Annotated in this window: 96 protein-coding genes (1 of these 96 only partly in view); 62 read left to right on the top strand and 34 right to left on the bottom strand. The window is 41.2% G+C overall.

Annotated features, from left to right (window positions below):
* Positions 1–149: 149 nt before the first annotated feature.
* The gene (locus tag OO007_RS10855) at positions 150–680 is read right to left on the bottom strand and encodes a phospholipase D-like domain-containing protein (protein ID WP_325808809.1); all 531 of its coding nucleotides are present in this window, start codon (positions 678–680) and stop codon (positions 150–152) included.
* Positions 681–1,231: 551 nt separating this feature from the next.
* Between OO007_RS10855 and OO007_RS10850 the strand changes: the two genes are divergently transcribed.
* Complete coding sequence (locus tag OO007_RS10850) at positions 1,232–8,587, top strand: SdrD B-like domain-containing protein (RefSeq protein ID WP_325808808.1); 7,356 nt, start codon at positions 1,232–1,234, stop codon at positions 8,585–8,587.
* Positions 8,588–8,784: 197 nt separating this feature from the next.
* Here OO007_RS10850 and OO007_RS10845 read toward each other — a convergent pair whose 3' ends face one another.
* The 3 genes from OO007_RS10845 to OO007_RS10835 form a co-directional block, all read right to left on the bottom strand.
* Entirely contained in the window at positions 8,785–10,062 is a 1,278-nt protein-coding gene (locus tag OO007_RS10845; protein WP_325808807.1) for a glycerophosphodiester phosphodiesterase family protein, read from the bottom strand.
* Positions 10,063–10,304: 242 nt separating this feature from the next.
* Positions 10,305–10,946 (bottom strand): bifunctional 4-hydroxy-2-oxoglutarate aldolase/2-dehydro-3-deoxy-phosphogluconate aldolase, encoded by a 642-nt coding sequence (locus OO007_RS10840; protein ID WP_325808806.1) that lies wholly within the window; start codon positions 10,944–10,946, stop codon positions 10,305–10,307.
* 179 nt (positions 10,947–11,125) lie between these two features.
* Entirely contained in the window at positions 11,126–11,872 is a 747-nt protein-coding gene (locus tag OO007_RS10835; protein ID WP_131907632.1) for an SDR family NAD(P)-dependent oxidoreductase, read from the bottom strand.
* A gap of 349 nt (positions 11,873–12,221) precedes the next feature.
* On the opposite strand from OO007_RS10835, the gene OO007_RS10830 reads away from it, so the two are divergent.
* Positions 12,222–13,124, top strand: coding sequence for an SMP-30/gluconolactonase/LRE family protein (locus tag OO007_RS10830; RefSeq protein ID WP_325808805.1), 903 nt, complete (start codon positions 12,222–12,224; stop codon positions 13,122–13,124).
* Between the two features lie 42 nt (positions 13,125–13,166).
* Here the strand turns inward: OO007_RS10830 and uxuA are convergent, their stop codons facing one another.
* The 3 genes from uxuA to OO007_RS10815 are packed head-to-tail and all read right to left on the bottom strand — an operon-like array spanning position 13,167 to position 16,087.
* On the bottom strand, positions 13,167–14,336 hold the full coding sequence (gene uxuA, locus OO007_RS10825) for a mannonate dehydratase (RefSeq protein WP_325808804.1): 1,170 nt from the start codon (positions 14,334–14,336) through the stop codon (positions 13,167–13,169).
* Between the two features lie 59 nt (positions 14,337–14,395).
* Positions 14,396–15,310 carry a sugar kinase gene (locus tag OO007_RS10820; RefSeq protein WP_325808803.1) on the bottom strand — a complete coding sequence of 305 codons (915 nt, stop codon included), beginning with the start codon at positions 15,308–15,310 and terminating at the stop codon, positions 14,396–14,398.
* Positions 15,311–15,358: 48 nt separating this feature from the next.
* Positions 15,359–16,087, bottom strand: coding sequence for a FadR/GntR family transcriptional regulator (locus OO007_RS10815; RefSeq protein WP_325808802.1), 729 nt, complete (start codon positions 16,085–16,087; stop codon positions 15,359–15,361).
* A 382-nt stretch (positions 16,088–16,469) separates the two neighbouring features.
* On the opposite strand from OO007_RS10815, the gene OO007_RS10810 reads away from it, so the two are divergent.
* From OO007_RS10810 to OO007_RS10790, 5 genes are all read left to right on the top strand, one after another.
* A complete protein-coding gene (locus tag OO007_RS10810; protein ID WP_325808801.1) occupies positions 16,470–17,468 on the top strand; it encodes a TRAP transporter substrate-binding protein in 999 nt (332 codons plus the stop codon).
* Between the two features lie 124 nt (positions 17,469–17,592).
* Entirely contained in the window at positions 17,593–18,087 is a 495-nt protein-coding gene (locus OO007_RS10805; RefSeq protein ID WP_131907627.1) for a TRAP transporter small permease, read from the top strand.
* Complete coding sequence (locus tag OO007_RS10800) at positions 18,084–19,394, top strand: TRAP transporter large permease (protein WP_131907626.1); 1,311 nt, start codon at positions 18,084–18,086, stop codon at positions 19,392–19,394. Before OO007_RS10805 ends, OO007_RS10800 begins: the two co-directional genes overlap by 4 nt.
* A gap of 495 nt (positions 19,395–19,889) precedes the next feature.
* Positions 19,890–20,852 (top strand): NAD(P)-dependent oxidoreductase, encoded by a 963-nt coding sequence (locus OO007_RS10795; RefSeq protein ID WP_325808931.1) that lies wholly within the window; start codon positions 19,890–19,892, stop codon positions 20,850–20,852.
* Positions 20,852–21,763 (top strand): DMT family transporter, encoded by a 912-nt coding sequence (locus OO007_RS10790; protein WP_325808800.1) that lies wholly within the window; start codon positions 20,852–20,854, stop codon positions 21,761–21,763. Before OO007_RS10795 ends, OO007_RS10790 begins: the two co-directional genes overlap by 1 nt.
* Before the next feature lie 44 nt (positions 21,764–21,807).
* Here the strand turns inward: OO007_RS10790 and OO007_RS10785 are convergent, their stop codons facing one another.
* Positions 21,808–22,572, bottom strand: coding sequence for an SDR family oxidoreductase (locus tag OO007_RS10785; protein WP_325808799.1), 765 nt, complete (start codon positions 22,570–22,572; stop codon positions 21,808–21,810).
* Between the two features lie 204 nt (positions 22,573–22,776).
* Between OO007_RS10785 and OO007_RS10780 the strand changes: the two genes are divergently transcribed.
* The 3 genes from OO007_RS10780 to OO007_RS10770 all read left to right on the top strand — a co-directional run bounded on the left by OO007_RS10780 (position 22,777) and on the right by OO007_RS10770 (position 25,863).
* Positions 22,777–23,763, top strand: a complete 987-nt coding sequence (locus OO007_RS10780) for a Bug family tripartite tricarboxylate transporter substrate binding protein (RefSeq protein WP_131907622.1) — start codon at positions 22,777–22,779, stop codon at positions 23,761–23,763.
* 92 nt (positions 23,764–23,855) lie between these two features.
* Positions 23,856–24,353, top strand: coding sequence for a tripartite tricarboxylate transporter TctB family protein (locus OO007_RS10775; protein WP_325808798.1), 498 nt, complete (start codon positions 23,856–23,858; stop codon positions 24,351–24,353).
* Positions 24,354–24,363: 10 nt separating this feature from the next.
* On the top strand, positions 24,364–25,863 hold the full coding sequence (locus OO007_RS10770; protein ID WP_325808797.1) for a tripartite tricarboxylate transporter permease: 1,500 nt from the start codon (positions 24,364–24,366) through the stop codon (positions 25,861–25,863).
* A 130-nt stretch (positions 25,864–25,993) separates the two neighbouring features.
* On the opposite strand, the gene pyk is transcribed toward OO007_RS10770, so the two are convergent.
* From pyk to xylB, 8 genes are all read right to left on the bottom strand, one after another.
* Positions 25,994–27,445: a pyruvate kinase gene (gene pyk / locus OO007_RS10765; protein WP_325808796.1), complete on the bottom strand. Its 1,452-nt coding sequence runs from the start codon at positions 27,443–27,445 to the stop codon at positions 25,994–25,996.
* Positions 27,446–27,899: 454 nt separating this feature from the next.
* Complete coding sequence (locus tag OO007_RS10760) at positions 27,900–28,835, bottom strand: substrate-binding domain-containing protein (RefSeq protein WP_325808795.1); 936 nt, start codon at positions 28,833–28,835, stop codon at positions 27,900–27,902.
* Positions 28,836–28,989: 154 nt separating this feature from the next.
* The gene (locus OO007_RS10755; protein WP_207907161.1) at positions 28,990–29,928 is read right to left on the bottom strand and encodes an ABC transporter permease; all 939 of its coding nucleotides are present in this window, start codon (positions 29,926–29,928) and stop codon (positions 28,990–28,992) included.
* Between the two features lie 89 nt (positions 29,929–30,017).
* The gene (locus OO007_RS10750) at positions 30,018–31,514 is read right to left on the bottom strand and encodes a sugar ABC transporter ATP-binding protein (RefSeq protein ID WP_131907617.1); all 1,497 of its coding nucleotides are present in this window, start codon (positions 31,512–31,514) and stop codon (positions 30,018–30,020) included.
* A gap of 24 nt (positions 31,515–31,538) precedes the next feature.
* A complete protein-coding gene (locus tag OO007_RS10745) occupies positions 31,539–32,690 on the bottom strand; it encodes a Gfo/Idh/MocA family protein (protein ID WP_207907160.1) in 1,152 nt (383 codons plus the stop codon).
* Positions 32,691–32,703: 13 nt separating this feature from the next.
* The gene (locus OO007_RS10740) at positions 32,704–33,759 is read right to left on the bottom strand and encodes a sugar phosphate isomerase/epimerase family protein (protein ID WP_325808794.1); all 1,056 of its coding nucleotides are present in this window, start codon (positions 33,757–33,759) and stop codon (positions 32,704–32,706) included.
* 48 nt (positions 33,760–33,807) lie between these two features.
* Entirely contained in the window at positions 33,808–35,121 is a 1,314-nt protein-coding gene (gene xylA / locus OO007_RS10735; RefSeq protein WP_131907615.1) for a xylose isomerase, read from the bottom strand.
* Positions 35,122–35,126: 5 nt separating this feature from the next.
* Positions 35,127–36,593: a xylulokinase gene (gene xylB / locus OO007_RS10730; protein WP_325808793.1), complete on the bottom strand. Its 1,467-nt coding sequence runs from the start codon at positions 36,591–36,593 to the stop codon at positions 35,127–35,129.
* Between the two features lie 215 nt (positions 36,594–36,808).
* On the opposite strand from xylB, the gene OO007_RS10725 reads away from it, so the two are divergent.
* Positions 36,809–37,825: a LacI family DNA-binding transcriptional regulator gene (locus OO007_RS10725; RefSeq protein WP_165874761.1), complete on the top strand. Its 1,017-nt coding sequence runs from the start codon at positions 36,809–36,811 to the stop codon at positions 37,823–37,825.
* A gap of 430 nt (positions 37,826–38,255) precedes the next feature.
* Here the strand turns inward: OO007_RS10725 and comE are convergent, their stop codons facing one another.
* Together comE and comD are read right to left on the bottom strand one after the other, a co-directional pair.
* Entirely contained in the window at positions 38,256–38,819 is a 564-nt protein-coding gene (comE, locus tag OO007_RS10720; RefSeq protein WP_325808792.1) for a sulfopyruvate decarboxylase subunit beta, read from the bottom strand.
* A 2-nt stretch (positions 38,820–38,821) separates the two neighbouring features.
* On the bottom strand, positions 38,822–39,325 hold the full coding sequence (gene comD / locus OO007_RS10715) for a sulfopyruvate decarboxylase subunit alpha (RefSeq protein ID WP_131907611.1): 504 nt from the start codon (positions 39,323–39,325) through the stop codon (positions 38,822–38,824).
* Between the two features lie 166 nt (positions 39,326–39,491).
* On the opposite strand from comD, the gene OO007_RS10710 reads away from it, so the two are divergent.
* The 14 genes from OO007_RS10710 (at position 39,492) to OO007_RS10645 (ending at position 52,800) form a co-directional block, all read left to right on the top strand.
* Positions 39,492–40,370 (top strand): LysR family transcriptional regulator, encoded by an 879-nt coding sequence (locus OO007_RS10710; RefSeq protein WP_325808791.1) that lies wholly within the window; start codon positions 39,492–39,494, stop codon positions 40,368–40,370.
* Positions 40,371–40,721: 351 nt separating this feature from the next.
* Positions 40,722–41,732 carry a Bug family tripartite tricarboxylate transporter substrate binding protein gene (locus OO007_RS10705; protein ID WP_207907158.1) on the top strand — a complete coding sequence of 337 codons (1,011 nt, stop codon included), beginning with the start codon at positions 40,722–40,724 and terminating at the stop codon, positions 41,730–41,732.
* Between the two features lie 76 nt (positions 41,733–41,808).
* Entirely contained in the window at positions 41,809–42,288 is a 480-nt protein-coding gene (locus OO007_RS10700) for a tripartite tricarboxylate transporter TctB family protein (protein WP_325808790.1), read from the top strand.
* Entirely contained in the window at positions 42,285–43,796 is a 1,512-nt protein-coding gene (locus OO007_RS10695; protein ID WP_325808789.1) for a tripartite tricarboxylate transporter permease, read from the top strand. The genes OO007_RS10700 and OO007_RS10695 overlap by 4 nt, the downstream gene beginning before the upstream one ends.
* 55 nt (positions 43,797–43,851) lie before the next feature.
* A complete protein-coding gene (locus OO007_RS10690; RefSeq protein WP_325808788.1) occupies positions 43,852–45,477 on the top strand; it encodes a thiamine pyrophosphate-binding protein in 1,626 nt (541 codons plus the stop codon).
* Positions 45,478–45,599: 122 nt separating this feature from the next.
* The gene (locus OO007_RS10685) at positions 45,600–46,520 is read left to right on the top strand and encodes a LysR family transcriptional regulator (protein WP_131907606.1); all 921 of its coding nucleotides are present in this window, start codon (positions 45,600–45,602) and stop codon (positions 46,518–46,520) included.
* 260 nt (positions 46,521–46,780) lie between these two features.
* Positions 46,781–47,509 (top strand): succinate dehydrogenase/fumarate reductase iron-sulfur subunit, encoded by a 729-nt coding sequence (locus OO007_RS10680; protein ID WP_325808787.1) that lies wholly within the window; start codon positions 46,781–46,783, stop codon positions 47,507–47,509.
* A 2-nt stretch (positions 47,510–47,511) separates the two neighbouring features.
* Positions 47,512–47,844, top strand: coding sequence for a hypothetical protein (locus OO007_RS10675; protein ID WP_325808786.1), 333 nt, complete (start codon positions 47,512–47,514; stop codon positions 47,842–47,844).
* Complete coding sequence (gene sdhC / locus OO007_RS10670) at positions 47,841–48,182, top strand: succinate dehydrogenase, cytochrome b556 subunit (protein ID WP_325808785.1); 342 nt, start codon at positions 47,841–47,843, stop codon at positions 48,180–48,182. Before OO007_RS10675 ends, sdhC begins: the two co-directional genes overlap by 4 nt.
* A gap of 2 nt (positions 48,183–48,184) precedes the next feature.
* Positions 48,185–49,936 carry an L-aspartate oxidase gene (locus OO007_RS10665; protein WP_325808784.1) on the top strand — a complete coding sequence of 584 codons (1,752 nt, stop codon included), beginning with the start codon at positions 48,185–48,187 and terminating at the stop codon, positions 49,934–49,936.
* Positions 49,937–49,976: 40 nt separating this feature from the next.
* A complete protein-coding gene (locus OO007_RS10660; RefSeq protein WP_325808783.1) occupies positions 49,977–50,912 on the top strand; it encodes a fumarate hydratase in 936 nt (311 codons plus the stop codon).
* 2 nt (positions 50,913–50,914) lie between these two features.
* Positions 50,915–51,595, top strand: a complete 681-nt coding sequence (locus OO007_RS10655; RefSeq protein WP_131907600.1) for a fumarate hydratase C-terminal domain-containing protein — start codon at positions 50,915–50,917, stop codon at positions 51,593–51,595.
* Between the two features lie 52 nt (positions 51,596–51,647).
* Positions 51,648–51,983: an NIPSNAP family protein gene (locus OO007_RS10650; RefSeq protein WP_131907599.1), complete on the top strand. Its 336-nt coding sequence runs from the start codon at positions 51,648–51,650 to the stop codon at positions 51,981–51,983.
* Between the two features lie 43 nt (positions 51,984–52,026).
* Positions 52,027–52,800 (top strand): sulfite exporter TauE/SafE family protein, encoded by a 774-nt coding sequence (locus OO007_RS10645; protein WP_131907598.1) that lies wholly within the window; start codon positions 52,027–52,029, stop codon positions 52,798–52,800.
* A 91-nt stretch (positions 52,801–52,891) separates the two neighbouring features.
* On the opposite strand, the gene lhgO is transcribed toward OO007_RS10645, so the two are convergent.
* Positions 52,892–54,106, bottom strand: coding sequence for an L-2-hydroxyglutarate oxidase (lhgO, locus tag OO007_RS10640; RefSeq protein ID WP_325808782.1), 1,215 nt, complete (start codon positions 54,104–54,106; stop codon positions 52,892–52,894).
* A gap of 80 nt (positions 54,107–54,186) precedes the next feature.
* Entirely contained in the window at positions 54,187–55,167 is a 981-nt protein-coding gene (glaH, locus tag OO007_RS10635) for a glutarate dioxygenase GlaH (RefSeq protein WP_325808781.1), read from the bottom strand.
* 144 nt (positions 55,168–55,311) lie between these two features.
* On the opposite strand from glaH, the gene csiR reads away from it, so the two are divergent.
* The gene (gene csiR / locus OO007_RS10630) at positions 55,312–56,058 is read left to right on the top strand and encodes a DNA-binding transcriptional regulator CsiR (RefSeq protein ID WP_299878702.1); all 747 of its coding nucleotides are present in this window, start codon (positions 55,312–55,314) and stop codon (positions 56,056–56,058) included.
* A gap of 120 nt (positions 56,059–56,178) precedes the next feature.
* Here the strand turns inward: csiR and OO007_RS10625 are convergent, their stop codons facing one another.
* Complete coding sequence (locus OO007_RS10625; RefSeq protein ID WP_325808780.1) at positions 56,179–57,126, bottom strand: 2-hydroxyacid dehydrogenase; 948 nt, start codon at positions 57,124–57,126, stop codon at positions 56,179–56,181.
* An 80-nt stretch (positions 57,127–57,206) separates the two neighbouring features.
* Positions 57,207–58,358: a mandelate racemase/muconate lactonizing enzyme family protein gene (locus OO007_RS10620; RefSeq protein WP_325808779.1), complete on the bottom strand. Its 1,152-nt coding sequence runs from the start codon at positions 58,356–58,358 to the stop codon at positions 57,207–57,209.
* A gap of 414 nt (positions 58,359–58,772) precedes the next feature.
* On the opposite strand from OO007_RS10620, the gene OO007_RS10615 reads away from it, so the two are divergent.
* The 11 genes from OO007_RS10615 to OO007_RS10565 all read left to right on the top strand — a co-directional run bounded on the left by OO007_RS10615 (position 58,773) and on the right by OO007_RS10565 (position 72,292).
* Positions 58,773–60,047 (top strand): hypothetical protein, encoded by a 1,275-nt coding sequence (locus OO007_RS10615; protein ID WP_325808778.1) that lies wholly within the window; start codon positions 58,773–58,775, stop codon positions 60,045–60,047.
* Between the two features lie 238 nt (positions 60,048–60,285).
* Complete coding sequence (locus tag OO007_RS10610; protein WP_325808777.1) at positions 60,286–61,917, top strand: ATP-binding protein; 1,632 nt, start codon at positions 60,286–60,288, stop codon at positions 61,915–61,917.
* The gene (locus tag OO007_RS10605; RefSeq protein WP_325808776.1) at positions 61,910–63,238 is read left to right on the top strand and encodes a sigma-54-dependent transcriptional regulator; all 1,329 of its coding nucleotides are present in this window, start codon (positions 61,910–61,912) and stop codon (positions 63,236–63,238) included. Before OO007_RS10610 ends, OO007_RS10605 begins: the two co-directional genes overlap by 8 nt.
* Before the next feature lies 1 nt (position 63,239).
* Positions 63,240–64,469, top strand: coding sequence for an ABC transporter substrate-binding protein (locus OO007_RS10600; protein WP_325808775.1), 1,230 nt, complete (start codon positions 63,240–63,242; stop codon positions 64,467–64,469).
* A 430-nt stretch (positions 64,470–64,899) separates the two neighbouring features.
* Positions 64,900–66,201: an ABC transporter substrate-binding protein gene (locus OO007_RS10595; protein ID WP_325808774.1), complete on the top strand. Its 1,302-nt coding sequence runs from the start codon at positions 64,900–64,902 to the stop codon at positions 66,199–66,201.
* Positions 66,202–66,309: 108 nt separating this feature from the next.
* On the top strand, positions 66,310–67,206 hold the full coding sequence (locus OO007_RS10590) for a branched-chain amino acid ABC transporter permease (RefSeq protein ID WP_131907587.1): 897 nt from the start codon (positions 66,310–66,312) through the stop codon (positions 67,204–67,206).
* Positions 67,206–68,165, top strand: a complete 960-nt coding sequence (locus tag OO007_RS10585) for a branched-chain amino acid ABC transporter permease (protein ID WP_207907157.1) — start codon at positions 67,206–67,208, stop codon at positions 68,163–68,165. The genes OO007_RS10590 and OO007_RS10585 overlap by 1 nt, the downstream gene beginning before the upstream one ends.
* On the top strand, positions 68,162–68,950 hold the full coding sequence (locus OO007_RS10580) for an ABC transporter ATP-binding protein (protein WP_325808773.1): 789 nt from the start codon (positions 68,162–68,164) through the stop codon (positions 68,948–68,950). The genes OO007_RS10585 and OO007_RS10580 overlap by 4 nt, the downstream gene beginning before the upstream one ends.
* Positions 68,950–69,609: an ABC transporter ATP-binding protein gene (locus OO007_RS10575; RefSeq protein WP_131907585.1), complete on the top strand. Its 660-nt coding sequence runs from the start codon at positions 68,950–68,952 to the stop codon at positions 69,607–69,609. Before OO007_RS10580 ends, OO007_RS10575 begins: the two co-directional genes overlap by 1 nt.
* A complete protein-coding gene (locus tag OO007_RS10570) occupies positions 69,602–70,774 on the top strand; it encodes an iron-containing alcohol dehydrogenase (protein ID WP_325808772.1) in 1,173 nt (390 codons plus the stop codon). The genes OO007_RS10575 and OO007_RS10570 overlap by 8 nt, the downstream gene beginning before the upstream one ends.
* Positions 70,775–70,819: 45 nt before the next feature.
* Positions 70,820–72,292 carry an NAD-dependent succinate-semialdehyde dehydrogenase gene (locus OO007_RS10565; RefSeq protein WP_442784340.1) on the top strand — a complete coding sequence of 491 codons (1,473 nt, stop codon included), beginning with the start codon at positions 70,820–70,822 and terminating at the stop codon, positions 72,290–72,292.
* Positions 72,293–72,449: 157 nt separating this feature from the next.
* Here the strand turns inward: OO007_RS10565 and OO007_RS10560 are convergent, their stop codons facing one another.
* Together OO007_RS10560 and OO007_RS10555 are read right to left on the bottom strand one after the other, a co-directional pair.
* On the bottom strand, positions 72,450–74,066 hold the full coding sequence (locus OO007_RS10560; RefSeq protein ID WP_325808771.1) for a GMC family oxidoreductase: 1,617 nt from the start codon (positions 74,064–74,066) through the stop codon (positions 72,450–72,452).
* Positions 74,067–74,085: 19 nt separating this feature from the next.
* Entirely contained in the window at positions 74,086–74,958 is an 873-nt protein-coding gene (locus tag OO007_RS10555; protein ID WP_131907581.1) for a MurR/RpiR family transcriptional regulator, read from the bottom strand.
* 97 nt (positions 74,959–75,055) lie between these two features.
* Here OO007_RS10555 and OO007_RS10550 point away from each other — a divergent pair, with 97 nt between their 5' ends.
* The 8 genes from OO007_RS10550 to OO007_RS10515 all read left to right on the top strand — a co-directional run bounded on the left by OO007_RS10550 (position 75,056) and on the right by OO007_RS10515 (position 84,892).
* Positions 75,056–75,850, top strand: a complete 795-nt coding sequence (locus tag OO007_RS10550) for an N-formylglutamate amidohydrolase (protein ID WP_325808770.1) — start codon at positions 75,056–75,058, stop codon at positions 75,848–75,850.
* Between the two features lie 51 nt (positions 75,851–75,901).
* Positions 75,902–77,272 (top strand): glutamine synthetase family protein, encoded by a 1,371-nt coding sequence (locus tag OO007_RS10545; RefSeq protein ID WP_325808769.1) that lies wholly within the window; start codon positions 75,902–75,904, stop codon positions 77,270–77,272.
* A gap of 5 nt (positions 77,273–77,277) precedes the next feature.
* Positions 77,278–78,660: an aldehyde dehydrogenase family protein gene (locus OO007_RS10540; protein ID WP_325808768.1), complete on the top strand. Its 1,383-nt coding sequence runs from the start codon at positions 77,278–77,280 to the stop codon at positions 78,658–78,660.
* A 42-nt stretch (positions 78,661–78,702) separates the two neighbouring features.
* A complete protein-coding gene (locus tag OO007_RS10535) occupies positions 78,703–79,221 on the top strand; it encodes a TRAP transporter small permease subunit (protein WP_131907577.1) in 519 nt (172 codons plus the stop codon).
* Positions 79,211–80,536, top strand: coding sequence for a TRAP transporter large permease (locus tag OO007_RS10530; protein ID WP_131907576.1), 1,326 nt, complete (start codon positions 79,211–79,213; stop codon positions 80,534–80,536). The genes OO007_RS10535 and OO007_RS10530 overlap by 11 nt, the downstream gene beginning before the upstream one ends.
* Before the next feature lie 117 nt (positions 80,537–80,653).
* The gene (gene dctP, locus OO007_RS10525) at positions 80,654–81,694 is read left to right on the top strand and encodes a TRAP transporter substrate-binding protein DctP (RefSeq protein WP_131907575.1); all 1,041 of its coding nucleotides are present in this window, start codon (positions 80,654–80,656) and stop codon (positions 81,692–81,694) included.
* Between the two features lie 431 nt (positions 81,695–82,125).
* On the top strand, positions 82,126–83,325 hold the full coding sequence (locus tag OO007_RS10520; RefSeq protein ID WP_325808767.1) for a DegT/DnrJ/EryC1/StrS family aminotransferase: 1,200 nt from the start codon (positions 82,126–82,128) through the stop codon (positions 83,323–83,325).
* 292 nt (positions 83,326–83,617) lie between these two features.
* Positions 83,618–84,892 (top strand): NRAMP family divalent metal transporter, encoded by a 1,275-nt coding sequence (locus OO007_RS10515; RefSeq protein WP_325808766.1) that lies wholly within the window; start codon positions 83,618–83,620, stop codon positions 84,890–84,892.
* Positions 84,893–85,078: 186 nt separating this feature from the next.
* Here the strand turns inward: OO007_RS10515 and OO007_RS10510 are convergent, their stop codons facing one another.
* Complete coding sequence (locus OO007_RS10510; protein ID WP_325808765.1) at positions 85,079–85,585, bottom strand: hypothetical protein; 507 nt, start codon at positions 85,583–85,585, stop codon at positions 85,079–85,081.
* A 247-nt stretch (positions 85,586–85,832) separates the two neighbouring features.
* On the opposite strand from OO007_RS10510, the gene OO007_RS10505 reads away from it, so the two are divergent.
* The 4 genes from OO007_RS10505 to OO007_RS10490 all read left to right on the top strand — a co-directional run bounded on the left by OO007_RS10505 (position 85,833) and on the right by OO007_RS10490 (position 88,576).
* Complete coding sequence (locus tag OO007_RS10505) at positions 85,833–86,702, top strand: MYG1 family protein (protein WP_325808764.1); 870 nt, start codon at positions 85,833–85,835, stop codon at positions 86,700–86,702.
* A 55-nt stretch (positions 86,703–86,757) separates the two neighbouring features.
* Positions 86,758–87,024, top strand: a complete 267-nt coding sequence (locus OO007_RS10500) for a hypothetical protein (RefSeq protein WP_325808763.1) — start codon at positions 86,758–86,760, stop codon at positions 87,022–87,024.
* Positions 87,025–87,108: 84 nt separating this feature from the next.
* The gene (locus OO007_RS10495; RefSeq protein WP_131907554.1) at positions 87,109–87,573 is read left to right on the top strand and encodes a DUF1499 domain-containing protein; all 465 of its coding nucleotides are present in this window, start codon (positions 87,109–87,111) and stop codon (positions 87,571–87,573) included.
* A gap of 193 nt (positions 87,574–87,766) precedes the next feature.
* The gene (locus OO007_RS10490) at positions 87,767–88,576 is read left to right on the top strand and encodes an FG-GAP repeat domain-containing protein (RefSeq protein ID WP_325808762.1); all 810 of its coding nucleotides are present in this window, start codon (positions 87,767–87,769) and stop codon (positions 88,574–88,576) included.
* Positions 88,577–88,720: 144 nt separating this feature from the next.
* Here OO007_RS10490 and msrA read toward each other — a convergent pair whose 3' ends face one another.
* The 8 genes from msrA to OO007_RS10450 form a co-directional block, all read right to left on the bottom strand.
* A complete protein-coding gene (gene msrA, locus OO007_RS10485; protein WP_325808761.1) occupies positions 88,721–89,347 on the bottom strand; it encodes a peptide-methionine (S)-S-oxide reductase MsrA in 627 nt (208 codons plus the stop codon).
* Between the two features lie 283 nt (positions 89,348–89,630).
* On the bottom strand, positions 89,631–91,034 hold the full coding sequence (locus OO007_RS10480) for an NAD(P)/FAD-dependent oxidoreductase (RefSeq protein ID WP_325808760.1): 1,404 nt from the start codon (positions 91,032–91,034) through the stop codon (positions 89,631–89,633).
* A gap of 84 nt (positions 91,035–91,118) precedes the next feature.
* Positions 91,119–92,588 (bottom strand): aldehyde dehydrogenase family protein, encoded by a 1,470-nt coding sequence (locus OO007_RS10475; protein ID WP_325808759.1) that lies wholly within the window; start codon positions 92,586–92,588, stop codon positions 91,119–91,121.
* Between the two features lie 45 nt (positions 92,589–92,633).
* The gene (gene speB, locus OO007_RS10470) at positions 92,634–93,581 is read right to left on the bottom strand and encodes an agmatinase (protein WP_131907549.1); all 948 of its coding nucleotides are present in this window, start codon (positions 93,579–93,581) and stop codon (positions 92,634–92,636) included.
* A 41-nt stretch (positions 93,582–93,622) separates the two neighbouring features.
* Positions 93,623–94,420 (bottom strand): ABC transporter permease subunit, encoded by a 798-nt coding sequence (locus tag OO007_RS10465; RefSeq protein WP_131907548.1) that lies wholly within the window; start codon positions 94,418–94,420, stop codon positions 93,623–93,625.
* A 2-nt stretch (positions 94,421–94,422) separates the two neighbouring features.
* Entirely contained in the window at positions 94,423–95,334 is a 912-nt protein-coding gene (locus OO007_RS10460) for an ABC transporter permease subunit (RefSeq protein ID WP_131907547.1), read from the bottom strand.
* A 9-nt stretch (positions 95,335–95,343) separates the two neighbouring features.
* Positions 95,344–96,462: an ABC transporter ATP-binding protein gene (locus OO007_RS10455; protein WP_207907154.1), complete on the bottom strand. Its 1,119-nt coding sequence runs from the start codon at positions 96,460–96,462 to the stop codon at positions 95,344–95,346.
* A 78-nt stretch (positions 96,463–96,540) separates the two neighbouring features.
* On the bottom strand, positions 96,541–97,629 hold the full coding sequence (locus OO007_RS10450) for a polyamine ABC transporter substrate-binding protein (RefSeq protein ID WP_131907545.1): 1,089 nt from the start codon (positions 97,627–97,629) through the stop codon (positions 96,541–96,543).
* A 365-nt stretch (positions 97,630–97,994) separates the two neighbouring features.
* On the opposite strand from OO007_RS10450, the gene OO007_RS10445 reads away from it, so the two are divergent.
* Positions 97,995–98,918 (top strand): LysR family transcriptional regulator, encoded by a 924-nt coding sequence (locus OO007_RS10445; protein ID WP_325808758.1) that lies wholly within the window; start codon positions 97,995–97,997, stop codon positions 98,916–98,918.
* Positions 98,919–98,952: 34 nt separating this feature from the next.
* Here OO007_RS10445 and OO007_RS10440 read toward each other — a convergent pair whose 3' ends face one another.
* Positions 98,953–99,834 (bottom strand): LysR substrate-binding domain-containing protein, encoded by an 882-nt coding sequence (locus tag OO007_RS10440; RefSeq protein WP_325808757.1) that lies wholly within the window; start codon positions 99,832–99,834, stop codon positions 98,953–98,955.
* 183 nt (positions 99,835–100,017) lie between these two features.
* On the opposite strand from OO007_RS10440, the gene OO007_RS10435 reads away from it, so the two are divergent.
* The 12 genes from OO007_RS10435 to OO007_RS10380 all read left to right on the top strand — a co-directional run.
* Positions 100,018–101,481: an NAD-dependent succinate-semialdehyde dehydrogenase gene (locus tag OO007_RS10435; RefSeq protein ID WP_325808756.1), complete on the top strand. Its 1,464-nt coding sequence runs from the start codon at positions 100,018–100,020 to the stop codon at positions 101,479–101,481.
* Between the two features lie 51 nt (positions 101,482–101,532).
* A complete protein-coding gene (gabT, locus tag OO007_RS10430) occupies positions 101,533–102,831 on the top strand; it encodes a 4-aminobutyrate--2-oxoglutarate transaminase (RefSeq protein ID WP_325808755.1) in 1,299 nt (432 codons plus the stop codon).
* Positions 102,832–103,098: 267 nt separating this feature from the next.
* Entirely contained in the window at positions 103,099–105,522 is a 2,424-nt protein-coding gene (locus OO007_RS10425; RefSeq protein ID WP_325808754.1) for a Tex family protein, read from the top strand.
* 333 nt (positions 105,523–105,855) lie between these two features.
* The gene (locus tag OO007_RS10420; protein WP_325808753.1) at positions 105,856–106,551 is read left to right on the top strand and encodes a putative 2OG-Fe(II) oxygenase; all 696 of its coding nucleotides are present in this window, start codon (positions 105,856–105,858) and stop codon (positions 106,549–106,551) included.
* A gap of 361 nt (positions 106,552–106,912) precedes the next feature.
* The gene (locus OO007_RS10415; protein ID WP_325808752.1) at positions 106,913–107,635 is read left to right on the top strand and encodes a PAS domain-containing transcriptional regulator; all 723 of its coding nucleotides are present in this window, start codon (positions 106,913–106,915) and stop codon (positions 107,633–107,635) included.
* 376 nt (positions 107,636–108,011) lie between these two features.
* The gene (locus OO007_RS10410; RefSeq protein WP_325808751.1) at positions 108,012–108,881 is read left to right on the top strand and encodes an FAD binding domain-containing protein; all 870 of its coding nucleotides are present in this window, start codon (positions 108,012–108,014) and stop codon (positions 108,879–108,881) included.
* Positions 108,878–109,363, top strand: a complete 486-nt coding sequence (locus tag OO007_RS10405; RefSeq protein WP_131907537.1) for a (2Fe-2S)-binding protein — start codon at positions 108,878–108,880, stop codon at positions 109,361–109,363. Before OO007_RS10410 ends, OO007_RS10405 begins: the two co-directional genes overlap by 4 nt.
* A 2-nt stretch (positions 109,364–109,365) precedes the next feature.
* Positions 109,366–111,771, top strand: a complete 2,406-nt coding sequence (locus OO007_RS10400; RefSeq protein ID WP_131907536.1) for an aerobic carbon-monoxide dehydrogenase large subunit — start codon at positions 109,366–109,368, stop codon at positions 111,769–111,771.
* 61 nt (positions 111,772–111,832) lie between these two features.
* Positions 111,833–112,411 (top strand): SRPBCC family protein, encoded by a 579-nt coding sequence (locus OO007_RS10395; protein ID WP_131907535.1) that lies wholly within the window; start codon positions 111,833–111,835, stop codon positions 112,409–112,411.
* 48 nt (positions 112,412–112,459) lie between these two features.
* Entirely contained in the window at positions 112,460–113,347 is an 888-nt protein-coding gene (locus OO007_RS10390) for an AAA family ATPase (protein ID WP_325808750.1), read from the top strand.
* Positions 113,344–114,531, top strand: a complete 1,188-nt coding sequence (locus OO007_RS10385) for a vWA domain-containing protein (protein WP_325808749.1) — start codon at positions 113,344–113,346, stop codon at positions 114,529–114,531. Before OO007_RS10390 ends, OO007_RS10385 begins: the two co-directional genes overlap by 4 nt.
* A gap of 15 nt (positions 114,532–114,546) precedes the next feature.
* Positions 114,547–115,343: the 5' portion of an XdhC family protein gene (locus OO007_RS10380; RefSeq protein WP_325808748.1), read on the top strand. It continues 103 nt past the right edge of the window; 797 of the gene's 900 nt are visible here — the first part of the coding sequence; the start codon lies at positions 114,547–114,549; the stop codon falls past the right edge of the window.

The raw sequence follows: 115,343 nt of genomic DNA, 5'->3' as shown, positions 1-115,343 counted from the left end.
TCTATTGTGTTTATTTCCGATTTAATGTTGAAAATCTTTGAAAGTCTGGCAAATATTGGTATTTAATTATATTGAAAGGCACCTCCCCACTTATAGGCGTTTTTTTCTTTCATTTTTAAAAACAAAGTTAAAACCATTTGTTGAGGGGCTTAATTCATCTCATCAATAGGATCTGGGCAGTAATCTCGCCTGCGGCAATTGCCACATTGTTCGCCAAGGTAGAGTGAATCCACCCATGCCATCAACTCAGTCAGTTGTTCGCGATCTTCAAACCAGAACCCTGCTTCAAAATTACGACTGTCTTTATGTTTAGCGCCAAGTCCAGCCCCTGTTAAATTAGCACTCCCGACAAAAGCCCCTATACCGTCAATAATAATGGCTTTGGTATGAACACGCGGGCAGAGAATACGATCAAATAACTCGCTTTCAAATAATTCGGGGTAATCATCGAAGTGTTTTCTAAAGCGTGGTCCGGGTTCTTTTGCGTGAATTAAACGAACACCAACACCGCTTTCAACCAGACGAGATAAAAGCGCCAATAATGGTTCGAAGCCATGTCCTGTATCTAAATGTAAATCCTTAATATCCGCAGTTACAATCCAGACAAAGCGCCGTGCCTCTGGCAGACGCTTTTCCATGACTTCGTCATAGATATCGCGGTTGAGTAGTAATTGATGCATCGGGTGATCATAACAGTTCTTGATTTTAAAAAAGTGCCCCAAAGGTGGGGGGTGTAAAATTCTCTCTGTTGTCTATCTTATTTAGATTGACTGCTTAGATTATGTGAGTAGATACATAAATCATTCATTCATCCTTTTTCGGTTATTGATTGCAAGAGTTAACAGGTCCTTCATTCCAATTTACGTGATCAAAAATCCTAAATACTCGTTATTTTGAGATATAAACATAAGAAATGATCAAATATTATTTTTTATTAATTATTTTTAAATAAATTTAAAGAAATTATGAACCCTATTTTAATGTGCCTTGTATTTAGCATGCAAAACACTTGTGTTGCCACAAAGCCTTGTGTAGCAGGGTTTGTAACTGGAAATTATTTTCCATAAATATTAAACCTTACAAAAATAATAATTACTATTGTTCAGAACTTGTAAGTATTTCAGTATCTTAAATATTACTTGCTTTCTTTTATTCATTATTTGTTCAGTTAGTGTCATTCATACTATTTTGATAATTGGGCTTATAAAAATTAAAATCAGGTAAGGTTTGAATGAACAAAATCATCTACAAGTTGGCATTTTTCTGTACATTAATATCAACTTCTTTCAGTGCTTTCGCGGCTGATCCAGTTGTCAATACCACCATCAAAATTGAAAAAACGGGTTCAGAGCCTTTTGATGCAACATCTTGGGATCCATCAGACGTAACAACAGCTGGTACTGATACGGATGTTGATAATGATATTGTTCGAATGCAAGATTCAATTACCTATAGAGTAGAGGTATCCGTCAATGATGCTGCGGTTGATGATCTTGTATCTACTGTTTCATTGCCAGATGGTAAGCAGAAATGGATAGAAATCCCCACGGGTTGTTTGACTGACCCAGCAGAAGCCTCGCCTGTTTCAGAAATTTCTGCTGATGGCTATACATTAACCTGTAATGTTGGTCCTGCAATAGAAGGAACTACACGTGTATTCTTCCCCGCTGCAAAAGTTGTTTCTTATAACGCTATCACAGACAAGGCTGTGGTAAATGCAGAAGAAACCATTGCAAGAACTTCAGCTACAGCTACTGGAGCAAATACAGCCACTGCAGGTGATACAGTTGCGGTTATTACTGCAAATTTTCAGGTTGATACCACTAAAGAGTTGAAAGTTACATCTCTAGATGATGATGGAAATCCGCTATATAAAGCTCCAGCAAAAGATGGTCCTGGGGGGGCTAGTGATGTCGGCACGTTGATGGAGTATGTAATAAAGGTCCGTTATCAAAATGGTTCTATGTTAATAGATTCGAATGAGACAGATTTCTTAATTGATATTGGTCTGATCGATGCATTTACTGATGACCACGATTCTAATAACGATAACGGGTTCTCCTCTGGGGGCTTGCTTTATACATGGGGACCACAGGGTGCTGATGGTGCTTGTAGCTTAATTGGAGAACATGGTACACCTAGTCAGTCAATAGCGCCTGCGGTTACTTGTACTCAAAACGATTTACCTTTTGATTTTTTAGGTTCAAATTCAGACCCAATAACTGGTGATTTTACAGGTACTGCAGACACTTTAAATGACAGGAATATCAATATAGATTTAACTAATATTGATGTTCGAGATCCTGATGCAGATGGCAATGTTGTGGAGGTTGCAATTAATGTTTGGTTCAGACGTTCCACAGAGATTTGGGGCCATCAATCTTGTGAAACAAATAACACGAATTGTGTAAGTAATGTAATTAACTCTGTGGGTGTGTTAGCGCCTACAGGTGACGCGATTATTGGTTATAACCCTGTATCTACTGAAGATGCCGGTGGGCAACAGTTGCTAAACTACAATGGCTTAGGTGAGCCCTTCGCCAATGAGATTGATTATCCAATGGAATATACAAGGCCAGGAAGCCTCTCTGTGCATAAAACATTTACGTGGCAGCAGATTGCTGATAAACGTTCATTCCAAAAAAATGTAGCTCCTGGGGAAACAGTTCCTTTATTTGTGAATCATTTTGATTACAGAAAACTTGATGACGGATTAATACAAAGTTGTGAAAAAATTGATACTAAGATTTTTGAATATCAAGGTTTAATGGCACCAGGGACTTTATTAGGTTCAGAATATTATTCTCATAATAGACTTGTTGCTACAAATCCAGGTTTGCTTATATGGGGGGGAGCTGAAGGATCTAAATATATTGGCCTGGATGGCACTCCTCTTATGACTTTATATTATACAGACTCTGCTACAGGTGATGGTTCATTAGAGGCTTTGCGTTCTGCAGTTTGTGAAGATGATGTAAATGAAGATGGTAAGAAAGTTATCGATGGAGTGAATATTGATACTGGGCTTGCAGATTCTCCAAATGATTGGGTTACTGATGCCACTATGTTGACTGGTGGTATGAGCAGTGTAACCAGAATTAGACAGGACTCCGTTATAGATACAGATTATATAGAGTCCCTTTATCCAACATATAATAATCTTTCAATCCCAGTTACTCATTTGGTGAAAGTTAAACCGGATGCTGCTGCGAATTCTTATGGAAGTGAAGATTATTTAGCAAATTACATGAGTTATCGCCATCGTAATGCATCAGGCACAATTAGTTCGTGGCTTGGTACATCAGAAGCGAATGCGCCTACCGACCCTAGCGCAGTAGGTTTTTCGCAAACCCTACAGTACTCCGATAGATTAAAATTAATCGCCTCTTCAATATCTATTGCGAAACGCACAGAACCCAAAGGTATAAAAGTTGTAAAAGCAGGAGATGTTGTAGAGTTTATTATTGAACCAAGTATCAATGGTGCTTGGGATCCAACCATAACGACTGCAACTGTTAGGGATACATTACCTCCACAAACCATTTATGTCGCTGGTTCTGAGATGTTTTCGTATGATGGTGGTACCACATGGTATTCACAAGCTGACTTCAACAGTAATAATGGAAAAATTATAATAAGCAGTCCAGCAAATGCAGTCGACAGTAGGTTAGATTGGGAGTTTACCGATCTAACTCCAGATGCAACTTCTGGTAGTGATCAATTACCTTTGATTAAATACTCCGTTTTAGTTGATGCTACTGTTACTTCAGGTGATTTTAGGAATACAGCAACTTTAACGTCAGCAATTGATAATAATGGCGGAAATTCCCCTAAATCGGCGATATATACAATTAGTGTTTTCCCTGATTACGGATTGGATCTTGTTAAGCGTAATGTTCAAGATATCTATCAAACCAATGAAGCCTTTGAGTTTGAATTAATTTATAAAAACTTAGGCGGGGAATCATATGGAGAAAGTGATTTCATCGACATTCTTCCTCATACTGACGAAAACAGTGCAGTTAGTAGCGGACTATTGAGTACAAGAACTCCTCCTTCAGTTTTTGATGGTACTTATGAGCTCAGTGCATTAACGGGGTCGAATGGTGAAATATTTATGGCTACTTCTGCCGATCCGGTGAGTATTCCTCAGGATCCTTGTCATGAAGACAATCAACCTCTGAATTACGTGCCAGAGGATGGTGATCTGTGTTACGGCTACTATATTAGTGAAAATACTGACGGCGTTCCTGCTAAGAGTGCGAATACTTTTGCGGGTGGTGGCACTACAGGGACGGGAACTATAACGTGGGAAACTTGTACGGCAGGTACAGTTAGTTGCGGCGGTATACCCGCAGAAGAGATTACGGGAATTCGTTTTAAAGTACCTAGTCTTGCAAGTGGGGCTGGTGGTCAAGTTGTTACAGTTGAACTTACACCAACAGGTAATAAAGGTGGAACTCCTGATATTGACAGTGACGGGAATGTAACAGCTGCATCTACAGGTAATGTATATACGAATAACTTTAGTGGCCGTGTTCCTGAAATATCATTACTCGTCATTTCTAATGATGCGAGTGTCACTGTAGTTTCAGGCTCAATCGGCAGTGTGTTGTGGATAGATCAGGATGGAAGTCAGACGCAAGAAGGCATTGAAGACATTATCCCGAATGTAACGGTTAACTTATTAGATGGTAATGGCGATCCAATCTTGATTGATCCAGTAACGGGCTTAGTTGTTCCAGCAGGAACACCTGATGCAATTCCTTATAGCGTTGTCACAGGTACTGATGGTTCTTACTCGTTTGATAATCTACCCGCTGGCGATTATCAGGTGCAGGTGGACACTAGTGATCCTGATTTTCCTCCCAATGCTTCTCAGACCTACGACACCAATGGCACAGGTACGGACAGTATTTCAGACGTTACTCTAGGTGCTGAAGTAGATCCAATTACAGGTGAATTAACCAATGTGTCCAGTGATATGGATCAGAGTTTTGGTTATAGACAACTATCCGCGTTGGGCGATTATGTTTGGGATGATGTGAATCACGACGGTATTCAGGATAGTGGAGAAACCGGTATTGTTGATGTGACAGTCACCTTATTAGATGCCAGCGGTGATCCGGTATTGAGTGACCCAGCAGACCCGAATTCTGCACCAATAACGACAATGACAGCCTCTGATGGTAGTTATTCATTTACAGATTTAGAACCAGGAACATACTCTGTCAGCTTTAGTACCTTTCCAACAGGTTTTATACCGACACTGGCCAATGTCGGTGATGATACAACAGATAGTGATGCCAGTGCTGCCGATCAAGCGACACAGCCTGTAACTTTGGCAGTCGGTGAAACCAATAACACTTTAGACCTGGGTTTATATCTACCTGCAACATTGAGTGGCAGACTGTGGAACGATGAAAATAACGACGGTATTCAAGATTCGGGTGAAGCCGATGTTGAAGGCGTCACAGTGACCTTATTAGATGGTTCTGGTAATCCGATACTGGATGCTTCTAATAATCCAATCACAACCACCACCGATGAATTTGGTAACTATGAGTTTACTGGCTTGGTTGCCGGTGACTATTCCGTTGCGTTCTCTAATCTCCCAGCAGGTTTTGAAACCACAAAGTCTGGGGTTGGTTCAGATGATGCTGTCGACAGTAATGTGGGTACAGATGGTAAAACAACCTCAGTCACCTTAGCGGCAGGAGAAACAAACGATACGCTAGATGCTGGTATCTTCTTACCCGCTACCTTAGGTAACTATGTCTGGAACGATCTCAATAACGATGGAATTCAAGACCCAACAGAGGAGGGTATAGAGAACGTTACAGTGACATTGCTTGATGGTTCGGGTGATCCAATTCTCGATGAGAATAATGACCTGATCACGACAACAACCGATGAAAACGGGGCATATAGCTTTACCGGTTTAGCACCAGGTGACTATGCCGTTCAATTTAGTGACTACCCCACCGATTTTGAGCAGACCACAGTTAATGCGGGTGCCGATATTGGTTTGGATAGTGATGCCGGAACAGACGGCAAAACAGCTGCTGTAACACTCGAACCCGGAGATAATAACGACACACTTGATGCGGGTCTCTATCTACCTGCATCGCTTGGCAACAGAGTCTGGAATGATCTCGACAGAGACGGCGTACAAGATGCCGGCGAAGCGGGTGTAGCGAATGTGTTAGTAACCTTACTCGACGGTGCTGGTGATCCCATACTGGATGATGCAAACAATCCAATCACCACCACTACCGCACTAGACGGCAGCTATTTATTTACAGGTTTAGCGCCTGGAACCTACTCAGTAGGGTTCAGCAACTTCCCGGTAGGATTTGGCTTAACACTCAATGATATCGGTGACGATGCTCTGGACAGTGATGTTGGTGCTAACGGTAAAACAGCGCCCGTAACACTCGCACCCGGAGATAATAACGACACACTCGATGCGGGTATCTACCAGCCAGCCTCTTTAGGGAATAAAGTCTGGAATGATCTCAATAACGACGGTATTCAAGATGCTGGTGAACCGGGTATTGCTGGCGTAACAGTAACCTTATTAGATGGCTCAGGTAACCCGATACTGGATACTTCAGGTGAGGAAATCACCGTCGTGACAGGTTCAGATGGTAGCTACTTATTCGGTGGTTTAATACCGGGAAGCTATTCAGTCGCATTTAGTGACCTGCCAGAAGATTACGGCTTCACCAAGGCCAACATCGAAACAGATGATGGCGTTGATAGTGATGCGGGCACAGACGGCAAGACAGCGGCAGTAACACTCACCGCAGGTGAAAACAACGACACCCTTGATGCCGGTATTTTCAAACCCGCTTCAATCGGTGATACCGTATTCTATGATAAAAACAACGATGGCATCATAGATGCTGGAGAAGGCTTATCAGGCGTAACCGTTGAACTAACCAAACCAGACGGCACCAAAGTCACTCTGGAAACTGACAGTAATGGTAACTATCTATTCGAAGACCTTATCGGTGGAGCATACACGGTAGAAGTCATCGAATTGACACTACCAGCTGCTTTACAAGGTAATAACACCGTAGAGCCAGGTTCTGAAAACGACTCGACATCAACACTGGTACTGGGTGAAGGTGAAAATAATCTGGATCAAGACTTTGGTTATTATGCGCCTGGTTCAATCGGAGATACCATCTGGCATGACATCAATGATGACGGCATAGTTGATCCCGGTGAAGCCTTGGCAGATGTAACCGTGGAACTGACTCAGCCAGACGGTAGCAAGATCACAGCGGTAACAGATGCTGATGGTAAATACCTGTTCAGCGATTTACCTGAAGGGGACTATACGGTAGAAGTGGTTGATTCAACCCTGCCTGATGCACTTCAAGGTAATAACATCATTGACCCTGATGAAGACAACGACGCTAAATCGACTGTTTCTTTAGGTTCAGGTGAAGATAATACCGCTCAAGACTTTGCTTATTACATCCCAAGCTCAATCGGTGACACCATCTGGCACGATAAGAACAACAATGGTGTCGTAGACCCGGAAGAAGCGTTAGAAGGCGTAACGGTTACCTTAACACTGCCTGATGACAGCACTCTGACAACAGAGACAGATGAAAATGGTAACTACCTGTTTGAAGAACTACCCGCAGGTGACTATGTTGTTACGGTTGATGAAACCACACTACCTGCTGACCTACAAGGCAACATCACTGTAGATCCAGACGGTGGCAGTGACTCAATCTCTGCAGTCACCCTTAACGGTGAAGAAAGTAACCTCGATCAAGACTTTGCTTATGTAAACCTTGGTTCAATCGGAGACACCATTTGGCAGGATATCAATTATGACGGTATTGCTGATACTGATGAAGGTCTGTCAGGAATCACTGTTACGTTGCTTCCTCCTGCTGATATCGACTTGGGTAATGGTCCTGGCGTAGCGATAGAAACAGTCACCTTAGCTGATGGTAGTTATGTCTTTACTGAGTTGCCTGCAGGTGAGTATGAAGTGAGTGTCAATACCGATACCTTACCAACTGGTCTAACCAATACGGTTGATCCTGATGGTGACCTAAACTCAATCTCAACCATCGAGCTGGGCGAAGGTGAAGATAATATCGATCAGGACTTTGCTTATGCTGACTTAGGTGTCATCACAGGTAATGTCTCTATAGATACCGACGGTGATAATATCGGTGACGAACCAATGTCTGGCGTACTGATGAGATTATTAGACAATGAGGGTAATCCGGTAATGGACAGTGAAGGTAATCCAATTACCGCACTGACGGACGAGCTTGGTAATTACAGCTTTGCCAATATCATACCGGGTGATTATCAAGTCGCTCAATCTCAACCGGTTGGTTATCAATCAACCACAGGTGAAGGTCAGCCGGATGATCTGATTAGCGCTATCAATGTTAATGGTGGAGAGACGGCAGTGTCGAATGACTTTGTTGAGAGAGTGGTGAACCCTGCGAACATTCCGACACTCAGTGAGTGGGCAATGATCTTCTTGGTGATGATGCTTGGTTTGATCTCTCAACGCGAAGCATTAGCGAGGAGAAGGCGTTACTAAGCTTAACTAGATACGTTTAACGTAAAATGAAAAAGGCGAACTGAAGTTCGCCTTTTTTTGTTTTGAATGATCTTAGTTATGCTTTTAAGTGTGAATTATAGAAGTGTAATTTATAGGAATGCAAAATTAGTACTTAATATCGCTCGATAGATAAAAGGCTATTTGCACCCCCCTACTTATAGGCATATTTTTATTGATTACATAGCCGAGCAGTTTGCGTAAAAGGTCGTTGTTGCAGGCCAATCACTGAATACGCCAATTGCCCCCACATCTTTGGCTAAGACATCCAGTACAGTCAATACGTCACCTTCGTTCTTAATTACACCTGGTTTGTCGCTTTTTGTACCGTTAATTGATTGGTAATACCAACCACCTGCTGTTCCATCATCACTGCTTAGATTGCCAGAACGTTCTAATGACCAGGCGATAATTTTCAGACCTGCAGTTTTTGCCTCTTTTGCATATACAGATGGAATTATCTTGCCACTGTCGTCAGTGTCGAGCAAAACCCATAATGGTGGTGCGATAATTTTCACTCCATCAGCGACTAATTTATCCATGCTAGGACTCCAGGTAGCTGGTGAGTGGTGATCAAATGATTTCTCGTCATATCGATCATCTAAATACACGGCTTGTTTGGCAAAATCAGGTTCTTTCTCAATCCAGTACTTAACATCCTCAAGATTAAAGGATTGTGGAAAGACATTGTCTGGCGATACATTGGCTTCTTTGTATTCATTGATCATTTGTTGAGCGTAGTCTTGTTGAGAATACTTGCCCATGTAAGGCATTTTTACATCTGCTGATTTAAGTTCGGGTGTCATTTTTACACCAAGTTTTTTAAATAACGAGATACTCTCTTTGTGGGTCATTAATGTACCGCGTGTAGCATATAAATCGGTACGCCACTTAGGTGTGCCATTCAAATACTCCGCAACTGTAGTCGCTTTTTTATTTGACGCATCCATTTTGCCTTTCAGTGTTTTGAATTCTGCTAATGTAATATCACTGGCGCAACATTTTGCAGTAGCATTAGCGCCAGTTTCAGCATTATAAGGAGTGAAAGGCACAGAGCATTTGCTTGCTAGTGGTGTTTCCAGAATATTGGTTGTCGTATGTAAATCACATTGTGAGTGGCGACAAACCAATTCTTTGTCTTTAGTAAATGTGACGTCACACTCTACAATTCCTGCTCCCATTGTCGCAGCGGCTTTATAAGATTCGAGTGTGTGCTCAGGAAATTGCATCGGAGCACCTCGGTGCCCAATTGAAAAATCAGAACGCATAAAGTCTGATTTACTCTGACAGTTTGCTAAGCGTTTCTTAAGGTCTCCATCCTTCATATTATCGACTAAGAAAAAAGGGCGAGGTCCCAATTGTGCTTTTTTAGTATCGTCTGCATGACTTAGGCTAATTGTAGCAAGCATAAGAGTTGAAGTTAGAATCAATAACAATTTTATGTTTTTTATGTTCATGAACGTTCCCTGGTTGATGTGGTGAGTTAATCCTCGGCGATAATAGGTATGGAATGTTTCACTTATATTAACAAATTGTTAAGGAATGATGACAAGCGTGTATTTGTGGAGTCACAAGGTACATAAAATATCCACCGGTAAATTGCTGAACATTACCGATGGAAAAGTATTTGGGATATCTAAAGCTAAAGTTTCATCAGTTTGATTCTGAAAAAAAGCCCATGAAAGTAGGGGGGGACTTTCTAGTTTTTGAATTTTGCTAATGCCGATGCAGTTATTTCAGTGATTTTATTAAAGTCGCCAGATTTGACTAATTTCGTAGGCGCAACCCAGCTGCCTCCTGCACACAATACATTTTCTAATGCTAGAAAATCCAGATAATTGTTTTCATTTATTCCGCCAGTAGGGCAGAACTTTGCTTGTTGGAATGGGCCAGAAAATGATTTCAATAAAGGTATTCCACCAACGCTAGTCGCTGGGAATAGTTTGAAGTGAGTGTAACCTAAATCAAGTCCATTCATTATTTCTGAGCCTGTTGAAACGCCCGGTATAAGTGGGAAGTTAATGTCTTTTGCACTTTGTAATAATGAGTCAGTACAGCCTGGGCTAATAGCGAATGACGCGCCAGCATCCCGGACTTTTGCTAAATCATCAGGGTTTAAAACCGTCCCTGCGCCGACCACTGCTGAGGGAACTTCCTTCGCGAGCAGGCTTATTGCGTCCATTGCTGCGGGTGTTCTTAGCGTAATTTCTAACACATTTATTCCACCTGCTATCAAGGCATTTGCCAAATCAATTGATTGCGAGACATCTTCAATTTCTATCACAGGAATGATAGGAGAGAGAGTCATTATCTCTTGTGGTGATAATACGTTATTGCTCATTAGGTTCTGCCTTTTGCTGAATGAATGCTTCTATTGATTTTAATTTAACGACTCATTTAACAATCACTTGGCAAGTAATGGGTCGAAGGGTATGGATTTGTAAAAGCGAAAAAAAGTGCCTCAAAGTAGGGGGGTGTGATTGTATTAATCACGCCCCCTCAATTTGATCTTTTCTGGTATTAAGAGAAAGAAATGCCGCCATTGATATCAACGTTATTTCCAGTCATGAAAGACGCTTCATCTGAGGCTAAAAATACCGTTAGGTTGGCGACTTCTTCAGAAGTACCTTCACGTTTTAATGGTGTGATATTAGCAACGTGTTGGCGTACTTCATCTTTGGTAAAGATGTTGTGGAAGTCAGTATCGATCATGCCCGGGCATAATGAATTTACGCGAATTTTTGGTCCTAATTCTTTTGCCAGGCCACGTGTGTAAGTCATTACTGCGCCTTTAGATGCAGCATAAGCTGTAGCACCAGGGCCTCCACCATCACGGCCTGCTTGAGAAGCAAATGTAACGATTGAACTGCCTTCACCCATGTGAGGAGTACACGCTTTAACGGTCATGAATAAAGACGTTAAGTTCAAAGACATTACCGTGTTCCAATGTTCAAGTGTTGATTCTTCAGTTGTCTTACGAGCTACTAAACCACCTGTTACGTGGATTAATGAATCAATGCTGCCGAATGTTTCAACGGTTTTAGCAACCAGTGCGTCAACATCTGCCTGATTTGTCATGTCGCCCTGCATGGCAATTGCTTTTCCGCCTGCAGCTTCAATTTCTGATACGGCAGAGTCAGCGCCTTCGCTACTACTGTGGTAGTTGATTACTACATTTGCTCCGGCTTCTGCTAAACGCATCACACATGCGCGTCCGATGTCACGTCCACCGCCTGTTACGATTGCTGTTTTTCCTTTCATATTCATTTCTGACTCCTATTCGTCTTGTTCGTATGACTATTTAAATTAACTAAGCTCGGGATTTATATTTGATAAAGCTAGTTATAGTGTTTTGATTCAGGTCCTTCTTTTGAAGCAAGCAACTGCACCGATTGTATTGACTTATTATTTTCAATTTTGTTGATCATTATATTCTAGTGCGGTTTGAGTATAATGCAAATATTTACAACAACATTTACAAATTAATTACAAAATAGTGACAGCTTTATAAAAAGGCGGTATAAAAGATTTGTCGACTAAATTAACTTTGAAGAAAGGTTTGTGAGCAGTAATTTATAACGTTGACTTATTTTTCAGATATTAAGAGACGAGACCTATGAAGATGTCATTGCCGATTGATTGTGTTTTAGATGCAAAGGCTCAGATTGGCGAAGGTGCTATCTGGTGTTCGCAGCAACACGTTTTATATTGGGTTGATATCTCCGCAGGTGTTCTTCATTGTTTTGATCCCTCTGATAATACAAATAAAAGCTGGGATATGGGTGAAGCCTTAGGTTGTTTTGCACTAACAGATCGAGCCTCTCTGGTGTTAGCCCTGACTTCCGGGTTCTATGAGTTTTTCCCCGAAACTGAGCATAAAATGCTATTGAGTGGTCCAGATGTTTCGTCCATTAATCAACGATTTAATGATGGTAGTGTTGATTTAAAAGGGCGCTTTTATGCAGGAACAATGCGCACCAATGGTGATCACGTCAATGACCCATCCGGCACCATGTATTCATTAAGTAGCGAGCTTGAAGTGAATGCCGTAATGAGTGGCTTTCATATTATCAATGGCATGGCATTTTCACCAAATGGAGATACTGCTTATGTTTCAGATTCGTTTGCTGCTGTTCAGACTATCTGGGCATACGATTATGATTTGGATGATGGTGTTTGGTCTAACAAGCGAATTTTTCTTGATACCAAAGAATTAGATGGAAGACCGGATGGGGCGGCTATTGATGCAGATGGGTGCTACTGGATGGCGGGAATTAGTGGCTGGGAATTGGTGCGTATCACACCTGAGGGGGAAGTCGATATGAAGATTGAATTCCCTGTTGAAAAGCCGACTCGTATTGCTTTTGGTGGCTCAAATATGGATACATTGTTTGTCACATCGCTGGGTGAGGATATTACGGAAGGTACGCACCAGCCCAATGCTGGTGGTTTATTTGCGTTAAAAGTGCCAGGTGTTACAGGTATAGAATTACCAAGAATGAATTTCTCAGCAAGCTGAACGAAAAACCAGACACTATTTTTCAGTGATCTGAATTAGGATTTATGCGGCAGTAAAATGCTCTACGGTTTGCATAACGCCACGAAGTTCCGACATGCCTTTTAGGCGGCCTAAATAGGAATACCCAGGATTAACTTTAGAATCTTTTTCAAATTCCAGTAAATGGCCGTGATCAGGTCGCATAAATATTTCAGACGTTCTGGACTCATGCGACTCGGCAGTTAGCAAAGCTCTGATAATAGCGATCATGTCCAGATCACCTTCTAAATGTTCTGCCTCATAGAACGAACCATCCTTGTTACGAATCACATTTCTAAGATGGGTGAAATGAATGCGGTCTGCGTATTTGCCCGCCATTTTAACCAAGTCATTGTCGGGTCGAGAACCAAAGGAGCCAACACAAAACGTAAGTCCGTTCGCAGGGCTTGGCACTGTCTCGAATAGGTAATCCAGATCATTTTCTGTAGAGACAATTCGTGGTAAACCAAACAGTGGAAACGGTGGGTCATCGGGGTGAATCGCCAATGTTATTCCATATTTTTCGGCAGTTGGAATAACAGCTTCAAGAAACGAGACTAAATTATCACGCATATCGTTGTCACTTAAGCTGTCAAATTTCGCGATGCGTTTTGAGAATTCACCGCCACCATGACTTTCTGCACCACCCGGTAAACCTGCAATGATATTCTTTTCCAGTTGTGCTATTTCTTCGACAGACTTTTCGGCGAGTCTTTGTTTCGCTAGGGATACAGTTGATTCTTCATAGTCCTGATCAGCATTAGGGCGTTTTAACACAAAAACATCGTATGCGACGAAATCGATCATATCAAAGCGTAACGCAATGCCTTTGCCGGTAAGCGAATGCTCCAGGTCAGTACGAGTCCAATCAACTACTGGCATAAAGTTGTAACAGACCGTTTTCACACCTGCTTCACCGAGGTTTTTGAGCGTTTCTTTCCAGGCAGTTACTTCTTCTGTTGCTGAAGCACCTTTGAGTTTTATCTCGTCGCTCATCCAGATCGATTCACAGACATCCCAGGTTAAACCTGCTGATTCAATTTGTTGTTTGTGTTCTAGAATATCTTCTTTAAGCCACGTTTTCCCCGCGGGATAATCATGAAGCGCACTGACAATACCCTGAGTGCCCGCTTGTTTAATATTTTCAAGAGAGATAGGGTCATTTTTACCAAACCAACGCCATGTTCGTTTCATGTTTTTGCCTTGTCTTAAGTTGTGTAGAGAGTCTTATAAATAGTAATGTAGAGTGTAATTTAAACGTTAGCCTGAACAGTCTCAAAGGGAATCAAAGCACCCTTTTCACAGATGACAGTACCGGCGCATTTTTGCGCGAGTGAAATGGATTTTGCAATATCACCTGAACGCATATATTCAGCAAAATAAGCACCATTAAAAGAGTCACCGGCGGCGGTGGTATCCGTAACACCTTCGATTTCTTTTACAGGAAAGTATTCAACTTTCTCGCCTTCGACAAATAAGGTTTCACTTTCTGCATTCTTAACAACGATCTGTTTAACGCCAAGCGCTCGATAGCGTTCAGCTGTTTCCATTGGGGTTTTATCACCAAAGGTGACTTGTTCGTCTTCAAAACTCGGAAGGATAAGATCCGAAATAGCAGCCGTTCTTGTAATGATATCTTTCATCCTTTCTTCGCTTGCCCATAAACGAGGACGAATATTGGGGTCGAAGGCAATAATTGCATCAGGTTTAAGCGCAGAACGTAAACCAGCGATGAGCGTTTCAGCGTCTTCATCTGGCAAGATAGCCATAGTAATCCCTGATAAATATACGATGTCTGCATCGGCTGCTTGTGCCCAAAGTAGTTCAGCTTGCTTCATCATCTGCTTTGCCGCTGAAGTGTCGCGCCAGTAACTAAACGATCGTTCTGCACCATCCAGATGTATACGATATAAGCCCGGAACACCATTTTTAATTCTAGGGATGTTGTCGCATAAAACTCCGGAGCCTTTAATGAATGTAATCATTTCTTCCGAGCTGTGATCATCCCCAATCGCAGTAAAAAAACGAATGGAAATGTCTTCTGATGCGAGTGCTTTCGCATACCAAAGCGTATTGAATACGTCTCCGGCAAATTTTTGTTGCCAGAGGTTATCTTGGACTGATGATAGTTCCAGCATGCATTCGCCGATACCTAGTAGTGACTTCATATAAAGCAATCTCTTAAATTGTTGTGTATTAATTATTGCGCATTAATTTCAGTCTAATACACTTTTGTTAGATGGGTTTCCTTCGAATACTCGCATGCGAGCATTGTCTATATGCGCTCGCATGGCTTCGCGAGCAGCTGGTCCATCCTTGCGCTCGATAGCATCAACAATATGATAATGCTCTTGTTGCACTAGCTCTAATCGCGTTTTTGGTTTTAGTAGCGACAAATTCCGGGTTAAATTTATTCCGGTTAAAATATTGGGTTTCATTGAGTTACGTGCAGCAGTGAAGTAGTGGTTGTGGGAAGCTCTACAAATGGCTTCGTGAAAGACTACGTCCGCATCCGAACCTAATTCATTATTCTTTATGCAGTCGTCAAGCATTTGTATTGCTGTTTGAATTTGCAAAAGTTCTTCTTCCGTTCTTCGGATCGCGCAGTGATATGCAGCTTCTCCTTCTACTGCAGCTCTAAATTCAAATGTTCGTTGAATATCAGCGATAGAACCGATGGGGGCAAAATCAAGAACGGCTAATTCTGGGCGTCGTTTAACAAACGATCCCGAGCCCTGACGTGAAACGATAACATCGTCATTACGCAGTTGCTTGAGTGCTCGTCTGAGTATAGGGCGAGAAACGTTTAATCTTTCGCTAAGGACATGTTCAGTGGGAAGCTTTTTCCCAATCCCAAACTCACCTTGTACGATCAGCTGTATTAATTCTTCATATACACTATCAGACAAAGAACTGTCTTTAAAAGTTAATGATTGCTCACTCATACTTTCGCCTTTAAATGAGGTTGTAAAGCAAAGAGTATAGTTATTTGTAAAATATTTGTAAATAAAAGTGTGTAAATTAGGGATTTATTGGTTCTAAATACAGGTTTCAATTGCGTTTCATCGTGCCTCTTAGAACTTAATGCTATATGTATATTGTATTGAAAATGCGATAAAAAGTAGATTTTTATCATTAATATCATTAGCTTATGTTTTTGTCGCGTTAAAAATATTTAGTCGTGATAATTTGCAAACACAACTGTTTACAATTAATTACAAATTATTTATTTACATTTTACAAATTCTTACTATAGTTACGCTGAGACATCAATGGCGTTGAGTATTTTTAACTGTTGATTTAGTCCAAATTATCCAAGGAGAAATTATGATTTTTAAAAAACAAGTAAAAACAATTCTTAAAACAGCACTAGTCGGCGTAGTACTTTCAACCTTCGTTACATCTGTTTCTGCAGAGACTTTACGTGGCGCGAGTATGTTCGATGACAAGCATACCTTCACTAAAACTATGGTTAAGTTTGCTGATCTGGTTAATGAGTATTACGACGGAGATGTGAAGTTTGACTTACGTTTGAATGGTGAGTTGGGTGTAGAAAAGGATTATGTCACTTTCCTAAATCAAGGTGTTGCAATTGACTACACCATTCTAGCGCCTTCCAATATGGCAAGATTTGCACCATCTATTCCGTTAATGGATATGCCTTTTTTGTTTCGTGACTTAGATCACTGGAATACTGTTTTATCTAGCGACATTCTTGCTCCTCTTGAGAAAGAGTTATCTGAAAAAGCAGATATCGTTATTGTTGGTTATGCTGGCGGTGGAACACGTAACCTATTGTCAAACAAGCCAATTATGAATATGAAGGAGTTGGAAGGCCATAAGATGCGCGTGATGGGTGCTCCAATACAGGCTCAGATTTTTGATGCTATCGGTGCCGCACCTTCTGCCATCGCTTATAACGAAGTTTACAATGCAATTCAAACAGGTGTTATTAACGGTTTTGAGAACGAAGCCGCCAGTATCCAGAACTTAAAGTTTTACGAAGTTGCGCCAAACGTTACTTTAACCTCTCATACAATTACTGTACGTCCTATCGTATTTAGCGGTAAGAGCTTCCGTAAACTTCCAGAGAAACTACAAGCTGCAATCAAGAAAGCAGGTAAAGAAGCGGGTGCATATGGTCGTGAGCTAGAGTCACGTGAAGATGGTATCAAGCTCAAAGAAATGGTTGATGCTGGTCAGATCAAAGTATCTGAGTTTGAAGGTCGTGAGAAGCTTCTAGACATGGTTAAGCCCGTGCAGGATAAATTTGCAGCGGGTATCAATGCAACTGAATTACTAGGTGCAATTCGCGCAACTAAGTAATTGACCGTTATTAAAAAATTAGTAATAAGTAATTTTAGATACATCAGTTAGAACATCTCTGAGGTTTTATCGACCTTAGAGATGCTTCTATTTTTCATTCTCATCTGCCCTTTGAGGGTCAATCATGATCAAACGCAGTTTAGAAGCTTTCTGTACCGGACTAAGAATCATTTTAGCGGTATTGGTAGGGTCACTTGTGATTCCTGTGGCAATGCAGGTAATTGCTCGTTACACCGGTATTATCCCTGTTTTTCTTTGGACTGAAGAGCTGGCCACTTTTATCTTTGTCTGGGTGGTCATGATCGGTTCGGTATTGGCCGTATGGGAAGGTACACATTTCGACGTTCAGGTGTTGCCAGATAGCCCTAATCCTCTGATATTGTTAATACAAAAATCCATTGTTCTATTGCTGGTTGGCGGTTTTGGTTTTCTGTTTGCCTGGTATGGGATTGAATATGCAAAATTCGGCGGCATTCAGCATTCTGTAATGATGAATGCAAATCTCATGGTTACACACATTACAGTCCCACTCGCAGGACTATTCTGGGGCATTTTTTCTTTATTCCGTTTTGTTGAAGCCTTTCAACAATACAAAGCTAACAAAAGGGCAGTATTATGATTCTTACTACAGGAGTAGCATGTGCCTTATTAGTTGGCAGTTTTTTATTATTGGTGATTCTTCGCGTACCCGTTGCCTTTGCTTTAGGTATCGCAACCATTCCGGTGGTGCTGCTTGATATCAGGCTGACTCCATTCATTATTATCGACCGTATGTTTCAGTCGTATAATTCATTTATTCTTTTGGCTGTTCCCTTCTTTTTACTCGCCGCTAACTTAATGAATTCGGGGAAAATCACCGACAAATTAATCGATTTGGCCAGAGTGTTAACAGGGTGGATGCCCGGTGGTTTGGGGCACGTGAATGTGGCGGTTTCCATGTTGTTCGCAGGTATATCTGGCTCATCAACAGCCGATGCTGCGGGTTGCGGAAAAATCCTCATTCCTTCAATGATCAAAGAGGGTTACGACACCCGTTTTGCGATTGCGATTACTGCCTGTTCATCGGTGATGGGTGTAATCATTCCACCTAGTATTCTGATGATTGTTTGGGGTGGCGTGATGCAGGTTTCTGTTGGCGCTCTGTTTTTGGCAGGTGCTATTCCAGGATTAATGATCGGTTTTGCTTTGATGGCGACGGTTTATGGCTACGCCAAAGTTTACAATTACCCTATCGCGATGAAGCCGACTTTTGGTACAGCCTTCAAAGCGTTTAAAGGCGCTGCGTTAGCCATGTTGACGCCGGTCTTTGTTATTTATGGAATCGTTGCAGGTATCGTTACACCGACCGAAAGTGCCATTATCGCAGCCTTCTACTCTCTATTTTTAGGCATGGTGGTATACAGAACGGTTACCCCACGTGAAGTAGGCACAATCCTTTATGATACTGGACGTTTCGCATCTATTTCTTTATTTGCGATAGGTACGGCATCCGTTTTCGGTTGGTTGCTCGCTTATTATAATGTGCCACGTCTTATTATTTCTGTGATGACAAATATGGAACTTGGGACAATCGGCACATCCTTGGTTATTGCATTCCTATTTTTGTTCTTTGGTTTGTTTATCGATGCCATTCCAACTATTATCATTCTCGGTACTGTTCTTTTGCCTGTTGCTCTTCAGGCCGATATATCGCCGATTGTCTTTGCAATTATCGGTATCATCTCGCTTGCATTCGGTTTGGTGACTCCGCCTTATGGACTCTGTCTGCTGATCTCCGCCTCCATTGGTGGGATGAATGTTGTGAAGGTCCTTAAGGAAGTGGTTATTATTCTAATTCCTATGTTGCTTATCTTATTGTTGATCATCTTATTTCCAGAGATAGCACTGTGGTTGCCGAATCAACTGATGCCCGGCTCAGTTAAATAGCCGTGTAACCATTGAAGTAAGTTAAGTGAAAATGATCCAGATACATATTTAAAAAAACGCCCTATAAGTAGGGGGGTGTATTTGGATTATTTCTTAAACACAGATTCAATATTTGTGTATGCAGTTCGAGCGGTTTGATAATAAAGTTATATGAAAAGGGATTAAGCGACCCTCTCGCTTAATTCTAAATTTTTATTGTTATTCAGATAATAGTTTTACAGATTAATTCACACGTGCACTATCATTGTTAGAATCAACTCTATTGCGCCTAGGTTGTTGCACTAGTGTTATTGCATGTACCTTGTTGTAGCTGGGTTATTCAAATGAGTTAGACCCTAATAAGTTCGAGCCGAATTATTAATGAATTTGGTTGCTTGTGAGTCATGGTGTTTGTTGGCTAAGTAAAAAAAATGCTTGAAAGTAGGGGGGTGGCATTTAAACCTTATCTATAGATAAGTTATGAATTTTTCATAAAACATTCACTATTAAACGTTCATCATAAAAAACTATCATGAAACGCAAATTATTTTACAAAGGCAAATAGAGGTAAATAATATGACAAAACCAAAAATAGGATTTATCGGCTTAGGCTTGATGGGATCAGCCATGGTAGAGCGATTTCAGGAAAAAGGTTATGCGCTCGTTGTCATGGCAAATCACTCGCGTACCAATGTTGATGCTGCAGTATCTCGTGGTGCAACTGAAGTATTCAGTGCGCGTGAAGTAGCAGAAAACTCTGATGTGGTGATGCTGTGTATGGGAACCAGTGAACAAGTCGAAAGTCGGATGCAAGGGGATGATGGTGTTATCGGCGGATTAAAATCAGGCGCTATCGTCATAGATTTTGGTACCTCTTTGCCTGAGAGTACTCGAACGTTAGCCGCAGAGGTTGCAGCAGCTGGCGGGGACTATCTGGATGCGCCACTAGGGCGCACCCCTGCTCATGCTAAACAGGGTTTGCTGAATATCATGACTGCGGGCAATGAAGATGCTTTTAAACGTGTTAAACCAGTGTTGCAGGAAGTGGGAGAAAACGTCTTCTATTTAGGTGGGTCTGGCGCAGGGCACACCATCAAGCTGTTTAATAATTTTATCGCTATGACTACTGCAAATATGGTCTCAGAAGTATTTGCCTTATCTGATGTCGCTAAAATTCCGCGGCAGACAGTCTATGATGTATTGTCAGTTGGGCCTGCAAATTCTGGCATCATGGATTTCATCAAAGCCTATGCTGTGGATGGAAATCCAGATGTCTTAGAGTTTTCTATAAAAAATGCGGCAAAAGATGTCGGTTATTATAAAAAAATGGCAGAAGATGCAGGTGTCACTCCGGCAATTGCACCTTCGTCTTTGGCTGCTTTGCAAGCAGCGATAGATAATGGTCAGGGAGAAGATCTGGTGCCAAAGATGGTCGATTTTTATCGGTCCTCATTTGCTAATTCGAGTGATAAAAAGTAATGAAAGTTGTTTCAGCGCCGCAAATACCGGATAGAGTTAATTTCGGTATTTTATTAATACTGATTGCTTATTTGTTCTTTTCTTTGACGGATGGAACAACCAAGTGGTTGGTGTTATTAGGGTATCCCGCTTTTCAGTTGGCATTTATTCGCTATAGTTTTCAATTGGCGATTGGTGCCACTGAAATTTCGTTTCGAGGCTTTGATAAAAACGAGATTAAAGATCACTTTTGGCTGCTAGTTATTCGTGGCGCAATGTTGGCTAGTGTTACAGCCTGTGTTTTTTACTCGTTGAAGTATTTAACCTTGAGTATGTATTCAGCGATTCTGTTTACGGTTCCTATTTTTGTTAGTTTGATCTCAGGACCTATTTTAGGTGAGCGTGTTGGGCCTTGGCGTTGGTTCGCTATTTTTATGGGATTTGTTGGCGTTGTTATTATTGTCTCTCCTTTCAATGAGAGCTTTCATTGGGCGTCTTTTCTGGTTCTGTTTGCTGCAATAGCAATGGCTATCTATTCGATCATCACTCGAAAGCTTGCCGCTAAAGTTCGTCCTCATGTGTTGCAGTTTTTTACCGGCTTGGTCGGTGCGCTTGTCTTTCTGCCCTTTGCTGTATGGTTATGGCAACCGGTGACCTTGAAAGCGTTGATGTTGATGACATGGGTGGGTTTCGCTTCATGGGCTGGGCACGAGCTACTGACCCGGGCGCATAAGCATGCAGAAGCTTCTGTTTTGATGCCTTATTCTTATAGTTTTATTATCTATATGACCATTTTAGGCTTCATATTTTATGATGAGGTGCCTGATGAATTTACCATTCTGGGTGCGCTCGTTATCATTATTTCAGGACTTATTATCTGGTATCGTGAAAGACGTTTAAAAATCAAAGCAAAAAAAGATGGGGCAACTTAGGTTGATAGGTTTAGTTCCCGTTTGCCTCCAACTTTAATTGTGGGTTAACGCCCCATCCAGCCCCCGTCAACGGTCAATATTGTCCCATGCACATAATCTGATGCTGACGAAGCAAGGAAAACAATAGGCCCTGCGAAATCTTCAGGTTTTCCCCAGCGGCCTGCAGGAATACGTTCGAGTATAGATTGGGAACGTTCAGGATTATCTTGTAATGCCTGAGTATTGTCAGTAGCGATATAACCCGGAGCGATTGCATTTACGTTAATGCCTTTTGATGCCCATTCATTCGCCAGAGCTTTGGTTAATTGTCCGATTCCACCCTTTGATGCTGCATAACCAGGAACAGTGATGCCCCCCTGAAAAGTCAGTAAAGAAGCGGTGAAAATGATCTTGCCACTACCTCGCTTGATCATGTCTCGGCCAATCTCACGGCTTAGTACAAACTGCGCGCTTAGGTTTACTTCTAAGACCTCATCCCATAAGTCATCTTCATGCTCAGCAGCTGGCGCTCTTTTTATGGTACCCGCATTGTTGACTAAAATATCTGGTTTATGACCATCCACTTTTATTTGATGGGCGAACGATTTAAGTGCATTACGATCAGAGAAGTCGCATGCATAGGATGAAAATTTTCTACCTAATGCTGTCACTGCGCGTTCGATATCGCTCCCTTCTGCTTCGAGACTTGCACTCACACCAATAATATCTGCACCTGCTTCAGCCAAAGCTATAGCCATACTTTTGCCAATGCCGCGTTTGCACCCAGTGACTAAGGCTGTTTGTCCGCTTAAATCAAATGCGTTTTTCATGATGGGTCCTTATCGTGTTTGTAGAGTCTTAAGTCCTGTGTATCATTTTTATTTTTAATAGAAAAACGTTAAACCATTAATTATTAGTTGCTTATGAATAGGAATAATTAGTGTATAACTGCTATAAATAGTATATTGTAATTATTTGTAAATAAGTTGTAAATTGTTTGTAATTATAAGAGAAAGTTTAACGGAGGAATAACTATGAAATCATTTAAAAAAATCATTCGCACAACAGCAGGTATAGTTGCTGCAACAACACTTTTGGCGGCGGTGACTGCGCCTGCTATGGCAGAATATCCTGAGCGTCCAATTACGTTAATCGTTCCTTGGGGAGCGGGTGGTGGAACTGATGCCACAGGTCGTATTATTGGTAGTTTGTTACAAAAAGAATTAGGCAAGCCTGTTAATGTAGTTAACCGCACAGGCGGAGGCGGAGTCGTAGGTCACTCTGCAATTGCAAACGCAAAACCTGACGGATATACCATCGGCGTAGCAACAGTAGAAACAGGCATGATGCATTGGGCTGGTTTAACCGATCTAACGTATGAAAAGTACACGCCTATTGCACTTTACAATACTGACCCAGCTGGCGTTATCGTACGTGCTGATTCAGAGTGGAAAGATGCAGGCGAAGTAATTAATGCGGCTAAAGCTAGTCCAGGTAAGCATAAAGCATCAGGTACAGGTCAAGGTGGTATTTGGCATCTTGCTCTGGCAGGTATGCTAAACAAGTCTGGTTTAGAGCAGTCTGCAGTACCATGGGTTCCTTCGAAAGGTTCAGCAGGTGGTCTTCAAGAGTTGGTTGCAGAAGGTGTTGATGTTGTTACTTGTTCAATCGTAGAAGCATCTGGTTTGTTATCTGCAGGTAAAGTTAAAGCAATCGGTGTTATGTCTTCAGAGCGTCTAGCTGCTTTCCCTGATGTTCCTACTTTGCAAGAAGTGGGTGGCCCTGAGTGGGAAATGGCATCATGGCGCGGTATTGTTGCTCCAGCTGGTTTACCTAAAGCTGAAACAGATGTGTTAAGTGCAGCAATGAACAAAGTTTGGCATTCAGATGATTTCAAAAAGTTTATGGATGGTCGTGGCTTTGGAATGACATATAAAGCGGGCGATGATTTTAAAAGCTGGATGAAGAAAAGCGATGAGTCACTTGGTGTTGTGATGAAAGCTGTTGGTCTTGCTAAGTAAGTTTTTTGTTCAAAGGTACCTCTATTGCTAGATAACAATCAGTAATAGAGGTACTTTCATTATTCTCACCATATTCAGGAGCCAAGCATTCAATGAAATTTAATGATGCAGTATTTGGCATTTTCTTGATTGTTTTTGCTATCGCAGAAATCATCTACACTCGAACATTTCCTGCTTTGCACGGACAACGTTTCGGCGCCTCAGATTTTCCCGTATTAATTGGTGTTGGTTTAATTATTTGTGGCTGCCTTCTTGTTGTTAGTGGTTATAAGCAACGTACAGTTTCTAGCCCAATAGAAGAAGCTATAAGCAAAGAACCCAACTTACTAACGATTGCTGGATGGCGTGAAAAGCCTCGTTCGGTTATCAATTTTTTCGTCGTAATTTTAAGCATACTGTTTTACATCTTCTTTGTGGATACATTAGGGTTTGTAATAACAGCGTTTTCGATTTTACTTGTATTGTTTCTACGACTTCAAAATGGTGTTGTCGCCTCTTTTATTGCCGCACTGTTTATGACAGGTGTGAGTAAATTATTATTTGGTGTATGGCTTTTAGTGCCATTACCTATCGGCCCACTCGGTTTTTAGAGAATTATTTATGGATGCGTTTATTGGTGGACTCTCATTAATTTTTGACCCTTACGTATTAATGGTAATGGTCGGTGCCGCTGCTTTTGGATTAGTTGTTGGGTCAATTCCGGGTCTAACTGCCACCATGGCAACCGCACTTCTTATTCCTGTAACCTTCTTTATGGATCCAGTGCCTGCGATTGCAGCCATTGTAACGACTGTTGCCACAGCAATTTTTGCTGGCGATATTCCTGGCGCGTTGCTCCGTATTCCCGGTACACCTGCCTCCGCCGCCTATTGCGATGAAGCATTCGCCATGACCCGAAAAGGCAAGGCACAGTTAGCATTGGGAGTTGGTTTAACCACTTCTATTATAGGTGGTCTCATCGGTGCAGTAGTACTGATGATGGCGACTTCTGCATTAGCCGAATTTGCTTTCAAATTTTCTTCTTATGAGTATTTTTGGTTAGCTTGTTTGGGCCTCTCTAGCGCTGTTGTTGTCTCTAGTGGTTCAACGTTAAAAGGCTTTGTATCTTTATTGATTGGCTTGTTCATTGCTACTATTGGTATTGATCTTATCTCTGGACATCCTCGTTTCACTTTCGGTAGTACAGAGATGTTGTCCGGAGTGAGCTTTATTCCTGCCATGATTGGTATGTTTGCCATTTCAGAAGTGCTTCGTTTTGTGGCAGCTAAAAATAATTCGCGCCCTAAAGTGCCAGTACAATCGCTTACCAATTTGTTCAAAGGGGTTGGTGGTGTTTTATTTAAATACAAATTTAATGTTTTTAGAGGCAGCTCAATTGGAGCTGTGACTGGCGTTCTACCAGGTGCAGGTGCAGACATTGCAGCCTGGGTTTCTTATGGTGTTTCAAAACGCACATCGAAAGAGAAAGAAAAATACGGAACGGGTCATGTAGAAGGCTTGGTTGATGCGGGTTCGGCAAACAACGCAGGTTTAGCAGGTGCCTGGGTTCCTGCACTGGTATTTGGTATACCGGGTGATTCTGTTACTGCGATTGCGATAGGTGTGCTTTATATGAAGGGCATGAATCCTGGACCTATGATTTTTCAGGAAAATCCACAGTTACTGAATGCTGTTTTCATCGCATTTTTTGTGGCTAATCTATTGCTTTTACCTTTAGGCTATCTCGCTATTAGGCTTTCATCGCAGTTGCTTAAAATTCCTTCTCGGATGCTGATGCCCGCTATTTTGATTTTCTGTTTAGTCGGTTCTTTTGCGATAACAAATTCAGTATTTGGAGTTGTTATCATGTTAGCAATGGGTGTTTTAGCTTACATTATGGAAGAGAATGGTTTTCCGATTGCGCCAACAATATTAGGTATCGTATTAGGTGCAATGCTCGAAGAGATGTTCTTATCATCGATGATAAAAGCAGACGGCGAATTGTTAGCGTTTTTCTCTAGACCGATTTCAGCAACGCTGGGTGTACTCACTATCCTGATTTGGTTAATTCCACTAATCAAGATGCTTAGGAAAAAGTTTGCTAAGCCGCAGCTTCAATAGAAATTTGATGTGAAGTAGGGGCCGTTTTTTCCCTTACTTACTTTCCATTCTTTCCTTTTTCTCATAAAAAGAGCCGAATAATATTCGGCTCTTTTAATATAAAATTTACGTTTCAGTGACGTAATCTACATTATTCTTCTTTTTCGTAATTTTCCGAAACCTTGGTTAAACGAATCGTGTTGGTAGAGCCTGGTGTTCCGAATGGTACGCCTGCTGTAACGACTATTCTGTCTCCCGATTTTGCTATGCCTTTTCTCATAGCCATACGTACCGACTTGCCAACCATTTCAGAGAAGGAAGAAACATCTTTGGTTTGAATGGAATACACACCCCAAACCAGCGATAACTTTCGTGCGACATGATCCGAAGGTGTTAATCCTAGTATTGGAACAACACCACGATTACGAGCAGCACGTAAGGCTGTTGAGCCTGTGCTGGTAAAAGTAACTACAGCAACACATTCTCTATCTTTGGCAATTTGAGATGCTGCAATTGCAATCGCATCCGCATCAGAGATTTCACCAATAAGTGGGTATATTTGTAACATCTGACGATAATTCTTATCGCTTTCAGTTTCGCTGATAATTCGTCCCATTACTGAAACGGCTTCTTCAGGGTAGCTTCCGGCTGCGGTCTCGGCAGATAACATTACAGCATCAACACCATCATAAATCGCTGTGGCAACATCCGACGCTTCTGCTCGGGTAGGAATAGGGTGATGAATCATAGACTCGAGCATTTGAGTCGCAACAATAACTGGCTTACCTTGAGATCTAGCAACCTGGACAATTCGTTTTTGAATAGATGGAACACGTTCTGGAGGTAGCTCAACGCCCAAATCTCCTCTTGCTACCATTATGGCATCAGAGTGTTTAACGATATTTTCTAGATCATCTAGTACAGAAGGTTTTTCCAATTTCGCCAGTAAACCTGCTTTTCCACCGATCAACTCACGGGCTTCAATCAGATCTTCGACACGTTGAACAAATGATAAAGCAACCCATTCAACCCCAATCTCTAATGCATACTTAAGATCAATACGGTCCTTTTTCGTCAGCGGGCTGATCGGTAGAGAAACGCCGGGGACGTTCACTCCTTTACGTTCCGAGATTATTCCGCCAACCATGACTTCTGTAACCATTTTGTTGGAAGTGAGTTCAGTAATGCGCAAGCGAATTTTTCCATCATCAACCAATAATTCTTCGCCTACTTTTTGAGCTGCGAAGACTTCAGGGTGAGGTAGTTTGACGCCTGTACTATCTCCTCTGTGTTCATCAAGATAAAGCGTGAAGGTTTGGCCAACGTCTAGGTGGACGTTGTCTTCTGAAAACGTGCCAATTCTTAATTTTGGGCCTTGAAGATCTGCCAAAATACCTACGGGGCGACCCACTTCTTTTTCTAACTTGCGAATACAGTCTAGTCTGGCTTTTTGTTCTTCGTGGGTTCCATGACTAAAATTCAGTCTGAATACACTCACCCCTGCATCTAATAAGCTTCTAATAGAGGCTTCATCGCTTGAAGATGGTCCCAAAGTGGCGACAATCTTGGTACGACGATCGAGTTTAAATGGAGATTCAGTCATGACTTGTTTTCCCTATAAATTTCATTTAACCAGCCTAGCCCAGTAGAGATATTGCTACTGAGTTTTTTTGCGGTTCCAAGGGGCTAATAATAACTTAAATGAATTTATAGATCGAATTTCTGAATAGAAACTTATGGTCTTTTATTTACTTATTCTTGTTTGGTTTTGTCTCTTTTAGATGGTTAAGGTATTAGAGATAAAACTTAAGGTGGGAATGAAATATAACTAGTTAAAATTAATGGATGTTGCTTGAGGTGCTTAGCTTAAAAAACAGATAATAAATGAGATGAAAAAGTGCCTCAAAGGTGGGGGGTGACATGTAAAGCCACCCCCCACCTTTGAGGCACTTTTTTACTGTGAATTAATGATTATTTGAATGTTTTAAGTTGTGGATGTAAAGCTATTAAACAGGCACTTAAAGAAGTAAGTGCCTGTTATTTTTCATCAAAAAGATCTAGTAGGCCGAATCAGGGTAGTAGTAATCTTTAGCGTTTTCTTTGGTCACTAACTCTGCGCCGAGAATAAGTCGGGTTGGTTTATGGTAAAGATTGCCAAGCGTTTCGTCTTTGACGCCAGCTACTGCAAGTGCAATTCCTGATGCGATCATTGATGGGCTATAAGTCACTGTTGCGCGGACAACCGGGTCTCCATCTATAACCATTTTAATGATGTCTTTTGAACCAGCTCCACCTAATACAGTTTTTATGTCAGTGCGACCAGACTCTTTAATTGCTTGCATTACACCTTTAAGCATATCGTCGTCTTGACACCAAACAGCATCTATCTTTTTGTGTTTTTGTAAGAAGTTTTCCATGACTGAAAGGGCTTTTTGAGTTGACCAGTCAGCAGGTTGTGAATCAAGGATATTAATCCCTGAATGCTTTGAAATTACTTCGTTAAAGGCATCCACACGTTGCTTGTTGATAGGTATCTGCATTCCCTCTAATACTACTATATTGCCCTTGTCGCCCATTTCTTTCGCTAACCATTCTGCGCCAACACGTCCTAAACCCGGGTTATCTCCAGCAATAAAGACATCTTGAGCTGGGTTTGCTAATTCACGATCAACCACAACCGTATAAATACCTTCAGCATAAGCTTCTTCGATTACTTTTTGTAAAGTAGCAGGGTTGTGCGGCAAGATAACTAGTGCATTTATTCCTTTGATCATAAGATCTTCAACATCACCTACCTGCTTAGTACCTGAGCTTGCTGCTACTACAAAAAACTCAAGTTGACTGTCTTTAGCCGCCAGTTCATCAGTCGCCTTTTTTGCCCACCATAGTAAACCAGCTGTCCAGCCGTGATCAGCAGATGGAACGCTGACACCGATTTTATATTTATCTGCTGCCATACCAGTTAAAGGCACCATCATTAATATGATGCTCATTGTTATTACTTTTAAAACACCTTTCATTTCTACTCTCCTATAGTGTTAACACAAAATTGTTTATTTAAAACAATGACTACTTTTCACTTAAGTATTATTTGATGTGTTGAATGCCACACCACTTCCTACTCAAGTTTTCATGTGACAGTGTTGGCTAGCGGGTTTGTTTGTACTGTGCTAACACTGCGACTAAAATCACAAGACCTTTTACCGTGCCTTGTAGATATGCTGATACACCTAACAAATTCAGCATGTTGTTTATGATTCCTAAAATGATGACACCAATCACCGTTCCCCAGATTGTTCCCTTGCCACCTGCTAGAGATGTACCGCCAATAACGACCGCTGCAATAACGTCTAATTCGTAAAATAAACCAGCGTCGCCGGGGCTTACAGAATTAAGTCGGGATGACAGCATCACGGCAGAAATACCTACGGTAGCGCCAGTAATTACAAAGGTGATTAAATAGATTGTTTTAACTTTAATCGCAGAATAAGCAGAAACGGTCGCATTAGAACCAATTGCGCAAACATGACGTCCAAAAGCGGTGTGGTTGAGTAATATGTGGAAAATTATAGCGAGTGATAAAAACACCCAGACTGGGTTTGGTACCGAAAGAAAGTAGCCTCCACCGACATCTGGATACTTTTGATTAGTAGAAACAATCTCGCCAGCATCGCTGATATATAACGTCAATGATCGGAAAATCGACATGGTTGCAAGTGTGGCAATAAAGGCTGCGACTCGGCCTTTGGTAACTATGGCGCCATTAATTAAACCAAATAAAGCACCCAATGCAATCGCCGCACCGATGGCTAACACCACGGCAAACCAGCCTTCACCCACAGCATTGAGAATCATCACAGTTAGCACGCCGACTAACGCCAGCATTGAACCGACTGATAAATCTATACCGCCAGCGATAATCACAAAAGTCATGCCTAAAGCGATAATGCCTGTATAAGATACCTGTCTTAAGACATTGGAGATGTTTCGTGCTGCTAAAAAGTGCTCACTAGCCATAGCTGAAATTGCAACGAGCACAATTAGGGCAATCAAAGGTGCGTATTTTGACCAATCAATCTTACTCATTTTAGAGTCACTCTATTTATTTGATTCGTATGTCTTATTGATTTTTTGCTGATCATTTGTTGTTCCTGAGTAAATATTTATTCAATGTTTTAAGCAGTTTGCCTTGTCAAACCAGCGGCGTGATACATAATTTCTTCTTCGTTGATATCTTCCCCGGTGAGCTCGCCCATAATTTCACCAGAGCGCATCACAATCACGCGATTAGATAAGCCAATAATTTCCTCTAACTCGGATGAAATAAAAATAACGGATAAGCCATCATCGATTAGCTGTCTTATGAAATGGTAGATATCCTTTTTCGTGTTTACATCAATGCCGCGAGTTGGCTCATCGAGAATCAGAATTTCAGGGTATGTGTCCATCCATTTAGATAGGTATACTTTTTGCTGGTTGCCACCACTCAAATTGATGAGTTTTGTGTCTAGTGAAGCCGCTTTGATGTCAAATAGTGAAACGAATTCCTTCACTTTCTTGCGTTCTAAAGATTTGTTTATTAAGCCCTTTACATAGGCTTTCAAAGAAATCAGAGTGATGTTTTTGGGTATGTCAAAATTAAGAATTAGGCCCTTACCTTGTCGGTCTTCCGACAGGTACGCCAATCTGAGGTTTACTGCTTCAACAGGGCTGTTTACCTCGACCCTTTTGCCATTGACTTCAAGTGCTCCTGAGTCTTTATGACGTAGACCCATAATGGCTTCAGCAGTTTCCGTGCGACCTGCGCCAACTAAACCAGAAAACCCCAGAACTTCGCCTTTTTTTAACTCAAAATTGATGTTCTTTAATACGCCATCAATGGATAAGTTGCTTACCTTCAGTACAGTTTCTTCCTGCGGGGCAGATTTTTCAGGATAAATCTGGTTGAGTTCTCGGCCAACCATTTTACGTGCCATGTCTTTTTCATTTAGGCCGGTGACTTCATCCAGGCTGATTAAGTGACCATCGCGTAAAATTGCCAAACGGTCGCAGAGCTGTTTAACTTCTTTTAATTTGTGAGAGATAAATAATATTGTTACACCGCGGGCTTTGAGTCTTTCAACTAACTCAAATAAAATACGTACTTCGTGTTCGGTGAGCACTGTTGTTGGCTCATCCATAATCAGGATGTTTGCATTGCTCACTAATGCTTTGGCAATTTCAACCATTTGTTTTTGCGCAACGGTTAAATCTTCTATTAATGCATTTGGATCAAGGTCTGTTTTCAGTTCTTTTAAAAGCTCATGGGTTTGTTCCCGCATGGTTTTTTTGTTGAGGAAAAGACCTGACTTTATTTCGCTACCAAGAAATATATTCTCAAAAACGTTTAGTGAACTAATTAAGTTAAACTCTTGCGGGATCATTGCGATGCCAAGCTTTTTAGCATCAACAGGCGTTTTCAGGTTTACTACTTTTCCATTGACGGAAACAGTTCCGCTGGTTTTTGTGTAAATGCCGCTAATGATTTTTAATAACGTCGACTTACCGGCGCCATTTTCACCCAATATTCCGAGTACTTCGCCAGGAAGAACATCTAAGGTAATTTCGTGCAAAACACGGACGCCCGAAAACTCCTTAACTATATTGCTTAATTGAAGAACGGGAGAGCTCATAAAGTAGCGACCTGTGATTTACAGTTATGCATCAAGTTTTACCCATTTGCCATTTTCTTGTGACGAGCTAATTACCGAGTTGATGAATTTCATGCCTGAAATACCGGCTTCGATATCAGGAATGAGCTTCATCACTGATTCTGGTGACGCACCTGCTTGGCATTCAAGTAAGGCATCAGCAATGTCGGTATAAATATTTGCGAAACCTTCGAGATAGCCTTCTGGATGACCCGCCGGGGTTCGAATAAGACGGTTGGCTTCATCAGATAAGCCATGACCAGCTCGTGTTAATGTACGACTTGGTTCTCCAAATGGTGAAAAAATTAATTTATTGGGGTTTTCCTGATGCCATTCTAATCCGCCTTTATCTCCATAAATTCGAATTTTAAGGTTGTTCTCATTACCAGGTGCAACCTGACTAGACCACAGCATGCCTTTAGCTTGTCCTTCAAGTCTCATCATTACATGGACATTGTCGTCGACCTGTCGGCCTGGCAGAAAACTGGTCAAATCTGCTGATACTTCCTCTACTTTTAGTCCGGAAATAAAACGCGCTAAATTGAATGCATGTGTTCCAATGTCGCCTAAGCAACCACCTGGGCCTGAGCGAGTAGGATCTGTACGCCATTCTGCTTGCTTGTTGCCGCCATCTTCTTCTTTAACGGTTAGCCAGTCTTGCACGTACTCAACTTGCACTAAACGGATATTGCCTAGTTCGCCAGTTTCAACCATGTGCTTTGCCTGACGCACTAATGGGTAGCCTGTGTAGTTATGAGTTACCGCAAAAAAGCATCCACTTTCTTTGACGATTTCTTCAAGTTCTAAAGCTTCTTCCAGTGAAACCGTTAAAGGCTTATCGGAAATCACAGCGATTCCTTGTTCTAAAAACGCTTTAGCAACCGGGAAGTGCATGTGATTGGGAGTAACAATAGAAACGGCGTCTATGCCATCTTCGCGTTGTTTCTCTGCAATAGCCATTTCTGTAAAGGTCGAATATGAGCGGGAGCTATGAATGCCCAGATTTTCTGCCGAGCGTGCGGCTCTTTCTGGATCAGATGATAAAGCGCCAGCAATGAGTTCATAACGATCATCAATACGGGAAGCAATGCGATGAACAGCGCCAATAAAAGCGCCTTCGCCACCTCCTACCATACCCAAGCGAATTTTTTTCGACATGATTATTATCTCCTTACTTCAGTCCAAGAATCTGTCGGTTAGCTTCATCATCCGTTCCGGCGTCAGCAAAATCATCGAAGGCCTTGTCCGTAACCTGGATGATGTGGTCATTAACGAATTTAACGCCTTCTCGTGCACCTGCTTCGGGGTGCTTTAAGCAGCATTCCCATTCAATCACGGCCCAACCATCAAAGTCATATTGGCTGAGTTTTGAAAAGATTCCCTTAAAATCTACCTGACCATCGCCTAAAGAGCGGAAGCGGGCAGCACGATCAGTCCAGCCTTGATAGCCGCCATAAACGCCTTGTCGACCTGTAGGGTTAAATTCTGCATCTTTCACATGGAACATTTTGATTCGATCGTGATAAATGTCGATGAACTCCAGGTAATCTAATTGCTGTAATAAAAAGTGTGATGGATCAAACAGAATATTTGCGCGAGGGTGGTTGTTACACGCTTCCAGAAACATTTCAAAAGTAATGCCATCGTGTAAGTCTTCGCCCGGGTGAATTTCGTAGCAGACATTCACGCCACAACGGTCAAATTCATCAAGAATAGGTAACCAGCGTTCTGCTAATTCTTTGAACCCCATTTCTACTAAACCAGCAGGGCGTTGAGGCCAGGGGTACATATAAGGCCACAATAAAGCGCCAGAAAAAGTGACATGATCAGTAAGTCCGAAATTAGCTGAAGCCTGTGCGGCTTTCATCATTTGATCTACTGCCCAGGCCTGTCGTGCTACGGGATCATTGTGTACATGCTCAGGTGCGAAGCCATCAAACATTTTATCGTAAGCAGGGTGAACTGCTACCAACTGCCCTTGTAAGTGAGTTGATAATTCTGTGATTTCTAAACCGTGCTTAGCTAAAGTCTCCACAATTTCATCGCAATATGACTTATCAGAGGCTGCTTTATCTAAATCGATTAAACGAGCATCCCATGATGGAATTTGCACTCCTTTAAAGCCTAAGTCACCGGCCCATTTGGCGATATTTTCTAGTGTGTTGAATGGTGCTTCATCACCGGCAAATTGCGCTAAAAATAACGCGGGGCCTTTAAGTGTTCGCATAAGTATTTACCTCTATAACGTAAAATGAGCTTAGTTGTTTTTATAGGTTTAGCAGAATCTATTCACTAAATTCTCTAATAATTCCTGTTTGCCTGACACTGGCTGAGGGTCTAGATTTTGCTGGACAGCTTTGTCTGCTAACTGATCCAGACTTAAGTTTCCGGCAAGTATGTCTTTGCCTAACTCTTCGTTCCAGCCTGCATATCTAGAGTCTTTAGCTTTATCCAGTCCACCATCTTCGATCATGTTTGCGGCGTTTAATAGACCTCTTGCACAAACATCCATGGCTCCTATATGTCCGTGGAATAAATCGTTTGAATCTATTGATTGGCGACGAACTTTCGCGTCAAAATTTATCCCGCCTTTACCAAACCCGCCACCTTTGAGAATGATGTACATAGCGAGGCTAATTTCAGGAACGCTATTTGGGAATTGATCGGTATCCCAGCCATTTTGCATGTCGCCTCTATTCATATCGACAGAGCCAAAAATACCGTTTTCAGTTGCATATGCGAGTTCATGCTCAAAGCTGTGACCCGCTAGAGTCGCGTGATTCGCTTCAATATTGACCTTTATTTCATCTTGTAAACCATGTTGGAGTAATAGGGCGTGAACGGATTGGCTGTCATAATCGTATTGATGTTTAGTGGGTTCCTGTGGTTTTGGTTCGACCAGAATGTTGCCCTTAAATCCAATTTTATGTTTGTGCTCAACAACCATGTTGAGGAAGCGCCCCATTTGATTGGTCTCGTGCTGGAATTTAGTGTTTAAAAGCGTATCGTAGCCTTCGCGACCACCCCAGAGTACATAGTTTTCACCACCAAGTTGATGGGTAACATTCATTGCTTGTCTAACTTGTGCCGCTGCAAATGCCATAACTTCTGGATTTGGGTTTGTAGCAGCTCCTGACATGAATCTGCGATGAGAAAAAAGATTTGCAGTTCCCCAAAGGAGCTTCAGACCTGTCTCTTCCTGCTTTTGCTGTAATCGTTCTGCTAATTTGTCGAAGTTGCTGACCGTTTCTGCCAATGTCGAGCCTTCAGGTGATACATCTCGGTCATGAAAGCAGTAATAAGGTACGCTGAGTTTCTCAAAAAATTCAAAGGCAACATCCATTTTAAGTTCGGCTTGTTGCATTTCGTCACCCGGTTCAAACCACGGCCTCATCAGTGTTTGCCCGCCAAAAGCATCATCGCCTGACCAACAAAATGTATGCCAATAGCATGCGGCAAAGCGCAAATGTTCTTTCATGCTTTTACCAAGAACTACTTGATTGGCATCGTAATGTCTAAAAGCAAGGTCTTCTTTATGATCAGTGCCTTGGTAAGTGATCGTTTCTACATCAGGGAAAAATTTATTCATAATTTTTACAGACTGCTAAATTCAGGTTTTAAGGAGGTATACAAACGTCTAAAGCGTTCCAGCCTAGGTTTGTAATACTGTTGTTTTGTTGGATTTGGTTTGATAGTGTTTTTAACAGGTGGTGTTGTACAGATTTTAGAAACGTCTTCACCTGTGAAGGCTAGTCTTGCTAATCGAGCAGCGCCAAAAGCCGGGCCGCTTTCTGCATCTTCGTGATAAGTAAGTTCCTGCCCTAAAACATCAGAGAGTATTTGCCCCCATAATTCGCTTCGAGCTCCGCCACCAATCACTGAAATTTGATTGATTGTTGCACCTGAATCCAGAAGTGGGTCAAGTCCATCTGCGAACGCATAGGCAACCCCTTCTAGTACTGCTAATCCCAGATTTGCTCGTTTGGTGGTGGCCGTCATGCCAAAGAAAACACCTTTTGCATCAGCATCGTTATGTGGGGTTCTTTCGCCAGTCAGATAAGGGAGGAATATAATGTCTGATGGTTCGTCAGCTATCTGTTCTACTTCGTTTAATAGTGTTGAAACATCTTTAGTGTTCGTTAACTCCGCTAACCAATCTAAACAAGATGAGGCGTTAAGCATCACGCTCATTTGATGCCAAGTGTTTGGCAGTGCGTGGCAGAAAGTATGTATGGCAGCTTCAGGTTTTGGTAAATAACTTTCGTTGCAGACAAATATCACGCCTGAAGTACCTAGCGATAAAAATGCCTGACCTGGAGATACTGCTCCGATTCCTACTGCGCCGCCGGCATTATCGCCAGCTCCGCCGGCAATAATTACGTTTTGTTGAAGGCCAAATTTTTGAGAAAGTTCATCAGTTACTTTGCCGCCTTCAGCAGAGCCTTCTACTAATTTTGGCATATGGGATAAATTTAAATTCGTAGCAGCAAGTAATCTTTCTGACCATTTTCGATTCTTAACATCTAGCCATAAGGTTCCTGCAGAATCTGACATTTCCGAGATATATTCACCACTTAAGCGGAAGCGAATATAGTCCTTGGGCAGCAATACTTTTGCTACCTTGGCAAAAACCTCTGGCTCATGTTTCGCTACCCACATTAATTTGGGTGATGTAAATCCTGGGAACGCAGGGTTGCCTGAAAGTGCCTTGAAGTTAGGCTCTGACTTTTCGAGCTCTTCACATTCTGTGGCCGATCGAACATCGTTCCAAAGTATTGCAGGCCGTAAAATATTGCCTTCATCGTCAAGCAGAACCGCTCCGTGCATTTGTCCTGCTAAACCTATTGCTTTAACTTGCATCATTTCATCTGGGTTTGATGCTTTTAATTGAGTTAGTGAAGAAACTACCGCGTTCCACCAATCCTCTGGATTTTGCTCAGACCATTTTGGGTGAGGTCTGCTGACAGATAAAGATACATTATTCTGGGCAATAATCTGTTGGTCCTCGTTGCAGAGAACAGCTTTTAAACCAGAAGTGCCTAGATCTAAACCCAAATACATAATAAACCTTGATGTTTAAATGACGTTAAAATGACGTGATTAAGATGTGATACTGATGTATTATAGATGTGTTGTCAATAATTATAGAAAAAACACCTCTAAAATACTTCATTTTGACGTTGGCTGGTCATGTCTAAAGAAAGTTATTATTTTATAGATATAAAAAAGTAATAATGTCATTATGATATTAAGAGATGATTCTAATGGATGTTAATGTGTCTAAAGTATGGGCTAAACAATCAGATATCGCCGAAAAAGCAGGTGTCAGTATTGCCACGGTAGATAGAGTAATCAATGGCCGCTCAGGAGTATCTGTCACTACAGCTAAGCGTATCTGGGATGCAGTTGATGAGATTCAAGGTGGCTCGAACCCTCATAAACCCCTCAAGTTTGATGTAATTTTACCTGATGGCTCTGGAAGTTTCTTAAATCACCTTGCTGATAATGTTATGAGTCTAAGTGATGGTTATAAAAGAGACGGAATTACCATCAAGTGTCATAGAGTAAGAAGCTTTGATCCAAAATCTCTGGCTGAGTTATTGGATAAGGTGTCAAAAAAGACAGATGGCATAGCAGTGATGCCAATGGAAGATCCTTTTGTGCGAGAGTCCATTAATAATATTTGTAATCAAAAAATTCCAGTAGTTACGATGGTTTCTAGTTTTAATAGTCAACGCACTATTGGACATGTTGGGCCAAATAATCGTGCAGCAGGTCGTACCTCAGCCCATTTGATTTCCATGATGGCGAATAATAAATCAGGAAGTGTGGCTGTATTTAAAGGCAGTCAAAGTTTCATCTATTCTGATCATCAAGAGCGAGAGCTCGGATTCATTAGTGCCTTGCGGGATTATAGTCCGCAGCTGGAAGTGATACATAATCTAGAAACTCTGGATAGATACGAAGAGGCTTACAAAAAAGCCATTGAAATTATCGAGGAGTATAAAGATCTTGTGGCTATCTATAGTGTGGGTAGTGGAACGAGGGGAATAGGCCGTGCTTTACGAGACTCTAAAAAGGAAAAAGAAATAATCTGGGTCGGGCATGAATTAACCTCTTATTCTCGTGAATACCTTTTAGATGGCACTATGAATGCAGTGATTAATCAGGAAGCTGCAAAAGAAGCACAAGATGCTTTGAAAATATTAACTAACCACTATCGTGGTAACGAAAGCGCTCCATACCCAGAAGAAGTGAAAGTCGATATATTCTTACGGGATAATTTACCTTAAAAAAATATTGATCTTAAAAGCGATAAATTATTGCCACTCGTTGAATTTCTACTCTGACTATTGAACGACACTTCATTTTATTATTAACGCGGTAGAGTGGTTCTATACTAGGTACGGTAAAAAACGAAAAAAATGTCATCCAAAGTAGGGGGGTGGCATTTTTACCTATTCTTAACTGTAAATTTAATTATTTTTAGAGCGTATATTTACTGATTTAAAAATCTAACTAATTTCTTAATAGTTTAGCTTATCAGTAAAGTTGTTTGTCATTATCTATAAGACTAACCCAGATTTAAGAGAGTTTGTGATATTCGTGAAAGACCCCGTAGATTTGGATTTATTGCGAAAATTCTAGTTAAAAAGCTCGTCACAATAACTTAACTTTTAGTTATCATGACGAGCTTTTATTTTAAGTCAATTGATTATTTGATTAAGTATTACGCTTCGTTAATTCAGTCATAAAGCGATGACGAATTATGACAGGGTCCATAGTAATAACGGGCACAGGAATATTTCCTGATTCGCATTTACACACGATTATTGTCATTTTTTTACTATCGATGGCTTTCTGCATAACTTCAGCGGCTTCTTCTGCTTGGCATTCAATAACATTCTCGCAACCACAGGCTAAAGCTACTGCTGTTAATGACGTTTTTTGGCCGGCATATGTCGGCTGATCACCCGTTGAACCGTAGCTCCCATTATCAATTATCAGCAATATGAAGTTATCAGTTACGTTGTTCGCAATAGTCGGCAATGTACCTAAGTTAGTTAATACCGAGCCGTCGCCATCAATTGATATAACTGTTTGTTTTTGTGCTAATGCAACACCTAAGCCAATCGATGAAGATAATCCCATAGTTCCTAACATATAAAAGTTAGTCGATTGGTCATCCATCATATGTAGTTCTTGACTAGGTAAACCAATATTGCATACGACAAAATGATCTGAAATTACTGGAATTAAGCTTTTTATTATTTCTGAACGAATCATGATTAGTACCCCTTCCAAAAAGTCGCGTCAGTTAATATCGCAACGGGTTTATTGCACATAAATGTATACTGTAAAATCTTATCTAATTCTTCTACATCGCTCTCGTTATGAAAGTGGTATGTAGGTATATTCATTTGTTTCAACAATGCTTTTGTATGAAGAGCCATCTCAACCTGGCAAGCAACTGGTTCACCTAGTTCACCGCGGTAACTAATCAACATTGGAAGTGGTATACGATAATATTGTGTCAATGTGGCCAAGGTATTTATAGTCACGCCAATTGCAGTGTTTTGCATAATAATTGCAGAACGTTTACCGCCCATAAATGCACCAGCGCAAATGCCCATCCCTTCGTCTTCTTTGTTTGAGGGAATATGGTATATGTCTTTATTTTCGTCTATTTTTTCAATTGTTGTGGCCAATTGTTTACAAGGCACTGTTGTCACTAATTCGATTTTGTTCTTTACAAAATCACTGACAATTCTTTCGTTTACGTCTATGGACATTGCTACTCCTTACTCATTAATTGCGAAAAACTCTTGTTAATAATTTATTAAAAATTAATTTAATTCAATTCAAATATATTTAAGGACAAGTAAAATAAAATTTTACTTTGGTGAGCTATTCTATATATGCTAATACGTTGTTTAAGAGTTTGAATTGAGGTAAATAATGTCGATTAAATTACTCAAAACCCTTGTGGCTATATCTGAATATGGAAGTTTTAGTGCTGCCGCTGAAAATGTCTGTATCTCGCATGCTGCTGTCGGTCAACAGATGAAACGTCTTGAAGAAATCTATGATGTAAAATTGTTCGATCGTAACGAAAAAAGTCCAAGATTGAATCAACTTGGCTTGGCATTAATCCCTAAAGCTAAATCAGTTATTCACGACTATGAAACAATATTTGAGGGATTGGTGGGTGATGCTCAGTTTATTGGTGAATTAACGCTTGGTGCAATTCCATCAACTATTCGAGAGCTTATACCGCGTTCTGTAAAGGGTTTAATGAAGAATTATCCCGATTTATTTGTTCGAATTGTGCCTGGTACGACGTATAACTTATTTGATCAAATTAGTTATGGAACTATAGATGCGGCACTTATCAGTAAGCCCGAACGATTTGATGAAAATTTAAACTGGCAGGCTATTGTTGAAGAGGAGTTAGTGTTATTAACCTCACCAGAAGTGAAAGGTAATGATCCATCAAAGATACTAAGTGAGAATCCATTTATTCAACAAAATAGACATACCGCTGCAGGCGTAGTTATCGAACAGTGGTTATCACAGAATAAACTTCAAATGCATGGAGTTATGATGATTGATTCGATAGAAACGCTGACATACATGGTTACGCACAATCTTGGAGTAGCTATTGTCCCTAATCTTTGTGCTCCAGATCCGATTTTTGCGAAACTTAGAAAAATACCATTAGGGACTGATTACATTGCTCGCGAATTAGGTATTCTTACTCGTAAGGATTGCTCTAAAAGCAGGATAGTTGATCGTTTGCAAAAGGAAATCGAAAAAATATTACAAAGCTACGATTAAGAAAATGGGCAAATTTTTATCTCTCAATCAACTTGCGCAAAGCAATTGATATTTAAGTGTTTTTTAGTTTTTAATATTCTCAGGCTTTTAGATAAAGCAAATTTATCAGGAAAATTATTCATAGCTTATTTTAGCTTTCTAAAATTTTTCTTTATTTAATGTAAAGAAACTATTTGAGTTAAACCTTTTAAAAAAGCCTATATTAAAACGGCTCTTATATCTCTATTCAATAAATTCTAAAAAGTTATATAAGTTTGAAACCCTTTTTTAAAAGGAGGACGCTAAGTAAAAATGCTAGCAGGTTTTTTAGTATTCATTGCTTGGTATTCATAAAAAAATCAAGGAGACAGAATGTATTTACTAAAAAAAATAAAAATGAACAAATCGAAACTATTAATTTCAGCGGCGATGAGTGTCGTTTTTTTAAGCAATAGTGCTTTTGCGGCTGATTATCCTTCTCGCCCCATCAGTATGATAATTCCATACGGCCCTGGTGGAGCGACTGATATCTCAGCGCGAACTATTTCTGAACCATTGAGTAAAGAAGTTGGAAAGCCATTGGTAATGGTTAATAAGGCTGGCGCTGGTGGGGCGATTGGTTCAGTAGCGGTACAAAATGCTAAAGCAGACGGATATACCATGTTGTTTGCACGAGTAGGTACTCACACAGTAAACCCTGCGATAAAAGCCACGCTTCCTTATAAATTGGAAGATTTTCGATTTGTTGGAATTTATGAAATTAACCCTGTTGCCTGTGCTGTAAAAGCAGACAGCGATATAAATTCGATGGAAGATTTGGTAGCTAGAGCAAAGGCTAAGCCAGGCAGCGTAAGTTACAGTTCTTCTGGTGTAGGTAGTTTGTTGCAATTAGCAGCGGCGATGGTGCTCAAAGAGTTCGGTTTGGAAAATCCAGTGAAACAGGCAACACATCTTCCGATGAAAGGTGGCGGAGGTGCTGCAACGGCAGTATTAACCGGTACTGCTACATTTGTTTGTACTAATTCATCAGCCTTGGCTAGTTTTGTAAAGAATAAGCAGCTTAAGCCTCTGTTAGTAACAACAGCAGAGCCTGTAGCAGGTTTTGATGCGCCTACTTCAAAAGATCTTGGTAAGCCAAATTTAGAGCAGTTAGTTGGTTGGACGGGTGTTGCTGGCCCTGATGACTTGCCTGATGATATAGCAGCATCCTGGGGTAAATGGTTAGGAACAGCCACTTCTAATAAAGAATTTAAAGAGAAGATGGAAGCGCGCGGTTCAGTTATCCGTTTAATGAGTCCTGAAGAATCAAAGGAGTTTATTAATAAACAGTACAATCAGTTCAAAGCATTAGTCGATGAGCTAGGCATGAGGGTTGAAGGCTAATAAGCCTCCTCTCCATCTACAGCCTTGAAATTCTTCAGGGCTGTTCTTTCGTATATTTTTTACAAAGGGTTTTGTAATGTTAAACAACTCTTATTTTAGTACGGGTTTGGCCTCATTAATTCTATCTTTATTTCTGCTTTTTGTAGCAATTCCTTATGGTGTTACTGCACCCTCTAATGTGACGAATATAGTGCTGTCTCCTGTATTTTGGCCGGAGGTTTTAAGCGTTCTTCTGGGAATCACCGGTATTGCTCTGATGGTTTCAGGAAGAAGTTCCGTTAAGGATAGTGTTGCAGAACTATTGCCGACTAAAGGATGTTATAAGCGAATTGCATTCTTAGCTGTCTTGATGGCAGCTTATGTTGCTGCAATTCCTGTATTAGGGCTTGTGTGGACGTCAATGATTTCGTTTGTCGCTTTGGCGGTATTGATCAAAACATCCCATCCACGAACAGCCCTCATTTCAGCGGTAGTTATTCCGCTCGTTTTATATATGTTTTTTGCTCATGTTGCAGGAATGGCTATTCCTCAAGGTGAGTTTTTGAGGTTGCCATGACATTGTTAGAAAACCTTGCAGCGGGTTTTGAGTTAGTTGCGAATTTTGAAAGTGTGTTTGCGTTGGCAGGCGGCGTTTTAATTGGTGTTATAGCTGGTGCTATTCCAGGATTGTCGGCAACAATGGCAGTGGCATTAACGCTTCCTTTTACTTTTGCAATGCAGCCAATTACAGGTATTTTATTGTTATTGGGTGTTTATAAAGGAGGAATTTTTGGCGGTAGTATTCCGGCTATTCTTATTAAAACACCGGGTACGCCAGCCTCTAGTGCGACCATTCTTGATGGCCATCCGATGGTTAAAAATGGGCAAGCGGGCAAAGCTTTGGGGATGGCGTTATGGGCTTCTTGTACTGCAGATTTAATCTCTAATCTGGCGCTAATACTGTGTGCGGGTTGGTTAGCTGCATTTGCATTAAAGTTTGGACCACCAGAGTTTTTTACCCTGATTTTATTCTCGTTAACAATTATTGCGGGTGTTTCAGGTGATAGTTTGTTGAAAGGTATTGTCAGCGCTTTGTTTGGGTTGATACTCGCCACCATAGGGCTCGATCTAGTCTACGGCACTAATCGATTTACACTGAATGATCCAAACCTAATGGGTGGATTGAACTTCATCGCTGTGTTGATTGGTTTATTTGCAATACCTGAAATATTAGCAATGGTTTGGAATCCCAAATCGAATGAAGGTGAAACGCAAAGTCTCGGCAAAGAATGGGTGACATTTGCAGAATATAAACGTTGTTTTAAATCTATCGTAAGAGGTAGCTTTATCGGTGTTTTCCTCGGGAGTATCCCGGGTATTGGAGCAGCCCCTTCAGCGTTTCTCTCGTATAGCGAGGCTCGACGAAAATCACCGAACAAAGAAAACTTTGGTAAAGGTGAAATCGAAGGCGTTGCCGCATCTGAATCTGGAAACAATGGTGTAGCAGGGGCTACGTTGATACCGCTTCTAGCACTGGGTATTCCAGGGGATGTCATCACTGCGGTAATCATTGGTGCTTTCATGGTGCATAACTTACAGCCTGGACCCATGATGTTTTTGAATAGTCCGGATATTATCTATGGATTGTTCATGGGCTTGATCATCAGTTCGGTCTTCTTGTTTTTAATAGGTTCGGTAGCTATTCGTGCATTCAGGTATGTTGCTGATATTCCACGAGGTATTTTATTCCCCGCCGTAATGGTGCTTTGTGTATACGGTTGTTACGCGGTTAATAACAATATCTTCGATGTAGGTGTAATGTTTGCAATGGGTTGGTTGGGATATGTCATGCTCTGCAAAGGCATACCTGCAGCGCCGTTTCTTATTGCCTTTATCCTTGGGCCGCTATTGGAAGATAACTTTAGACAGTCGATGTTAATGTCTGGTGGTTCTGGGGAAATACTCATTAGGGGCCCAATTACCTGGTTCTTCTGGACACTCACGATCATAACCATAGTTGCAATTATCCGTTCCGGTTTAGGCAAGAAAAAGGCTGAAGCGGTAGAGCACGGAAATCAAGAATAAGAGTTTCAAAAACTAATACAACTATCTGTTTTAAATACATCTGAGACAAAACAAAATGAAGAAAAGTAAACGTGGAGCAAATCTTGTTGCTGAAGGTTTAGCTGAGGCCGGAGTAAAGACAATCTTTACATTATCTGGCAATCAAATCATGCCTATTTTTGATGCAATCATTGATGTAGGCATTCGTTTAATACATGTAAGGCACGAGGCTGCTGCAGTTTTTATGGCGGATGCCTGGTCACAATTGAATGATGAAATAGGGGTGGCTTTATTGCCAGCAGCCCCGGGTTTTGCCAATGGCCTGGCGCCATTGTATTCGGCGACTTGTGCTGAGAGCTCGGTGATATTGATTAGTGGTGATTCACCTATTTCCAAAGATGGTATGGGTGCCTTTCAAGAGCTTGATCAGGTAGCAATTGCTACTCCGTTAACCAAGCTATCTAAACGTTCTGTTTCTGTTGAAACGATTCCAGATGATCTTAGTGCTTTGATTAAAACAGCGCGTTCAGGTCGTCCGGGTCCTGTACATTTAGCTCTGCCTCAGGATCTTCTTGAACAGGAAGTAGATACAACGAAGTTAAGCGGTGTGAGCGATTACTCTCCTGATAGAGAAGCATCATCAGATGCAGTTGTTGAACAGATTAAAAATGAGTTACAAAACGCACAACGTCCACTGATTATTACAGGTCCTGCATTAACTGAAACAAGAATCGGCGAATTACATTCTAAACTGTCATCGGCCTTATCGGTGCCCGTTGTAAGTATGGAAAGTCCGCGCGGACTTAAGGACCCTTCCTTGGGCGATTTTAGTAATGTATTGCTTGAATCAGACGTTGTAGTGATTTTGGGTAAGTCTGTTGATTTTACCTTGAGTTTTGCTAATGCTAATTCATTCGGCGCAGATTGCAGGGTCTTGGTTGTTGATCCTGATCAACAAATGCTTGAGCGTGCGCAACAGGCTCTTGGTGAACGAATCGTTCTGACTGAAATTGCTAACGTTAAAAGCCTTGCTGAATCACTGAGTGCTTGTCAGGTAGTGCCGACATCTGACAGACAAAGATGGATGGATAGAGTAACAAATGTCATTACAGAGCGTGGGGAAGATGCCGACGATATCGTATCTGATTTAATTCATCCTGCCTCTTTGTGTACTTCTGTGCAACGAGCGATGTCGGGCATAGAAAATGCAATATTAGTGTGTGATGGTGGTGAGTTTGGCCAATGGTCACAGGCATTCTTGTCCGCTCCTAAGCGAATCATTAATGGCGTTTCCGGTGCTATTGGTGGCGGTATTTGCTATGCGATTGGCGCGAAAGCGAGTCATCCTGATTCTACTGTTTTTATATTGATGGGCGATGGTACTGCGGGTTTTCATTTCAGCGAATTTGAAACAGCCGTGCGTAATAAACTTCCACTGGTAGCGGTGATAGGACACGATGCCAAATGGAATGCTGAGGTGCAACTTCAGCTCAGAGAATATGGTGAAGATCGTCTGATTGGCTGTGAGCTTGATGAAACACGCTACGATTTAGCTGTAGAAGGTTTAGGTGGTCACGGTGAATATGTCACAGACCCATTTGACCTGGATGCAGCGTTAAAACGAGCGATTGATAGCGGACTGCCCGCCTGTGTTAATGTGCGAATTGAAGGATTACCAGCGCCTTCTGGAAGTGGTCACTAATTAAAAAAGTGCCTGTAAGTAGGGGGGTGACCTTTAGATATTGATTAATATTTAATTGATATAAAGTGGTTATTTATGTCCTATGATAAAGGTCCTCTTAACTATAATTCTGGTATACACTGATGGGTGTTCGTCGTTTTAAAACCCTTATAGCAATTGCTGAACTTGGAACTTTTGCTAAAGCAGCCGAAGCTGTTTACTTAACACCTGCCGCCGTGAGCCAACAAATGAAGGCGTTAGAGGACGAGCTTGATATGCCTCTATTTGATCGTACCAAGCGTCCTCCGGTATTGAATCCTGCCGGATATGCCTTGATCCCCAAGGCGTTGAAACTGATCAAACATTACGAAGAATTAAAACCATCCTTAGAAGGTGAGCTTGATACGTTAGAAAACCTCACAGTGGGAACGGTTCCAACCACTACCACTGGGATAATGCCAAGGGCGATTAAAACCTTACAGGATGATCACGATAATTTGCACATCCGCATCTATCCCGGCTTATCTGACGATTTATATGCACAAGTCGATAGAGGCTTTCTTGATGTTGCAGTAATGACAGAGCCACCCACTATCTATGAGCATTTGATCTGGCGTCCGTTTACCGAAGAACCCTTTGTGGTTTTAACCTCTAAAGAAGTCGAGATGACTGACCCCATGGAAATCCTTCGGACTCAATCGTTTATCCGCTATGCGAGAAAAGCCTGGGTAGGAAAGGATATTGATCATTGGTTAATCGAAAATAATATTCATGTTCATGAAACCATGGAGCTCGATACTTTAGAGGCCACTGCGGCAATGGTTATGAATAACCTTGGTGTATCTATCGTTCCGTTGAATTGCTGTTCAAAACCAGAGCATGAGCATCTGAATATCATTCCACTTGAAGATACGTCTTTTAAACGCGTGCTGGGCGTGCTTTATCGTCGAGATACCAGCAAGCATTTGCTTATAGAGCTTTTGTGGGAAAAACTTATTCAGATTGTTGAGGAGTCTGGGGTCACCAAAGCCATGTTAGACCCTTCTCAAACCACAAAAAGCTGACCGCTATTTTAAGAAATTCTTTAACTGTATTTTTTATATTATTTAGTCATGACTTTAGAATTTTAAGTCATTCTGTATGTTGGTAAATGCGTTATTTTAAATAAACCATTACTTAATAAAATCTACAATTTTATTCGTTTGATCAAGACTTTCTTTTGTTATTAAATCTTATCCAACTTCAGTAACGACAAGTATTGCTTGTCTGTTGTTGAGCAAGAACAAGCTTGAGTGATCACTCAAGGGACTAATGGAGAGATTAAGTGGCAAATAAAGGTAAAACGATAAAGGTATTGCTTAGTCGTGGTGATAACTCGAATAGCGCTCTGAAAGAATACGAAGTACCCGCCAAAGAAAGCCAAACAGTATTAGATGTGGTGACCTGGATTCAGCGTAATCTAGAGCCTGATTTATCCTACCGTTTTGCATGTCGTGTGGGTATGTGTGGCTCCTGTGCGATGACAGTTAACGGCAAGCCGCGCTGGACCTGTCGTACGCATGTTTCAAAAGTTATGGATGGCGATACCATCACTATCGAACCCTTAAGAAACATGCCGATCATTAAAGACCTTGCCTGTGACTTGAATGAGTTTTTTGAAAAATGGACCAAGGCGAAAGGCCATTTTGTTCCAACCAAAACGCGTGACGATTCAGTCCAGATTATCTCACCCAAAGAAAAATCCCGTCGCGAAGCCAATGCAGGTATTGAATGCATTAATTGTGGCGTATGTTACGCATCCTGTGATGTTGTAGAAAATGATGCTAGTTATTTAGGCCCTGCAGCGCTTAACAGAGCATGGACCTTAGTCAATGATGTTCGAGATGGTGGCAGAATAGATCGTCTGAAGGCTGTTACTGGAGACGGTGGCTGTCAGTCTTGTCATTCCCAACAAGGTTGTACTACCTATTGTCCTAATACCCTCAATCCTACTCGTTCTATTGCTGGCCTGAAAAAAGCGGCAGCAATAGCAACACTAAAAGGGGAGATGTAATAGTGCTCAGTATCAAATTATATATTGCACAACGTTTGACTGCGATGCTGATGGCGCCATTGGTGTTACTTCATCTGGGTGTCATGATTTACGCTATTCAGGGCGGTCTATCTTCCGGTGAAATACTGGGTCGCACTCAAGGTAGTTTTTTCTGGGGCTTGATCTACGGCTTATTTGTCGTGGCCTTATCAATCCATGCGGCGATAGGTTTAAGAGTGGTCATTTTTGAATGGCTGGGGGTAACAGGCGCGCGCCTTAACTGGATTACTACGGCGATTGTTATTTTGTTATTGGGTCTTGGTAGTAAAGCAGTTTACGCGGTGGTGATGTCATGATTAAACCACATAGAAATCAACCCCTCTGGTACGCCTATATTCTTCATCGCGTTTCGGGTATAGCGCTTGCGTTATTTCTTCCTGCGCATTTTTACATTCTTAGTCTGGCACTGAATGAGCCTGAATCGCTAGATAGCATGTTGCACTGGGCGGAGCAGCCAATCGTTAAGTTTGCTGAGTTCGGATTAGTGTTTTTATTGGCGGTACATTTATTTGGCGGCCTGAGATTACTTGCACTTGAATTCTTGCCGTGGAAACCCGGGCAGAAAACATTTGCCGCAGTGGCAGTTGCAATAGCATTTTTTGTGGCTTTAGCCTTCTTATTGAGAGCGATTTGATCATGATAGAAAGAAACGATACCGATATTTTAATTATTGGCTCTGGTGGAGCTGGCTTATTAGCAGCATTACACGCCTATAAAGCTAATCCAGATCTAAAAATCAGCATCGCTGTGAAAGGCTTGATGGGCAAATGCGGTTGTACTCGAATGGTACAGGGCGGCTACAACGTTGCAATGAGTGATGATGATTCTGTTGAACGACATTTCATGGACACCATTGCTGGCGGTAAATGGTTGCCTGATCAGGATTTGGCATGGAAACTTTGTGAGACTGCAGTAACCCGAGTGCAAGAGCTTGAAAATGAAATAGGCTGCTTCTTCGATAGAGAAGATGATGGGTCATTGCATCATAAAGCATTTGCAGGACAAACAGCGGATCGCACCGTGCATAAAGGCGACCTTACCGGAATAGAGATTATCAGCCGTCTGATGGAACAAGTACTCGCGCTGCCGATAGATCGTCTTGAAGAGCATAGAGCACTGGCGTTAATACCGAATAAAAAAGGTGATGCGCTGGCTGGTGTGCTGATGGTCAATATGCGCGACGGTTCAATGCGACTGGTTCGAGCTAAAGCTGTATTGCTGGCAACCGGTGGTGGCCCAACCATGTATCGCTATTACACACCATCGGGTGAGAAGAGCATGGATGGCTTAGCGATGGCTTTACGCCTTGGTTTACCGCTGCGTGACATGGAAATGGTGCAATTTCATCCGACCGGATTGTTGGCAGGTAAAGATACTCGTATGACAGGCACAGTACTGGAAGAAGGTTTGCGTGGTGCTGGCGGGCATTTGCTAAATGGCAACAAAGAACGCTTCATGTTTGACTACGATGAACGTGGAGAACGTGCCACTAGAGACATCGTAAGTCGTGGTATTTATGCCGAAATGCGAAAAGGAAACACCACGCCAAATGGCGGTGTTTATATCGCCATGAGTCATCTTGGTGTTGAGGATGTTAAGAAAAAATTCAAAGGCATGGTAAAGCGCTGTGCTGACTGCGGATTTGATCTGGCAGGAGGCTTGGTAGAGGTCGTACCAACTGCACATTATTTCATGGGTGGTTTGATCTGTGATACCGATACTAAAACAGAATTACCGGGTTTATTTGTAGCTGGTGAAGATGCTGGCGGAATTCACGGAGCAAATAGACTGGGCGGAAACGGCGTTGCCAACTCTACCGTTTACGGTGGTGTTTCTGGTGAAGCGATGGCTGAGTATGTTGCCGATATTGATGAGCTTCAGGAAGCCGATGAAGACATTATCAAAGCAGAAATCGATCGGGCACTGCTGCCATTCACATCACCACAAGGTGGCGTAAATGTGAATGATCTACGCGAAAAGCTCATGGATATTATGTGGGAAGATGTTGGCGTTATGCGAACCGCAGAAGGTATCCAGAGAGGTATTTCAAGAGTTGAGGAATTGCGTGAGGAATTGCTCGAAAATGGTATCGGTGCAGAAAATACCGTGTTTAATCCAACCTGGCATGACTGGTTGAATTTATATAATTTGATCGAAATCTCGCTAGTAATAGCGGCTGCTGCCTTATCCCGCGAGAACTCCCGCGGCGCACATTGTCGTGAAGATTTCCCCGAGCCGGGAACGATGGAAGACTCCTACTTTACCGTTGCCCGTAATCAATCTGGCAACTTCGGCGTTACTCATACACCGGTTAACTTTTCTATTATCAAACCAGGTGAATCATTAATTGATGATTACTCGGAAACCGCTCCCGAAGTTAAGCGCTAAGCATACAAATACATAACAGAATATTAAGAGAGACCACACGATGATTTCTAATAAAGTAATTAAAGATACCGCTTACCAGATTATGGGTAAAGCGGCGATCGATATCCCACAAGATTATCGAAAGGGTATCGAGTTCATGGTTCAAAAAGAGGATGGTTTATCCAAATTTGTTCTAAAGACAATGATGGAAAACTGGGATGCGGCAACGGAAGATCGTCGCCCGATGTGTGCCGATTCTGGCCTGCCTCGTTATTACGTAAAAGTTGGAAATGACGCTAAATTTGAAGGCGGTCCAATCGCAATAGAAAGAGCATTGCGTGAAGCAACTGCACAAGCAACGCACGATATCCCGTTACGTCCTAATCGCGTTCATCCACTATGGAGAACAGATCACAATAATAACGTGGGTATTAACTCACCAGAAATCGACTGGAGTTTTGAGCCAGGTGTAGATTGGATCGACATTACCACCGTGCATAAGGGTGGACTCTTCGGTACAGACTACAGAATGTTGTTTCCCGGTGATGGTATTGACGGCATCAAGCGATTTTTCCTCGATACGTTAGTTTCATTTGGTAAACGTGGTTTAGCGTGTCAGCCGGCAGTTGTTGGTATTGGTCTTGGCGGTTCAAAAGATACGACGATGGTTCTGGGTAAGCAGGCAGCTTGTTTGCGCACTGTGGGGGAGGCTAATCCTGATCCTGAGATTGCCAAACTCGAACAAGAACTCAAAGAAATGGGTAATGATATTGGTATGGGTGCGATGGGCTTTGTCGGCGCCTCGATGGTTGCGGATTGTCATATCGAAGTGGGTTACACCCACACTGGTGGTATGCCGATGAGCGTGCACATGTTCTGTCTTTCTTCAAGGCGTGCAACGGCTCGTATACATGCAGATGGCACAGTAACTTATCGTACAGATCCAAACTGGTTTACGCCTTATATGAGACGTGAGACAACAGGATGGGAGGAATAGACATGGCTGATACAAATAAAGAATTCAAAGAAGTTAGGCTTCAGGTTCCTGTGCAACAGGAAGATTTAGAAAAACTGGAAATAGGCACCATCGTTTATCTGGACGGCGTTATTTATACCGGCAGAGAAGGCGTTTACAAGCGTGTATTAGAAGATGGTTTTGATATTCCCCTAGATCTACCCGCGCTTAGTAATGTGAATTTCCATTGTTCGCCTGCTGCGGCGATTGAGCCTGATGGAACCTTTAATGTCGGTGGTGTAACTGCGACAGCCAGTTTCCGTTTTGCCAAATGGATGACTGATTGGTTTAAGAAATCCGGTGCAAAAATCATTATCGGCAAAGGCGGAATGACCAGCGAACAATATAAAGAACTCTATGTTCCGGCAGGTGCTGTTTACTTGACAACCGTAGGTTACGGAACAGGCGCTTTATTGGGTAGAGGTATTAAAAAAGTTAGACAAGTCGAGTGGTACGAAGAGCTTGGTAATGCACAGGCAATGTGGGTTTTCGATGTGGAAAACTTCGGTCCTTTTATCGTAGATAGCGATCTTAAAGGTAATAGCCTGTTTGAACAGGAAGGCAAAAAGATCAATCAAAAACTGGATAAGCTTTATGAAGGTTTAAAGAAGCCTGCACTGAGCCGTTATGGTGAAACTGACGATCGTAGCGACGAGCTTATCTAAATAATTTCTCTAATTAAATTACCTGAATACTAATACTTTGCGAGACTCTGAAATGTTTATCGATGAAAGAATATACACACTAAAAAATGGCAATGTAAAACCCTTCCTGAAACTCTACGAAGAGTTAGGTAAGGATGTGCAAATCCGTATATTGGGCAATATGGTTGGTTATTTTTATACGGATATTGGCCCTTTAAACCAGATCGTACACATGTGGGGTTACGACTCAATGGATGATCGCTATAGCCGCAGAGCAGAACTACAAGCAAGCGAAGAATGGTTAAACTATGCTGTGCAGATGAGACCCTTGGTAAGTCATATCGAGAATAAAATTTTAATCCCTGCGGACTTTAGTCCTATTGGTGGCAAAAATAGCAATGCCGAATAAATGCGTTTGATGGTTTAGCTACCTACGGGGCTTTAATAAAAATATGGATTATATTCTCTCTTCAATTAACCTCGTTATCGCTGACCCAAATGTTTTCTGGATTGCTTTAATCGTATTGCTGGCTTTGTTTACCAGAGCAGCAATAGGCTTTGGTGATGGCGTCATTGCAGTTCCACTATTATCACTGATGATTGATATCAGTGAAGCGGTTCCCTTTATACTTTTTATTTCCACGTTAATGTCATTTGTGGCCTTATGGAAGGATAGGGCGCACGTTCAATTTGGCTCCTTAAAACGAACCGCCAGCATGGCTCTTCTGGGTTTTCCATTTGGCATATTGCTACTTGGAGTTACCGATAATGAGCTGGTGAAAAGCCTTCTGGGTTGCGTGCTTATTATAATGGCAATCTGGTTTTTATCTCCGGCAAAAAAGATTCAGTTGAAAGCAAATGGCTGGAGTTATTTCTTCGGGCTTTTGGCAGGCGTGCTCGGTGGAGCATACGCGTTTCGTGGGATTGTGTTTGGCATATACGGTAGCCTACGTGGCTGGTCGCCAGCACAATTTAAAGGCACGATTCATAGCTTCTTTTTGTTAAGTGGAATTTTCATTCCTTTTGGCTATTTTGGCGCAGGACTTGTTACACCGAGAGTTATCGGGCTTTTCTTTGTTATGATGCCGGTGGCTTTATTCGCTACGCTGGTTGGCACCTGGTTCTCAGGAAAATTGAATGCAAATACTTTTCAGAAGGTCATCTGGTCGGTTCTATTACTTTTAGGCATTGTTTTTATCGTGCAATTTTTATCAAAGAATATGTAGTGATACTTACAACCGAATAAGAAAAAAGGCCCCAAAGGTGGGGGGTGCCTTTGATATATTTAAGCTATTGTACTGATTGTCTTATGCTGTATTAATCACTGACTGGCAGTCTATTAATAATATATTCCCCAATCGGAATTGCAGATGTCGCTGCGGGTGAAGGCGCATTGCATACATGTAAGCTTCTAGGGCTCTCTGCAAACAAGAAATCATGTACTAAGGTGCCATCACTCATCACAGCCTGGGCACGAATCCCTGCGGGATAAGGTGTTAAATCGTTGACGGTTAATTGGGGGCAATACTTTTGAACCAGCTTTAGATAGCCGGGTTTCCACCATGAGTTCCAGGTTTCAACAAGGCCAGTCTTATAGTTAGCCTGTAGCACTTTCCAAAAACCTTTAAACCGAATCATGTCTAATACATCGTGTAGGCTGATGTTAATTTTTCCGTAACCTTCACGCTTCCAGCCTTGTACGGCATTGGGTCCTACGGTGACTGTTCCATCGATCATGCGCGTAAGATGAACCCCTAAAAAAGGTAATTCTGGATCAGGGATAGGGTAAATCAGGTGCTTAACAATATTGTTGTATTTTGTGGGTAGTTGGTAGTATTCACCACGAAATGGGATGATCTGGAAGTCCGTTTTTATCCCTAGCATTCGGGTGGTTCTATCGGCCATTAATCCCGAACAAGTGATTAAAAAATCTGTTTTAAACTCCTCGCTCTTGCCTTCATGTTTTGCGAACACCGTCACGTGGTCTGCAGATTCATCAAGATCAGTGACTTCATGGTTTAAGCGCGCCTCACCACCCAATTTTTCAAACTGTTTGGCCATTGCCATACTGACCTGTTGGTAGTTAACAATGCCGGTGTCTTTGGCAAAAATTGCACCGAGGCCGATGATATTTGGTTCGCGTTCTTTCAGTTGTGCTTGTGTTAATAGCTCAACATCAAGACCATTCTCTAGGCAGCGTTCAAACAATGCACCCATACGTTCTAATTCGAGTTGATTGGTCGCTACTAAAAGCTTGCCGCATTGCTCGACTTTAATATTATGTTCGGCGCAAAATGCCAGAGTTGCAGCAACGCCGCGTTTGCAAAAATCTGCCTTCAGACTTCCGGGAGCATAATAGACGCCAGCATGAATAACTCCGCTGTTATGACCTGTTTGGTGTTTGGCAAATTGGTTTTCTTTTTCTAATAAGAGTATTTTTTTCTCAGGAAAAGATTGCTGTAATTGCATGGCGGTAGATAAACCGACAATGCCTCCGCCAACAATTACATAGTCATACTTTGCAGCACTCACAATCTACCTCTTTGAGAAGCACTAGGCTTCAGGCTATTTTTATCGATCATTATTTTCGTGGAATAAGCTCTAAAAGGCTATCAGTTTGTGAAATGACCACGCTGTCTAAGCAACTCACGACGCAAGCCTTCGTTTGCGACAAACTTATCGCGTCCGTGGAGCCAGATGTTGTTTTGTAACACCAGCATGGACCCGACATCAACACGAACACTAATGCAGTTCGTATCTGCTTCTAAGGATTTGCCCATTTCATACAGGTATAGACCTTGTTCACGATTTTGTGGTTCGACAAATTGATCAATAAAGGACAAACGTGGCCCACCCTTATTATCACTATCATTATCACCGTCGATATCCTCATCAAGAAAAACGGGGTGATAGACTTTAGTCGGTGTGTTTTTACTCGGAGGTGAGCCCCATTGCATATCTTGTTTTGCCAGAGGGTGATTGTAAAACTTGTCTAACTCTTCCCAGTCATCCAGATGCAAGATGAGTGAGTCACCACCTTCCATATTTTCTTCTGCCATTTTCGTCATTAATACGAAATCTGTTTTCTCATTAACATAGGTGCCATCGTTGTGTAGCTCCATACGACGATGTGCCTGGCGTAAGTAGCTATCGCTGTTGTCTTTGTTTTCCACCGTGAAGCGCGCATAATATTTATTCATCATCGCGTCATGATTGGGTAAGCCAACGATATGAGAGATTGCTGTAGATAGCTGAACATGAAAATCACCAGTTTCGTAGGCTTCTTCAGGCGTTGTTGGTTGGCCTTCATACTCAAGTAAAAAGGCACCTGTTTCGCGACTTTTTACTATGCTGTTTAAAGTCTCTCCCAAAGTAAATTTAGTCAGTTCATTGAGCGTTTCTGCAATTGCAAACCGCAGAAAGGGTTTGTATTCGAGCGCTTGAACGGGAAAGTCTTCACATTTGATTTTGAAAGCAGCAATGGTTTCTCGAGACAAAGTAACAACCTGAAGACGTGCACTGGCTGAAGAAGGCTTAACGCTGAACCCATCTGGTTTAGCAGTATTGATAAGGTGTAGGTCTGGCGAATTCATGGCGATCTCATTGGTGGTGAAAAGTGATAGCGAATAATGTCGACATTTTGTACTAATGTCAATATTTTAACTTATTTAAGTCATTTAACTTTTATGTCAATAAAGAATAGAATACGTCTATTCTAATCACTTTAACTGACTTTAATGGGTTCTGTAATCTCATCAATGACGAAAAATATCGATAAATCCACAGCCAAACCCATAGTAAATCCCTCTGAAACGACTGATAGCTTTTCCTCTCAGGTGCTTCAGCAGTTAAAGGGCGATATCCTCAGTGGTTATTTTGCGCCTGGCGAAAAACTTAAAATGGCTATTTTAAAAGAACGCTATGCCGTCGGAATAAGCCCTTTGCGTGAAGCATTATCTCAGCTTTTGGTGGAACAGCTGGTGGTTGTAGAAAATCAGCGAGGTTTTAAAGTACATCCTATTTCCTTGGCAGAGATGATAGACATCTATCAAACCAGATCACATATTGAGGCACTTTGCGTTGAGCTAGCCATTGCCAATGGGAATGATGAGTGGGAGGCTTCGATTGTTGCGGCTAATCACCTTCTGAAAAAATCAGGAGAGTTATTAGAAAAAACAGACGATGACGTACAACAGTGGGAAGCAATACATCAGAAATTTCATACTGCGATTGCCAGTGGTTGTGGTTCTGCAACGTTATTACAGGTGAGGCGATCTCTCTATGAAAAAGCCTCCCGATATCGAAATCTATGGCTTAAGAAGAATATGTCTGATCACGGCGTTTATGATGCCAATAGACAAGAGCATGATGACCTGGTTGAGGCTTTACTCGATCGCAATCAAGAAAAGGCAATCGAAATCATCAAACAACATTTGTTGATCCCGAGCCTTTTATTGCAAGAAAGTAAACCGTCATTATTTTAAGCCACCCTGACTGTTTTAGCTAAAAGCTGTGCTAACAAAAAATAGGTCTAACTAAAAAAAGTGCCCCAAAGTAGGGGGGTGACTATCTTCTTTATTATTTATCCATTATTCAATCAGTCATTAGCTCTCAACACATTCGGGAATTGGAGTAAGCACAGTTCCTTCGCGCAAATGCTGCAATAAATTCTCGACCGCAAGATTTCCCATTGCGGTGCGTGTTTCCTGAGTGGCGCTGCCGATATGTGGTGTCAGTACCGTATTTTTTAAGTCTCGTAATCTTTTGGGGATTACTGGCTCGTTTTCAAATACGTCTAATCCTGCCCAACCCAGTTTGCCATTTTCCAAACAATCGATCATTGCTGATTCATCAACTACACTGCCACGGGATACGTTGACGAGCACGCCCTCGGGACCTAATGCTTCCATGACTTCTCGGTTAACCAAATGTTTGGTTTCTGGGCCGCCGGTGGTGATACAAATCATTGCATCGGCTTCCTGTGCCATATCAATGAGCTTGGGGAAGTATTCGTAAGGAACGTCTTTCTTGCTGCGTCCGTGGTAAAGAATACGTGTATTGAATGGCGTTAGTTTGTCAGCGATAGCTTGTCCGATACGACCTAATCCTATAATACCTATTGTGCGATTATCTGCTGTGCGCGATAGGGGCGCTTTACCTTGTTCCCATCGTCCCGAGCGTGCGTGCGCTTCATTGAAGATAAAGTCGCGATAACATGCGAGTAACAGTAATAGTGCAGTAGTAGAGGTTTCGGCATTCAACACATTAGGCGTATGTGTGACTAGAATGCCTTTCTCTTTTATTAGCGGAATATTGATCGAATCGTAACCAACGCTGTAATTACTGATTAATTCAAGATTAGGAAGTGCATCCATAAATTCTGGTTTGATACCTTCGTGACCGCTAGTAAGTACGTATTTGAAGCTTTCACCGTGTGTTTGTAACCAGCTTGCCGGATCATCTAAATCATAAGCAAATTGAAGCGAAAACGCTGTGCTGAGTTGCTCTTCCATTGCGGGCGTTATTTTTCCGGTGACGAATAGATTTTGCATAGTTTTTCCTGCTACTGTTTTTGTCGTTTATGGATGTCTTATAGATGATTAATAGAAGTTTTGCTTCCTGCTTTTAGGTTTTAATCTGGGTTTTTAAAGTAATGATCGAGAACATCAGTCTCTACGCCTAAACCAGGTAAATCAACGAGCGATATTTGACCATCGACTGGAGTGATAGGGAAGACATCCTCACGCAATGGATTGTGATTGTTGTCTACTTCTAAAACGCCCGGAACCCTAGAGCCGCTGGCGGCTAAAATATGAGCTGATGCCGCAAGGGCAATACCGCCTCCTAGTGAATGCGGGCAATAGACTTTGCCTGATTGGTTGGCTTTGACAGCAACCTCATGGCCTTTGCTGATGCCACCCCATTTGCAAACATCGGGTTGAAAAATATCCATCCAGTTACCATCGATCGCCTGATCAAACTCAAGCATGTCATCAAAGTTTTCTCCGCCTGCAACGTTAGTGGTGCAGGCCTTTTTGAAAGCGATCCAGTTGTTTAGCGGTGAGTCTTTTCTTAGAGGTTCTTCAATCCAGCGAGGATTAAAGGCTTGAACATCAGGTAACTCGTTTAAAGCTGTCTCGATATCCCATGCTTGATTGACATCGACCATCAGCTCTTGACCGTCAGACATCGTGTCTCTTGCATCCTGAAGGTTGTTGAGATCAGTCTCTTTGCCAAACCCAATTTTCAGTTTGAAACGGCTGTGTCCCATCGCTTGCAGCTTAGCAACTGTTTCACCAGTATTTTTGGGATTAATGCCACTGGCATAAACATTAATATTATTCGTCGATTCATTAAGGAGATTATGTAAAGAGATGTCGTGGCGTTTTGCAACCAGGTCCCAAATTGCGATATCCAGACCGCAAATTGCTTGCGCTATCGGACCAAACTCGCCTGTTTGTAGTGCTAGTATATGCATTGAATTTGTTATCTGTTCGAATGCCGCTCGGGGTGAATCGAAATGTTTATCTTGAACGCGCGGTATGATTTCTGAGGCAAATAACTTGGCACGATGATCTGCTCCGCATGCGGGGAAATTACACCAAATCTCCCCATAGCCAAAAGCACCCTGATCATCTTGAATGCGCACAAAAACGGCAGGCCTTTCCGTCATTGTTCCAAAAGAGGTTTTAACCGGTGTTTCGATCTTGAATCGTTTGATCACAACATCTAATTGCTTAATCGTGATCGATAAATCGAGGTCTTTATGGTGTGGGTTTATCATGTTAAATACCTGCTTATGTGTAAGAAAATCTGGTGGTAGCGAGCTACTGATCTTTAGATAAAAAATCTAGTACTGTTAGATTCTAGTTCGTAATGTTTGAGCATGACGGCAGTTTTGCTTAATTCTTTATAGAATTATTGAATCCCTCTATTTATCGTGTTTTTACTGTTAGTCGTTTATAAAAAAAGTGCTCCAAAGTAGGGGGGTGCCTAAATGAAAATTGCTAAAGGTAACAGACTGATGTTTATATTATTTTGTAGGTATTTTCATCTAACTATAGTCTGTTGAGAGGCTGTCCTGTTACAAATGAATGCATTCTTAAATCCTCTGCTTCTAGTACAAATCTACTATTTTTAAAATTATGATTTTGCTATATGGTGAAAACTGGAACGTGGTCTCTTGAGGTATATAAGTATGAAAAAGTTTGATTCTATCTCAGTCAGTTCAAAAGCTGAGCTTCCGCATGCACGTTCTTATCTTTTGTTGCCGGGTATTGTTTTATTTGCAAGTGTGCTGACAATCAGTAATGCGCAAGCCAGAGATATGTACAGGGTTGCTCCTATTGAAGTTGTTGTTTATGAAGGTGCGCCTATCGATTATTCAAACCAGCGTGACGTTATCGTTATTGATGAGTCGTCTTCTCGAAGCAGTTATTCTAATGTGATTCTGGTTCAAGATTACACGGACGAATCAATAGAGCAGCCGCAGGCAGTTGCCTATCAAAAACCGACTCCGGCCAGAACTCATCCGCAAGCAGTGAACAAGCCGCAGAGTAAACCTCTGGTGAAGCCATTCAGTAAACCAAGAGCGACACAAGCTGTTGTGGCAAAAGCAAAACCTGCTGCAGTTAACAATAAGCGTTTAATTGCTAAACATGAACAAAAACCAGTCACTAAGACTGCAGCACCTAAAGCAAATGCAAATGATGCTGCGTTGATGGCCTTTTATGCAAATGTCATGAAAAGCCAAAAGAAAAAACTATCTTCACGACCTACACCATTGGCAACAATGGCATTGAAAAAAACATCAACAAAGAACGTAGTGCAGAAGAGTCCCACGCCTAGCAATGCTCAATTAACTAAGCTGGCTTCAAAGTCTAAGGTCAAGCAATACACGCCTACCCAGGTAGTGGCAATAAAGGGATTAAATAAAGCGCCAAATCCTAAGTTGAAAGGAAAAGACCCTCAATTGGTTGCGTTTTATATGGATGTTTTTGGAAAGCAGAAAAAGAGCCTATCTAAACAAACGACAAGACAGGCTGTAAAACAAATAGTCGCTAAAAAAAGAATTAAAAATAAATCTAAGATAAATTACCAGTCTAAAAAAGTTCAACTAGCGAAGGTAACGTCAACATCTAAAGACCCAGAGTTAGTTGCATTTTATAAGCAGGTGTTCGGTAATGAAGTAAATAGCTCATCGAAACACGCTCCTACTGTTGTGAACTCAAATACTAAAGATCCAGAGTTAGTAGCGTTTTATGAGCGGGAGTTTGGTAAAAGTATGAGTAAGGCAAAGGTGGTGGCCAAAACAACACACAAGAATCCTAAAATTAAAATTGTTTCGAACTCAAAACCAGAAAAGAAGCGAAGTGTTAAGAAGGTAAAAAGCAAAAGCAAAAACGCTACTAGTACCGCTGCTGTTGAACTACAAAAATTAATTGATGATTTAACAAATAAAAATATCATCTAAAAGTGTGGTTTTAATAGGCTTTTTATCAATTCAGTTTTCTCTTGGTTAGGAGCGATAATCGCTCAAAACATTGAAATTCTCTATCTAAAATAATAAATACTCTAAATAATTAAAGATTTGAGCGGTATGCGCTCTTATCTGTTAGTCTGTGCAATATTTAGAATAATAATTAGAGGGATTACATTTGGTTTCTTATTGGGGGCGACTCACGTTAGTTAAAAGATATTTATGGGGTTCCTTGATAGCTTCAATTTTACCTTTAATCGTTATCGCATATTTGTACGACAGTCACAATTCATCACTTAATAATCGATTAATCGATGAAAAAATCGAAGGTGAAATTCAGGCAACAGTCGTTAAGATCAATAGCTTTATTGCAACTCAGATCAAACATTTAAATGATCTTGATGATTTACAAGGAATAGATAAGTTATTTTCAGGGACTGAAATAGAGAAAATACCTGAACAACTTTTAGACTTTTTGTACTTTCAAACCAGTGATACTGATATCTACAGCGTTGAGTTTTATGATTTAGCAGGCAATTACAAATGGTCCTTGCCGAAATCAATGGAGAAAAAAAACCAACTTTTATTTGAAGATGCTTCAATTAATGGGGTAAATATTTCCAAGCCTATTCCACCTTCCTCAGGCAAGCCAGGATGGTTTTATATCTATAAGACAATGGTTCGTAAAGGTAGGTCTATTGGAGTTATTGCGCTAAGAATACGGTTAACGTCATTAACCGAATTAACAACATCTTTATACCGAACAGGTTTGTATGAACCCGTCATTATTACTTCAAACGGCGATAGATTAAATGTGGTCGGCGTTAAGGTAGACAAAAGTAAGCTATTTACCAAACCTTATTCATTTTTGCCCGGTTGGTCGATTGGGCTCAAACAAAACGGTCCGCAGATTTCAAACCCGGGAATCCGCTATTGGTTGCTTTTTCTGGTTATCCTATCTGGTCTTTTTGTGATGTGGCTGTTTTATAACATGTCGCAACGATTGACTCGCATCATAGCGCCACTAATCAAAGGTGCAAGAGCCATAGCCAGAGGTGATTTTGGTGTTCGTGTGGATGGTAATATCCCCGGAGAATTAGGCATCTTGGCTCGTTCTTTCAACAATATGAGCGAGCAACTAAGTGCAATGGTAACGTCAAGAGTCGATGTTGAAAGGCGCGCGGCTTTGGGAAACCTTGCTACTGGTATTGCCCATGAAATTCGCAACCCACTGGCAACCATTAGCACAACCGTTCATGGTTTGATTTGTTCTGAAAAGGACCCTGAACGCAAAAATATGCTGGAAGCGATCGATAACGAAATAAATCGTACCGATGCAATTGTTGAAGAGTTCATGAATTATGCGCGGCCTAGAGAGCCAAAGAAAGAGCATGTCGTTATTCGAGATATTTTTAAACACGTTCAGGTTCTTGTTTCTGCAACTGCTTTAGAGGCGGGTGTTGAAATTAGTCTGCTCGGTCAGCGATCTCTTGAGATTCATGTAGATCCTGGGCAAATTCGACAAATTCTAATGAATATTATTTTGAATGCTTTGAAATCAATGCCTGATGGCGGTCATTTAAGGTTGAAGGCCGTACAAAATAATCGCGTCGCTGAGATTACCGTGACTGATACGGGGCACGGCATAAAAGCGGAAGATCTGGATAAAGTGAAACAACCTTTCTTTACGACTAAGGCAGGTGGAACTGGGCTGGGGTTAGCGATATGTGTTCAGCTCGTAAAAACTAACGATGGTGTGCTTGATATTGACAGTACTGTCGGTGAAGGTACGTCAGTTAAAATCAAATTTCCCGTGACAGAAAATACAGAAAGAAATATAGAAGAGAGTGTCAATTATGATTAGATGTTTGATCATCGATGATGAAGTGCAGCTTGCCAAATCATTGTCATTCACACTGAGGCAATCAAATATAGATTGTGTCGAAGCCTATGATGGTGAATCAGGGCTATCAATGGTCCAATCCGAAAAACCAGATATCATTTTATTAGACCTTAAATTACCTGATATGTCTGGTTTAGAAGTTTTGGAGCAGATGCTAAAAATCAATCCTGATGTTTCTGTCATTATGATTTCAGCGCATGGTCAGACAAAAGATGCAGTAAGTGCAATGAAGCTGGGTGCGGTTGACTACCTATCTAAACCTTTTGATGTGGAAGAGTTGGTTTTATTAATCAACAACACGTTGACGCAAAAGAGATTAAAAAAAGAAGTTTTATATCATCGTAAAAAGTCTACTACTTCGGCTAGTTTAATCGGTGAAAGTCCTATCATGCTGGACCTACTCACGAATCTGGAAATAGTGGCCAAGAGTAAAGCGAAAACAGTGTTGCTGTTTGGAGAAACAGGTGTAGGTAAAACATTAGTCGCTAAAGAAATTCATAATAAGTCAGGTAATAAGGATGCTCCATTTGTTGAAATTAATTGCTCATCTTTACCTGAGCATCTGATTGAAGCAGAGCTATTTGGTGTTGAAAAAGGGGCGTATACAGGTGCCGATTCGAATAGAGCGGGGTTAGTTGAAGTTGCTGAAAATGGCACTTTATTCCTGGATGAAATAGGCGAAATGCCGCTATTGTTACAGGCAAAATTATTGACCTTTCTGGAGTCCTGGAAATACCGCTCAGTTGGATCCACTAGGGAAAAAAAAGCGAATATCCGAGTGATTGCTGCCACTAACCGGAATTTGCAAGAAAATGTAGATAACGGAACGTTCAGGAAAGATTTGTATTTTCGCTTAAATGTCATCCCTATTGAGATTCCTGCATTACGTCAAAAAAGGGACGATATTTGGCTATTGACGAGCTTTTTTAATCAAAGCTTATCGAGTCGCGAAGGCTGTAATCCTCTGGTTATGTCTGATGATATTAAAAAGATATTCGAAGAATATAATTGGCCGGGGAATATTAGAGAGTTAAAAAATATTATCGAACGTTTAACAATTTTATACCCCGGCGAGAAAATATTGCCCGAGTGGCTGCCGATAGACCGCCAAGATATCAAAAAAACATCACCAGACTCTATTAAAGAAGCGATGGATGATGCTGAGCGTGATTTGGTAAGACGTGCCTTGATAGAGTGTGATGGCAAGAAAGGGCTGGCTGCAGAAAAGCTTGGAGTTTCAAGACATGCTTTAAAACGACGTATACAGAGATTAGGTTTGTAGAATGAAAAGAAAAGCGGCGCATATTTTTTTACTTATCATCTCAGTAACAATACTTGGGATATTCAACCCCGTTTATTCAGCAGAGGCTTCCTCTTTGGATAAAGAGACTGTAAAGGTTGGGTGTATGTTTCCTTTGGCTGGTCCCGGTGGGTTGTATGGCCGAGATAGTCTTATTGCAATTAAAATGGCATTGGCTGACCTTAAAAGCTCTAAAGAATATGACTACCCTGATATCGATGTTTTATTTGGTGATACACGATCAAAATCACATCGAGCAGTACAGATTGCACGTAACTTTATTAATAAGGACAAGGTTGATTTCCTCTGTGGGGTAGTTAGTTCGCAAATAGCATTGGCTGTGACAGATATTTCACGAGAAAATAAGGTGTTTTTTATCGGTACTGATCATGCTTCTCCTAGTTTGATTAATGAATCGTTACATCCTTATTATTTTAGGGTGAATAACGGCACACGGCAGTCTATGCGAGCCGGTGCTAAATACATTCAAAGCAACTTCAAGACCAAAAAGAAGCTGAAAATAGCATTCATTGGCCCTGATTATGAATATGGCTATCAGGCGTGGGATGATTTGCGCTTTTTTCTAAAAGAGCAGAGGTTTAATTTTGAAGTGGTGGGTGAGTTCTGGCCGAAATTATTTGAAACCGACTATTCTATTTATATCCATGAAATCAATAGAAGTAAGCCCGATATCGTTATCAATGGGCATTGGGGGCAAGACTTTGTTACGTTTATCAAGCAAGCAAAACCATTGGGTTTATTTGATCAATCTCAGGTGATGAACTTTGATACTGGTGGCAATTATGAAACGTTGGCTGAGATGGGAGATGAGATGCCTCTTGGTATCATCTTATCTGCAAGGCATCACGTTAACTGGCCAGAAACAAAAGCAAATCGCGATTTTGTTAATGGTTTTTATGAAAGGGCTGGTCGATTTCCTAGCTACGCTGCGGAAGGTGCTTATGCCGGAATTATTGCTATTGGTGAAGCGTTACGCATTGCTAAAGGCGTTAAAGATAAAAAAGCACTGCAACTTGCGTTGGAAAATTTAGTAGTGAATTTGCCAGAAGATCCAAAGGGATTCTCTTCAAAAATGGATCCCGAAACTCACCAAATGATGCAAGCGCAAGCTATTGGAAAAACCATTCTGAATAATGATTACGCACCAGCGAAAGTTCTATTAGGGGACTGGTTTGTATTTATGCCCGAATAATTTCGTCCAATATATTTCTTATTTGGAGAGTTTTCTTATATTTCTTTTTACATTTCCTTTTTATTTTTTAACTCAATATTTATTTCTCTGGATGACTCAATACATCTAACTACATTGCTGTCTCAAAAAATTGCTTAAAAGACCGATTTTCTTTCGAAGAAAAATAACTAAAAAGGCTGCTCAGATCACGTTTTTCTGAACGGCCTTTTTTGATTCTAATTTTACTTATTAAATAATCTACATGAGCGGTATCCGCCAAGTGATCGTTTTTGATCGAGCGCTATCCGATCAAAATAACACGCCATAAAAAACAATATCTATATTAATCAACGACTTATTCTTTTGGCACACTTGTTGCAATCCTAGTTGGCAGCAATAACAGAATATTTTCTTGTTGCTTGGAAATTAAATGATTTTTTTAGGAGGAGTTATGTTTCAAGATAGATTGTTAAAAAAAGGATTGCTTGCCTCAGTGATGGCGTCGGCTTTTGTAGTATCTGCATTCTCATCTTCGGCTGTGGCGGAAGATAAAAAAGAAGTAAAGCTGGGCGTAGTTACATTTTTATCTGGGGGTGCTGCGGGACCTTTTGGTATTCCAGCTCGTAATGCGGCAGAGCTTTTGATTGATGCGATTAATAAGGGTCAATTACCTGGTACGTACTCATCTGTTGGATTAGCCGGCGCGCAAATAGCTCCGATTTTTGTTGATGAGAACAGTAAACAGAAAGTAGCTGATTATAAAAAATTGGTTCAAAAAGACGAAGTAGATGCAGTTATTGGTTACATCTCTTCTGGTAGTTGTAAAGCTATTGCTCCAGTAGCAGAAGAAGAGAAAAAATTAACAGTGTTCTTCGATTGTGGAACATCGCAAGTTTTCGAAGATATCATCACATCGCCTAAGTATGTTTTTAGAACTTCAGCTCATGCCACTATGGATAATGTTGCTGCGGCAAGATACGTAGTCGATACAGTGAAAGATGTTTCTACTTATTCTGGTATCAATCAAAACTATGCTTTTGGTCAAGATTCATGGAGAGACTTTTCTGGTTCAATGAAGGTCCTTAAAGAGTCAGCTAAATCAGTGAGCGAGCAATTCCCTAAGGTGTTTGCTGGACAATACGGGGCTGAGATATCAGCATTGTTGACCAAGAAGCCAGATATAGTTCACTCGAGTTTCTGGGGTGGCGATATGGAAGCTCTTGTTATTCAGGGTGGCGGACGTCAGTTGTTTTCACGAAGCAAAGTGGTTTTAACAGGTGGCGAAACCGGTATAGAACGTTTAGGTTCACAAATACCTGATGGCACCATTATTGGAGCACGTGGCCCGAATGGTCCTTTAGCGGAAGATAGCGCATTAAATGATTGGTTTGTAAAAGCATACGTAGATCGTTTTAAGTCACTTCCTACTTACCCTTCTTATCACATGGCTCAAGCTATCTTGGGTGTTAAGTCTGCTGCTGATAAAGCAAATTCAACAGATCAAGCAGCTACAATTGAAGCGTTTAAAGGCTTGGAGTTTGAAGTTCCTAGCGGAAAAATTTCTATGAATCTCGCAGGAGGCCATCAGGCAACACAGGGAACAGCGTTTGGTACCTATAAGTTTGATAAAGCATCCGGTAAAGGCACATTAGTTAATATTAAGCGTTATAACGCGGCATGTGTTAATCCTCCAGAAGGTATGAAAAGTCTGGAATGGATTGAATCAGGGTTCAAAGGTGCTGTTTGTAAATAGCATAACTTCCAATAGCTAGTGAGTTTGCCATGAGGCGATCTCACTAGATTTTAATCTGGAGGTTTTGATAAATCTCCTCCAGATTTTTCCTAAATTTGAGGAGGCTATATGTTAACTGCAGTAGCAATATTAATAGATGGGTTAGGCTTCGCCGCATGGTTATTCCTGTCTTCAGTAGGATTAACCCTGATCTACGGTGTGATGCGAATTTTAAATATCGCGCATGGAGGGTTTTATGCGTTAGGTGCTTATTCTTCTGCATGGGCAATTGGCCTGTATATGCAAACAGGGTCGTCCGTAGCATTCACTTACCTGTTGATTCCATTAATGGCGATAGTGGTCGGATTAGTCGCGGGGCTGATAATCGAAAGAGGAATCTTACGGTTTATGTATGGCCGAGATGAAGTTCTCATGGTCTTAGTGACTTATGCCATTTTCTTAATTTTGGAAGATGCAACAAAGTTGATCTGGGGAACTGAATCACTGGTGGCGTATCAGCCGGCATATTATTTAGGGAATATCGAAATTTTTGGTATCCCATACACAGTATACAAATTTGCATTGATTGGATTGGCTGTCTTATGCGGGGCTGTCCTTTGGTGGGGATTAAATAGAACAACAACAGGCAAGTTGTTATTGGTGGTTATTGAAGATAGAGAGGTTAGTAGTGCTTTAGGTATTAACGTTACTTTATTCTTCTCAGCAACATTCGTTATAGGAACAACTCTGGGTGCATTAGGCGGTGCTGTAACTGCTCCGCAGATTTCTGTGGTTCCAGGTATCGGTGCTGAAGTTATTGTAATGGCGTTCGCCGTTATCGTGATTGGCGGTATGGGTAGTATTGGCGGAGCCATTATCGGTGCGATATTTGTTGGTTTTGCTCGAGCAGTATCGGTACATCTATATCCACCAGCAGAACTCTTTTCTATATATCTAGTTATGGCAGCTGTACTGGCAATAAAACCTTACGGTTTATTTTCCTTGGCTCAAGGGAGGAAGATTTAATGATGAATTTAGATAGAACAGAGAAGCTGTTACTTGCAGGAATACCTATTTTAATTTTATTAGGTTTCGTTTTACCTGAATGGGTCGTTAATTATATTCAAGTATCACTAGGTACTGGCCTTGTTGCCTTGGCTGTAATGATTCAAATGCGTGCTGGTCTGGTTAGCTTTGGTCAAGGCCTGTATTTTTGTATCGGTGGTTACGCAGCGGGAATGGCTGGGAAATTCATGGGTGTTTCAGATATTTTCATATTGTTAATTATCGGCATGCTTGTGAGTTTATTTATGGCTTTTATCGCAGGGTTTTTATTGCGTCGATATAGGGAAATATTTTTTGCAATGCTATCGCTAGCATTATCCATGATTCTTTACGGACTACTTAGTAAGTTGGAAGTCTTAGGTAGTACAGATGGTTTCAATATACCAAGTCCTACCTATTTGGGTTGGGCACCTGAAGGGGATACTGCTAAGCATGCTTTATATATTGCTACTTGTATTCCAGCGCTACTTTGTGCGGCGTTATTGAATCGCTATTTAAGAAGTCCAATGGGTTTTATTGGTGAAGCACTCAGAGAAAATGAAATTCGTCTTGAGTATCTAGGTACATCAGCACATAGAGCAGTTCATATCAAATACATGATTGCTGCCACGGTATCTGGTCTTGGCGGTGTTTTATGGGCTTTAGCTTTGGGTCACGTTGATCCGGAAATGACAAATTGGACGACGTCTGGACAATTTGTATTCATTTCAATTCTAAGTGGTGTAGGTAATATCGTAGCTCCATTGTTCGGCACTTTTATTCTTGAAATTGTTCGAGTATATGCGGTCGAAGCATCTCCCAATACCTGGCAGATGATTTTAGGAGTCATCATGTTGTTAACCATTATCTTTTTACCAAAAGGTCTTTGGTCTTTGATACAACGAAAGAAGGCATCAGCAGAGGAGACGACTCAAAAATGAATACTATTCTTGAAACGATAGATTTAAAGCGAACCTTTGGTGCTGTGGTTGCCGCATCTAATATCAATATTAAAATTGGTGCTGGAGAAGTATTGGGTGTGATTGGCTCAAATGGTGCGGGTAAAACGACCTTTGTCAATATGGTTACGGGGTATCTGGAACCAAGCTCAGGACAAATCCTTTTTCACGGTGAAAGTATTACGGGGAAAAAGACGCGTGATATTACACGCTTAGGTATTTGCAGATCTTTTCAAATACCGCAATTGTTCATGGAATTGACTGTTATCGATAACATTATTATTGCGTTAACAGTGGCTAGAGAAGTAAAACCTTCAATGTTGAAACCGACTATCAATAAAGAAATTTTTGATGAGGCAATGGGTATTCTGCGCAGATTCCAGATTGATCAATATGCAGAAAGCGAGGTAGGAGTTCTTGCGCAAGGTATACGTAAATTGATTGATATTGCTATGGCAACCGTGGGCGACCCTGAGTTGTTATTTTTGGATGAGCCAACCAGTGGTGTTAGTGCCGACGAAAAAATGCAAATTATGGATGTTCTAATCAGTGCACTTAAAAGTACGAAAACAGCAGTATTGTTTATTGAACATGATATGGAAATCATTGAGAAGTTTGCGCCAAGAGTAATCGCTTTTTATGAAGGCACAGTCCTCGCAGATGGTGATGCTGCAGATGTGCTTGAAAACGAAAAAGTACGTGAATTTGTTATCGGAAAAGAATTCCATCGACAAGCTGAAACGGAACAACAGGGAGGGATTGCCTAATGCTTACCGTTAATGATTTAAGTTTATCAATTCAAAAAGTACCGATTCTCGATGGCGTTGCTCTATCGATCGCAGAAGGTGAAACCGTTGGTTTAATTGGACGTAATGGTGCCGGTAAGACGACTTTGATGCGAGCCATTATGGGGTTAATTGATAGAGAGTCAGGCGAATTAATCTTCAAAGGTAGAAAATTACACGCTGAAAAAGCACATGCAAGAGCTGGATTAGGTATCGGTTACTTGCCGGAAGATAGACGACTGGTTCCACATTTTACAGTAGAAGAAAATATTTTAGTGCCATTGTGGGCTTCAAAAAAGACTGCGGACTTATCAAGACTAAAGTGGGTCTATGATCTCATGCCTGAGATTGGGCGCTTTGCTGATCGCAAGGCACTTACATTAAGTGGAGGTCAGCAAAAGTTAGTGGCGCTAGCGAGAGCATTGGTCGTAGGAACAGATCTACTTTTATTAGATGAGCCTTTTGAAGGAGTTGCTCCAGCGTTGGCGCAACACTTAATGGAAGTGATATCGAGCCTTAAAGATGAAAATTTGTCTGTGTTGATCTCAGAATCTGATTACACACATTCTAAAGAAGTCGTCGATAAAGTGTATGTAATTGAACGTGGCTCAATAAATCAGATGGAGAATATCAATGAATAGTTTTACTTTTAATACAACACCTTCAATTCATAATGAGCTAGGAAGCTCTAATAAGATTGGAGAGTTAGTTGGCAAGATGTCCTCGGTTGAAAAAGATGCAGTTATTATGTTTGTAACTGATCCGGGAATAATGGCACTTGGCTTAGCTTCTACAGCATTAGAAAGCCTTGATAAAGCCGGCTTTAAGACCATTCTTTTTGATCAAGTGGAAGCTGACCCGAAAGAAGAAACAGTCTTGAATGCTGTTGATACTGCTAAATCAAATAATGTCTCAGTAGTGATAGGTTTTGGTGGTGGTAGTTCAATGGATGTTGCTAAATTGATTGCGCTATTGGCATGTTCTGAAGAAGAAATATCTAGTATCTACGGTGTCAATCAGGCTAAAGGATCAAGGTTGCCACTAGTGCTAGTGCCGACTACTGCAGGTACAGGCTCAGAAGTAACTGCAGTGTCGATAGTAACTACAGGTGTAGATGAAAAGAAAGGGGTGGTTTCTCCCATTATATTGCCTGACTTAGCACTATTAGATGCTGAGCTCACTATAGGTCTGCCATCTCATATCACAGCAGCAACTGGCATCGATGCAATGGTTCATGCTATTGAAGCTTATATCTCTATGAGTGTGAACAATAACCCTATCTCAAAGATATTTGCTACTAAAGCGCTTGCATTACTATCTTCGAATATCAAAGAAGCTGTTTTCAACGGTACAAATTTAGATGCACGATCAAACATGATGATTGGATCTATGTTAGCTGGCCAAGCATTTGCTAATTCTCCAGTGGCTGCTGTACATGCCCTGGCTTACCCAATCGGTAGCTTGTTTCATGTTCCTCACGGTTTATCAAATGCACTAGTTCTCTGCCAAGTCATGGAATTTAATATCCCTGAATGTGCCGATAAGTATGCTGAGTTAGCACCTTACATATTTCCTGGTATCGATTTGAGTCAATCAGCTGAAGCAATTACTTCAGAACTCATTCAAGGAATACAGGATTTGATTAAAGACCTGGGTCTTGAAACTACGTTAAAAGAAGTAGGTATCAGTGAGAGTGATATTGATAGATTGGCTGAGGATGCATTAAAGCAACAACGCCTATTGGTAAATAATCCACGTGAAGTATTACTACAAGATGCCAAAGATATTTATAAAAAAGCACTATAGCGCCGGTTGATAGTTACTTTTTATTATTCAAAGAGAAGAATTTAGATGATTTCAGAACAATTGATGAACAAGCTAACAGATAAAGATCTGTTAAAACCCGCAGCCTATATCAACGGAGATTGGGTTTATTCAGATAAAACATTTGATGTAACAAATCCATCTACTATGGAGGTTATTGCAACATTACCTGAGTTAGATCGTGAAGCAACGCAGAATGCTATTCAAGTAGCAGAAAGCGCACAACGCGCATGGGCTGTTAAAACAGGAAAAGAGCGTGCGTTAGTTTTGCGTAAGCTATTTGATCTAATAGTTGCCAATGCTGATGATCTAGCAACGATTTTAACGATGGAGATGGGAAAGCCCCACGCTGAAGCAAGAGGTGAAATCTTATACGGAGCTTCATTTGTTGAGTGGTTTAGTGAAGAAGCCAAACGAATATACGGCGATACAATCCCTGGTCATCAACAAGATATCAGGATTATTGTAATGAAACAGCCAATTGGGGTTGTTGCGGCAATTACACCTTGGAACTTTCCTAATGCAATGATTGCGCGAAAGATTGCTCCTGCTCTGGCAGTTGGTTGTGCTGTGGTAAGTAAACCGGCTGCTGAAACACCACTGTCTGCTCTTGCTTTGGCTGAATTAGCCGACCGTGCTGGATTACCAGCGGGTGTTTTAAATGTTATCACCAGTACTCAAAGCGCAGAAATCGGAAAAGAGTTTTGTGAAAATGACACTGTACGGAAATTAACGTTTACCGGTTCGACCGAAGTAGGGCGAATACTAATGCGTCAATGCTCAGACCAGATTAAAAAAGTAAGCTTAGAGTTAGGAGGTAATGCACCTTTTATTGTCTTTGATGATGCTGATATAGATGCTGCCGTTGATGGCGCAATGATTTCTAAATATAGAAACGCTGGGCAAACCTGCGTATGTGCAAACCGTTTATATGTTCAATCTGGTGTTTATGAAGAGTTTGCTGAAAAACTCGCTAAAAAAGTGGCGGAATTAAAAGTTGGCGATGGCTTCTCTGAAGGGGTTACAACTGGACCTCTAATTGATGAATCTGCATTAACTAAAGTTCAACAGCATATTGATGATGCGGTGAATCAAGGTGCAAAGGTTTTAATTGGTGGAGATCGACCAAAAGGTGAAGGTGCATATTTTAATCCCACTATTCTAACAAACGTCAATAAAACGATGCTTATCGCCAAAGAAGAAACATTTGGCCCAGTTGCTCCATTATTTAGCTTTGAGACAGTTGAAGATGTGATTGAGCAAGCGAATGACACAGAATATGGTTTGGCATCTTATTTCTATGCTAACGACTTGAAAAAAGTATGGCGAGTTGTAGAAGCTTTGGAATATGGAATGGTCGGCGTTAACTCTGGATTAATTTCTACTGAAGTAGCTCCTTTCGGAGGTATAAAACAATCAGGTCTTGGTCGTGAAGGATCAAAATACGGAGCTGACGACTATTTAGAGATGAAGTATGTCTGTTTAGGTCAAATGCAATAAATCTTAGTTGTTGATTTCTCTCCCCTTAAAGGGATTTTATTTAGCAGTTTCTGTAGGGGATTCTGCTAAATATTTTTAACATTAGATGCTGATATTAAAATGTGAGTCTATATGAGACTCACATTATCCAAGTAACATTAAATTATAAAAACAGTGTTTACTTTGTATCTCTCAATATCATCATTGAGCCCATCTCACCTATCATCATTGATGGTGCTGATGTATTGCCACTAATTAATTTAGGCATTATCGAGGCATCAATCACGCGTAAATTGTTCATCCCGATGACTTTTAAGGTCTTTGGGTCAACAACTGCCAGCTCGTCAATTCCCATTTTACAAGTACCGACAGGATGATAAACCGTGGTGGTAGTTTGCTTAAGATATTCTAAAATTTCTTCATCGGTTTGTACGTCTTTTCCTGGTGCCATTTCTTTGCCGCGTATTTCATCAAATACAGGTGACGCAAGAACCTCACGCGCTTTTTTGACTCCTTCTATGAGCACTTTCTGGTCCTGTTCTTTAGCAAAAAAGTTGTAGTCGATAATGACGTTGCGATGAGTACCATCATTGGCTAATTTCACGGTACCTTTGCTTTGCGGTCTCAATACACAAGTGAAGATGGAATAACCATGGCCAAATTCAAAACTTTTGCCTCGGTGACTTCTGTACAGGGGGGTAAAGTGAAATTGTATGTCAGGGTCATCATTGGCTTGCTCGGCGAACTTGGTTTTGGCAAATCCTCCTACCTCCGTGTAATTCGTTGTCCACCAACCCATGCGTTTTAATATGTATTTAAAGGGCGCTGGAATTACATGTGGTAGTAAAGTTCTTAATGAAACACCTATTGAACTGGCGCTGTTTGAGCGAACAGTCACCATGCTATCTATATGATCTTGAAGGTTTTCCCCAACTCCTTTCAAATCTTTTTTACATTCAATACCTAATTCTTTTAATTCATCGGCATTTCCTATACCTGATGCCATTAGTATACGTGGAGATGAAATAACGCCTGAACTCAAGATTACTTCTTTATTGCATTGAAGAACTTTTGCTTCACCATTTTGTTCGATATTGATACTGGTGACGTTGTCACCCTCAATATTTAAAGATAAAACTTCCGTGTTTGTCATAACCGTTAGGTTTGATCGAGAATCAAGTACTGGTTTTACAAATGCGGTGTAACTGCTGACTCGCTCGCCATTTTTTTGCTTTAAATTGAACGTGCCTAAGCCTAATTGAGTTTTCCCGTTAAAGTCAGTATTTTCAGGAAGCCCAATGTGCTCTCCTGCAGATACAAATAGTTGTCCTACTTTGTTGGTATCTTGCGGTTTGACAATAGTAACTTCACCGTCAAAACCATGAAACTCAGGGCTTTGACCGACTTCATTCTTTTCCAGTTTTTTAAAAACAGGAAGAACATCATCATAAGACCAACCTTCGCAGCCAAGTTGCTCCCAGGTGTCATAGTCTTTGCGATTCCCTCGAATATAAACCATATTGTTTATCGAGGTTGAGCCACCCAAACCTTTGCCACGATTGACTGTAATCACACGATTATTCAGGTGTTTTTGTGGTGCGCCTTCGTACTTAAAGTCATGGTTTTTATTGTTATAGCTAATAAAAACGCCGGCAGGAATTGATACCCAAGGTTGTTTATTGCTACCGCCTGCTTCTATTAAACAGACTGTAACGTTAGGATTAGCACTCAAACGATTGGCTACTACGCATCCCGATGCTCCGGCGCCAACAATTATGTAATCAAATGACTTCATTATCTTTTCTCTTGAAAATTTACTTTAAATTTCTAAACAGTTTAGTGACACCAAACATTGCTTCTAGACTTTCAATACGATCACGACTGCTATCCCAGCTTTGGTTTTGAATCTGCGCCAATAACGATTCGACGATGAAGGTAATAGCTATCGTCGAATCTAAACTGGATGGCACTTCAACGAGGGACTTGAAACAATATTCAGCATGTTTCTCGATAGGTGAGCCCCATTGATCAGTAAATAAAATTATCGTACATCCTCTCTCTTTGACTAAATGAGCAAGTTTTTGCAGGTCTTTTTCGTATCGTCTTATGTCGAAAATAATCAGTATGGAACTCTCGTCCATATCTAGAATATATTGTGGCCAAACATTAGATGACTCGCTTAACAGCGTAACTTTAGGTCTAATTATCTGTAAATGATTATAAAAATAATCTGCGTTCGAACGCGTTATTCTACCTCCGACTAAAAATATTCTTCTTGAGGAATCTCCTAAAATCTCTGCAACGGAATCAAATGCATTTTGGTCTAATCGATCTAATGTATGGCGTAAATTAGCGGCAACAGCATCTGCAAATTGATGTGAAATATGCTTATTTGAAGATTCAGTAATCCACGAATCATGCTTTGAAACAGGTTTTTTTATTTGTGCCGCTACTTCCTCTCTCAGTGCCTCCTGCATTTTAGAAAAACCATCAAACCCCAGTTTTTTCGCCAGTCTTACTACCGTAGGTGTGGAAACTTTGGCTATTGATGCCAAGGAAGTAATTGATTGCATTCCAGCTACTGGGTAATCAGTGAGTAAAATACTGGCTACTTGACGTTCTGAATGCGTTAATTCATCCATGCAATCACTCAAAATGTCTTTAACAATACCTGTGCCTGATTTCATAAATACCTTCCTCAAAGAATGTGTATATTTCTTATGGAAGAGACTTTATCAGAAATAATATTGACAGTGTTAAAATAAATGTACAGAATTGTACATAATGGAAAATCATAATACATCGATTAATTTATTTGCTGATCAAGGCGTTGAAGCGGCTAAATTAATTAACCCTGATGGCAAAGCTCCGATCGTTTTGATCTGTGAGCATGCTTCTAATTTTATCCCACCGTTTTTAAATGACCTGGGTTTAAATCAAGAGGGTTTGGTGTCACATGCAGCATGGGATATTGGTGCTTATGAAATGGCCTGTGAAGTTAGTGAACTGCTTGATGCGCCTTTGATAGCAGCGAATGTATCAAGACTTGTTTATGATTGTAATAGAGCACCTGAGTCAGGCATTGGTATACCTAGTAAAAGCGAAGTTATTGACGTTCCCGGTAATAAAAACTTAAGTGAAGCCGAAATAGATGATCGGGTTAAGCATGTTTATGAACCCTTTCATAAGTTGATAAATAAGACAATTTACAATCCTGATCGCTTGTCACTTTCAGCGCAGCATGCTTCTCCAGCAATCATCACATTACATAGTTTCACACCGGTTTTTTTTGGTGAGGAGCGTTCTGTAGAGTTAGGAATACTACATGATAAAGATGATCGCCTAGCGAAGTTGATGATGCGAGAAGTGAAGAATAGAACTCAATTAAAGGCAGAATTTAACGCTCCTTATGATGTTAGTGACAATGTCATGCATACAATAAATAAACATGCTCAAGATAAAAACTTCATGAATGTGATGATAGAAATCAAGAATGATTTGCTTTCCAATTCATCAGATATTAACGCTATTGCTGTAGATTTAAGCACTTCCATTTACGAAGCTTTAGCAAATGCATAGACGTCTAGCGCTAATTTTTAGGGCTATTATACAAAAGGTGAAAAGATAAAAATGACTGAAACCAAACAACTTACCTTTGAGACTTTAAAGTCTGACGTAAATGATGGAAGTATCGATACTGTTCTGGTTTGCCTTGTTGATATGCAAGGACGCCTGATGGGAAAAAGATTCCATGCTCAAAGTTTTGTTGAGAGTGCCTACCAGGAAACTCACTGTTGTACTTATCTGCTGGCAACAGATTTAGAAATGGAAACTCCTGATGGTTATGCCTCTACAAGTTGGGAAGCAGGCTATGGGGATTATGTCATGAAGCCTGACTTATCTACTTTACGTTATGTGCCATGGCTTGAAGGGACTGCAATGGTTTTGTGTGATGTGATTGATCATAGTACCCATAAACCAGTGCCTCACTCACCAAGAGAAATGCTTAAAGGTCAAATAGCAAAATTATCAAGTCTTGGTTATACGGCATATATGGCAACAGAATTAGAGTTCTTTTTATTCAAAGAAAGCTTTGAAGAACTAGCGAATAGCAACTATAAGCAAATGACGCCTATTGGTGCTTATAACGAAGATTACCATATCTTTCAAACCACCAAAGAAGAAGGCGTCATGCGCCCGCTGAGAAACCATTTATACGCAATGGGTATTCCGGTAGAAGGGTCAAAAGGTGAAGCTGAAGCGGGTCAGGAAGAATTAAATATAAAATATGATGAAGCCCTCGCGTGCGCTGATCACCATATCATCGCAAAACATGCGACTAAAGAAATTGCCTGGCAGCAAGGGCATGCAGTGACCTTTTTACCAAAATGGGATCATACCCGTATTGGTAGTTCGTCACATGTACATCAATCTTTGTGGAAGGATGGAAACTCGATTTTCTTTGATGAAAAATGCGAATTAGGTAAATCCGAAATTATGGATAGTTACATGGCAGGTTTGATAGCCTACGCAACGGATTACACTTATTTTATGGCGCCTTATGTAAATAGCTATAAACGGTTTGCCAAAGGTAGCTTTGCTCCTACTAAAATTGTTTGGTCTGTAGATAACCGAACAGCAGCCTTCAGATTGTGTGGGGCAGGAAGTTCAGCAATTAGAGTTGAGTGTAGAGTGCCCGGGTCGGATATGAATCCATATTTAGCGCAATCAGCAATGTTAGCTGCGGGTATAAAAGGCATTGAAGAAAAGATGAAACTTCCACCAGAATTCACTGGCAATGTTTATAAGGATTCAGAAGCTGAGTCAATCCCAAGCAATTTATATAAAGCCATAGAGACCTTGAGGGCATCGAATATGCTTAAAGAAGCCTTTGGTGAGGAAGTCGTTAAACATTACGTAAGATGTGGCGAAGTAGAAATAGAAGAATTTGAAAAAGTTGTCACTGACTGGGAAGTTAAACGTGGCTTTGAGAGAGTATAAAAATAATGACTAACACTAAGATATTAAAATGCATATCTCCCATTGATGGAAGTTTATATGCAGAGCGTGAAACCTTTACGAGCACTGAAGCTCATGAAGCGGCGAGTCGAGCCAAAGTGGCGCAGGTTGAATGGGCAAAAAAGTCTATTAAAGAAAGATCTGAATTGGTCAATCTGGGTGTTTTAAAATTAGGTGAAATTCAGGAAGAAACAACCATCGAATTAGCCCATCAAATGGGACGTCCCATTCGATATGGTGGTGAATATTCGGGTTTCCAATTTCGCGCAGATACCATGGCCGGCCTTGCCGAAAAAGCATTAGCTCCAATTATTGTTGAAGATAGCGATGCCTTTGTGAGAAGGATTGACCGTATTCCTCTAGGTGTAGTGCTGGTAATCGCACCATGGAATTATCCCTATATGTCGGCAGTAAACACAGTGGTTCCTGCACTCATAGCTGGCAACTCTGTTTTGTTAAAACATTCTGAGCAGACTTTGTTAGTGGGTGAGCGTATAGAAAAAGCGTTTCATGAAGCGGGAATTCCGAAAGATGTTTTTCAAAATGTCTTACTCAGTCATGAAACAACAGGGGAGCTGATTAGTTCTAGTGCTTTTGATTTTGTTAACTTCACCGGCTCCGTAGGTGGTGGCAAGGCGATGGAAATTGCAGCAGCCGGAACTTTTACAGGTGTCGGTACAGAATTAGGCGGTAAAGATCCCGGCTATGTTCGGGAAGATGCAGACCTGGATGCGGCAGTCGATACCTTAATTGATGGTGCCATGTATAACGCAGGCCAATGTTGTTGTGGCATTGAACGCATCTACGTTCATGAGAGTTTATTTGATGCGTTTATAGAGAAAGCCACAGCTATCGTTAAAGGCTATAAATTAGGCAACCCTTTAGACCCAGAAACAACGATTGGCCCAATGGCGACAGTACGTTTTGCTAATGAAGTGCGTGCGCAGATTGATGAGGCGATAGAGCAGGGCGCAAGGCGTTGTGTTGATGTGTTTGCTGAAGATGATGGTGGTGCTTATCTGAGCCCTACAATTTTAATCAATGTTAATCATGATATGAGAGTGATGCGCGAAGAATCATTCGGTCCCGTCGTTGGAATCATGTCGGTCAAAGATGATGCTGAAGCTATTGCTTTAATGAACGATAGCGAGTTTGGTTTAACCGCTTCCATCTGGACTAAAGATGCGGATAAAGCGTATGAGATAGGCTCACAGATTGAAACGGGCACTGTGTATATGAATCGCTGTGATTTTGTAGACCCTGAGTTGTGTTGGACAGGTTGCAAAGATACAGGGAGAGGTGGTGGTCTATCCGTTATTGGGTATCACAATTTAACTCGACCCAAATCATTCCATTTGAAGAAACAATAAGTAGAGTTTTATTCGCCCAATATTTAACCAGAGTCTATAAAAATGCCAACTATTGCCATACTTTTTGTTAAGTACGTAGATAAGTTCAACTATCGGGTTGGGCGTATTGTGATGTATGGAATATTTCTTATGATAGGTATTTTGATGTGGTCGAGTATCTCGAAAGCCGCATTCACCATCCCTGCATTTTGGACCTTGGAAGTCGCGCAATTTGTACTTGTTGGCTATTACTTGCTGGGTGGGGCTTATTCTATACAGCTTGGGTCAAATGTCAGGATGGACTTATTCTATTCCAAATGGTCAGACCGACGCAGAGCGTGGACAGATAGTTTCACCGTACTTCTACTTATTTTTTATCTTGGTGTGCTGTTATATGGAGGAATTGATTCGACCCTCTACGCTATCAAATATCAAGAACTTAGTCCTAGCCTCTGGCGCCCTCTTATGTGGCCTATCAAAGTCATCATGTGTACTGGAATCTTTTTAATGTTACTTCAAGCTATTTCTGAATTGCTCAAAGACATTGCCAAACTTCGTGGAGCGCCAATCAATGTCGTATGAATTAATCGCCTTTTTTATGTTTGCCACCATGATGTTCATGTTGTTTACAGGACAGCGTGTATTTGGTGCAATTGGAGGTGTTGCAGCTATAGCAGCAATCACTTTGTGGGGTACAGGTGGTTCTGATATCCCTTTTGCCGCAGCCATGAAAGTGATGAAATGGTATCCGATGTTGACCTTACCCCTTTTTATATTCATGGGTTATATCCTCTCCGAAAGTAAGATAGCAGAAGACTTATATAAAATGTTCCATGTGTGGATGGGGCCAATCAATGGTGGCCTTGCAATAGGAACCATAGGTTTGATGGTATTGATATCAGCCATGAATGGTTTATCAGTTGCAGGCATGGCAATAGGAGCAACCATCGCCTTGCCCGAACTTCTAAGGCGAGGCTACGATAAACGCATGGTCACGGGAGTGGTGCAAGCTGGATCCTCATTGGGAATACTGGTGCCTCCATCGGTCGTTTTAGTTTTATACGCGATGATTGCTCGTCAACCGGTTGGTCAATTATGGTTGGCTGGTGTAGTGCCCGGTTTAATGATGGCAACCATGTTTGTAATTTATATTTATATACGCTGTCGTATGCAGCCTGAACTTGGCCCAGCTTTACCCAAAGAAGAAATGGAGAAATACACCAAGGCGGAAAAGCGTAAGTTGCTACTAGCGGGTATTTTGCCATTAGTTATTTTCTTCACCATGATGATTCCCTTTGTAAAAGGCTGGACCAGCCTGGTAGAAAGTTCTGCGATTGGTGCGACCACTGCATTTTTGGCCGCTGTTTTAAAAGGCCGAATGACGCGTAAAGTGTTTGAAAACTCCGTTAGAAACACGTTAGCTATTTCTTGTATGTTTATGTGGATCGTTCTTGCAGCCCTGGGTTTTGGCGCTGTATTTGATGGATTAGGTGCAGTAAAAGCGATTGAAGGTTTATTCACCGAGGAACTTGGTTTAAGCCCCTGGACGATTTTAATCCTTATGCAATTGTCATTTATCTTGATGGGAACATTTTTAGACGATACGGCAATGTTAGTCATCGTTGCGCCACTTTATGTACCATTAGTACATGGCCTTGGGTTCGATCTCATCTGGTACGGGGTTCTGTATACCATTACTACTCAAATCGCGTATATGACCCCACCATTTGGTTACAACTTATTCTTAATGCGGGCCATGGCACCCAAAGAAATTACCATGCCCGATATTTATGCATCAATTATTCCGTTCGTGTTAGTCATGACACTCGCTTTAGCGTTGATCATGATCTTCCCTAATATTGCCATGTGGTTACCTAACTATGTGTATGGCAAATAAGGTTTAGCGAAAGAAACGGAAATTAATTACAGCCCTTCAATATTTGAAGGGATAACACGGAGGTAAGGTTTACCTATTTTATTGTTTATTTAATTCACAACACCAGAGGAAAATACGATGACAAGCAGACGTTCATTCATAAAAGCAGCAGGTATAGGCGCTGCTGCGGCGACAGTAGCAGCGCCGGCGATAATTAAAGCCGCGAAACCCATAAAGTGGCGTCTCCAAACTTATTCAGGTGCTCCACTTGGTGCGCATGTAATTAAGCCTCAAATCGAAGCATTTAACAAAGCTGCGAATGGAGAGATGGAGATAGAACTGTTTTACGCTGATCAGTTAGTGCCAACCAATGAGCTCTTTCGTGCACTACAAAAAGGCACATTAGATGCGGTTCAATCGGATGATGCGACCATGGCATCCCCAGCAGATGTGGCTGATTTCGGTGGATATTTCCCGTTTTCAACGCGTTACAGTCTTGATCTTCCCGTATTATTCGAACGTTATGGATTAAATGAAATTTGGCAAGCATCCTATGATGAAATCGAAGGTGTTGAATGGTTAGGTGCAGGTGCTTGGGATCCATGTCATATCTTCACTAAAGACCCAATTCGTTCATTGAAAGATCTCAAAGGAAAGAAAGTATTCGGTGTACCTACTGCTGGAAGATTCTTGGCGCGTTACGGCTTAATACCGGTTACTGTGCCTTGGGAAGATGTTGAAGTTGCGCTACAAACGGGTGAGTTAGACGGTGTTGCGTGGTGTGGATTTACTGAGGCTTATGAAGTTGGCTGGGCAGATATCTGTAATTATGCATTGACCAATAACGTAACTGGCGCATGGTGTGGTTCATACTTCGCAAATTCTAAGAGTTGGGAAAAAGTGCCACCGCATTTACAAGAGCTATTCAAAATTACCATGGATCAATCGCATTACTACCGTCAGGTTTGGTACTGGGGTGGAGAAGCTGATCTTCGTGTGAATGGTGATAAAATGGAACTTACTACCATCCCTAAAGAAGAGTGGGATACAGTTGTAGCTGACGCAGATGGTTTCTGGGATGAAATAGCCTCTAAAAACAAACGTGCTGCTGAAGTGGTTAAAGCATTCAAAAAGTACAACGAAGTCATGGCAAAAGCGGGCGTTCCTTACCGTTACTAAGTCTTTATTCGTTTAATGCAAAAATGATTATGTAAATACACTCTTGGTCTTTGGGATAATTTCAGATTATCTCCAAAGACTAAGATGTCTTTATTAATGATGACCCTAAGCTAAATTCAAGCAAGTCCTGCTTTTTAATAGTTTAACTATCCTTATCAAAAAAAGTGCCCATAAGTAGGGGGGTGGCTTCGCTAAATTTACCTACTGTTAAAACCCTTTCTTATCGCTATCAATCCGCCATAAATCAATTACTTTTCTGTTTTTGCACCATTCTCATCTACTTTATTCAAAGTGAAATTGATAAACACATCAATGTATTGTTCGATAGATTGATTAAGTTTACGAAATATTAACAACTAGGCTATATTTTGAGTAATACTCGGCTAAAAGCTTTAGATACTCATTATCAAAAATGTTACGAAAGAAATATTATGAATAAGACCTTCACTAAATCATTTACACAACAAGAAACTATCCCTGAGGCAGGCATAGAGCGTGCAGTAGAAATACTAAGAGGTGGTCGATTGCATCGTTATAATGTGATTGAAGGTGAGATCTCAGAGGCAGCATTGCTAGAGCAGGAATATGCTCAATATCAAGGGTCTAAATATTGTTTGGCATGTGCTTCAGGTGGTTATGCTTTACACATTGCTCTAAAAGCTGCCGGAATGCAGCCGGGTGAGCCTGTTATTACCAATGCATTTACATTAGCGCCTGTTCCGGGTGCTATTGATAATGCTGGTGGCAAAGTCGTATTAGCCGAGATTGATGAAAACTACTGTGTTGATCTGAAGCACCTTGAAGAGGTTATGCAATCTAGTAACAGTCGCTTTTTTATGATGTCACATATGCGTGGTCATTTAGCTGATATGGATGCAGTAACAGCCCTATGCGATAAATATAATGTGATGCTCATAGAAGACTGCGCACACACCATGGGTGCAAGCTGGAACGGCAAAAAGTCTGGTTCTTTTGGAAAGATTGCATGTTTTAGCACGCAAACCTATAAACACATGAATTCGGGTGAGGGTGGATTGCTCACGAGTGATGACCCGGAAATTATGGCTCGTGCCATCATGCATTCAGGTTCTTATATGCTTTATGAGCGTCATTTAGCCGCACCTGATCCATCAGTGTTTAAAGATATTAAATTAGATACGCCTAATTACAGCGGTCGCATGGATAACCTTCGTGCTTCAATTTTACGCGTGCAATTACCAACGCTGGATGAGAACTGTAAGCGCTGGAATGATCGTTATTATGCCGCGGAACAAGCGCTAGCATTATCTCCTATGATTGAATTAGCGAATCGCCCAGAGCAAGAGTATTTCGTAGGAAGCTCGATTCAGTTCAGAGTGAAAGACATCGATGAAAAACGTATTCCTGATTTTATTCAGCAATGTGCTGAACGTGGGGTAGAATTAAAATGGTTTGGTGGTGGAGAACCTCAAGGCTTTACGAGTCGTTTCGATAGCTGGCGTTATATTGAGGAAACCGCGGAATTACCACAGACGTTGAAGATATTATCAAACACCTTTGATTTACGAATTCCGTTAACGTTTGACCTTGATGACATGACATTGATTGCCAGCATAATTATTGAAGTGCTGGATACGATGCCCCGAAGCTAATCCTCGTAGCGGCAATCAAAGCCAGTATTCAATGATTAAATCCAGGCGAGTATTGAATACTGGGTACTTCTAAAAGTGTTTCTTGATATTTGTCTGTATTAATTCAATAAATCGTATAAATGGCATTTACAGTTGTTGAGTCCCCTTACTATAATTGCCTCCCGATTTTGAATCGCCTAGATCAATATTCTTTGAAAAAGGTTGTTTGAAAAATCTGAAATTCTCAAAGTAGTTTCACGATCCTTGTCTTGAGAGAAGTAAACTACTTTCATAAATCGAAGTAGAGCCAAAGATGGAAAATGTAACAACAGCCAGCCCAGCAACCAATACAAACCGGTTGAAAGATATATTAAATAGTTTTGGTCCAGGAATCATGATGGCCACAGCTGCTGTTGGTGGTTCACACCTTGTCGCATCGACTAAGGCAGGCGCAATTTATGGCTGGCAACTGGCGATCATTATTCTATTGGTAAACCTGTTCAAATATCCATTCTTTAGGGCTGGTATTCAATACACCATGGGAACGGGTAAAAGCCTGATTGAAGGCTACAGCATAATGGGGCGTGGATATCTCTGGGTATACACCATCCTGATGGTTATTGCTTCCATTGTTAGTACCGCTGCTTTATTGATGTTTAGTGCCAGTTTATTTGGCTACTTTTCTCCCTTTGATCTTTCGATAACTGCGAATGCAGGGATTATTTTAACGGTTTGTCTGGCAATCTTGTTTGGCGGGCATTACTCCGCGTTAAGTTCACTGTCTAAAGTAATTATGCTGGTGTTGGTTGTTGCAACGGTGTCTGCCGCTATTATCGCATTCAGTAAAGGGGCTGTTGCTCCAGCAGATTTCCAGTCCCCATCAATCTGGGATATTTCAGCAATCGGATTTATCGTAATCATGATGGGGTGGATGCCGGGTCCAATAGAGGTTTCCAGTCTCACTTCTATGTGGTTAAAGAAGCAAAGAGAAGAGCAGGATGTTTCAGAAAAACAAGCACTGTTTGATTTCAACGTAGGTTATATCGGCACAGCGCTTCTTGCCATTGTATTCCTGGCTCTAGGCGCGTTAGTACTCAATGGAAGTGGCGAAACCTTAAAATCCTCAGGCATTGGGTTTTCCCATCAACTGGTTAGTATGTATGCATCAACGATAGGGGAATGGTCACGATACCTGATTGCTGTTGTTGCTTTCTTTTGTATTTTCGGAAGCACCATTACGGTTATCGATGGATATTGCCGATCATTGTCTGAAGCGCATTTGTTGATTCAAAGGAAGCCTCTGGATCAACGGAAAAACCATATAATTTGGATGTCAGTGGTTAGTGCTATTGCCATGATCGTATTGCTGTTTTTCACCGCGAAGTTAATGACAATGTTAGATTTTGCGATGGTGCTCGCATTTATTACAACTCCCGTATTTGCCTTGTTAAATTACCGCTTGTTAGTAACCTCTAATTTAAAAGGTAAACTCGCGTTAAGCCCATTTATGAAAGTACTTAGTTGGGCGGGGCTCGCTTACTTATTTATCTTTCTGGCGGTATTTATCTGGTGGAAATGGATAATGTAAACGTTGATGTTATCGATGATGATATCGATGCTGAGAAACGGTTAAACGTTAGTTTATAGCTTTTACATGAGTGTTCTATTAAGTCATAGATACCTAAAAAAGTGCCCCCGCAAAGCATAAATTCTAATTACGTTTTAACAAAATTAAAACGTAATATCATTCAAAGGTTGTGGAGCTATAGAAAAGTTAAAGCGGTTTAGTCGCGATAATCGACGTTTGGCTCTCGCCTTCTTGCGTCTTCGAGCCACCACGCATACTAGTAATTAAGAATTTTTCGCCAGTTTTGCTAACACCGCTTACTTTCGCGACAGATCCGCTATTGTGTTTACCCAGCTCTGCGGTGAAGCCAATATCAGCAAGCGCCTTTTCGTAATATTTAACTACATCGAGCGGTGTGCCTTTCGCGGCTATGGTCGCGATAGCTTCCCCACCCCGTTTCTTGGTAGGACGAGAAAACTTCAGACTACCGCTGATATAGCGTGCGTCCGGCATAATCGGTAAATCAAAAGGTAATTTGGCATTGTTAATCTTAGGAGTAACGGCAACATCAGGCTTGGTGGGTTTAACTGGAGCCGTTGCTTTTTCTACGACTGCATTGGGTTTATCCTCCGCGGCACTTTCTTTTTCGCCTCCGCAGGCAACCAGCAACATAAAACAGGGCAGTATCATTAGTGATTTCACGTGAGTCTTCATGATGTTTTCCAAATAAGTGATTTTTGGTTGAGCGGCGTATTTATCGTAATAACACAGTATATATAGCAGAATTTCATGGTTACTTTATTGTGAGCAGATAAATGAGCTTAACCCTATACATTTGCTGGAGCTATTTTTGTTAACGTTCTTGCTATAGAATCTGCCCTCCAATTTTGTTTGTTAGATGTTTTCTAAACGTTAATATTTGATTAACAACACTTTTTCCCTACGTAGCGGCAAAAAACAAATGACAAATAAAACGATAGCAACACACAACGGCAATTTTCATGCAGATGATGTTTTTAGTGTTGCAGCATTAAAAAGTATTTTTCCTCCCTTCACACTGATTCGCACCCGTGATTTAGATAAAATCGCCAAGGCAGATATCGTGATTGATGTTGGTGGCGAATACGATGCAGATGCTGGTCGTTTTGACCACCATCAACGGGGTGGCGCTGGCGAACGCGAGAACGGTATTCCTTATTCTTCATTTGGTTTAATCTGGCAAAAATACGGCGTAGAGATTTGTGGTGGTAATAAAGATGTCGCACATGCAGTTGATACAGGCCTTGTTTCAACCATTGATGCGATCGATTGTGGGCATGTCACTGGTGTTTCTGAAGGTGTTAGTCTGAGCCAAACGATTTCAATGTTTAACCCAACGTGGCAAGAAGATGCACACTTTGATGATTGTTTTGAAGAAGCGGTCGAGTTTGCATCACACGTCTTAAGCCGCTTTATAGCATCCGCAAACGGTGGCATTAGTGCCAGAGAAATCGTGGCTAAAGCGATTGAAAATGCCGAAGACCCACGGGTTATTGTGCTAGAAAAATATACCCCATGGAAAAGAACGGTTCACGATTTATCGGAACGAGCCTTGTATATGGTTTACCCTTCTCAGACAGGTCAATGGAGAATACAAACCGTACCGGTTGAGCCAGGATCATTCGAAGATAGAAAGCCGTTGCCTGCAACATGGGCGGGTTTGTCTGATGGCGAGCTTCAACAAGTAACGGGTATTGAGGATGCGATGTTCTGTCACAATGGTCTGTTTATTGCAGGTGCGGAATCATTTGAAAGCACAATGAAAATGGCGACAATTGCGCTGAGTGATTAATACGCGCTATTGTCAAAAAAATCGCTAATCAGGGAACAATTTAAGGAACAACGGTTTGATAAATACAATTAGAAATCTACCATGGATAGTGTTGATCATCGGCTCATTAACGCTCGGTCTAGCACCTTTTACCCCACAACCTCATCTGTTTGAAAAAATCCAGATGCTGGTGAATGGACAGTTATCCAATGGTGTTGATATTTTTGATCTTTTTCTACACGGCATGTTTCCATTATTGTTAATTACGAAAGCAGCATTTACGTTTATATTCGTTGATAAAAGTAGTGATAAAAGCAGTGATAAAAACAGTAAAGACAATTAAATAAAATCTGGGTTAGGGCTAATTTCTGTAAAGACAGCTCTTAAGTAAAAACTACTCTCAAGCAAAAACAGGGAATAATAAAACATGAAAACTGCACTCATCATCATCGCGATATTGGTCATTTTAGGACTTGCCTCTTTCTTCGTGCTTGGGAAAATGTCGCAAAAAGGAATAGCGCCTGGTTTAGTGGATGGCAAGCTATCAAAGTGTTCTGAAAAGCCCAACTGTGTGAGTAGTGAATATCAGGATGATGCAGAGCATTTCATTCAACCTATCATCCAGCAGGATATCGATACGATTAAAACAATGTCCACAATAGTGTCCACCATTCAAAGTATGGACGGCATCGTATATATCGAAAAAAATAATTACATTGCTGCAATTTTTTCTTCATCGTTATTTGGTTTTGTGGATGATTTTGAAGTCAGAATCGACCCTGATCAAGGAGCGATACATTTTCGCTCGGCATCAAGAGTTGGCTACAGCGATGCTGGTGTGAATAAAAAGAGAGTTGAAACGTTTAAGGAATTATATAAACAGGCGTTGTAAATATTAGCCTTATGGGCTGGCGGAGATAGGTCTTATAAGCTATGAGGATACGTCGAGAACATATTTTGACTTGGTCACGACTTTTCGCGAATGCATCCTAATTCACTGGTACAACGTAATTTAAGGGAACTCTCAATACAGTTTTCATTGCACTTTTATTGCATTTTCATTGCAACTTTCAAGAAAAATACCTATGACTTATAAAAGCACTATTTTGCATAACCCTATCGCCTTCACACTTTTAACACTTAGTACAGTAGTTCTGAGTGTGACAAATTCAGCTGAAGCTCTGCCCAAAACGGACTTTCCAGAGTCATTAGTGGTATCTGATGCTGCTAAAAGTGGCATTCAATCCGCCTGGTATGATGAGGCGACCACGCGCTATGCACACGGCGTATTGGGAGATGCAATAGAAGCGGCAGCGCTTCATGCTAAAACAGTAGATGGTAAGACGTTATCAATCTCTCTAGAAACTGCGCAAGTTTTTGAAGATATAAATCCACGCTTAGCGGATATCGATGGTGATGGACGCAACGAAATCATAACCATTCGCAGTCACAAACAAAAAGGTGCGCAAATAGCGGTTTATGGTATTCGTGAAGCGTCATCAAACACGCTTTCAGTTATTGCCAGCACGCCTTATATTGGGCAATCTCATCGTTGGTTGGCACCAGTTGGAATCGCTGACTTTGATAATGATGGTGCTATGGATATCGCTTATATAGATCGTCCACATTTAGCCAGAATTTTGCGAGTCTGGAGCTATCGTCATGGAAGTCTGCAACAAACCGCGCAAAAATCAGGCTTAACCAATCACAAGATAGGTAATGCTTATATTACGGGCGGCGTACAACGCTGTGGAAATCAATCATCAATGATTACCGTCGATTCAAGTTGGGAGCGAATCATCAAAACCACACTTAAAAATGGTGAATTAACAAGTGAAGACATTGGACCCTACACCGGAAGAGCAAGCGCTACTGCTGCACTGACTTGTCGTTAATTAGAAAAAGGTAGATTGGTGCTAGGTTAATTGGAGATCGGTTAACTAAAGGCTAAAGAGTAAAACTCCAATATCAGGAGTTTTACTCTTTTAAGATATTTAAAAAAAAGTGCCCCAAAGTAGGGGGGTGCCATACAGGTTAGTTTATTGCGTAGCTTTATCGCCCCAGATGGATTTCAGGCGTTTATCTCGACCACAACTGTATCTGTAGTATTTATATTTCACTGGGCTTTTCTTGTAGTAATCCTGATGGTAACTTTCTTTACCTTTGATCGGCCAGAACGTTGAAGCGTTTAAAATCGGTGTAACAATATTCTGTGATGCAAACTGAGCCTGAATATTCTTTTTAGACTCTTCAGCTATCTTCTTTTCAGTTTCATTAGCAACAAAAATAGCGCTTAGGTATTCAGATCCTTTGTCACAAAACTGTCCTCGAGCATCGAACGGATCAATATTCACCCAGTAGTAATCTAAAATTTCTTTGTAACTCACAATCTTAGGATCATAAGTGATTTCAACCACTTCGTAATGACCTGCATGATCGCCATTATAAGTTGGGTTCTGTGATGTGCCGCCGCTAAAACCAGAAACAACATCAGTCACGCCTTTTAGTTTTTCAAAGTCTGATTCCATACACCAGAAACAGCCACCAGCTAATACGGTTTTATCGGCAAAGGCGCTGGAGGTACCAAAGATAGATAGAGCTAGAGTAGCCGCTAAAGTCGTAGACAGCGCAAGTCGAGGTATTAAAGCACCCAGTGTTTTCTTCATAGTGTAAACCTATAGATTAGTTATGAACTGTATACGCTATGTTAATAAATATAGATGCATGCAGTGGCTAAATTCGACAACAGACACATAGAATAAGTTTCTCACAAATCATATACGCAATAGTTAACTAAGCGTCTGTTTGGCTAATCTTGAAGGCACCCCCCTACTTACAGGCGTTTTTTTTATGGTAGGTTTAAATCAATAAAGCGTGATTTCACTGTCTATACCCGTTGTTATTTCTTCAGGGAGTACTTTCCTTCACAAAGGTCATATTGCAGAGGCATTATTGCATAACAGGGAAGCCCATTTTTTCGACCATTTTTAACCACGTTTTTCTCCACCCGCCTTTTTGATCTACAGTGTCTAAAGCGTACATTGTCACTTTTGCACCGATCCATCGGAAAGGTTCAGGCGGGATGTAACTTGGTAGAGTATTTGCGAAGGTTAGTTTACTCGCCTTGGTTTCTTTGCCGTCCAGGATATCTAAGCCAACTTTGGCGCCAAATCGTGTTGCCGTTACCCCAAAGCCCGAATAACCTCCTGCGTATATCATGTCGCCATTATGGTAACGCTGATAATGGACTGCCATTCTTGTGGTTAAGGCTATTGGACCACTCCATGCGTGCGAGATTTGTACCGTCTCTAAGGATGGGAATGTCTTGTGGAAATTTTCCACAAGCATAATGAACGGGTCTATCGAGTTATCTAGTTTCTGGTCTGTATTATTGTTAAAGAAGTAGTTTAATCTGCCACCGAATAGCACTCGATTATCGGCAGTTAAACGCATGTAATTTAGTTGAGTGCGGGTATCATAAATACCTTGTCTATTCTCCCAGCCGATAGATTTCATCTGTTCTGTGGAAAGGGGTTCAGTCATTACGATGCGATCACGAATGGCAGAAACACGTTTGTGTATCTTTTTATTGCATGATTTAAACGCATTGGTCGCCAAAAGTACTTTTGGTGCTGTGACTGTTCCATTTGGAGTCGTTACAACAATACCTTCGTGCGTTTTTGTGTTGCTTTGCATTGGGGTATTTTCGAATATCTTTACGCCTAAATTGAGAGCTGTGCGTTTAAGACCCCATGCTAATTTTGCAGGATGTACTGTCCCAGATCGTTTTTTAGACCAGAGTCCACCATGGAATAATGGCGAATGAATTTCTTTTTGAATTTTATCTTTATTTAATAGGTGTGCGTCATGTCCGTACTTTTTGTAAAGCTGATATTCTGACTCGATATCAGGTATACCTTGTTCGCCTACAGCAACGGTTAATTCTCCGCCCCATTCCAGATCGCAATCGATCTTATAACGTTCGATAGCTTCTTTAAATCCATCCAGGTTCTCTTTGCCTAGTTCTTCTAAAACATCCATATCATTAGGAAAAAGGCGCTGAGCATTTTCCATTCCGTGCATCACAGATGTCGATAATATGGCAGCAGGTCTGCCCGATGCGCCTATTGCTATAGAGTCTGCTTCAATAATCACGATATCTCTATCAGGTTGTGCCTCTTTGGCGTGAATAGCAGCCCACAGGCCTGTAAATCCTGCGCCTACTATTAATAGGTCTGTTGTGAGTTCTTCAGTCAAGGCTGGCAACTCAGGAGGTTTTCCCTCAGCATCAAGCCAAAATGATCCAAATTTGGCAGTGGAAAGTGCTTGGCGTGCTTTCTGTTGGCTGTTCATGGTGAAACTCCGCGTATATGTACTTCTTGTTTATTTAAAACAAGTAAGAAAGTGTTTTGGTTTAACTTTTAGGTTGGTGTTTTATCAGTTGGCGATCGTAATATTTTTAACGCCTAAGTAGGCATTCAGCCCCCATGGGCCTAATTCTCTTCCGATGCCACTTTGTTTGAAGCCACCCCAGGTGGTTTGTGGATAGATGACTTGAGGTGCGTTAATCCAGATATGCCCAGCCTCTATTTGAGAAGCAAAATATTCAGCTTTCTCGGCATCTTTACTGACAACGGTGGCTACTAATCCGTAGTGAGTGTCATTGCTCAGTGCGATGGCTTCTTCATCAGTTGTGAAAGTTCGTGTCGCTAACACCGGGCCAAATATCTCTTCGCGCCAGATAGGGTGATCTTGAGGTACATCTTTGTAAACGGTAGGTTCGACGAAATAACCCTTTTGTTGTTTAGCATTACCGCCCACTAGGCATTCGATTCGATCATCTTTAGCCATCTGAAAGTATTTTTGTACCTGTTTAAGTTGGGCTTCGCTTGTTAGAGGTCCCATTTCTATATCTGCTTCATTAGGTGAGCCAATATTCATCTCTTTTGATTTCTCAACGACGCCGTTAATGACTTGATCGGCAATACTTTCATGCACAATAAGGCGCGAAGTTGCAGAGCACATTTGGCCACAGTTGAAGAAAATTCCAGCGCATACAATCTCAATAGCCAGATCTATATCGGCGTCTTTGAGGATAACTATGGGTGATTTTCCGCCAAGTTCTAAGGAGACGGGTAAAGTGCGAGTGGACACATCAGACATAATCATGGCGCCTACCTGGTTCGAACCTGTAAATGATATTTTTTGTAAGCGTTGATCTTTCACTAGAGCAATTCCAGTCTCAGCCGCGCCGACAACCAGGTTTAATACCCCAGCCGGGAGATTGGCTTCAATAGCGATATCACCATACACCAATTCGATTAATGGTGTGACTTCTGAATTTTTCATCACCACCGTACAACCCGCCGCTAAAGCGGGTGCTATCTTCCAGGCACTGGTAACAAGGGGGAAATTCCAGGGAACGATCAACCCCACTGGGCCGACTGGTTCTAATCGGGTCTTTGCAGAGAAGTCATTATCAGGTAACTCAACAGCGGTATTTTGCTGTTGATCCAGATTTTCAGCCAATGTGGCGTAATATTTGAAACAACTTATTGCATCTTCTACGTCGATTTCTGCTTCAAACGCTGGTTTTCCGTTATTTTTCATCTGCAGTTGCATTAACTCATCTTTACGACTTGTTAACCCTTCTGCGAATTTATTTAGATAGAAAGCGCGTTGTTTACCACCCAGATCTCTCCAGCTTTTCCATGCTGTGGTTGCAGATTCTACAGCGCTGGATACATCTTCAGCACTGGCGCAATTCAATGTCGAGAAAATTTCTGCTGTCGATGGATCAATCACATTTATTGTTTTATCAGAAGAGGCTGAATGCCATTCTCCTGAATAAAATAAAGGCTGCTCGCGCTGGGTTAATGCGTCTAAATTCATTACGGTACCATTCATTTGCTATATCATTTTTTAGGTATGATGTTTTAAAACATCTACATACTATTTTTTGCCACTTGCTCCTGGCAAAGCGCAAAGCATTTCATAGAGTAGGTTTGCGCCAAGCATCGCTGTGATGCCTGAGTTATCATAAGCTGGAGCGACTTCAACGAGGTCTCCTCCAATAATATTCATACCATGGCATCCTCGAATGATTTCAAAGGCTTGAATCGACGTCAGTCCGCCGGGTTCCATAGTGCCTGTGCCGGGTGCAAATGTAGGATCAAGACCATCTATGTCGAATGAAATATACACAGGGCCATCGCCCATCTGATCACGTACTTCTGCCATTAAAGGCTCTAAAGATTTATGCCAACAATCTTCAGCTTGCACTACTCTAAAACCCTGATCTCGAGACCAATCGAAATCATCAGCGGAATAACCCGTTGTTCGTAAACCTATTTGTACAACGCGTTTAGCATCAAGAATGCCTTCCTCCATCATGCGGCGGAAGGGGGTGCCGTGTGCAATTTTTTCACCAAACATGGTGTCATTAATATCGGCATGCGCATCAACATGCACCACACCAATTGGGCCGTGTTTCTTGCTTAAGGCGCGAAGGATTGGAAGTACAATCGTGTGATCACCTCCCATTGTTAATGGAGCTGTGTCATGAGACGCAACTTCATCATAGAACTTTTCGATAATATCTACGGACTTTAATAGGTTGAATGTATTGATTGGCACGTCGCCAATATCAGCAACCTGTAAGGAATCAAAAGGGGAGTAGCCTAGCCTCATGCTATAAGGCCTAATCATCGATGATTCTGCACGAATCCCTTTAGGGCCAAACCTTGCGCCTGCTCTATTTGAAGCGCCAATATCTAACGGAACCCCTATAAAACAAGCATCAAGCCCTTTCGCGGAATCTTGAGAAGGTAGGCGCATCATTGTGCCTGGTCCTGCAAAACGTGGCATGTCATTGCCACCTAAAGGTTGGTTGTATTTCATAATTATTTCCCTGCTAAAAATTAGTGTTTTATTGTTGGAGATTAATGTTCTTGCTTCTGGTTTTTGAAAGCGAATATGGCCAGCGCTGCAATGACAAGCGAGATAGATACAACAATGATTGTTGCGAGTGCATTTACATCGGGCGATACAGCAATTTTAACTTTCGAGTAAATCAGCATAGGCAAGGTTGTTGAGCCCGGTCCTGAAGTGAAACTAGCTATAACCAAATCATCGAACGAGAGGATAAAAGCGAGCATCCAACCCGCAGCCAAAGAGGGTGCAATTATCGGCACAGTCACATAGAAAAAAGTTTCAAAAGGCGTTGCTCCCAAATCTGCAGAAGCTTCTTCTAGGCTTTTATCGAGAGCATATAAACGTGATTGCACGACTAGAACAACAAATGCCGCAGTGAAGGTAGTATGCGCAATAACGATAGTAGCTATTCCTCTTTGTTGTGGCCATCCTAAGAACTCCTTAAAGGAGATGAAAAGGAGTAACAACGAGATACCGGTAATGACTTCAGGCATAACAAGCGGTGCTGAAACTAAACCGGAAAACATTGATCGTCCTCTAAATTTTCCCATTCTGACTAATACAACAGCTGCTAGAGTGCCAATAATTACGGCTCCTGATGCGCTGAGAAAAGCAACTTTAAAACTGATCCAGGCAGCATCTAATATCTGTTGATCTTGTAATAATTTTCCATACCATTCTGTTGAAAAACCACCCCAAACAGCGCCTCGTTTTGAAGCATTGAAGCTGTAAAAAATTAAAATGAATATCGGGATATAGAGAAAACTAAATCCAGCGAATAATGATATTTTTAGAAATCTAGACATGATTATTCTCCTGAGGACTTAGCTTGCTGGTTTTGGAATAACATGATGGGTATGATCAGTATCGCTAGCATTACAATGGCAACAGCACTAGCAACAGGCCAATCACGATTGGCAAAGAATTCATCCCAAAGTACACGTCCGATCATTAATGTCGATTCGCCTCCGAGTAACGAGGGGATCACGAACTCACCGACAGCGGGGATAAATACCAACATGCATCCTGCTACTATCCCTGAAACTGAGGCAGGTAAGGTAACTGTTAAAAAAGCTATTGCAGGGCTTGCACCCAAGTCTCTTGCGGCTTCTAGCAAGCTTTTATCTTGTTTTTCTAAAGCAGCATAAAGTGGCAGTATCATGAAAGGTAGGTATGCATAAACAATACCTAAATACATCGCGAACTCAGTTTGAAGCAATACAATGGGTTCATCAATCACACCAATGAACATAAGTATCGTGTTAATTGTTCCATCCGTTCTGAGAATACCAATCCAGGCATACACTCTAATCAATAAGCTGGTGAAAAAAGGAAGCATTACTAATAGTAATAGTGCTAGCTGTAAGCGCTTGTTAGCTCGAGTAATTGCGAGTGCCATTGGATAGCCAATGAGCAAAGTTATCAATGTTGAAAAGAAGGCGATTTTTATAGAACTAAGGTATGCAAGTAGATATAAATTATCTTCAATAAGGTAACCATAGTTAGAGAGCCTTAAGGTAGAAATCAGAGTCTGTTCATCGCCGTCATATTCAAACAATGGAGCGATAGGAGGACTGGCAATAATAGATTCTGAAAAACTAATTTTAAGGACATAGAAAAGAGGGAGCAGGAAGAAAATCAGGAACCAGATATATGGAATACCGATAATGGTTTTCTTACCTAAACTATCTTTACTAAATAGAGATAAAAATCGTTTCATGGGTTACTCCTAGCGAGTGAATATATTGCTTGAACGAGCAGGCCATTCTACGCGCACGGTATCATTCTCTGAGATGTCTGCTTTGGCCGAGAGGTGCGTATTGGATTCCGTTATGGTTACTTCGATACCTGCTTCTAGTTTGACCACATACACTGTTAGATGTCCCATATAAGCAATGCTAGTCACAACGCCAATAAAAGGGTTTTGCATTCCTGGTTTACCTTGTGGATCGGAGAATATTTCCATCTTCTCAGGTCGTACGGTAACAACCACAGGCTGGTCGTCTTCGAAAGGTAGTTCAGTACTCACTTTGACATGCATATCGATATCTTTGAGTTTTATGTCGCAAAGACCGTCATCAGAAGTTGAAACGATACGTCCTTTGAAATGATTGAGAACACCTAGAAAGTTAGCAATGAAAAGATCATTAGGTTGTTCGTATAATTCTCTAGGAGGACCGACTTGTATAATTCGACCTCTATCCATAACACCAATACGATCTCCGAGGGTCATCGCTTCTTCCTGATCATGGGTTACAACAATAAAAGTGATACCTAGCTCTTTTTGAATTTTCATTAATTCAAATTGAGTTTCTTCGCGAAGATTTTTATCTAAAGCACCGAGAGGTTCGTCTAACAAAAGTACTTTTGGGCGTTTAACTAATGCACGAGCAAGCGCTACACGTTGACGTTGGCCACCTGATAGTTGATCGGGCTTACGCTTAGCAAATTCTGATAATTTCACCAAACTTAGCATCTCTGCGACACGTGTTTTGATTTCCTGTTTAGCAGTGCCTTCACGTTTAAGGCCATACGCAACATTGGCTTCAATAGTTAAGTGTGGAAACAAAGCATAAGATTGGAACATCATGTTCACGGGTAAGTGATTCGGTGGCACCCCATTTACACTGTCACTGTCTATTAATATATCTCCAGAAGTGATTTCTTCAAATCCAGCAATCATACGTAGTAGTGTTGATTTGCCGCTTCCCGACCCACCTAGTAAGCAAAAGATTTCTCCCTTGCCAATCTCAAGTGAAACGGAATCAACTGCAGTGTAATCACCGTATTTCTTGGTTACGTTGTTGATTGATATAAAATCTTCTTGATAACTTTGTGGCGTTTTCAAAACGGTATTTCCTCTATCTATTCTTGGTGTTTAGAGTCCTAAACTGAATGTTTTGAACTCTAAAAATAAAGCTGCAAACTATCTTCCTGTTTTTACTTTTGTCCACGCTCGAGTACGAAGACGAGTAGATTTTTTAGCTAAAGCCACATCAGGAAATAATTTTGCACGGACGTCTTCAGGAGGGAAAATATTAGGGTCAGAGGTTATGTCTTTGTCTACAAATTCTAGAGACGCAGTGTTGGCGTTTGCATAAAAGATGCCATTCGAGATCTCTGCAATGACCTTAGGACGCATCATGTAATCAATAAATTGGTGTGCTTCCTTAGTGTTAACAGCATCTGTAGGAATCACCATGGAATCAAACCACATCATTGTTCCTTCTTTAGGGATGCTGTAGCTAATCTCTATGCCTTTTCCACCATTGCTTGCGGCATCAGCGGCGATACCTGCATCTCCGCTATACATCAGAGCCATACAGATCTCACCTGTAGCAAGATCGTCAATAGGCTTAACTGAGTTGAAGTAACGGATATTGGGACGAATCGAGGTCACGAGCTCTTGAGCTTTTTTGATATCTCCTTTTTTAGAAGAGGTTGGATCAAGTCCCAAGTAGTTCAACGCTACGTTTAAAACTTCACCAGGGGAATCGAGTATCGCGATACCGCAGTCTGCAAATTTAGCTGAGATTTCTGGCTTGAAAATAATATCCAGGCTATTCAAGGGAGCATCTTTCATTCGCTTTTCGATTAAAGCTTTGTTGTAAGCAATACCTACTGTTCCCCACATATAAGGAATAGCATGAGCATTGTCCGGGTCATGACCTGCAAGTACTTTCATTAACGAAGCGTCAAGGTTTCCCTTGTTCGTTAGTGACTCCTGATCTAATTTCTGGAGTAATTTAGCCCCAACAAATCTTTCTACAACTGGTCCAGCGGCAAAAACCACATCGTAGCCTGCACCTCCCGTTAGTATTTTGGTTTCCATAGATTCAAGAGAATCGTAAGTGTCGTAAACGACTTCTATGCCTGTTTCTTTAGTGAAATTAGCAAGCGTATCTTCACCCATATATTCAGCCCAGTTAAATACCTTGAGTTCTGAGGCAAATGCAGGAAAAACCATACATGACGTTAATGCTATTGCTGTTGTGATTTTATTCCAGTGTTTCATTTAATAAATCTCCTGAGATTGATGTGATTTAGAGAGGTTAAAAGTGTCCTCAAAGCCTAGTTCATGATATTTATTTTGTATTTTTTAACGGTGTTTAAAAAATTCAGCATAGAAAATTATTCAAACGTTATCTATTAATGACAAAATACATCAGTTTTAAAAAAAGTGACTCGTCTATAAAACTAATACTTTACTAAACATGTACAGAAGCATAGATAAAGATTTATGATCTTTAAATTAGAAAATTAGGTTGGTATACATCGAAAATTATCGATGTATACTGCCAGCACAGAATTAGACTTTTATTGTTAGAATATTTGAGTATCTATAATTACAGTTAGTTGACTAAAGACTAAGCGGGTTATATGTTTACACGGTTACATCCATCAGAAATTAATCTATTACGTATATTTATCACCGTCACAGAATGCAAGGGTGTTGCGCTCGCTTCTCAAAGATTAGGCGTTGCTCCTTCGACCATTAGTACACAATTGTTGCAACTTGAAAGCCGCCTGGGAATGAAACTATGCAACCGAGGCAGGAGTGGGTTCTCAATGACCCCAGAGGGGGAGCATGTTCAGGTTGAAGCCACTAAGATATTCGAGCAAATGCAGCGTTTTAATCAACACATTGGTAACCTCAGCGGATCACTGGTTGGGGAGTTGACGCTAGGTATTGTAGATAATTCGATCACAAACAAGCATCTTGATGTTGCAACAATTTTGCGGCTTTTTCAGGAGCGCTACCCAAATGTCAAAGTAACCGTCAAGATTAGTTCTCCTGAAGATCTTGAGCAATCAGTACTAGATCGTAGATTTGATATCGGCATTGGAATCCGTGAGCAGAGTCTTTCCGAGCTTCAATATGTGAAGCTATTCGACGAGCAAGAAGTGATTTGCTGCAGCAAGTATCACCCCCTGTTTAATTTAGATGATAAGCAGATGGAGTATCATGATCTAACTCAATCCCACTGGGTATCTGATTATTACAGGCTGCCTAAAAATATTCCTCAGGCAATGCACCCATTCACAACCTCTTACACTTACAACATAGAAGCCAGTTTACATCTTATCTTTGCAGGGAAGCATTTAGGTACTTTACCTAAGCATTATATTCAGCGCTGGGTTGATGAAGGGACATTAAAGATATTAAGAGAAGATATCTTTTCACATTACCTTCAGTTCTCACTGATCACACATGATAAACGTAAAAATAATGCAATCATTAAAAGTTTCACCTCGGTAGTTAAGAAAGTGCAAGAAAATATAAAAGATAACACTGAGCACTAGTGGGTGTCTTTGCAAGGCAGGCTGAGCCAGTTAACTAATTAAATATATTCTTAATCCATTCTTCAAAAAGCCTGGCGCGCAACGACCGTTTTTCTGGTTTATCCGATAGTAAATAGTAGCTATCGAGTTCGGGGATGGTTTTATCCAGTAACTGTATGAGTCGTCCTTCGAGTAAATCCTGATGAACTTCCAGGCGATTGCAAAGCGCAATGCCATATCCGTCTCGGGCTGCACTGAGTGTAAGATTGGTGTTAAAAAAATGTATGTTTTTAGTATTTTCTGGTGGCGTAATATTCATGCTGGAAAACCAGCGAGACCAGTTTTGTAAACCTTCATGAAGTAAAGGGAAGTTCGTTAAATGTCTCGGTTTACTAACGGTGTTTTTTTTGTGCACCAGTCGAGGGCTGCACACGGGAAAAATATCGAGAGAGGTTAGTTCTTCCACCAGACGATTGTCTTCGATAGGTTTTCCATAACAAATTGCAATATCGATTTCTCTGGGGATTTCTTTTTGCTGTGGCTTTATCTCAACCGTATGAATATCAATCAGTGGGTAGCTTTGATGAAATTCGCTGATTATGGGTGCAGCCCAGTTAGCTCCTGCGGTTTGAGTGCATCCTATGACAAGTCTTCCAGATAAACTATCAGAATCCAGATGTTGCGCACCATCCAGAATACGATCAAACCCTTCTGTGACAGCTTTGAGTAATCTTTCTCCTGAGTCAGTCAGCTGTAGGCGATTATTCGAACGCGTGAATAGCTTTACGCCTAACTCTTTTTCTAATGCACGAATATGATGACTGATGGCTCCTTGAGTCACGCCAAGGTCTTCGCCTGCCTGCCCCATGTGTAAGCGGTGGCCTGTACTTTCGAAAGCTCTGAGCGCCGAAAGTGGCATTGTTCGTTTATCTAGCAAGGGGTTCTCCTTATGAGAAATATTAGTAGGAAAAGTTAAAATAACTCGTTTGCTACTAAAAATATTGATCACTATACTCGATTTGTCAAGTGCAGATGCGCCAGTCCTAACTTTATTGAATTGGTTCACTGCACATTTGTCATCAGTTATTCAATTTATTGTGTGTTACGGAAAGGAAAAGATATGTCGATACAATTACAAGACCCGTCATTGTTAAAAACCCAAGCCTATATTAATGGTCAATGGGTTGAATCTGATGATAATGAAACGATTCAAATTACAAATCCCTCTACAGGCGAGATAATTGCAGAAGTAGCTAGTTGTGGAGAAAGGGAAACCAATCGCGCGATAGAGTTTGCAGAAGTAGCCATGCAAAGCTGGAAACAAAAGCCAGCAAAAGAGAGAGCAAATATCTTACGCAAATGGTTTGAGCTAGTGATGGAAAATCAGGAAGATCTGGCTCAGATTTTAACCGTAGAGCAGGGAAAGCCGATCGCAGAAGCACGTGGTGAAATTGCTTATGGCGCTAATTATATTGAATGGTTTGCTGAGGAAGCAAAGCGTGTTTACGGCGATACTATTCCTGCGCCAGCAGGCGACAAACGCATAGTATGTATCAAACAGCCGATAGGTGTGGTTGCCTGTATTACACCGTGGAATTTTCCTAATGCGATGTTAGCGAGAAAGATTGCACCTGCACTGGCAGCTGGTTGTAGCGTTGTTTGTAAACCTGCGAATGAAACGCCACTTTCTGCATTAGCGTTAGCAGTACTTGCTGAAAGAGCGGGCATTCCGGCAGGTGTTATCAATATTCTTTGTGGAAAAACCATAGAGATAGGAAAAGCACTGACACAGAGCCCAATTATTCGTAAATTGACATTTACTGGTTCAACAGCAGTAGGAAAACTGCTTATTCAGCAATGTGCGAGTACCGTGAAAAAGACCACTATGGAACTTGGCGGTAATGCACCGTTTATTGTATTTGATGACGCCGATATCGATCAGGCTGTTCAAGGCGCTATCGTTTCTAAATACCGTAATGCAGGGCAGACCTGTGTATGCGCGAATCGTATTCTTGTCCAGGAAGGCGTTTACGATCAGTTTGTTGCAGCATTAGCGAAAGCGGTTGAAACATTATCTGTGGGTGACGGTTTGAAAGAGGGTGTATCTATCGGCCCATTAATCACCAAAACAGCCATCGACAATGTACACAGTCTGGTAAAAGATGCCGTGGAAAAAGGCGCAAACCTCGTGGCTGGCAGTGATATTGAAACAGCTCCTGAAGATTGTTTTTACCAACCTGCTATATTGACGGATGTCTCTGAAGATATGCGCGTATTCAGGGAAGAAATATTTGGTCCTGTTGCTCCGATCTTCAAATTCTCTAGCGAAGACGAAGCGGTTGCGATGGCGAATGACACTGAGTTTGGTCTTGCCTGTTACTTCTATACACAAAACCTAGGTCGTATCTGGCGTGTGTCAGAAGCTTTGGAATATGGCATGGTTGGCGTAAACGAAGGTATTATCTCTAATGAAATGGCACCATTTGGCGGTGTTAAAGAATCTGGCAACGGTCGAGAAGGTTCGAAATACGGACTTGATGATTATCTGGAAATTAAGTACATCTGTATGGGCGGTTTAGCTTAAACAAAACTGGTTAACAATTAGCATTGAGCATCTTAAAGAGTGAGAAAAATTATGACTACAAATAGTGAATGGCAAGCGCGTAAAGAAAAAGCAATGGCAAGAGGACAAGGCAACCTTGCACCTGTATACATAGAGCGAGCAGAGAATGCTGAATTATGGGATGTAGAAGGTAATCGCTATATTGATTTTGGGTCTGGTATTGCAGTAACCAATACGGGACATTCAAACCCTAGAGTTAAAGCGGCAGCTATCGAACAAATTGAAAAATTCAGCCACACCTGTGTGATGGTTACACCGTATGATTCAGCAGTACAACTGGCTGAACAATTAAACGAATTAGCGCCCGGCAATACTCCTAAGAAAACAATCTTTGTGACAACAGGTGCAGAAGCGGTAGAAAACTGTGTGAAGATTGCGCGTGCGCATACGGGACGTCGTGGACTTATCGCATTTAACGGTGGCTTTCATGGCAGAACCAATATGACCATGGCGTTGACGGGTAAAGTAGCCCCTTATAAAAGTAAATTTGGTCCGTTCCCTGCCGAGATTTATCATGCTCCGTTCCCAAATGAGTATCACGGTATATCAGTAGAAGACTCATTAAAGGCACTCGAATTACTCTTTAAAGTAGAGATAGAAGCATCAGACGTTGCGGCAATTATCGTCGAGCCAATTCAGGGTGAAGGTGGATTTTACGTTGCTCCTCCAGAATTTATGCAAGCGATAAGAGCATTATGCGACAAGCATGGCATCGTTATGATTGCCGATGAAATCCAAACAGGTTTCGGTCGTACAGGTAAATTCTTCTGCAGTGAATACTCGGATGTTGAGCCAGACCTTATGACCACAGCAAAAGGTATTGCGGGTGGTTTTCCATTATCAGCAGTTGTTGGTAAAGCAGAAATCATGGATGCACCGTTACCAGGCGGTCTTGGTGGTACTTATGGTGGTTCACCAGTCGGTTGTGCCGCAGCCCTAGCAGTTATCGAGGTGATGAAAGAAGAAAACCTTGTGCAGCGTGCTAATCAAATAGGTGATCAATTCATCGAAAACATGAAAAAACTCCAGCAACAGTATCCAGATAGAATCGGAGATGTACGAAACAGAGGTGCAATGATCGCGATTGAGCTTGTGCAAAACGGAAATGCTGACGAGCCAGATGCTGACTTATGTAAGGCGCTTGTTGGTGCTGCAATGGAAAGAGGCTTGGTGTTACTTTCTTGTGGATTGTACGGCAATGTTATTCGTTTCTTACCGCCATTAACAATCTCAGATGAAATCATTGAGGAAGGCTTGGGAATTATTGCTCAGTGTTTTGAAGAATTGGTTGCAATGCATCAAGCGGCTTAGTTTTATTCTTTTTTAATAAGATGTTTAAACAAGGTGTTTAAACAAAGTGTTGAAATAAGATACCTAAATTAAACACAAAAAAAAGCCCGACTTAGATTCGGGCTTTTTTGTGTCTGTGATGTTGCTAAGTTTACGCATAAAAAAACGCCTTAAAGTGGGGGGGTGGGTTTTTTATGTTACTCTCCCCAAATTACTATAAGTCCAGTTATATTCTTAATTATAATACGCACAATTTTTGTCTATTTTCATTCATTAAAATAAAACTCTATGTCTACTACTCTGCCACGTATCATCTCCACTATTGCCAAAGAACTTTCTACGGTAAAACCAACGAAAGAAAGCCAGGTACAAGCCGCTATCGAGCTGCTTGATGATGGCGCAACCGTTCCATTTATTTCTCGTTATCGAAAAGAAGTCACAGGTGCGTTGGACGACACCCAACTGCGTCAATTAGAAGAGCGTTTAAAGTATTTGCGTGAGTTAGAACAACGTCGGGAAACTATTCTTAAAAGTATTGACGATCAAGGTAAGCTCACAGATGAGTTAACACTATCGATACAAGCAGCTGATACTAAAACTACTCTGGAAGATTTATATTTACCTTACAAGCCTAAGCGTCGTACCAAGGCCACAATAGCTATAGAATCAGGCTTGTTGCCGCTGGCTGATGCGCTTTATGAAAACCCAAATCTTGACCCAGAAGTTGAAGCTGAAAAATACCTGTCAAACAGCGAAGAAAATCCAGTTGCTGACGTAAAAGCTGCTTTAGAAGGGGCGCGTTATATCTTAATGGATCGCTTCAGTGAAGATGCTACCTTACTTGCCAGAACGCGCGAGTACATGGAAAACAATGCCTTGGTGATTGCCAAAGTCGCCAAAGGAAAAGAGCAAGAAGGCATCAAGTTTAAAGATTATTTTGATTACCAGGAGCCCTTCAAAAAAGTACCTTCGCACCGCGCACTCGCTATTTTTAGAGGCAGAAACGAAGGCATTCTTTTTGTCACCCTAGACGTTGATGCACCGGGCGAATTTGGTTTTACCCAACCTATGGAACATCCTTGCGAAAGAATGATCGCAGGTCACTGGAATATTGCAGATAATGGTCGTCCTGCCGATGCATGGTTATTACAAGTGGTAAGCTGGACGTGGAAAATCAAAATGCACATGCACATCAGTGGCGATTTGATGAGTCAACTGCGCGAACAGGCAGAAACCGAAGCAATTCGTGTTTTCTCTTTAAACTTGAAAGACTTACTACTCGCTGCTCCTGCTGGTCAGAAAGCAACTATCGGCTTAGATCCTGGTTTACGTACCGGCGTAAAAGTAGCGGTGGTCGATTCAACCGGTCAATACCTGGACCAAGGCACCATCTACCCACACGCACCTAAAAACCAATGGAATGAGTCAATTGCCACCATTGGCGCGTTAGCTAAAAAGTACAAAGCAGAATTGATTGCAGTCGGTAATGGCACCGCCTCACGTGAAACTGATAAGTTAGCGGGCGATATCATCAAGCAATACCCTGATTTACGACTCACCAAAGTGATGGTCAATGAAGCAGGTGCTTCGGTATATTCTGCGTCTGAGTTTGCCGCCAAAGAATTCCCGGATTTAGACGTAACAATTCGTGGCGCAGTATCGATCGCCAGGCGTCTGCAAGACCCATTGGCGGAGTTAGTTAAGATCGAGCCAAAATCCATCGGTGTTGGACAATACCAGCACGATGTGAATCAATACCAGCTCACAGACTCATTAGAAGCCGTCATAGAAGATTGTGTAAATGATGTCGGTGTTGACCTGAATACTGCATCCATGCCGTTGCTGAAGCAAGTGTCTGGCCTAAATGAAACTCTGGCGAATAATATTGTCGATTTTAGAAATGAACATGGCAGCTTTACCAGCCGAAAAATGCTAAAGGAAGTGCCTCGTATGGGTGCTAAATCGTTTGAGCAATCAGCAGGCTTTTTACGCATCATTTCGGGTAGTGAAAACCCATTAGATGCCTCTGGTGTTCATCCTGAAGCCTATTCTGTTGTAAAAGCAATCGCCACAAAAACAGGCAAAAAAATCAACGATATTATCGGCGATACTCAACTGTTGAAATCACTAAACCCAGCTGACTATGTCACCGAGAAATTCGGTTTGCCAACCATCACTGACATCATCGCAGAGCTAGATAAGCCAGGGCGTGATCCACGACCAGAGTTTAAAACAGCGAGCTTGAAAGATGGCATCGAAAAAATCAGCGACCTAAAAGAAGACATGATTTTGGAAGGTACCGTAACCAATGTGACTAACTTCGGCGCATTTGTCGATGTCGGCGTTCATCAAGACGGGCTGGTGCACATTTCATGTCTGGCAGATAAGTTTGTCGATGATCCGCACAAAGTGGTTAAAGCAGGGCAGATAGTGAAAGTAAAAGTGCAAGAAATTGACCTTCAACGCAAACGAATCGCTTTAAGCATGCGACTCACTGACAGCGCTAAAGACAAGCAAGAGTCAGGTCACAATGCTGGAGATAAGAAATCACAAAATGCGCGTAAGCCGAGCAACCAAAAACCAGGCGCAAATAAAAATGCTAATCAAAAGTCTGGTCAAAATCAGCGTGGCTCAAAACAAGCGCAAACCCCAAATAATGCTATGGCAGATCAGCTAAGTGCGGCTTTGAAAGGTGGGAACTTTAAAAAGTAACTTTCGTAGATTCTCGAAGTGCCAATAATCTACATCGATGATTATGAAGGAATCGTCGATGTAGAACTCTCTCATCTAGTATGTCATTTACAACGGCAAATATTTTATCTGGCTAATTTAAAAAAAGTGCCCGAAAGTAGGGGCGGGCCATTTAAATATTTAAAGATAGGTATATCTGGCTGCGTTATAGCGTGTTTTGCCAACTTTTAGTGAAAGTTCTCAGTTTTTTTAAATGTAATCAAAAAAGCGATTTAGATAATACCTTCCTGCTATTTCCTGTTTAGTGTTGTGCTAGAGTGATACGTGATTTGTATAAATATGAGAGGAAATTGAATGAAGCATGATGAAAACGCAGATATACAGCTGTTATGGCCAACACCAATGCTTCGTAAAAAGTTTAAACAGCATGAGCTTATCAATTCCAAATTAGCTGAATTATTTTATCAGCACATGCGTGAAGATAATCTACAGAGTACGCCTGTTTATGCGAGTTCTGACGATTTATTGATGCGTTACAACAATGATGCGTTGAATCAATTATTTTCTTTTATATCAGAATCTGTCTTTCAAGTAGCGAGCACTTTGAATGGCGATATGTGGAAGCATTGCGTTTCCAAAAAGATGAATATGAATGTCGTAGGAGCCTGGTTTCAAATACAGAATGGTTATGGATTTCATGAAACTCATAATCATGGTAATTGCAGCTGGTCAGGTGTTTATTATGTGCAAGTGGACGATGATGAAACACGCATGAACAATAAAGAATTGGGTGAATTGAATGGTGTCACTCGTTTTTATGGTCACCACATGGATTTGATTGGTGGTGGCTATATGGATTCAGGGAATCATTATATGCAATCCACCAGTTTTGATTCAAAACCTGAGGAGGGAGTGCTGTGTATTTTTCCTTCTCATCTCAAGCATACCGCTCTGCCTTATATAGGCGAAAAAGATCGTATTATTATTTCATTCAATGCCCAGATTCATGGTGAGCAAGGTGATGAATTGTATGATTATAGTTTTACTTGAGCGTTTTTCTTATATTAGGTCTATCCTTCTTCCAAGTGTTGGATAGACTACAATTCTAAACATTGCGCTAAAAATATTGCGGCGTATTGACCTTAATATCTAAGTTAATTGTTTTATATGTTTGATATTAAAAGGTATCTCTCTCTCATTATTTTAATGAAAGCATAATTTAAATCGATAGATCTATTTTTTTTTGCTATTTTCGATCAATGAAATAGGAGATGGCTTGTTTTGTCTTATGCTCAAACTGGCGTGAAGAAATATTCGTCGTTGTTATTTGTCTGGGTATTTTAATTATCAGGTATTGAATGACTTCAAAATTAATTATTTGTGTCATCGAAAAATATATATAGGAAATAGGATGGAGACGTTTCAACACAAATTACAAAAGTTTGAGCCTGGCATTATTTGGTTAGATGGGAAAAACAAGGTTCTTGCAATGAATGACATTGCGACTGATATTTTAGATATCGAAGGTGATGATGTTCTTGGTAAGCAGATTCTCCAATTTCACCCGGAAAAGAGCCGAGATAAGGTGTCTTGGTTGCTAGAGTCTTCTCGCTGTCCAGTTGAGTCTCCTCCACCTATGACGATGATGATTAACATCCCAGATAAGGTGTTATTGATTAAAGTAAGTAAAATGACTGGTGCTGGTGATTATACGGCTACCTGTATGGTTTTTTATGATCTTACAGATATTACAACGTTACCCATAAATGATAATAAAGGGGCCAATGCTGAGCTTCGCTTATTGTTTAAACTACCTATTTATTCGAACAAACAAGTCACCTTAATAGATTTGGATCAAGTGGTTTATTTAAAGGCAGATGGTCATTACACCGATGTTTCAAGTATAGATAATAGCTACTTGTGTAATTTGTCGCTTGCTGATTTAGAAGGGCGGCTTGATACGGACTGTTTCATTCGTATTCATCGCAGCTATATCGTAAATATTCGTTATGCCAAAGCCTTCAAAAAAGTGAATGATCAGTGCATGATTTTATTAGACGATAATGACGAAACAGAGATACCCGTAAGTCGAGGTAATGTACAAATGATAAAAGAATTGCTTGGCCTAAAATAATTCAGCTACTTTACTCCCTTTAATAGTATTAATTACATTGCGTGTAATTAATACTAACTTAATCTTTTTGTTAGTCTTTTTTCCGCCACTTCTACAAGATAATGTCACTCGTTTTTTCTCATGAAATTTAATGTATTCGCATTAAAAAATGACACTTTCATTTCTTTTTTACATTCTAAATCACATCTAAAAATAATATTTATTCATCAAATCATAACCATTCATTTCTCATGACGGTTATTCAAGTGGTTATTCTAACCACTGATTAATCTCACCTTGTTTTGTTTTCTAGTTGTTCCTAGGCTTATTGAGAAAGCAATTGAAAATTCTATAAAAATAATAATTGATAAAAAATAAGTTAATTTAAGGAGGTTCCATGATTCCAGAGCAGTTTGAATACTTTGCTCCATCTACCATAGATGAGGTGCTGAAGTTGATGGTGGAAAATGACGAGGCGAAAATTCTCGCTGGTGGTCATAGTCTATTACCAATGATGAAACTTCGGTTTGCCGAAGCGACACATCTAATCGATATCAACGGCGTTGAAGCACTAAAGGGGATTAGTGACAAAGGCGATCATATTCTCATAGGGGCAATGACCACTGAAAGCGAGTTGATCGTATCAGAGTTGTTGCAACAAAAATGCCCGTTGATTCCAGAGGCGGCAAAACTAATTGCAGACCCACAGGTACGAAACCGCGGCACCATTGGTGGAGATATTGCCCATGGTGATCCGGGTAATGATCATCCCAGTATCATGATGGCATTGGACGCGATCTTTGTTCTTCAAAGTCCTGATGGTGAACGCACTGTTCCTGCCAATAGTTTCTTTTTAGGAACCTATTGGACCGAACTTGGCGAGAATGAAATTCTTAAAGAAATTCAGGTTCCTGTGGCAAAACCTAATTCGGGTTATGCCTATACCAAACTAAAACGTAAGACAGGTGATTTTGCTACTGCGGCTACTGCAGTGATTTTAACTCTGGATGGGGATACTTGTTCAAGCATCAGTATCGTTATGACCAATGTCGGGCCGACGGCTCTTAAAGCTGAAGAGGCTGAGAATTTATTAACCGGAAAAGTCATTGATGAAAGTTTAATCGAGGAGGCTGCTGAAAAAGCGATGTCAATATGTGATCCCGCTGAAGACCTTAGGGGTGATGTTGAATACAAAACTCATATGGCCGGTGAAATGACTCGACGTGCCATTCGTATAGCATTGCAAAGAGCAAAGGGGGAAATATGAAAAAGACAGCAGTTTCATTTACGTTAAATAACGAACAAGTCGATGTATTAGTTGAGCCTCGTGAATTGTTGATTCATACCTTGCGAGAAAAATTATCATTAACAGGTAGTCATATCGGTTGCGAAACATCTCACTGCGGTGCTTGTACTGTCGATATGGATGGAATCTCAGTTAAGTCTTGTACCATTTTAGCCGTTCAGGCTAATGGCTCAGAGCTAATGACCGTAGAAGGTTTGGCGAGCGATGATGGTTTACACGCTGTTCAAGAAGGTTTTATGCAAGAGCATGGTTTGCAGTGTGGATTTTGTACGCCAGGCATGTTGATGAGATCTTATCGATTCCTTCAAGAAAACCCTAATCCTACAGAAGAGGAAATCCGTGTTGGTTTGTCTGGCAATTTATGCCGATGTACCGGATACCAGAATATTGTTAAGTCAGTTCAATATGCCGCTGAAAAATTACAAGCAAAAGAGGAGGGCTAAACATGAGTACTTCAGCTGAAAGTATTGAAAGAGAAGAAAAACTTCAGGGAGTCGGTTGCTCACGAAAGCGAAAGGAAGACCCTCGCTTTATTCAAGGCAAAGGTAACTATGTCGACGACATTAAAATGCCTGGTATGTTATGTGCCGAGATTGTAAGAAGTCCTTATGCGCATGCACGTATTATTTCTATCGATAAAACAGAAGCGTTAGCACTACCAGGTGTTCATGCCGTATTGACAGCAGATGACCTAAAGCCGCTTGACCTTCATTGGATGCCGACACTCGCGGGAGATGTTCAGGCAGTATTGGCAGATGAAAAAGTGGTTTTTCAAATGCAGGAAGTGGCAGTTGTCATTGCAAATGATCGTTATATCGCAGCAGATGCTGTGCAGTTGGTTAAGGTTGAATATGAACCATTGCCAGCGTTAGTTGATCCGCATAAATCTATGGACTCAGATGCGCCTGTTATACGTGAAGATCTCATCGGTAAGATGGACGGTGCGCATAGTAAACGTCTACATGATAATCATATTTTTACATGGGATGTTGGTGATAAAGAAAGCACGGATCAAGCATTTGAAGATGCTGAAGTAACCGTTAAAGAAAACATGTTTTACCATCGTGTTCATCCTTGCCCATTAGAAACCTGTGGCTGTTTAGCTTCCTTTGACAAAATTGAAGGCAAACTAACAGCTTATGTAACATCTCAGGCACCTCATGTCGTCCGCACCGTAGTTTCTATGCTGTCAGGTATTCCTGAGAGTAAAGTCAGGATCATTTCTCCTGATATCGGTGGTGGCTTTGGAAATAAGGTGCCGATATATCCCGGTTATGTTACTGCAATGGTGGCATCTATCGTTTTAGGTCGTCCTGTTAAATGGGTCGAGAGTCGTATTGAAAACCTAACCACAACAGGTTTCGCCCGTGATTGGCATATGGAAGGTGAGCTTGCTGCGGATAACGAAGGAAGAATAAAAGCACTAAGAGTTAATGTGTTAGCCGATCATGGTGCATTTGATGCTTGTGCTGATCCTTCAAAATTCCCCGCAGGCATGTTCCATATTTGTACAGGCTCGTATGATATTCCTAATGCTTACGCGAGAGTTGATGGTGTTTACACCAATAAAGCGCCAGGTGGCGTAGCCTACCGTTGTTCTTTCCGTGTGACTGAAGCGGTCTATGTGGTTGAAAGAATGGTGGATGTGCTGGCTCAAAAACTAGGAATGGATAAAGCCGAAATAAGATTGAAGAATTTTGTTAAGCCAGAACAATTCCCGTATCCAACGGCTTTAGGTGCAAATCTTGATAGTGGTGATTATCACACTGCGTTAAATAAAGTTCTTGATGCTGTTGACTACAAAGAGTTAAGAAAAGAGCAGGAAGAAAAACGCGCTAATGGCGAACTGATGGGTATCGGTATTGTGACCTTTACTGAAATCGTTGGGGCTGGTCCTAGTAAGTCTTGTGACATTCTGGGTGTTGGCATGTTTGATAGTGCTGAGATACGAGTTCATCCAACCGGCAGCGCATTGGCTCGTATGGGTACCATTACTCAAGGTCAGGCGCATCAAACCACATACGCTCAGATTATAGCTACTGAACTTGGAATTCCTTCTGAAGAAATTCAAATAGAAGAGGGTGATACAGATACAGCTCCTTATGGTTTAGGTACTTATGGTTCAAGAACTACACCAGTAGGTGCTGCAGCTACCGCAGTTGCTGCCCGAAAGATAAAGGCAAAGGCAGCAAAAATCGCCGCACATCTACTTGAAGTCAGTGATGACGATCTCGAATGGGATGTTGATCGCTTCAAAGTTAAAGGCGTTCCCGGTCAAGAGAAGACCATGAAAGATATCGCCTGGGCTGCTTACAATAACTTGCCTGAAGGTATGGAGCCTGGTTTAGAAGCGGTTGATTACTATGATCCACCGGAATATACCTACCCATTTGGTGCTTATCTTTGTGTTGTAGATATTGATAAGTACACAGGTGTAACAAAAGTACGTCGGTTCTACGCTTTGGATGACTGTGGTACTCGTATTAATCCCATGGTTATCGAAGGGCAAATACACGGTGGTTTAACAGAGGGATACGCGGTTGCGATGGGTCAGGAACTGTCCTTTGATCCTGAAGGTAATATTGAAGGTAATAGCTTAATGGATTACTTCCTGCCTACCGCAGTAGAGACACCTCATTGGGAGACTGATTACACCGTGACACCTTCGCCTCATCATCCATTAGGAGCCAAAGGTGTCGCTGAATCACCTCATGTGGGTAGTATTCCGACCTTCACCGCGGCAGTAGTTGATGCATTTGCCCACTTAGATGTAACTCATATGAATATGCCTCATTCCGCATATAGAGTATGGCAAAAATGTCATGAACTAGGTCTTGATAAGGCTAAATGATAAGTAACGCCTCGTCTAAGGCGAGGCGTTTTAAATTAAGGTTGATTAGAGAAGGTTATTAATGAAAGTTGACTTAGACAAAGTTTTTGAAATAGATGGTTCTGAAAAAAATACGTGGACCTTTTTACAGGATATTCCTGGCGTTGCTAGCTGTATGCCGGGAGCAGAAATCACCGAGCAAGTGGATGCCAATAATTATAAGGGCAAGGTAAGGGCGAAAGTAGGTCCAGCGACGATGTCTTTTGAAGGCGATATCGAAATACAAGAAATAAACGAGGAGAATAAATCCTTACACTTTATAGGCAAGGGGCAAGATACAAAGGGTACATCAGCAGCAGAAATGGACCTGACAGCTTCGGTAAGAAAAGGAGAGAGTGGAGCCACGGAATTAGTTGGTGTGGCGACAGTTACGGTCACAGGTAAAGTTGCTAACTTCGGCGGTCGTATGATGACGCAAGTGGCAGATCAAATTCTCAATCAATTTGGTAAGAACTTTGCGAATAATGTAGTCGCTATGGGGGAAGGTGAAAGTGCTGAGGAAGCCGCAAAAGTAGTCGCGGAACAGCCTAAAGAACTCAATGGTTTAGCATTTGCCTGGTCGATTTTTGTTGGCTATTTAAAATCTCTTTTCGGCAAATAAGCGGAAATGGATTTAATTATTATTCTGAGTTGGCGGTAGAAGTAATTCATGAGTAAGACAAATAAAATTAATGAATTTCAGAGTCAGTTAACTGATGTCGGATACATTTGTGAGCGAAGCCTGGCGTCATCTCTGGTACTAATGAAAAGCCTGCAACGTCCTATTCTCTTAGAAGGAGAGGCGGGTGTAGGTAAAACAGAGATTAGTCGAGCTTTATCAGAAGTGTTTGATTGCAAATTGATTCGACTTCAATGCTACGAAGGTTTAGATGTTAATACTGCTGTGTATGAGTGGAATTATCAGCGCCAAATGTTAGCTGTTAAGCTATTAGAGCAGTCAGAAGAACAGATTGATAAAACCGAACAGGAAATTTTCAGTAAAAAATATTTGTTGGAAAGACCGTTATTAAAAGCAATAACCCAGCAAAAACCTCCTGTGCTGTTGATAGATGAAATCGACCGCGCAGATGAAGAGTTTGAAGCCTATTTGCTGGAAGTGCTTTCAGATTTTCAAATTTCCATTCCTGAATTAGGGACTATTGAAGCGACAAGCAAACCCTATGTTATTTTGACGTCAAATGGAACACGCGAGCTAAGCGATGCGCTTAGAAGACGATGTTTGTATCACTATGTCGATTATCCGGATTTTGCAAGAGAGTTACGCATTGTTAATACTCGGGTTCCTGATATTGGTTTGCAACTATCGCGTCAAGTAGTGGGTTTTGTACAGAATTTACGACGAATAGATTTGCAAAAAAATCCCGGTGTTGCAGAAACACTGGATTGGGCCGCGTCTTTATTGAGCTTAGATATCAGCTCACTGGATGATGATATTGAAGCGATAAAAGATTCTTTGGTTTGTTTGTTGAAAACAAGAGAAGACAGCGAAGCGTTAGGATCTATGGAAATTGAACGTTTAGTCGCAAAAGTAATATGAGTCGAGACTTTTTAAGTGAAATAGAGCATTCATCAACAGCTGAAATTTTACAGGGAAGACTCATCGAGTTTATACAAATAGCTCGGAATAATGGATATCAGGCTGGAATTTCTGAGGTTATTGATGCTCAGGAAGTCGCGCATAGTCTTAACATTACACAGCCACAATATCTGCGTTGGGGTTTGCGTAGCTTACTTTGCAGTAATCAGAATGACTGGCAACGCTTTGATGATTTGTTTGACGCGTATTGGCTCCCATCTGCAAAGCAAAATTACCGGACTGAGTCAGTTGCAGGAGCACCTGTCGGTAAACGTGAATCAGTTGCCCGAGAAGCGGAGGTGAATGACGGAGAAGCCACTGATGTCGATCAAGCAGGACAGGGAGAAGGTGATGATGCCTTTGATGGTGGAGCACTAGAAGGAGCAAGCGGTCAGGAGTCTTTATTCAATGCTGATTTTCAGTTTATTACTGATGCTAAGCAAATGAGTGAGGTAGATGATTTAGTCGAGCGTTTAGCCAAGAAAATGCGTCGACGTATTATTAGACGACAGAAAATTCAGGCAAAAGGACGAAGGATAGACATTCGTAAAACGGTACGGAAAAGTTTACGTTATGGCGGTATGCCAATGGATTTAGCGTTTAGAAATAATCGCAAGAATCAGCCTAGATTAATTATTATTATCGATGTAAGCCGTTCCATGTCGCTATACAGTTATGTGTTTTTGCGTTTCGCAAGAGGCATAGTAAGTTCAATGCGTGATGCCGATGCTTTTGCCTTTCATACACGTATGGTGCACATCACCGGAGCTTTACATCAACCTAACCTGACAAAGGTTAAGACAAAACTATCATTAATTTCTGCAGGGTGGTCTGGTGGAACAAGGATAGGAGAATGCCTGGACAGTTTCCTTAATAATTATAGGCATCGCCTTAACTCGCATACTGTGGTGATGGTCGTTAGTGATGGTTTGGATACAGGTGAACCAGAGTTCCTTGCAAATAAGCTAGCTACAATCAGAAGCCAATGTCGAAAGGTAATCTGGTTGAATCCTTTACTTGGTCGTCCAGGTTATGAGCCAAAAACAGGAAGTATGTTAGCGGCTTTACCTTTTATAGACTTATTCGCCTCAGCACATAATGTCGAAAGCTTAAGCGCTTTAGAACCAGAGCTGATGAGAATTTAATATGAAGTTATTAAAATGATAGAAACAGACTCAATATTACTAAAAGCAAGCGAACTTAAAATTAAACGACAGCCCTTTGCATTAGTGACTGTTGTTCGCTGCGAATCTCCTACCTCTGCAAAACCTGGCGCTAAAGCTTTGGTTTTTGAAAGTGGTGAAATTCAAGGCTGGATTGGTGGAGGCTGTGCGCAGCCGGCCGTAATTGCTACGGTAAAAAAATCATTGAAAGACGGGCAGGGAAGACTCATTCGAGTTAGTCCAGACAAAGGCAAGTTAGTCGATGACGGTATTATAAATTTTGGTATGAACTGTCTTAGTGGAGGCACTTTGGATATTTTTATTGACCCCGTTATTCCAAAACCAGCATTGTTGATTATAGGAGCAGCACCCAGTGCCCAAGCACTTTCAATACTCGCACATCGAACAGGTTTTGAAGTCACAGCAATGTTTCCCGGTGCGAATAAAGAACTGTATCCCGATGCGATCGAAGTAATTGACGGATTGGACGCTTCTGCATTGAAATATAGTAATCCACCTTTTGTTGTTGTCGCAACTCAAGGCAAAGGAGATGAGGACGGTTTAAAGCAGGCGCTAGCAACCAACTCAGAATTCATTGGGTTTATTGCCAGTGAACGTAAAGCAAAGAAAGTAAAGGTCTCCCTTATCGAAAGCGGAAATGATAAAAACAAAGTGGATGCAATCATATCCCCGATTGGAATTGAAATAGGGGCAATAACGCCGGAAGAAATTGCATTGTCGGTAGTCGCAGAGTTAGTCAAAGCGAATCGAGGACTTGCGGCTAGTGCTTCATC

Origin of the sequence: Cocleimonas sp. KMM 6892 (genome assembly GCF_035798195.1) — a bacterium.
GTDB lineage: Bacteria > Pseudomonadota > Gammaproteobacteria > Thiotrichales > Thiotrichaceae > Cocleimonas > Cocleimonas flava.
The sequence above is the reverse complement of the archived record's forward strand: the minus strand, read 5'-3'. Positions and strand labels throughout refer to the sequence as shown.

What these genes read in the sequence shown, in the direction of transcription:
- msrA (WP_325808761.1), bottom strand. Translation starts at nt 89,347, where the DNA reads ATGAAGAAAACACTGGGTGCTTTAATACCTCGACTTGCGCTGTCTACG.
- OO007_RS10840 (WP_325808806.1), bottom strand. Translation starts at nt 10,946, where the DNA reads ATGAGCAATAACGTATTATCACCACAAGAGATAATGACTCTCTCTCCT.
- OO007_RS10855 (WP_325808809.1), bottom strand. Translation starts at nt 680, where the DNA reads ATGCATCAATTACTACTCAACCGCGATATCTATGACGAAGTCATGGAA.
- OO007_RS10460 (WP_131907547.1), bottom strand. Translation starts at nt 95,334, where the DNA reads ATGAAACGATTTTTATCTCTATTTAGTAAAGATAGTTTAGGTAAGAAA.
- OO007_RS10385 (WP_325808749.1), top strand. Translation starts at nt 113,344, where the DNA reads ATGAGTCGAGACTTTTTAAGTGAAATAGAGCATTCATCAACAGCTGAA.
- OO007_RS10850 (WP_325808808.1), top strand. Translation starts at nt 1,232, where the DNA reads ATGAACAAAATCATCTACAAGTTGGCATTTTTCTGTACATTAATATCA.
- OO007_RS10775 (WP_325808798.1), top strand. Translation starts at nt 23,856, where the DNA reads ATGAAATTTAATGATGCAGTATTTGGCATTTTCTTGATTGTTTTTGCT.
- OO007_RS10450 (WP_131907545.1), bottom strand. Translation starts at nt 97,629, where the DNA reads ATGAAACACTGGAATAAAATCACAACAGCAATAGCATTAACGTCATGT.
- OO007_RS10835 (WP_131907632.1), bottom strand. Translation starts at nt 11,872, where the DNA reads ATGAATATGAAAGGAAAAACAGCAATCGTAACAGGCGGTGGACGTGAC.
- OO007_RS10560 (WP_325808771.1), bottom strand. Translation starts at nt 74,066, where the DNA reads ATGAAGTCATTTGATTACATAATTGTTGGCGCCGGAGCATCGGGATGC.
- OO007_RS10745 (WP_207907160.1), bottom strand. Translation starts at nt 32,690, where the DNA reads ATGTCGAAAAAAATTCGCTTGGGTATGGTAGGAGGTGGCGAAGGCGCT.
- OO007_RS10520 (WP_325808767.1), top strand. Translation starts at nt 82,126, where the DNA reads ATGAATAAGACCTTCACTAAATCATTTACACAACAAGAAACTATCCCT.
- OO007_RS10785 (WP_325808799.1), bottom strand. Translation starts at nt 22,572, where the DNA reads ATGAAAAACGCATTTGATTTAAGCGGACAAACAGCCTTAGTCACTGGG.
- OO007_RS10410 (WP_325808751.1), top strand. Translation starts at nt 108,012, where the DNA reads ATGATTCCAGAGCAGTTTGAATACTTTGCTCCATCTACCATAGATGAG.
- OO007_RS10645 (WP_131907598.1), top strand. Translation starts at nt 52,027, where the DNA reads ATGGATTATATTCTCTCTTCAATTAACCTCGTTATCGCTGACCCAAAT.
- OO007_RS10390 (WP_325808750.1), top strand. Translation starts at nt 112,460, where the DNA reads ATGAGTAAGACAAATAAAATTAATGAATTTCAGAGTCAGTTAACTGAT.
- OO007_RS10545 (WP_325808769.1), top strand. Translation starts at nt 75,902, where the DNA reads ATGACTGAAACCAAACAACTTACCTTTGAGACTTTAAAGTCTGACGTA.
- OO007_RS10585 (WP_207907157.1), top strand. Translation starts at nt 67,206, where the DNA reads ATGATGAATTTAGATAGAACAGAGAAGCTGTTACTTGCAGGAATACCT.
- OO007_RS10570 (WP_325808772.1), top strand. Translation starts at nt 69,602, where the DNA reads ATGAATAGTTTTACTTTTAATACAACACCTTCAATTCATAATGAGCTA.
- OO007_RS10580 (WP_325808773.1), top strand. Translation starts at nt 68,162, where the DNA reads ATGAATACTATTCTTGAAACGATAGATTTAAAGCGAACCTTTGGTGCT.
- OO007_RS10595 (WP_325808774.1), top strand. Translation starts at nt 64,900, where the DNA reads ATGTTTCAAGATAGATTGTTAAAAAAAGGATTGCTTGCCTCAGTGATG.
- OO007_RS10800 (WP_131907626.1), top strand. Translation starts at nt 18,084, where the DNA reads ATGATTCTTACTACAGGAGTAGCATGTGCCTTATTAGTTGGCAGTTTT.
- pyk (WP_325808796.1), bottom strand. Translation starts at nt 27,445, where the DNA reads ATGACTGAATCTCCATTTAAACTCGATCGTCGTACCAAGATTGTCGCC.
- OO007_RS10700 (WP_325808790.1), top strand. Translation starts at nt 41,809, where the DNA reads ATGTTAAACAACTCTTATTTTAGTACGGGTTTGGCCTCATTAATTCTA.
- OO007_RS10685 (WP_131907606.1), top strand. Translation starts at nt 45,600, where the DNA reads ATGGGTGTTCGTCGTTTTAAAACCCTTATAGCAATTGCTGAACTTGGA.
- OO007_RS10665 (WP_325808784.1), top strand. Translation starts at nt 48,185, where the DNA reads ATGATAGAAAGAAACGATACCGATATTTTAATTATTGGCTCTGGTGGA.
- OO007_RS10750 (WP_131907617.1), bottom strand. Translation starts at nt 31,514, where the DNA reads ATGAGCTCTCCCGTTCTTCAATTAAGCAATATAGTTAAGGAGTTTTCG.
- speB (WP_131907549.1), bottom strand. Translation starts at nt 93,581, where the DNA reads ATGAAATACAACCAACCTTTAGGTGGCAATGACATGCCACGTTTTGCA.
- OO007_RS10790 (WP_325808800.1), top strand. Translation starts at nt 20,852, where the DNA reads ATGAAAGTTGTTTCAGCGCCGCAAATACCGGATAGAGTTAATTTCGGT.
- OO007_RS10620 (WP_325808779.1), bottom strand. Translation starts at nt 58,358, where the DNA reads ATGATAAACCCACACCATAAAGACCTCGATTTATCGATCACGATTAAG.
- comD (WP_131907611.1), bottom strand. Translation starts at nt 39,325, where the DNA reads ATGTCCATAGACGTAAACGAAAGAATTGTCAGTGATTTTGTAAAGAAC.
- OO007_RS10420 (WP_325808753.1), top strand. Translation starts at nt 105,856, where the DNA reads ATGAAGCATGATGAAAACGCAGATATACAGCTGTTATGGCCAACACCA.
- OO007_RS10555 (WP_131907581.1), bottom strand. Translation starts at nt 74,958, where the DNA reads ATGAAATCAGGCACAGGTATTGTTAAAGACATTTTGAGTGATTGCATG.
- glaH (WP_325808781.1), bottom strand. Translation starts at nt 55,167, where the DNA reads ATGAATTCGCCAGACCTACACCTTATCAATACTGCTAAACCAGATGGG.
- OO007_RS10695 (WP_325808789.1), top strand. Translation starts at nt 42,285, where the DNA reads ATGACATTGTTAGAAAACCTTGCAGCGGGTTTTGAGTTAGTTGCGAAT.
- OO007_RS10710 (WP_325808791.1), top strand. Translation starts at nt 39,492, where the DNA reads ATGTCGATTAAATTACTCAAAACCCTTGTGGCTATATCTGAATATGGA.
- OO007_RS10600 (WP_325808775.1), top strand. Translation starts at nt 63,240, where the DNA reads ATGAAAAGAAAAGCGGCGCATATTTTTTTACTTATCATCTCAGTAACA.
- OO007_RS10740 (WP_325808794.1), bottom strand. Translation starts at nt 33,759, where the DNA reads ATGCGAACACTTAAAGGCCCCGCGTTATTTTTAGCGCAATTTGCCGGT.
- comE (WP_325808792.1), bottom strand. Translation starts at nt 38,819, where the DNA reads ATGATTCGTTCAGAAATAATAAAAAGCTTAATTCCAGTAATTTCAGAT.
- OO007_RS10625 (WP_325808780.1), bottom strand. Translation starts at nt 57,126, where the DNA reads ATGCAAAATCTATTCGTCACCGGAAAAATAACGCCCGCAATGGAAGAG.
- OO007_RS10505 (WP_325808764.1), top strand. Translation starts at nt 85,833, where the DNA reads ATGACAAATAAAACGATAGCAACACACAACGGCAATTTTCATGCAGAT.
- OO007_RS10550 (WP_325808770.1), top strand. Translation starts at nt 75,056, where the DNA reads ATGGAAAATCATAATACATCGATTAATTTATTTGCTGATCAAGGCGTT.
- OO007_RS10755 (WP_207907161.1), bottom strand. Translation starts at nt 29,928, where the DNA reads ATGAGTAAGATTGATTGGTCAAAATACGCACCTTTGATTGCCCTAATT.
- OO007_RS10705 (WP_207907158.1), top strand. Translation starts at nt 40,722, where the DNA reads ATGTATTTACTAAAAAAAATAAAAATGAACAAATCGAAACTATTAATT.
- OO007_RS10515 (WP_325808766.1), top strand. Translation starts at nt 83,618, where the DNA reads ATGGAAAATGTAACAACAGCCAGCCCAGCAACCAATACAAACCGGTTG.
- OO007_RS10535 (WP_131907577.1), top strand. Translation starts at nt 78,703, where the DNA reads ATGCCAACTATTGCCATACTTTTTGTTAAGTACGTAGATAAGTTCAAC.
- OO007_RS10575 (WP_131907585.1), top strand. Translation starts at nt 68,950, where the DNA reads ATGCTTACCGTTAATGATTTAAGTTTATCAATTCAAAAAGTACCGATT.
- OO007_RS10415 (WP_325808752.1), top strand. Translation starts at nt 106,913, where the DNA reads ATGGAGACGTTTCAACACAAATTACAAAAGTTTGAGCCTGGCATTATT.
- OO007_RS10405 (WP_131907537.1), top strand. Translation starts at nt 108,878, where the DNA reads ATGAAAAAGACAGCAGTTTCATTTACGTTAAATAACGAACAAGTCGAT.
- OO007_RS10490 (WP_325808762.1), top strand. Translation starts at nt 87,767, where the DNA reads ATGACTTATAAAAGCACTATTTTGCATAACCCTATCGCCTTCACACTT.
- OO007_RS10395 (WP_131907535.1), top strand. Translation starts at nt 111,833, where the DNA reads ATGAAAGTTGACTTAGACAAAGTTTTTGAAATAGATGGTTCTGAAAAA.
- OO007_RS10480 (WP_325808760.1), bottom strand. Translation starts at nt 91,034, where the DNA reads ATGAACAGCCAACAGAAAGCACGCCAAGCACTTTCCACTGCCAAATTT.
- OO007_RS10435 (WP_325808756.1), top strand. Translation starts at nt 100,018, where the DNA reads ATGTCGATACAATTACAAGACCCGTCATTGTTAAAAACCCAAGCCTAT.
- sdhC (WP_325808785.1), top strand. Translation starts at nt 47,841, where the DNA reads ATGATTAAACCACATAGAAATCAACCCCTCTGGTACGCCTATATTCTT.
- uxuA (WP_325808804.1), bottom strand. Translation starts at nt 14,336, where the DNA reads ATGAAACGAACATGGCGTTGGTTTGGTAAAAATGACCCTATCTCTCTT.
- OO007_RS10475 (WP_325808759.1), bottom strand. Translation starts at nt 92,588, where the DNA reads ATGAATGGTACCGTAATGAATTTAGACGCATTAACCCAGCGCGAGCAG.
- OO007_RS10810 (WP_325808801.1), top strand. Translation starts at nt 16,470, where the DNA reads ATGATTTTTAAAAAACAAGTAAAAACAATTCTTAAAACAGCACTAGTC.
- OO007_RS10660 (WP_325808783.1), top strand. Translation starts at nt 49,977, where the DNA reads ATGATTTCTAATAAAGTAATTAAAGATACCGCTTACCAGATTATGGGT.
- OO007_RS10605 (WP_325808776.1), top strand. Translation starts at nt 61,910, where the DNA reads ATGATTAGATGTTTGATCATCGATGATGAAGTGCAGCTTGCCAAATCA.
- gabT (WP_325808755.1), top strand. Translation starts at nt 101,533, where the DNA reads ATGACTACAAATAGTGAATGGCAAGCGCGTAAAGAAAAAGCAATGGCA.
- csiR (WP_299878702.1), top strand. Translation starts at nt 55,312, where the DNA reads ATGGGTTCTGTAATCTCATCAATGACGAAAAATATCGATAAATCCACA.
- OO007_RS10540 (WP_325808768.1), top strand. Translation starts at nt 77,278, where the DNA reads ATGACTAACACTAAGATATTAAAATGCATATCTCCCATTGATGGAAGT.
- xylA (WP_131907615.1), bottom strand. Translation starts at nt 35,121, where the DNA reads ATGAATAAATTTTTCCCTGATGTAGAAACGATCACTTACCAAGGCACT.
- xylB (WP_325808793.1), bottom strand. Translation starts at nt 36,593, where the DNA reads ATGTATTTGGGTTTAGATCTAGGCACTTCTGGTTTAAAAGCTGTTCTC.
- OO007_RS10805 (WP_131907627.1), top strand. Translation starts at nt 17,593, where the DNA reads ATGATCAAACGCAGTTTAGAAGCTTTCTGTACCGGACTAAGAATCATT.
- OO007_RS10495 (WP_131907554.1), top strand. Translation starts at nt 87,109, where the DNA reads ATGAAAACTGCACTCATCATCATCGCGATATTGGTCATTTTAGGACTT.
- OO007_RS10530 (WP_131907576.1), top strand. Translation starts at nt 79,211, where the DNA reads ATGTCGTATGAATTAATCGCCTTTTTTATGTTTGCCACCATGATGTTC.
- OO007_RS10510 (WP_325808765.1), bottom strand. Translation starts at nt 85,585, where the DNA reads ATGAAGACTCACGTGAAATCACTAATGATACTGCCCTGTTTTATGTTG.
- OO007_RS10690 (WP_325808788.1), top strand. Translation starts at nt 43,852, where the DNA reads ATGAAGAAAAGTAAACGTGGAGCAAATCTTGTTGCTGAAGGTTTAGCT.
- OO007_RS10400 (WP_131907536.1), top strand. Translation starts at nt 109,366, where the DNA reads ATGAGTACTTCAGCTGAAAGTATTGAAAGAGAAGAAAAACTTCAGGGA.
- OO007_RS10845 (WP_325808807.1), bottom strand. Translation starts at nt 10,062, where the DNA reads ATGAACATAAAAAACATAAAATTGTTATTGATTCTAACTTCAACTCTT.
- OO007_RS10425 (WP_325808754.1), top strand. Translation starts at nt 103,099, where the DNA reads ATGTCTACTACTCTGCCACGTATCATCTCCACTATTGCCAAAGAACTT.
- OO007_RS10770 (WP_325808797.1), top strand. Translation starts at nt 24,364, where the DNA reads ATGGATGCGTTTATTGGTGGACTCTCATTAATTTTTGACCCTTACGTA.
- dctP (WP_131907575.1), top strand. Translation starts at nt 80,654, where the DNA reads ATGACAAGCAGACGTTCATTCATAAAAGCAGCAGGTATAGGCGCTGCT.
- OO007_RS10760 (WP_325808795.1), bottom strand. Translation starts at nt 28,835, where the DNA reads ATGAGCATCATATTAATGATGGTGCCTTTAACTGGTATGGCAGCAGAT.
- OO007_RS10815 (WP_325808802.1), bottom strand. Translation starts at nt 16,087, where the DNA reads ATGAGTGAGCAATCATTAACTTTTAAAGACAGTTCTTTGTCTGATAGT.
- OO007_RS10655 (WP_131907600.1), top strand. Translation starts at nt 50,915, where the DNA reads ATGGCTGATACAAATAAAGAATTCAAAGAAGTTAGGCTTCAGGTTCCT.
- OO007_RS10445 (WP_325808758.1), top strand. Translation starts at nt 97,995, where the DNA reads ATGTTTACACGGTTACATCCATCAGAAATTAATCTATTACGTATATTT.
- OO007_RS10820 (WP_325808803.1), bottom strand. Translation starts at nt 15,310, where the DNA reads ATGAAGTCACTACTAGGTATCGGCGAATGCATGCTGGAACTATCATCA.
- OO007_RS10590 (WP_131907587.1), top strand. Translation starts at nt 66,310, where the DNA reads ATGTTAACTGCAGTAGCAATATTAATAGATGGGTTAGGCTTCGCCGCA.
- OO007_RS10565 (WP_442784340.1), top strand. Translation starts at nt 70,820, where the DNA reads ATGATTTCAGAACAATTGATGAACAAGCTAACAGATAAAGATCTGTTA.
- OO007_RS10830 (WP_325808805.1), top strand. Translation starts at nt 12,222, where the DNA reads ATGAAGATGTCATTGCCGATTGATTGTGTTTTAGATGCAAAGGCTCAG.
- OO007_RS10780 (WP_131907622.1), top strand. Translation starts at nt 22,777, where the DNA reads ATGAAATCATTTAAAAAAATCATTCGCACAACAGCAGGTATAGTTGCT.
- OO007_RS10650 (WP_131907599.1), top strand. Translation starts at nt 51,648, where the DNA reads ATGTTTATCGATGAAAGAATATACACACTAAAAAATGGCAATGTAAAA.
- OO007_RS10465 (WP_131907548.1), bottom strand. Translation starts at nt 94,420, where the DNA reads ATGTCTAGATTTCTAAAAATATCATTATTCGCTGGATTTAGTTTTCTC.
- OO007_RS10615 (WP_325808778.1), top strand. Translation starts at nt 58,773, where the DNA reads ATGAAAAAGTTTGATTCTATCTCAGTCAGTTCAAAAGCTGAGCTTCCG.